Origin of the sequence: Aeromonas sp. FDAARGOS 1414 (genome assembly GCF_019047065.1) — a bacterium.
In the GTDB taxonomy this organism is placed as follows: Bacteria; Pseudomonadota; Gammaproteobacteria; order Enterobacterales; family Aeromonadaceae; genus Aeromonas; species Aeromonas veronii_A.
The window spans coordinates 3,637,501-3,752,418 of the sequence record NZ_CP077210.1; the positions used below are offsets into that span (position 1 = coordinate 3,637,501).

At 58.0% G+C, this 114,918-nt stretch carries 105 protein-coding genes, 4 tRNA genes and 1 pseudogene (2 of these 110 cut by a window edge); 36 read left to right on the plus strand and 74 right to left on the minus strand.

Features of this window, described 5'->3' with window-relative positions; translation table 11 throughout:
- The 6 genes in view from I6L44_RS16450 to I6L44_RS16475 are tightly spaced (at most 2 nt apart) and all read right to left on the minus strand, a layout consistent with a single transcriptional unit that may run on beyond the window.
- On the minus strand, positions 1-288 hold the start of the coding sequence (locus I6L44_RS16450; RefSeq protein WP_216952450.1) for a hypothetical protein. It extends 891 nt beyond the left edge of the window; the window shows 288 of its 1,179 coding nt (coding positions 1-288); the start codon lies at positions 286-288; its stop codon lies off the left edge, out of view.
- A 2-nt stretch (positions 289-290) separates the two neighbouring features.
- Complete coding sequence (locus tag I6L44_RS16455) at positions 291-953, minus strand: energy transducer TonB (RefSeq protein WP_005339371.1); 663 nt, start codon at positions 951-953, stop codon at positions 291-293.
- The gene (locus I6L44_RS16460; RefSeq protein ID WP_005339369.1) at positions 950-1,351 is read right to left on the minus strand and encodes a biopolymer transporter ExbD; all 402 of its coding nucleotides are present in this window, start codon (positions 1,349-1,351) and stop codon (positions 950-952) included. Before I6L44_RS16460 ends, I6L44_RS16455 begins: the two co-directional genes overlap by 4 nt.
- A complete protein-coding gene (locus tag I6L44_RS16465; protein WP_216952452.1) occupies positions 1,348-1,878 on the minus strand; it encodes a MotA/TolQ/ExbB proton channel family protein in 531 nt (176 codons plus the stop codon). The genes I6L44_RS16460 and I6L44_RS16465 overlap by 4 nt, the downstream gene beginning before the upstream one ends.
- Complete coding sequence (locus tag I6L44_RS16470) at positions 1,875-3,179, minus strand: MotA/TolQ/ExbB proton channel family protein (RefSeq protein WP_216952454.1); 1,305 nt, start codon at positions 3,177-3,179, stop codon at positions 1,875-1,877. Before I6L44_RS16470 ends, I6L44_RS16465 begins: the two co-directional genes overlap by 4 nt.
- Positions 3,176-3,937, minus strand: coding sequence for a DUF3450 domain-containing protein (locus tag I6L44_RS16475; RefSeq protein WP_005339362.1), 762 nt, complete (start codon positions 3,935-3,937; stop codon positions 3,176-3,178). The genes I6L44_RS16470 and I6L44_RS16475 overlap by 4 nt, the downstream gene beginning before the upstream one ends.
- Positions 3,938-4,147: 210 nt before the next feature.
- Between I6L44_RS16475 and I6L44_RS16480 the strand changes: the two genes are divergently transcribed.
- Positions 4,148-4,924 carry a LuxR family transcriptional regulator gene (locus I6L44_RS16480; RefSeq protein WP_216952456.1) on the plus strand — a complete coding sequence of 259 codons (777 nt, stop codon included), beginning with the start codon at positions 4,148-4,150 and terminating at the stop codon, positions 4,922-4,924.
- 73 nt (positions 4,925-4,997) lie between these two features.
- On the opposite strand, the gene glmS is transcribed toward I6L44_RS16480, so the two are convergent.
- Positions 4,998-6,830, minus strand: coding sequence for a glutamine--fructose-6-phosphate transaminase (isomerizing) (gene glmS / locus I6L44_RS16485; protein ID WP_005355853.1), 1,833 nt, complete (start codon positions 6,828-6,830; stop codon positions 4,998-5,000).
- A 56-nt stretch (positions 6,831-6,886) separates the two neighbouring features.
- Positions 6,887-7,660 carry a DeoR/GlpR family DNA-binding transcription regulator gene (locus I6L44_RS16490; protein WP_005339356.1) on the minus strand — a complete coding sequence of 258 codons (774 nt, stop codon included), beginning with the start codon at positions 7,658-7,660 and terminating at the stop codon, positions 6,887-6,889.
- A 122-nt stretch (positions 7,661-7,782) separates the two neighbouring features.
- On the opposite strand from I6L44_RS16490, the gene blrA reads away from it, so the two are divergent.
- The 5 genes from blrA (at position 7,783) to I6L44_RS16515 (ending at position 13,752) form a co-directional block, all read left to right on the plus strand.
- Complete coding sequence (blrA, locus tag I6L44_RS16495; RefSeq protein WP_033138557.1) at positions 7,783-8,457, plus strand: beta-lactam response regulator transcription factor BlrA; 675 nt, start codon at positions 7,783-7,785, stop codon at positions 8,455-8,457.
- On the plus strand, positions 8,454-9,875 hold the full coding sequence (gene blrB, locus I6L44_RS16500) for a beta-lactam sensor histidine kinase BlrB (protein WP_216952458.1): 1,422 nt from the start codon (positions 8,454-8,456) through the stop codon (positions 9,873-9,875). The genes blrA and blrB overlap by 4 nt, the downstream gene beginning before the upstream one ends.
- 80 nt (positions 9,876-9,955) lie before the next feature.
- Positions 9,956-10,750 (plus strand): OXA-12 family class D beta-lactamase, encoded by a 795-nt coding sequence (gene blaOXA, locus I6L44_RS16505; RefSeq protein ID WP_216952460.1) that lies wholly within the window; start codon positions 9,956-9,958, stop codon positions 10,748-10,750.
- A gap of 120 nt (positions 10,751-10,870) precedes the next feature.
- The gene (gene creD, locus I6L44_RS16510) at positions 10,871-12,220 is read left to right on the plus strand and encodes a cell envelope integrity protein CreD (protein WP_216952462.1); all 1,350 of its coding nucleotides are present in this window, start codon (positions 10,871-10,873) and stop codon (positions 12,218-12,220) included.
- A 134-nt stretch (positions 12,221-12,354) separates the two neighbouring features.
- Positions 12,355-13,752, plus strand: a complete 1,398-nt coding sequence (locus I6L44_RS16515) for a DUF4832 domain-containing protein (RefSeq protein WP_216952463.1) — start codon at positions 12,355-12,357, stop codon at positions 13,750-13,752.
- 32 nt (positions 13,753-13,784) lie between these two features.
- Here I6L44_RS16515 and I6L44_RS16520 read toward each other — a convergent pair whose 3' ends face one another.
- The 26 genes from I6L44_RS16520 to mioC all read right to left on the minus strand — a co-directional run bounded on the left by I6L44_RS16520 (position 13,785) and on the right by mioC (position 39,801).
- Positions 13,785-14,192, minus strand: a complete 408-nt coding sequence (locus tag I6L44_RS16520; RefSeq protein ID WP_216952464.1) for a hypothetical protein — start codon at positions 14,190-14,192, stop codon at positions 13,785-13,787.
- On the minus strand, positions 14,189-15,316 hold the full coding sequence (locus tag I6L44_RS16525; protein ID WP_216952465.1) for a glycosyltransferase family 4 protein: 1,128 nt from the start codon (positions 15,314-15,316) through the stop codon (positions 14,189-14,191). Before I6L44_RS16525 ends, I6L44_RS16520 begins: the two co-directional genes overlap by 4 nt.
- On the minus strand, positions 15,303-15,794 hold the full coding sequence (locus I6L44_RS16530) for a serine acetyltransferase (protein WP_216952466.1): 492 nt from the start codon (positions 15,792-15,794) through the stop codon (positions 15,303-15,305). Before I6L44_RS16530 ends, I6L44_RS16525 begins: the two co-directional genes overlap by 14 nt.
- Positions 15,791-17,005, minus strand: a complete 1,215-nt coding sequence (locus I6L44_RS16535) for a glycosyltransferase family 4 protein (RefSeq protein ID WP_216952467.1) — start codon at positions 17,003-17,005, stop codon at positions 15,791-15,793. The genes I6L44_RS16530 and I6L44_RS16535 overlap by 4 nt, the downstream gene beginning before the upstream one ends.
- The gene (locus tag I6L44_RS16540; protein WP_216952468.1) at positions 17,002-18,012 is read right to left on the minus strand and encodes a glycosyltransferase; all 1,011 of its coding nucleotides are present in this window, start codon (positions 18,010-18,012) and stop codon (positions 17,002-17,004) included. The genes I6L44_RS16535 and I6L44_RS16540 overlap by 4 nt, the downstream gene beginning before the upstream one ends.
- The gene (locus I6L44_RS16545) at positions 18,009-19,388 is read right to left on the minus strand and encodes a capsular biosynthesis protein (protein ID WP_254204231.1); all 1,380 of its coding nucleotides are present in this window, start codon (positions 19,386-19,388) and stop codon (positions 18,009-18,011) included. Before I6L44_RS16545 ends, I6L44_RS16540 begins: the two co-directional genes overlap by 4 nt.
- On the minus strand, positions 19,385-20,599 hold the full coding sequence (locus I6L44_RS16550) for a lipopolysaccharide biosynthesis protein (RefSeq protein WP_216952470.1): 1,215 nt from the start codon (positions 20,597-20,599) through the stop codon (positions 19,385-19,387). The genes I6L44_RS16545 and I6L44_RS16550 overlap by 4 nt, the downstream gene beginning before the upstream one ends.
- Positions 20,596-22,737 carry a polysaccharide biosynthesis tyrosine autokinase gene (locus tag I6L44_RS16555; protein ID WP_216952472.1) on the minus strand — a complete coding sequence of 714 codons (2,142 nt, stop codon included), beginning with the start codon at positions 22,735-22,737 and terminating at the stop codon, positions 20,596-20,598. Before I6L44_RS16555 ends, I6L44_RS16550 begins: the two co-directional genes overlap by 4 nt.
- Before the next feature lie 15 nt (positions 22,738-22,752).
- Positions 22,753-23,292: a polysaccharide biosynthesis/export family protein gene (locus I6L44_RS16560; protein ID WP_216952474.1), complete on the minus strand. Its 540-nt coding sequence runs from the start codon at positions 23,290-23,292 to the stop codon at positions 22,753-22,755.
- Between the two features lies 1 nt (position 23,293).
- Positions 23,294-24,613 (minus strand): outer membrane beta-barrel protein, encoded by a 1,320-nt coding sequence (locus tag I6L44_RS16565; RefSeq protein ID WP_216952476.1) that lies wholly within the window; start codon positions 24,611-24,613, stop codon positions 23,294-23,296.
- On the minus strand, positions 24,597-26,000 hold the full coding sequence (locus I6L44_RS16570; protein WP_216952480.1) for an undecaprenyl-phosphate glucose phosphotransferase: 1,404 nt from the start codon (positions 25,998-26,000) through the stop codon (positions 24,597-24,599). The genes I6L44_RS16565 and I6L44_RS16570 overlap by 17 nt, the downstream gene beginning before the upstream one ends.
- Before the next feature lie 20 nt (positions 26,001-26,020).
- Positions 26,021-27,388: a bifunctional UDP-N-acetylglucosamine diphosphorylase/glucosamine-1-phosphate N-acetyltransferase GlmU gene (gene glmU, locus I6L44_RS16575; protein WP_216952484.1), complete on the minus strand. Its 1,368-nt coding sequence runs from the start codon at positions 27,386-27,388 to the stop codon at positions 26,021-26,023.
- A 93-nt stretch (positions 27,389-27,481) separates the two neighbouring features.
- A complete protein-coding gene (locus tag I6L44_RS16580; protein ID WP_005339345.1) occupies positions 27,482-27,910 on the minus strand; it encodes a F0F1 ATP synthase subunit epsilon in 429 nt (142 codons plus the stop codon).
- Between the two features lie 18 nt (positions 27,911-27,928).
- Positions 27,929-29,317: a F0F1 ATP synthase subunit beta gene (atpD, locus tag I6L44_RS16585; protein WP_026455856.1), complete on the minus strand. Its 1,389-nt coding sequence runs from the start codon at positions 29,315-29,317 to the stop codon at positions 27,929-27,931.
- 33 nt (positions 29,318-29,350) lie between these two features.
- The gene (gene atpG / locus I6L44_RS16590) at positions 29,351-30,217 is read right to left on the minus strand and encodes a F0F1 ATP synthase subunit gamma (RefSeq protein ID WP_041210471.1); all 867 of its coding nucleotides are present in this window, start codon (positions 30,215-30,217) and stop codon (positions 29,351-29,353) included.
- 42 nt (positions 30,218-30,259) lie between these two features.
- Positions 30,260-31,801 (minus strand): F0F1 ATP synthase subunit alpha, encoded by a 1,542-nt coding sequence (atpA, locus tag I6L44_RS16595; protein WP_216952485.1) that lies wholly within the window; start codon positions 31,799-31,801, stop codon positions 30,260-30,262.
- A gap of 15 nt (positions 31,802-31,816) precedes the next feature.
- Complete coding sequence (atpH, locus tag I6L44_RS16600; protein ID WP_204480539.1) at positions 31,817-32,350, minus strand: F0F1 ATP synthase subunit delta; 534 nt, start codon at positions 32,348-32,350, stop codon at positions 31,817-31,819.
- A 13-nt stretch (positions 32,351-32,363) separates the two neighbouring features.
- The gene (atpF, locus tag I6L44_RS16605; RefSeq protein WP_204480536.1) at positions 32,364-32,834 is read right to left on the minus strand and encodes a F0F1 ATP synthase subunit B; all 471 of its coding nucleotides are present in this window, start codon (positions 32,832-32,834) and stop codon (positions 32,364-32,366) included.
- Between the two features lie 55 nt (positions 32,835-32,889).
- Complete coding sequence (atpE, locus tag I6L44_RS16610; protein ID WP_005307205.1) at positions 32,890-33,132, minus strand: F0F1 ATP synthase subunit C; 243 nt, start codon at positions 33,130-33,132, stop codon at positions 32,890-32,892.
- A gap of 58 nt (positions 33,133-33,190) precedes the next feature.
- Positions 33,191-33,973 carry a F0F1 ATP synthase subunit A gene (gene atpB / locus I6L44_RS16615; protein ID WP_216952488.1) on the minus strand — a complete coding sequence of 261 codons (783 nt, stop codon included), beginning with the start codon at positions 33,971-33,973 and terminating at the stop codon, positions 33,191-33,193.
- 8 nt (positions 33,974-33,981) lie between these two features.
- Positions 33,982-34,392: an ATP synthase subunit I gene (locus I6L44_RS16620; protein WP_216952492.1), complete on the minus strand. Its 411-nt coding sequence runs from the start codon at positions 34,390-34,392 to the stop codon at positions 33,982-33,984.
- 190 nt (positions 34,393-34,582) lie between these two features.
- A complete protein-coding gene (locus I6L44_RS16625; RefSeq protein ID WP_005342343.1) occupies positions 34,583-35,491 on the minus strand; it encodes a ParB/RepB/Spo0J family partition protein in 909 nt (302 codons plus the stop codon).
- The gene (locus tag I6L44_RS16630) at positions 35,488-36,291 is read right to left on the minus strand and encodes a ParA family protein (protein WP_216952494.1); all 804 of its coding nucleotides are present in this window, start codon (positions 36,289-36,291) and stop codon (positions 35,488-35,490) included. Before I6L44_RS16630 ends, I6L44_RS16625 begins: the two co-directional genes overlap by 4 nt.
- Positions 36,292-36,317: 26 nt before the next feature.
- Positions 36,318-36,944 (minus strand): 16S rRNA (guanine(527)-N(7))-methyltransferase RsmG, encoded by a 627-nt coding sequence (rsmG, locus tag I6L44_RS16635; protein ID WP_216952496.1) that lies wholly within the window; start codon positions 36,942-36,944, stop codon positions 36,318-36,320.
- An 8-nt stretch (positions 36,945-36,952) separates the two neighbouring features.
- On the minus strand, positions 36,953-38,842 hold the full coding sequence (gene mnmG, locus I6L44_RS16640) for a tRNA uridine-5-carboxymethylaminomethyl(34) synthesis enzyme MnmG (protein WP_058056584.1): 1,890 nt from the start codon (positions 38,840-38,842) through the stop codon (positions 36,953-36,955).
- Between the two features lie 509 nt (positions 38,843-39,351).
- Entirely contained in the window at positions 39,352-39,801 is a 450-nt protein-coding gene (mioC, locus tag I6L44_RS16645) for an FMN-binding protein MioC (RefSeq protein WP_033138545.1), read from the minus strand.
- Positions 39,802-40,197: 396 nt separating this feature from the next.
- Between mioC and I6L44_RS16650 the strand changes: the two genes are divergently transcribed.
- The 9 genes and pseudogenes from I6L44_RS16650 to I6L44_RS16690 all read left to right on the plus strand — a co-directional run bounded on the left by I6L44_RS16650 (position 40,198) and on the right by I6L44_RS16690 (position 52,366).
- Complete coding sequence (locus tag I6L44_RS16650; protein ID WP_216952498.1) at positions 40,198-42,294, plus strand: TonB-dependent siderophore receptor; 2,097 nt, start codon at positions 40,198-40,200, stop codon at positions 42,292-42,294.
- Positions 42,295-42,373: 79 nt separating this feature from the next.
- Positions 42,374-44,020: a multidrug ABC transporter permease/ATP-binding protein gene (locus I6L44_RS16655; protein ID WP_216952500.1), complete on the plus strand. Its 1,647-nt coding sequence runs from the start codon at positions 42,374-42,376 to the stop codon at positions 44,018-44,020.
- A 46-nt stretch (positions 44,021-44,066) separates the two neighbouring features.
- On the plus strand, positions 44,067-44,831 hold the full coding sequence (locus I6L44_RS16660) for an ATP-binding cassette domain-containing protein (protein ID WP_216952502.1): 765 nt from the start codon (positions 44,067-44,069) through the stop codon (positions 44,829-44,831).
- Positions 44,832-44,865: 34 nt separating this feature from the next.
- A complete protein-coding gene (locus I6L44_RS16665) occupies positions 44,866-45,753 on the plus strand; it encodes an ABC transporter substrate-binding protein (protein WP_216954475.1) in 888 nt (295 codons plus the stop codon).
- Positions 45,750-47,732, plus strand: a complete 1,983-nt coding sequence (fhuB, locus tag I6L44_RS16670; protein WP_216952503.1) for a Fe(3+)-hydroxamate ABC transporter permease FhuB — start codon at positions 45,750-45,752, stop codon at positions 47,730-47,732. Before I6L44_RS16665 ends, fhuB begins: the two co-directional genes overlap by 4 nt.
- Before the next feature lie 15 nt (positions 47,733-47,747).
- Positions 47,748-47,990 (plus strand): annotated as a pseudogene (locus tag I6L44_RS16675) (IS3 family transposase); the annotation flags it as partial.
- Positions 47,991-48,179: 189 nt separating this feature from the next.
- A complete protein-coding gene (locus I6L44_RS16680) occupies positions 48,180-50,054 on the plus strand; it encodes an HAD-IB family phosphatase (RefSeq protein ID WP_216952504.1) in 1,875 nt (624 codons plus the stop codon).
- Positions 50,055-50,094: 40 nt separating this feature from the next.
- Positions 50,095-51,369: a hypothetical protein gene (locus I6L44_RS16685; RefSeq protein ID WP_216952505.1), complete on the plus strand. Its 1,275-nt coding sequence runs from the start codon at positions 50,095-50,097 to the stop codon at positions 51,367-51,369.
- Positions 51,370-51,385: 16 nt separating this feature from the next.
- The gene (locus I6L44_RS16690) at positions 51,386-52,366 is read left to right on the plus strand and encodes a hypothetical protein (protein WP_216952506.1); all 981 of its coding nucleotides are present in this window, start codon (positions 51,386-51,388) and stop codon (positions 52,364-52,366) included.
- On the opposite strand, the gene I6L44_RS20535 is transcribed toward I6L44_RS16690, so the two are convergent.
- The 9 genes from I6L44_RS20535 to I6L44_RS16735 form a co-directional block, all read right to left on the minus strand.
- On the minus strand, positions 52,319-52,510 hold the full coding sequence (locus I6L44_RS20535; protein WP_254204232.1) for a hypothetical protein: 192 nt from the start codon (positions 52,508-52,510) through the stop codon (positions 52,319-52,321). The genes I6L44_RS16690 and I6L44_RS20535 overlap by 48 nt on opposite strands.
- A 162-nt stretch (positions 52,511-52,672) precedes the next feature.
- Positions 52,673-54,034, minus strand: a complete 1,362-nt coding sequence (mnmE, locus tag I6L44_RS16700) for a tRNA uridine-5-carboxymethylaminomethyl(34) synthesis GTPase MnmE (protein ID WP_106844446.1) — start codon at positions 54,032-54,034, stop codon at positions 52,673-52,675.
- Positions 54,035-54,133: 99 nt separating this feature from the next.
- Positions 54,134-55,780, minus strand: coding sequence for a membrane protein insertase YidC (gene yidC, locus I6L44_RS16705; RefSeq protein WP_216952507.1), 1,647 nt, complete (start codon positions 55,778-55,780; stop codon positions 54,134-54,136).
- A 5-nt stretch (positions 55,781-55,785) separates the two neighbouring features.
- On the minus strand, positions 55,786-56,034 hold the full coding sequence (gene yidD / locus I6L44_RS16710; RefSeq protein WP_075116235.1) for a membrane protein insertion efficiency factor YidD: 249 nt from the start codon (positions 56,032-56,034) through the stop codon (positions 55,786-55,788).
- The gene (gene rnpA / locus I6L44_RS16715) at positions 56,001-56,360 is read right to left on the minus strand and encodes a ribonuclease P protein component (protein WP_005342318.1); all 360 of its coding nucleotides are present in this window, start codon (positions 56,358-56,360) and stop codon (positions 56,001-56,003) included. The genes yidD and rnpA overlap by 34 nt, the downstream gene beginning before the upstream one ends.
- Entirely contained in the window at positions 56,360-56,494 is a 135-nt protein-coding gene (gene rpmH / locus I6L44_RS16720) for a 50S ribosomal protein L34 (protein WP_005307156.1), read from the minus strand. Before rpmH ends, rnpA begins: the two co-directional genes overlap by 1 nt.
- 270 nt (positions 56,495-56,764) lie before the next feature.
- Positions 56,765-57,499 carry an amino acid ABC transporter ATP-binding protein gene (locus I6L44_RS16725; RefSeq protein WP_216952508.1) on the minus strand — a complete coding sequence of 245 codons (735 nt, stop codon included), beginning with the start codon at positions 57,497-57,499 and terminating at the stop codon, positions 56,765-56,767.
- Positions 57,500-57,511: 12 nt separating this feature from the next.
- Positions 57,512-58,180 (minus strand): amino acid ABC transporter permease, encoded by a 669-nt coding sequence (locus tag I6L44_RS16730; protein WP_019445518.1) that lies wholly within the window; start codon positions 58,178-58,180, stop codon positions 57,512-57,514.
- Positions 58,181-58,939 (minus strand): amino acid ABC transporter substrate-binding protein, encoded by a 759-nt coding sequence (locus tag I6L44_RS16735; RefSeq protein ID WP_216952511.1) that lies wholly within the window; start codon positions 58,937-58,939, stop codon positions 58,181-58,183. It lies immediately after the preceding gene.
- A 311-nt stretch (positions 58,940-59,250) separates the two neighbouring features.
- Between I6L44_RS16735 and dnaA the strand changes: the two genes are divergently transcribed.
- From dnaA to gyrB, 4 genes are all read left to right on the plus strand, one after another.
- Complete coding sequence (dnaA, locus tag I6L44_RS16740; protein ID WP_005339307.1) at positions 59,251-60,621, plus strand: chromosomal replication initiator protein DnaA; 1,371 nt, start codon at positions 59,251-59,253, stop codon at positions 60,619-60,621.
- Between the two features lie 83 nt (positions 60,622-60,704).
- The gene (gene dnaN / locus I6L44_RS16745) at positions 60,705-61,808 is read left to right on the plus strand and encodes a DNA polymerase III subunit beta (RefSeq protein WP_005339306.1); all 1,104 of its coding nucleotides are present in this window, start codon (positions 60,705-60,707) and stop codon (positions 61,806-61,808) included.
- A gap of 2 nt (positions 61,809-61,810) precedes the next feature.
- Complete coding sequence (gene recF / locus I6L44_RS16750) at positions 61,811-62,914, plus strand: DNA replication/repair protein RecF (RefSeq protein WP_005339305.1); 1,104 nt, start codon at positions 61,811-61,813, stop codon at positions 62,912-62,914.
- A complete protein-coding gene (gyrB, locus tag I6L44_RS16755; RefSeq protein ID WP_005357188.1) occupies positions 62,911-65,322 on the plus strand; it encodes a DNA topoisomerase (ATP-hydrolyzing) subunit B in 2,412 nt (803 codons plus the stop codon). The genes recF and gyrB overlap by 4 nt, the downstream gene beginning before the upstream one ends.
- 93 nt (positions 65,323-65,415) lie before the next feature.
- On the opposite strand, the gene I6L44_RS16760 is transcribed toward gyrB, so the two are convergent.
- A complete protein-coding gene (locus I6L44_RS16760; RefSeq protein ID WP_216952513.1) occupies positions 65,416-66,375 on the minus strand; it encodes a helix-turn-helix domain-containing protein in 960 nt (319 codons plus the stop codon).
- 91 nt (positions 66,376-66,466) lie between these two features.
- Positions 66,467-67,237 (minus strand): MBL fold metallo-hydrolase, encoded by a 771-nt coding sequence (locus tag I6L44_RS16765; protein ID WP_216952514.1) that lies wholly within the window; start codon positions 67,235-67,237, stop codon positions 66,467-66,469.
- 281 nt (positions 67,238-67,518) lie between these two features.
- Here I6L44_RS16765 and I6L44_RS16770 point away from each other — a divergent pair, with 281 nt between their 5' ends.
- Entirely contained in the window at positions 67,519-67,932 is a 414-nt protein-coding gene (locus I6L44_RS16770) for an Hsp20 family protein (RefSeq protein WP_005339298.1), read from the plus strand.
- Between the two features lie 92 nt (positions 67,933-68,024).
- The gene (locus tag I6L44_RS16775; RefSeq protein ID WP_005339297.1) at positions 68,025-68,465 is read left to right on the plus strand and encodes an Hsp20 family protein; all 441 of its coding nucleotides are present in this window, start codon (positions 68,025-68,027) and stop codon (positions 68,463-68,465) included.
- A 72-nt stretch (positions 68,466-68,537) separates the two neighbouring features.
- Here I6L44_RS16775 and I6L44_RS16780 read toward each other — a convergent pair whose 3' ends face one another.
- Positions 68,538-69,788, minus strand: a complete 1,251-nt coding sequence (locus I6L44_RS16780) for a valine--pyruvate transaminase (protein WP_216952516.1) — start codon at positions 69,786-69,788, stop codon at positions 68,538-68,540.
- 293 nt (positions 69,789-70,081) lie between these two features.
- On the opposite strand from I6L44_RS16780, the gene I6L44_RS16785 reads away from it, so the two are divergent.
- Positions 70,082-70,315 (plus strand): hypothetical protein, encoded by a 234-nt coding sequence (locus I6L44_RS16785; protein ID WP_216952518.1) that lies wholly within the window; start codon positions 70,082-70,084, stop codon positions 70,313-70,315.
- Here I6L44_RS16785 and I6L44_RS16790 read toward each other — a convergent pair.
- Positions 70,245-71,069: a helix-turn-helix transcriptional regulator gene (locus tag I6L44_RS16790; protein WP_216952520.1), complete on the minus strand. Its 825-nt coding sequence runs from the start codon at positions 71,067-71,069 to the stop codon at positions 70,245-70,247. The two genes, I6L44_RS16785 and I6L44_RS16790, sit on opposite strands and share 71 nt — an antisense overlap.
- A gap of 92 nt (positions 71,070-71,161) precedes the next feature.
- Between I6L44_RS16790 and I6L44_RS16795 the strand changes: the two genes are divergently transcribed.
- Positions 71,162-72,289 carry a multidrug effflux MFS transporter gene (locus tag I6L44_RS16795; protein ID WP_216952522.1) on the plus strand — a complete coding sequence of 376 codons (1,128 nt, stop codon included), beginning with the start codon at positions 71,162-71,164 and terminating at the stop codon, positions 72,287-72,289.
- Positions 72,290-72,293: 4 nt separating this feature from the next.
- On the opposite strand, the gene I6L44_RS16800 is transcribed toward I6L44_RS16795, so the two are convergent.
- From I6L44_RS16800 to I6L44_RS16845, 10 genes are all read right to left on the minus strand, one after another.
- Complete coding sequence (locus I6L44_RS16800; RefSeq protein ID WP_047439862.1) at positions 72,294-72,977, minus strand: response regulator; 684 nt, start codon at positions 72,975-72,977, stop codon at positions 72,294-72,296.
- Between the two features lie 58 nt (positions 72,978-73,035).
- The gene (locus I6L44_RS16805) at positions 73,036-75,624 is read right to left on the minus strand and encodes a sensor histidine kinase KdpD (protein WP_216952524.1); all 2,589 of its coding nucleotides are present in this window, start codon (positions 75,622-75,624) and stop codon (positions 73,036-73,038) included.
- A 126-nt stretch (positions 75,625-75,750) separates the two neighbouring features.
- Entirely contained in the window at positions 75,751-76,278 is a 528-nt protein-coding gene (locus I6L44_RS16810; protein ID WP_216952526.1) for a potassium-transporting ATPase subunit C, read from the minus strand.
- Positions 76,279-76,340: 62 nt separating this feature from the next.
- Entirely contained in the window at positions 76,341-78,398 is a 2,058-nt protein-coding gene (kdpB, locus tag I6L44_RS16815) for a potassium-transporting ATPase subunit KdpB (RefSeq protein ID WP_216952528.1), read from the minus strand.
- Between the two features lie 67 nt (positions 78,399-78,465).
- Positions 78,466-80,160, minus strand: a complete 1,695-nt coding sequence (gene kdpA, locus I6L44_RS16820) for a potassium-transporting ATPase subunit KdpA (RefSeq protein WP_216952530.1) — start codon at positions 80,158-80,160, stop codon at positions 78,466-78,468.
- A 562-nt stretch (positions 80,161-80,722) separates the two neighbouring features.
- Positions 80,723-82,072: a glutathione-disulfide reductase gene (gene gorA, locus I6L44_RS16825; protein ID WP_216952532.1), complete on the minus strand. Its 1,350-nt coding sequence runs from the start codon at positions 82,070-82,072 to the stop codon at positions 80,723-80,725.
- Positions 82,073-82,148: 76 nt separating this feature from the next.
- Positions 82,149-84,116: an ATP-binding protein gene (locus I6L44_RS16830; RefSeq protein WP_216952540.1), complete on the minus strand. Its 1,968-nt coding sequence runs from the start codon at positions 84,114-84,116 to the stop codon at positions 82,149-82,151.
- A 118-nt stretch (positions 84,117-84,234) separates the two neighbouring features.
- Positions 84,235-87,315: a multidrug efflux RND transporter permease subunit gene (locus I6L44_RS16835; protein ID WP_216952542.1), complete on the minus strand. Its 3,081-nt coding sequence runs from the start codon at positions 87,313-87,315 to the stop codon at positions 84,235-84,237.
- A gap of 15 nt (positions 87,316-87,330) precedes the next feature.
- Positions 87,331-88,464: an efflux RND transporter periplasmic adaptor subunit gene (locus I6L44_RS16840; RefSeq protein ID WP_216952544.1), complete on the minus strand. Its 1,134-nt coding sequence runs from the start codon at positions 88,462-88,464 to the stop codon at positions 87,331-87,333.
- Complete coding sequence (locus I6L44_RS16845) at positions 88,461-89,057, minus strand: TetR/AcrR family transcriptional regulator (protein WP_005339267.1); 597 nt, start codon at positions 89,055-89,057, stop codon at positions 88,461-88,463. Before I6L44_RS16845 ends, I6L44_RS16840 begins: the two co-directional genes overlap by 4 nt.
- A 232-nt stretch (positions 89,058-89,289) precedes the next feature.
- Between I6L44_RS16845 and I6L44_RS16850 the strand changes: the two genes are divergently transcribed.
- The 5 genes from I6L44_RS16850 (at position 89,290) to I6L44_RS16870 (ending at position 90,446) form a co-directional block, all read left to right on the plus strand.
- Positions 89,290-89,366: transfer RNA gene (locus tag I6L44_RS16850), tRNA-Arg, on the plus strand.
- Between the two features lie 51 nt (positions 89,367-89,417).
- Positions 89,418-89,493 (plus strand) — tRNA-His (locus I6L44_RS16855).
- 20 nt (positions 89,494-89,513) lie between these two features.
- Positions 89,514-89,599: transfer RNA gene (locus I6L44_RS16860), tRNA-Leu, on the plus strand.
- A gap of 76 nt (positions 89,600-89,675) precedes the next feature.
- A tRNA-Pro gene (locus I6L44_RS16865) sits at positions 89,676-89,752 on the plus strand.
- A 178-nt stretch (positions 89,753-89,930) separates the two neighbouring features.
- Positions 89,931-90,446, plus strand: a complete 516-nt coding sequence (locus I6L44_RS16870) for a ricin-type beta-trefoil lectin domain protein (protein WP_115522699.1) — start codon at positions 89,931-89,933, stop codon at positions 90,444-90,446.
- 34 nt (positions 90,447-90,480) lie between these two features.
- On the opposite strand, the gene I6L44_RS16875 is transcribed toward I6L44_RS16870, so the two are convergent.
- The 8 genes from I6L44_RS16875 to I6L44_RS16910 form a co-directional block, all read right to left on the minus strand.
- Positions 90,481-91,296 (minus strand): Cof-type HAD-IIB family hydrolase, encoded by an 816-nt coding sequence (locus tag I6L44_RS16875; protein ID WP_005339262.1) that lies wholly within the window; start codon positions 91,294-91,296, stop codon positions 90,481-90,483.
- An 89-nt stretch (positions 91,297-91,385) separates the two neighbouring features.
- The gene (locus tag I6L44_RS16880) at positions 91,386-92,426 is read right to left on the minus strand and encodes an alpha/beta fold hydrolase (protein ID WP_216952545.1); all 1,041 of its coding nucleotides are present in this window, start codon (positions 92,424-92,426) and stop codon (positions 91,386-91,388) included.
- Positions 92,426-93,085, minus strand: a complete 660-nt coding sequence (locus tag I6L44_RS16885; RefSeq protein WP_216952547.1) for a CatB-related O-acetyltransferase — start codon at positions 93,083-93,085, stop codon at positions 92,426-92,428. Before I6L44_RS16885 ends, I6L44_RS16880 begins: the two co-directional genes overlap by 1 nt.
- On the minus strand, positions 93,085-93,816 hold the full coding sequence (trmH, locus tag I6L44_RS16890; RefSeq protein WP_042063570.1) for a tRNA (guanosine(18)-2'-O)-methyltransferase TrmH: 732 nt from the start codon (positions 93,814-93,816) through the stop codon (positions 93,085-93,087). Before trmH ends, I6L44_RS16885 begins: the two co-directional genes overlap by 1 nt.
- Positions 93,817-93,860: 44 nt before the next feature.
- Entirely contained in the window at positions 93,861-95,978 is a 2,118-nt protein-coding gene (gene spoT, locus I6L44_RS16895) for a bifunctional GTP diphosphokinase/guanosine-3',5'-bis pyrophosphate 3'-pyrophosphohydrolase (RefSeq protein WP_019446267.1), read from the minus strand.
- A gap of 131 nt (positions 95,979-96,109) precedes the next feature.
- Positions 96,110-96,385, minus strand: coding sequence for a DNA-directed RNA polymerase subunit omega (gene rpoZ / locus I6L44_RS16900; protein WP_005307060.1), 276 nt, complete (start codon positions 96,383-96,385; stop codon positions 96,110-96,112).
- 79 nt (positions 96,386-96,464) lie between these two features.
- On the minus strand, positions 96,465-97,091 hold the full coding sequence (gmk, locus tag I6L44_RS16905; protein WP_005357125.1) for a guanylate kinase: 627 nt from the start codon (positions 97,089-97,091) through the stop codon (positions 96,465-96,467).
- A gap of 300 nt (positions 97,092-97,391) precedes the next feature.
- Positions 97,392-98,447 carry a glycosyltransferase family 9 protein gene (locus I6L44_RS16910; protein ID WP_216952555.1) on the minus strand — a complete coding sequence of 352 codons (1,056 nt, stop codon included), beginning with the start codon at positions 98,445-98,447 and terminating at the stop codon, positions 97,392-97,394.
- A 222-nt stretch (positions 98,448-98,669) separates the two neighbouring features.
- On the opposite strand from I6L44_RS16910, the gene I6L44_RS16915 reads away from it, so the two are divergent.
- On the plus strand, positions 98,670-99,383 hold the full coding sequence (locus I6L44_RS16915; protein ID WP_100644752.1) for a 3-deoxy-D-manno-octulosonic acid kinase: 714 nt from the start codon (positions 98,670-98,672) through the stop codon (positions 99,381-99,383).
- 70 nt (positions 99,384-99,453) lie between these two features.
- Entirely contained in the window at positions 99,454-100,317 is an 864-nt protein-coding gene (locus I6L44_RS16920) for a sensor domain-containing diguanylate cyclase (protein ID WP_216952557.1), read from the plus strand.
- Between the two features lie 6 nt (positions 100,318-100,323).
- Here I6L44_RS16920 and I6L44_RS16925 read toward each other — a convergent pair whose 3' ends face one another.
- Positions 100,324-101,178: a carboxylate/amino acid/amine transporter gene (locus I6L44_RS16925; RefSeq protein ID WP_216952559.1), complete on the minus strand. Its 855-nt coding sequence runs from the start codon at positions 101,176-101,178 to the stop codon at positions 100,324-100,326.
- 39 nt (positions 101,179-101,217) lie between these two features.
- Between I6L44_RS16925 and I6L44_RS16930 the strand changes: the two genes are divergently transcribed.
- Positions 101,218-101,679: a DUF6314 family protein gene (locus tag I6L44_RS16930; RefSeq protein WP_216952561.1), complete on the plus strand. Its 462-nt coding sequence runs from the start codon at positions 101,218-101,220 to the stop codon at positions 101,677-101,679.
- A gap of 504 nt (positions 101,680-102,183) precedes the next feature.
- Here I6L44_RS16930 and I6L44_RS16935 read toward each other — a convergent pair.
- The gene (locus tag I6L44_RS16935) at positions 102,184-102,345 is read right to left on the minus strand and encodes a hypothetical protein (RefSeq protein WP_005339236.1); all 162 of its coding nucleotides are present in this window, start codon (positions 102,343-102,345) and stop codon (positions 102,184-102,186) included.
- Positions 102,330-103,229, minus strand: a complete 900-nt coding sequence (locus I6L44_RS16940; RefSeq protein WP_005355734.1) for a DMT family transporter — start codon at positions 103,227-103,229, stop codon at positions 102,330-102,332. The genes I6L44_RS16935 and I6L44_RS16940 overlap by 16 nt, the downstream gene beginning before the upstream one ends.
- A 91-nt stretch (positions 103,230-103,320) precedes the next feature.
- Between I6L44_RS16940 and I6L44_RS16945 the strand changes: the two genes are divergently transcribed.
- Entirely contained in the window at positions 103,321-104,280 is a 960-nt protein-coding gene (locus I6L44_RS16945; RefSeq protein ID WP_005339232.1) for a LysR family transcriptional regulator, read from the plus strand.
- Here the strand turns inward: I6L44_RS16945 and trpS are convergent.
- Together trpS and I6L44_RS16955 are read right to left on the minus strand one after the other, a co-directional pair.
- Positions 104,259-105,272, minus strand: a complete 1,014-nt coding sequence (gene trpS / locus I6L44_RS16950) for a tryptophan--tRNA ligase (RefSeq protein ID WP_216952563.1) — start codon at positions 105,270-105,272, stop codon at positions 104,259-104,261. The two genes, I6L44_RS16945 and trpS, sit on opposite strands and share 22 nt — an antisense overlap.
- 192 nt (positions 105,273-105,464) lie before the next feature.
- Positions 105,465-105,902 carry a universal stress protein gene (locus tag I6L44_RS16955; protein ID WP_005339229.1) on the minus strand — a complete coding sequence of 146 codons (438 nt, stop codon included), beginning with the start codon at positions 105,900-105,902 and terminating at the stop codon, positions 105,465-105,467.
- Positions 105,903-106,303: 401 nt separating this feature from the next.
- On the opposite strand from I6L44_RS16955, the gene fabV reads away from it, so the two are divergent.
- From fabV to I6L44_RS16975, 4 genes are all read left to right on the plus strand, one after another.
- On the plus strand, positions 106,304-107,491 hold the full coding sequence (fabV, locus tag I6L44_RS16960; RefSeq protein WP_216952565.1) for an enoyl-ACP reductase FabV: 1,188 nt from the start codon (positions 106,304-106,306) through the stop codon (positions 107,489-107,491).
- A gap of 92 nt (positions 107,492-107,583) precedes the next feature.
- On the plus strand, positions 107,584-108,108 hold the full coding sequence (ftnA, locus tag I6L44_RS16965; protein ID WP_005339225.1) for a non-heme ferritin: 525 nt from the start codon (positions 107,584-107,586) through the stop codon (positions 108,106-108,108).
- A gap of 151 nt (positions 108,109-108,259) precedes the next feature.
- Entirely contained in the window at positions 108,260-109,444 is a 1,185-nt protein-coding gene (locus tag I6L44_RS16970) for an NAD(P)/FAD-dependent oxidoreductase (protein ID WP_216954478.1), read from the plus strand.
- 216 nt (positions 109,445-109,660) lie between these two features.
- The gene (locus I6L44_RS16975; protein ID WP_216952567.1) at positions 109,661-110,908 is read left to right on the plus strand and encodes a winged helix-turn-helix domain-containing protein; all 1,248 of its coding nucleotides are present in this window, start codon (positions 109,661-109,663) and stop codon (positions 110,906-110,908) included.
- 284 nt (positions 110,909-111,192) lie between these two features.
- Here I6L44_RS16975 and I6L44_RS16980 read toward each other — a convergent pair whose 3' ends face one another.
- From I6L44_RS16980 to I6L44_RS16995, 4 genes are all read right to left on the minus strand, one after another.
- The gene (locus I6L44_RS16980; RefSeq protein WP_216952568.1) at positions 111,193-112,101 is read right to left on the minus strand and encodes a hypothetical protein; all 909 of its coding nucleotides are present in this window, start codon (positions 112,099-112,101) and stop codon (positions 111,193-111,195) included.
- Between the two features lie 185 nt (positions 112,102-112,286).
- The gene (locus tag I6L44_RS16985; protein WP_216954480.1) at positions 112,287-112,733 is read right to left on the minus strand and encodes a fimbrial protein; all 447 of its coding nucleotides are present in this window, start codon (positions 112,731-112,733) and stop codon (positions 112,287-112,289) included.
- A gap of 130 nt (positions 112,734-112,863) precedes the next feature.
- Positions 112,864-113,607: a fimbria/pilus periplasmic chaperone gene (locus I6L44_RS16990; protein ID WP_216952570.1), complete on the minus strand. Its 744-nt coding sequence runs from the start codon at positions 113,605-113,607 to the stop codon at positions 112,864-112,866.
- A 34-nt stretch (positions 113,608-113,641) separates the two neighbouring features.
- A protein-coding gene (locus I6L44_RS16995; protein WP_216952573.1) for a fimbria/pilus outer membrane usher protein crosses the window boundary here: on the minus strand, positions 113,642-114,918 show its 3' portion. 1,189 nt of this gene lie beyond the right edge of the window; only the last 1,277 of its 2,466 coding nucleotides appear in the window; its start codon lies off the right edge, out of view; the stop codon is at positions 113,642-113,644.

Here is a 114,918-nt window from a genome sequence, read left to right on the forward strand (position 1 = left end):
TTGCTGCTCGGGCCACTCTTTATAGGCAAGAGCCTGTTCGACATAACGGCTCGCCTGGGCGGTCTGTTGCAGATTGGCCGCCAGCGAGGCTTGCAACTGCGCCAGCCAGGCACGCTCGGCATCGCTATTTGGCTTGAGGCCGGATGCCTTGCTCTGGGCTTGTTGCCACTGACCGGACTGATAGAGCTTCATCACGGGTTCAAGCTGACGGGAGAAGTGAGGGCTGACCTCCATCGCCAGACAGGCTTGGCCGACCAGGGCAAGCAGACAGATCCAGATCCGCAACATAGTTATGACTCCAGTTTGAATTTGAGCGTGATGACTTGCACCAGCTTGTCGGTGGCGCCCGGTCTCGGCTGATAGCGCCACTTGTTGATCGCCTGAATGGCCGCCCGCTCGAACTGACGTTTGGGTTTGGCCTCGACCACTTCCACATCCTGCACGCCACCTTCGGCATTCACGCTAAAGCGCAGGGTGACAAATCCTTCGATCCCTGACTGCTGGGCACGATAGGGGTAGACCGGCTCGATCCGTTGCAGCGGCATCAGCATGTCACCTGCTCCGATACCCGCTCCCTGCTGCTGGCCGTGATAGTTGCCACTCAATACCGGTGCGGTACTGGTCGCCACGCCGGGGGCATAGACCTGCACCGCGCTGAGGCTGGAGACCAGATCCAGACTCGGCTCAACGGCCGCCAAGGGGGCCGCGGCAGGCATCGGCAACGGTGTCGAGGCCAATGCCGCGGGAGGCTCTGGCAGAGGCTCGGGCTCCTGTGGCACCGGACGCTCGCGCACCTGCACCTCGGTCACCTCGTTCTGCATATTGATGACGATGGGCTTCTGTTCGCTCGCCACCTTCTCGCCCCGGGGCGGTTCAACCAGCGTGGCCATAAACAGCAGGATGCCCAGACTGAGGGCGATCCCCAGCCCCAGGCTCATCAGCTTGTATTTCATTTCGGCGCCACCGCCACGGCGATATTGGCGATACCCGCCGCCTTGGCCTCATCCATCACCCGCACCACCTTGCCGTGGGGCACCCGCTCGTCAGCCTGGATCACCAGGCTGGCATCGGGTTGCTCCGCCAGCAGACGGGCAATGGTGGCCTGCACCCGCTCCACATCGATCTGCTTGCGGTCGAGGAAGATCTGACCCTGAGCCCCGATCGCCAGCATGATGCTGGAGGATTTCTGCGCCTTGGCCTGACTGGCCTGGGGCCTGTGCACCTCGAGCCCGGCTTCACGCACGAAGGAGGTGGTGACAATAAAGAAGATCAGCATGATGAACACGATATCCAGCATGGGGGTCATGTCGATCTGCACTTCGTCACGCTGGCGTTTGGATTGCCGTCTCATTGCATTACCTTCTCTTCTCGCAGGCCGTCCCGGGTCTTGGCCAGCGCACGCTTGGCCTGACTCTCGAGCCGACTGAGTAACAACACGCCGGAGAGTGCCACCACCATGCCCGCCATGGTGGGGATGGTGGCGCGGGAGATCCCGCCCGCCATGCTCTCCGGGTTAAAGCGGTTGGCCGCAGCCAACGCATCGAATACACCGATCATGCCGGTCACAGTGCCCAGCAGCCCCAGCATGGGGCAGAGCACCACCAGGGTGCGGATGAAGATCAGATGACGGTTCAGTTCCAGCTCCGCCTGTGCCAGCCAGCGGCTGCGGATCGCTCGGGCGTGCCAACTGTGGCGCTCGCTGCGGGCCTGCCAGCGGCCGAGCAGCTGTTGCTGCAAGGAGCCAAAACCCAGATTGAGGTAGAGCAGCCGCTCGATCATCAAAATCCACATCAGCACCAGCAGGGCCAGAATGACCCAGAGCACAGGGCCGCCACGGCCCATGAAACTCTGCAGCTGTTGCCAGATGTCGAGCATCATGCTGCTCGCTCCATCCCGCCGTTATTGCTCTCGGCGCGCTCGGCCAGAATGCCGGCTACCTGCTGCTCCAGTACATTGGAAAGCTCGGTGAAGCGCGATTGCAGCAGGCTGTGGGCCAGGATCAGCGGAATGGCAGCAACCAGACCCTGTACCGTGGTAACCAGCGCCATGGAGATGCCGCCCGCCATGATCTTGGGATCGCCGGTGCCAAACTGGGTGATGGCCTGGAAGGTGCCGATCATCCCGGTCACGGTACCGAGCAGGCCCAACATGGGGGCGATGGCCGCGATCACCTTGACCATGCCGATGCCGCGCTCCATGCGAGGAGTCTCCTGCAGGATCGCCTCATCAAGACGCAGTTCGAGGGTCTCCATGCTCAGCTCGGGGTGTTTGTCTGCCACCGTCAGCACCCGGCCAAGGGCGTTGTCGGCGTGATACTCGCCGCTCTTGAGCTGGCGGCGCACCCGACCCAGTTCGCGGGAGAGGCTCCACAGCCGTACCGCAGCGATACTCAAACCGATGGCGGCCAACAGCACGATAATGGCGCCGACCTGACCACCTTGTTGTACCTGCTGCCAGAAGGTGGGTGCCTGTGCCAGCATCGCCAGCAGAGTGCCATGAGAAGGATCCAGCGGCAGCGCTTCCCCTTCCTGACCCTGATAAGCCGCAACGGCAGAGAGCACGCTACCGGGCAGACCCAGTACCGGGCTCAAGCCTTCGGCGGTCGGTTGCAGGAAGCCTTCGCTCCCCAGCAGGGCAAAACTGCCAACCCGGGTCAGCGACTGCTCGCTGGCAGCCCCCTGGGCATCGAGCACCTTGCCGTTGAACTGAGCAATCCGGCCAGATTCGCGGATCTCCTGCAGCAGCGTGGCGGGCAGCAGGGCGAGGGCGGCGCGATCCGGCACCTGTTTATCCTGTGCCATGGTTTTCAGCGGGGCGAGACGCTCCGGGTACTGGCCCTCGACGGCGGATTCGCTCAGCAGCTTGACCGCATCGCTGGCGCCCTGACGGGTGACCGCGAAGATCTCGTTCATGTCGCCGGAGGCTTGCTCCCACTGGGCGTTAAGCTCGACCAGCTGCTTCTCGTTGCTGGCGAACTTGCCGGCCAGCTCCTTGCTCAGGCGCTGGGCCTCGGCCAATTTGGCGCGGGCACTGTTCAGCTCTTTGGAAACAGATGCCAGATCTTGTTGAGCCTGCTGTTCACGAGCCTGTTCCTGCTGCTGCCACTCATCGGCGACAGCGGCGTTGGCACCGCAGGAGAGGGCAATAAGGAGGGGGAACCACTTCATGGTGACTCTCATGATTGGGCCTCCTGACTGCGGCTGACAGAGAGGGGGACATTGAGCAACTGGGGAACTTTCTTGTCGGCGGCCACATCCATCGCCTCGGCGATGGGGGAGAGCCACTGGCTATCGAGGGCTTGCCACTGCTTAGACTCGGCAGACCAGCGCCATGCCTGACTGCGATCGGCCGTCATTGCCAGCAGGGAGACCCGACCCAGCGCCAGCACATCGACCCGACGCGGAGCACCATCCAGCTCCAGCTCGGCGGAATAGCTGTCCATCCGGCTGCCGTACTCGGCTTCAATCTGATAGGCCTGCAGCAACTGACGGAATTTCTCCGCCTCGCTAACGTCTGCGCGGGCCAAGGTCGCTTTCAACTGTTCAACCCGCGCCAAACGATCTTCCTTGCGCAGCGGGATGTCATTTTGCACCAGCTGTTCCAGATCTGCCTGCATCTGCAACATCAGCGGGATCAAGCCCTGACGGGTCTCTTGCACCGCTTCCAGCTGCTGGCTCAATTTACCCAGCTCATTTTGCTGATCGGCCACCAGAGATTGCATGTAGCGGTTGTAGGCTTCGAGGTCACGCAGTTGCAGCTGGGCATTTTGCAGCTCCAGTCGGGCGGCAACGGCGGCATCGGCGGCTTTTTCCACCCGCTGCTGGGAGGCTTTCCCGGCAGCTATGCTGTTCTTGAGGGCGGGAGCAACCAGCTCATCCCCGATGGCAGCAAAGTGGACTGACAGTGGCAGCAGGGCCACACCCCATAATTTGTTCATTGAAATACATCTTACTAATGATAACTATTATCATTATCTCAAATGTGGGGCGGACTGGCAACGAGAGGATTTTCTTGGCCTTTATGCACAAAAACAGGATAATTTTTAGACACGCACGGAATAAGTGGCGCCAATAGCCACCGCACAAATATAAATAACGAGAAAAAATCTTTTCGATCAGTGTGATAGAGATCGAAAAAGGAGAAAGTCATGCTCAACGATGCGATCTGGGAACATATCGACAAGTTCACCAAGGCAACAAAAACCAGCGATATCCAGCAACAACTGGAACGCTTCAGTCATCAAATGGGCTTTGATTACTTCCGGCTGTTGATTATTTTCCCCATCAGCATGCAGAAATCCCACGTGGCACTATTCAACAACTGTCCAACCAGCTGGTTTGACGCCTACAGCGAAAACCAGTATCTGACCCAGGATCCGGTGGTCTATCTGGGGCTGAAACAGACCCAGCCTATCTTCTGGAACAAACTCGACTGCGACTCGCCCTGGCTGCCCAGCGCCAGCCGCGATGTGATGAATCTGGCTGCCGATTTCGGGGTGCGCAACGGCGTATCCTTCCCGCTCCACACCCCGCAGGGGGAGCACGGTATCCTCTCATTCATCACCAAGGAGAAGTCCAACTCTGATCTGATGTTTGAAAACGTTCCCTTGCTGTCATTCTGCGCCAGCTACATCTTCAACTCCGCGCTGCAACTGATAAAAAGCCGGCCTGACCTGATGAAGTACCTGACCGAACTGTCGGATCGGGAGAAGGAGTGCCTGTTCTGGGCCAGCGAGGGCAAAACCTCCTGGGAGATCGCCACCATCCTTGGCATCAGCGAGCGGACGGTCAACTTTCACCTGACCCAGGTGACCAACAAGACCGACTCGAAGAACCGCAGCCAGGCCATCGCCAAGGGGATCACCAGCGGCATCATAGTGCCCTCCCTCGACGAGGTCACCATCACCAACCTGCGGCTGTCGTAACCCTCAGCAGCAACAAAAAGAGCCGCAATTGCGGCTCTTTTTCATTTCAGAAAGTGACTGATCAGAGAGTGACTTACTCGACGGTCACCGATTTTGCCAGGTTGCGCGGCTGGTCGACGTCAGTGCCCTTGATCAGGGCGACGTGGTAGGAGAGCAGCTGCAGCGGCACGGTATAGACGATGGGGGCGATCACCTCTTCCACATGGTTGAGGTTCATGACCCGCATGGTCTCGTCGCTCTTGAAGCCGGTGTCGGCATCGGCGAACACGTAGAGGATACCGCCACGGGCACGCACCTCTTCCACGTTGGACTTGAGCTTCTCCAGCAGATCGTTGTTCGGCGCCACCACTATGATGGGCATCTCGGCATCGATCAGCGCCAGCGGGCCATGCTTCAGCTCGCCAGCGGCGTAGGCTTCGGCGTGGATGTAGGAGATCTCTTTGAGCTTGAGCGCCCCTTCCATGGCGATGGGGTACTGGCTGCCACGGCCGAGGAACAGGCTGTGCTGCTTGTCGGCAAACTCTTCGGCCAGGGTTTCGATATCCTTGGCCAGCGCCAGACTCTCTTTAATACGCAGCGGCAGGGCTTGCAGCGCCTTGACCAGTTCAGCCTCGGCGGCGGCGCTCAGGTGGCCACGGCAGTGACCGACGGAGGCCACCAGCATCAGCAGGCCAGCCAGCTGGGTGGTGAACGCCTTGGTGGAGGCCACTCCAATTTCTGCCCCCGCGCGGGTCATAAAGGCCAGATCCGATTCACGCACCAGCGAGGAGCCCGGCACGTTGCAGATAGCCAGCGAGCTCATGTAGCCGGATTCCTTGGCCAGACGCAGCGCCGCCAGGGTATCGGCGGTCTCGCCGCTCTGGGAGAGGGTCACCAGCAGGCTGTTGGGGCGCACTACCGATTTGCGATAGCGGAACTCGGAGGCGATCTCCACATCGCAGGAGACGCCAGCGATCTCTTCGAACCAGTAGCGAGCCACCATGCCGGAGTGGTAGGAGGTGCCGCAGGCGACGATCTGCACGTGCTCCACCTTGTCAAAGATGGCGCGCGCACCGTTGCCGAACGATTCGACCACCACGTGATCGCTGCCCAGACGCCCTTCCAGGGTGTTGGTGATCGCTTTGGGTTGCTCGTGGATCTCTTTGAGCATGTAGTGACGGTATTCGCCCTTGTCACCGGCATCGTGGGAGAGTTCGGACTCCTGCTCTTCACGCACCACGGCGTTACCGTTGGTATCGAAGATATGCACATCGCGGCGGGTCACTTCGGCCACATCACCCTCTTCCAGGAAGATGAAGCGACGGGTCACCGGCAGCAGCGCCATCTGGTCGGAGGCGATAAAGTTCTCGCCGATACCGCGACCGATCACCAGCGGTGAACCGGAGCGGGCCACCACCACGCGGCTGTCGTCGCGACTGTCCATCACCACGGTACCGTAGGCACCGCGCAGCTGCTTCACCGCAGTCTGCATGGCGGCCAGCAGGCTGCCGGCGCTCTTCAGCTCATGATGGACCAAATGGGCAATCACCTCGGTATCGGTGTCGGAGCTGAACACATAGCCCAGCGCCTTCAACTCTTCCCGCAGCTCTTCGTGGTTCTCGATGATGCCGTTGTGTACCACCACGATATGCTCGGAGACGTGGGGGTGGGCATTGCGCTCGGAGGGCTCGCCGTGAGTGGCCCAGCGGGTATGGGCGATGCCGGTACCGCCGTGGACGGACTGCTCGTCAAGCGCCTTGGCCAGCTCGGCCACCTTGCCCAGACGGCGAACCCGCTGCAACGGCTGGTTGGCGCTGAACACGGCCACACCGGCCGAGTCGTAACCGCGGTACTCCAGACGGCGCAGGCCCTCTACCAGAATTTCAGCCACATCACGTTGGGCAACAGCCCCGACGATGCCACACATACACTTCTCCTTGAGATGCAAATCGTAAAGTCAGTTGGATGGTTCAGAGCTCGATGTCAGCAAGTGACCGGGGCGCAGATAAGCGTCACCCCCTGGGCTTGAATCTGTTCTCTGGCCTCGCTGGCCAGCCCCTCGTCGGTCACCAGGGTATGGATGCTCGACCAGGGAAGTTCGAGATTGGGGATCTTGCGGCCGATCTTTTCCGATTCGACCATCACAATGACCTCCCGCGACACCTCGGCCATGACCCGCGACAGGCCCACCAGCTCGTTGAAGGTGGTGGTGCCACGCTCCGGGTCGATGCCGTCGGCACCGATAAAGAGCTGGTCGAAGTCGTAGGAGCGCAGCACCTGTTCCGCCACCTGCCCCTGGAAGGATTCGGAGTGAGGGTCCCAAGTGCCACCGGTCATTAACAGGGTAGGCTCATTTTCCAGCTCGCGCAGGGCACCGGCCACATTGAGGGAGTTGGTCATCACGATGAGGCCTCGCTTGTTGCCCAGCATGGGGATCATGGCGCTGGTGGTACTGCCGCTGTCGATGATGACGCGGTTGTGATCACGCAGCCGCTCGGCCGCCGCACGGGCAATGGCTAACTTTCGGTTCGAAACTTGTTCAGGATTGGCCTCGACCACCATCTCGCTCGGCAAAGGGACAGCACCACCGTAACGGCGCAGCAGCAGACCGCCGGTCTCCAGTACCGCCAGATCTTTACGGATGGTCACTTCGGAGGTAGAAAAGTGTTTGGCGAGGGCGTCGACGCTCACTTCACCCTGCTCTTGTACCAGGGTCACTATGGTGTGTCGGCGTTGTTGAGTATTACGTTTGGTCATTTTTAAGTTTCGATTCGAAAGAACATCGAAATATTAGCTCCTTTTTCGGAAAAATAAAACAGCAAATAGGATCCGATTTGGTTCGATGCCAGAATGGGGTGCCAATTTGCGACGAGGATGCCATGCAAAAGAGAGTCATCTGGCTGGTGGAGGATGAGGCCAGCATCGCCGACACCCTGATTTATGCCCTGCAGACCGACGGGTTCGAGGTGGAGTGGTTCATGCTGGGCCAGCAGTTGCTGACACGACTGGAACAGACGCGACCCGACTTCCTGATCCTCGATGTGGGGCTGCCCGACATCAGCGGCTTCGAACTCTGCAAGCAGGTGAGGGCGCTGACCGATATTCCCCTGATGTTCCTCACCGCCCGCAGCGAGGAGATAGACCGACTGATCGGGCTGGAGATAGGTGCCGACGACTATGTGGCCAAACCCTTCTCGCCACGGGAAGTGTGTGCCCGGGTGCGGGTCATCCTGCGCCGCAGCCAACCCGTCGCTCCCCAACCCAGCGCCCTGCTGGTACTGGATGAGGAGCGTGCCCGCATTCACTTTCGCGGTCAGCCGCTGGCCCTCACCCGTTACGAATATCTGCTGCTCAAGACCCTGATGCAGGCGCCGGGGCGGGTCTACTCCCGCCAGCAGCTGATGGATCTGGTGTGGCAGGATGCGGAGGAGAGTCTGGATCGCACCGTCGATACCCACATCAAGACCATCCGCGCCAAGCTGCGCGAACATGATCCCGAGGCCAACCTGATCCTCACCCACCGCGGGCTGGGCTACAGCCTGGAGCTGGCATGAGACTCGGGTTGCAACTGCTGTGCGGCCTGCTGCTGATCTTCGCGCTGGCCGCCTGGTTCGTGCTGGAGATCTTCGTCGAGGAGATAAAACCCGGGGTGCGCAGCGCCACCGAGGATACTCTGGTGGACATGACCCAGCTGCTGGCGCCGCTCGCCCTCGATGATCTGAAAGAGGGCAATATGATGAACGGGCGGTTGGCCAGCGCCTTCGCCCGCCTCAACCAGAATCCCATCAATGCGATGATCGATGGCCACCTCAAGCAGCAGGCGGAGTACCGCATCTATGTCACTGACCAGAAGGGTATGGTGATTTACGACTCCGACGGCACGGATCTGGGCAAGGACTATTCCCGCTGGAACGATGTCTACCGCACTCTACGCGGCAAGTATGGCGCCCGCAGCACCCGCACCGATCCCGACGATGCCGCCAGCTCGACCATGTATGTGGCGGCGCCGCTGCGGGAGGGGGCCGAGATCATCGGCTCCCTCACCGTCGCCAAACCCAATCGCACCCTGATGCCAGCCATCGAGCGGGGGGAACAGGAGCTGCTACGGGCTGGCGGCCAGATGCTGCTCATCTCGCTGCTGATCGGCAGCCTGCTGGTGTGGTGGCTCAACCGCGCCATCGGCAAGCTGGTGCACTACGCCGACTCGGTCAGCAAGGGGGAGGCGGCACCGCTGCCGCAGTTGCACACCGTCGAGCTGGATCGGCTCGGCCGCTCGCTGGAGACCATGCGCCACCAGCTCGATGGCAAAAGCTACATAGAAGCCTATGTGCACAGCCTGACCCACGAGCTGAAGAGCCCTCTGGCCGCCATTCGCGGGGCAGGGGAGATTTTGGCCGAAACGCCGCCCCCCGAAGTTGCCAAACGCTTTATCGGCAACATCAATCTGGAAACCGCCCGCATGCAGCAGCTGATCGAGCGAATGCTGCAACTGGCGCGGCTGGAATCGGGGCAGGGGCTGGATCGCCAATCGGTGGAACCGGCAAAACTGGGCAAGCGCACCCTCGACGCCCGCCAGATCATCGCCCAGCGCCGTCAGGTGGTGCTGGTAGCCGAGCTGGCCAGCGCGCCGAAACAGAAGTGGGATCCGCTGCTGGTGGAGCAGGCCATCGGCAACCTGCTGGATAACGCCATCGACTTCTCTCCCGCCAACGGGCAGGTCACCCTGAGCGGCAGCCAGCAGGAGGAGGGCTACTGTTTTCGGGTCACCGACAGCGGCCCCGGCATTCCCGACTACGCATTGCCGCGCATCTTCGAGCGCTTCTACTCTCTGCCACGCCCGGACAAGGGCAAGAGCAGTGGTCTGGGGCTCAGCTTCGCCCATGAAGTAGCCCACCAGCATGGCGGTCGTCTGACCCTGAGCAACCGGCCAGAGGGAGGCGCGCTGGCGGAACTCTGGCTGCCGTTCGCCTAGTCCCCCCGCAACTTCACATTCCCCACACAAAGCGGCATTAGACTGCCGCTTTCTCTCATCCATTTGCTCAAGGAAATGCTATGTCCCGCCTGCTTATCTCCAGCCTGCTGGCTGCCGGTCTGCTCGCAGCCCTGCCTGCCTCCGCCGCCAGCGGCTGCTTTCTCTATGCTGACGGCAACGGCCAGTCCCTCTCCAGCGAAGGGGACTGCTCCAGCCAGCTGCCGCCCGCGTCCACCTTCAAGATCCCGCTGGCGCTGATGGGTTACGACAGTGGCTATCTGGTGGATGAAGAGCATCCGGCACTGCCTTACAAACCGAGCTATGACGGCTGGCTGCCCGCCTGGCGCGAAACCACTACCCCACGCCGCTGGGAAACCTACTCGGTGGTCTGGTTTTCCCAGCAGCTCACCGAATGGCTGGGGATGGAGCGCTTCCAGCAATATGTCGACCGCTTCGACTACGGCAATCGGGATCTCTCCGGTAATCCGGGCAAACATGACGGCCTGACCCAGGCCTGGCTCAGCTCCAGCCTCGCCATCAGTCCGGAGGAGCAGGCCCGCTTCCTCGGCAAGATGCTCAGCGGCAAGCTGCCGGTCTCGGCGCAGACCCTGCAGTACACCGCCAATATCCTCAAGGTGAGCGAGATCGACGGCTGGCAGATCCACGGCAAGACCGGCATGGGCTACCCGAAGAAGCTGGATGGCAGCCTCAACCGCGATCAGCAGATCGGCTGGTTCGTCGGCTGGGCCAGCAAACCGGGCAAACAGCTGATCTTTGTCCATACCGTGGTGCAAAAGCCCGGCAAGCAGTTCGCCTCGCTCAAGGCGAAAGAAGAGGTGCTGGCCGCATTGCCCGGGAAGCTGAAGACCCTGTAATTCCTCCAGAAACCGGCGCAATGCCGGTTTTTTTATCCCCCTTCACCACCACTTCACACAGACCCATCACCACTTCACACCGGACTGACAGACTCACTCCATCCAACAAGGAGACGTGTCATGGTCAAACAGATATTCACCCACAAGATCTTTCTGCTTCTGTTGCTCAGCCTGCTGCTGATGGTACCGGTGCAATCCATCATGGAGCTGAACCGGGAGCGGCAGATTTACCGCAATCAGGCGATCCAGAGCATCATGGCCAGCAGCAGTGGCCCGCAACGGCTGATGGGGCCGGTTATCGTGCAGCCCTATACCCGTTCGGTGACGGTCGAGCAGGATGGCAAGCGCTTCGTCCGTCAGGAGCAGACCTATCGCTACCTGCTGCCGGAACAGCTGGACGTGCAGGCCATCATGGAGGTGACTCCGCGCAAGCTCGGCATCTATCAGGCGCAGGTCTATCAGACCCGGCTCTCCCTCTCCGGCCGTTTGCCGACAGCAGCTCAACTACAAGAGAGCGCGCCGCTCGCCGGGGATGATGAGCTGGTGGCAGGCAAACCCTACCTGAGTCTGGTACTCTCCGATGCCCGCGGTATCAACAGCGTCCCCGAACTGCAACTCGGCACACAGCGGATCCCGTTTGCCCCCGGCGCCCGCCTCGGTGATGCGCTCGCGGGTATCCATGCCCCGATCGACAGCCTGCCGCAGCAGGATGGCACCTTCCATCTGGAGCTCAATCTACAGGGGATGAACGCCCTCGACATAGTCCCGCTGGGCAAGGAGAGCACCCTGCAGCTGGCGGGCAACTGGCCCCACCCCAACTTTATCGGCGACTTTCTGCCGGGCAGTCGCACCCTGAGCCCACAAGGGTTTGAGGCCAACTGGCAAACCAGCTGGTTCGCCAGCGACATGGAGACCCGCTTCAACCGGATGATGAACGGGGGCGATAGCAATCTCTCCACCTTCAGCGTCAGTCTGGTGCAGCCGGTGGATCACTATCAGCTCAACGAACGGGCGGCCAAATATGCCCTGCTCTTCATCGGCCTCACCTTTATCAGCTTCTTTATGTTCGAGCTGCTCAAGGGGCTGAGGGTTCACCCGATCCAGTACGCGCTGGTAGGCATGGGGCTGGCTATCTTCTATCTGGTGCTGCTGGCCCTGACCGAGCACCTCGGTTTTGGCTGGGCCTATCTGGTGGCCGCGCTGGCCAGCGTGCTGCTCAACGGCTTCTACCTCAGTCATGTGCTGAGTGGCCCGAAGCAGGGGATCGGCTTCGCAGCGCTGCTCGGGCTGGTCTATGCCATCCTCTACAGCCTGCTGCAAGCCGAAGAGATCGCCCTGCTGCTCGGCGCCCTGCTGCTGTTCGCCACCCTGGCGCTGATCATGATGCTGACCCGCAAGCTCGACTGGTATCAGGTGATGGGGCAACAGAGTGTCGAGTCCCGCCCAGCCGGACATGACAATGACGACTGAGGGCACAACCTCCGTCAATCTCTGACCTAGACAACAAAGGCTTCAGTCGGTTCTTCTCGAAAAAAGCGGAACCGGCTGGGCCTTTGTCCGCCAATTTCCTAGCATGCAACCATGTTCCACAGGCGGACGATCACATGAAAATGCATCCGGGCAGGATCCTGCTCTATTCCGGCTTGCTATGGGCTCAGGGAGCTCTGGCCGGTACCCTCACCATTCATCCCGAACCGGTCGAAGACCTCTTGCACAATCCCGGCGTCGGTATCGAAGAGTTTCACAACAGCTGGGGTCATCCCCTCTCTCTGGCCGAACATCCGGTCAGCACGGTCGACTACTTCCGTTTCTACTGGAGCGAGCTGGAGCCACGGGAGGGCGAATACAACTTTGCCCTGATCGACAGGGCCATCGATCAGGCACAGCACGCCACCCCGAAACAGTCGATTGCCCTCAGGGTCATGACCCTTGATGAGCCCTTCTCTGGCAGCAAGATCCCGGAGTGGCTCATCAACAAGGGGATTCGGGGAGAGTGGGCGAACAACCACCAGACCTTTGTGCCCGACTACAGCGACCCGCAGTTCCTCGCCCGGGCCACCCGGCTGTTCCAGGCGCTGGGAGACCATTACGATGGCAATCCGGCGCTGAGTCATGTCGACATCGGCATGATAGGTTCATGGGGGGAGTGGCACATGAGCAACTTCCCCGGCCCGACGCTGGAACAGCGCTACAGCAGTGAGCAGCTCAAACCCTATGTTGACCTGCAGATGGCCGCTTTTCCGCGAACCCCCAAGCTGATGCTGATCAACAACCCGCCCATGTTCGAGTATGCCGTGGGCAAGGGAGCCGGCTGGCGGGCAGACTGCCTCGGCGACTGGCACCACTTCTCCCAAAGCTGGAGCCACATGCGCAATGCCTACCCGGAACGACTGGCGAGCGCCCGCACCGATGTGGCGAACTTCGACTCCAGCTGGCAGCGGGCGCCGGTCAGTTTCGAGGTGTGCGGCAAGCTGAGCGAGTGGCCAGGCCAGCAGCAGTACACCATGGAGGAGGTCAAGGCCACCTTTGACTGGGCGCTGGCCCAACACGCCTCCACCATCAATCTCAAGTCGGATCCGGTTCCGTCCCAATATCGACCCATCGTCGACAATGCCCTGCGCAAGATGGGCTATCGCATCGTGCTGGACCAGCTGACCCTCAAGGGAACCATGAAGCCGGGGGCTACCCTTGCCCTCAACGGTGACTGGCACAACGACGGAGTAGCGCCGGCCTATCGCAACTGGCCTCTCACCTACCGGCTGGTCAACGAGGAAGGGCAGGTTGGCGCCATGCTGGTGACCCGCAACGACATGACCCGCTGGATCCCGGGCCGCAAGGCTACCACTCGTGACAGCCTGACCCTGCCGGGCCGGATGGCACGCGGTCACTACTATCTCGAGCTGGCCTTCATCGGTCAGGACAAGCAGCCCGCTTTGCAGCTCGGCATTGCCGGTCTGGAAGAGAGTGGCTGGTATCGTCTGGCCGAGATCGACATCCAGTAACGCAAGAGGGCTCCCGCAGGAGCCCTCTTTCATCACATCAGCACGCTCTTTTTAAACAGATCCCACACCCCGAACGAGAAGTGCTTGAAGATGTCGATGCCAAGGGCTGACTTCACCAGATAGAGCAGCAGCACCATGCCGCAGAGCCCCAGCAGCAACAGCAGGGTGGTCAGCAGCACCTTGAGGTGAAAGCGAAAGCCGCTTTCCCGCCCGCGGTGACGGCGATCCCGTCCCATCAGCACCACCAGATAGCAGCGCCAGCGACCGATGCCGAAAGCGCTGTTGACGTTGATGGCGTGCGACTTGCCATCACTCATCAGCCGCAGCGCCTGCTCGATACCGTCGCGCTGGGTTTCGCTCAGGCTCTCGGCCACCTCGGGGGAGAGGGCACGGTAGAAGCGGTCTATCGCCCCCTGCGACTTCTGCTGTAGCGGGTTCATTGCTTCTCTCCTTGCGGCTGGCCCACGGCCTTGCGGTAGACCTCCATGGTCTGGCCGGCGATCCGCTGCCAATCATACCGCTGCAGATAGTCGCTGTAATCGACCTTGCCGCGGGTCAGCTGGGCGTTGAGTCGCTCTGCCAGCGCACTCACATCGCCGACCGGGAAATAGCACTCCTGTTGCAGCGCCACCGCCAGATTGGCGGGAATGTCACTCACCACCACCGGCAGGGAGAAGGAGAGCGCCTCCAGCAGGGCGATCGGCAACCCCTCGTGATAAGAGGGCATGGCAAACAGGGCCGCCTGTGAAAAGACGCTGATCAGCGCCTCGCCATTGAGGAAACCGGTACGGATTACCCCCGGCGTTTCATCCGCTATTCGCTGCAAGCGCTCGCTGTAGGGGGTCGGATGATCCGTATCCCCCACCAGCACCAGCGGCAGCTCGGTATCGAGCTGGCGATAGGCGGCGATGAGATCGTGCAGCCCCTTCTCCTCGACGAAGCGGCCCACCGCCACCAGATAGCTGCCAGCGGTCAGTCCGAAACGGGCCAGCGTCAGCTCCCTCTTGTCCGCTGCCGGTAGCTCGACCCGTTTCACCCCGTTGTAGATGAGGTGGGCATCCTGGCGATCGTACTGGCGGCGGATCGCCTCGTTGATCACTTCGGAGATGACGATCACCTCGCTGGCATAACGTACCGCCCAGCGCTCGCCAAGGCGTAATACCCACTTGGCCAGCGTCCCCCACTTCTGGCGGTCATAGTCGGGGCCGTGATGGGTAAAGACCACCCGTTTGCCAAGCAACCTCAGCAGCGGCACCACCAGACCCGGTCCGATGGCATGGACATGCACCAGATCGCAGGCATGGCTGCGGCAGTAAAAAGCCGCGAGCAGAGAGTGGAGGATTGCCTCCAGCGACTTCTTTTTGGGGGCGGGCAATGCCTTGAGAGCCACCCCTTCAAACTCGCCGCTTCGGTAATTCACATAGGGGGCGCGAGCCAGCACGGTCGCGGCCACTTCGAACTGGCGGTGCAGCTCCGGATAGAGGGACTGACAATGGGTTTCGACACCGCCCAGTACATGGGGGATCCCCCGGGTACCGAGTACGGTCACACTAATCTGCTTCATGATCTTCTCGAATGATTCTGGCGGGATTGCCCGCAACAACGGCGCGAACCGGGATGGAACGAGTAACGACGGCGCCGGCACCGACACAGGCATGATCACCAATGGCGATGGCCCCGATGACGATGGCGCCGGTGCCGAACTCGACCCCGTCCCCCACGGTGGGCGAGAGGAGCTGGCCGCTTTGGCGATCAGGCTTGTTGCCCAGGGTGCAGTTGTGGCGCAGGGTGCAGTCACGCCCCATCTGCACACCGTCACCGATGACGATATTCTGCGGGTGATAGAGGCGCAGACCCCAACCCAGCCGGGCTCTTGGCGAGATATCGAGGCCACACAGCAGCTTGAATCCCTTGAGCAGCAACAAGCCGGGCAGCCTCATAAAGCGGTCTCCCTGTGCCAGCCGGTAGCAGAGCAGGAACAGGCGCGCCGTCTTGCTCGGATTGAGCGCCAGTTCGGCTTTTAACTCGTGCCAGAAACTCATCTCTGCTCCTCAAGCAACGACTGGTAGAGCGCCAGCAGGGCTTGCTGGTGGCTGGCGAGGGAGTAGCGGTCGATCAGCCGCTGACGGGCCGAACGCCCCATGGCAGCCGTCTGCTCCGGCTCGGCCACCAGCCTGTCCATGCTGCGGGCCAGCTCGTCGGCATTGCCCGCCTCGAACAGCAGGCCATCGAGACCGTCGCGGATCTGCTCAGGAATCCCGCCAATTCGAGCCCCGATCACCGGTTTGCCGTAGGCCATCGCCTCCAGCACCGACATGGAGCAGTTCTCGTACCACTCGGACGGCACCACCACGGCCTTGGCGTGACGCAGCAGATCGAGCAACTCTTCCCCCTGCTTGAACCCCAGCAGTTCGGCATTGGGATAATGCTGCCCGAGGTGCGCCAGCAGCGGGCCACCGCCCACAATTTTGAGGCCCGCCGGCCGCGTCATGCGCTGATGGGCACGGGCAAGCGTCTCGACCCCTTTCTCGGCCATCAGGCGGCCGAGGAACAGAAAGTACCCCCGATCCTCTCCGCTTTCACGGCTCGACTCGACATCGATACCATTGAGGATCACCTCGATGCGGGAAGCGGGCAGCCGGGTGCGAAGCATCCCGGCCATGAAGGCGCTCGGCGCCACCAATGCATCGACCTGCTCATAGTTGCGGCGCCACTGTTGCCAGGCCGCCTCAGCAGAGAGCAGCAGGCTCTTGCCCCACGAACCCTCCTGCCACTGATGGCGAAACAGCTTGAGCCAAGAACCCTCGATCCGGGTCAGCTCGAACGGCTCGCCATCGACCAGCATGCTGTAGTTGGGACAGGCCACCTTGTAGTCGTGGGCTGTCAGCACCGTCTTGCAGCCCAGGGATTTGGCCACCCGGATGATCGCCGGGGTGAGCTGGTGGTAGATGTTATGAAAGTGAACGATATCGGGCCGCTCTGCACGGATAAGCTCCGCCAGCCGATCACAGGCCCCCTGATTGTGGATGAAGCGAGCGGCGATCTTCAGCCGATCGAAGAGCCCGTGCCGCTGGTGATAATCGACGTTGGCCGGAAAGTAGCCACTCTGGGGCGAGGGGAGGTTATCCGGATGCTGCATGGCAAAGTCGATCACCTGATGACCAGCCTGACGCACCATCTCCCGCTCCTGAAAGAGGACTGTCTCGGCCCCCCCCTTCATGAAAAAGAACTTGTTGGCAAAGAGCACCTTCACGGCAATGACTCCTGGATCAGACGATGGGCGGGCGCCTCGCGCGGGGAGCGCTGGGGCAACAGCAGGCCGCGCACCAGCCCGGCTGCATAGATGGAGAGGTTCATGACACTGCGCAGGGCATCTTGCAGGGAGCGGTTCTTCAACCACTTGAGAGCGATGAAGCCACCCAGCGGTGCCAACGTCAGCAACGGCAACCAGAACGGCAGCCCGGCTACGAAAAGCAGTACGCAGAACAGGAGTGTCAGCAGGTAGAGCCCGAACAGCAGCTCGGAGCGGATCACCGACAGCACCTCGCGAAAATAGGGCTGTCCCCACGCCGAGCGCACCAGCTCCCCGCTGGCAAACAGATACCCCATGCGCCAGCGGTAACGGATCAGGGCAAAGGAGTCCATGGTGTGGGAGGTGTGAAAGAAGAAGGGGACATCGAGCCGCTCCAGCCGATAGCCAGCCTGACGCAGCCGGATGCCCAGCTCCGCCTCTTCGTAACCGTGCAGGTTGCGATTGGTGAGATAGCCGATCTGCTCGATGGCGCGGCGTCGAAACAGGCCGCCACCACACAGCCAGCGCGACTCGCCCAGCGGGTAGATCTGGTTGATGCGCTGCTTGCGCGACTTGAACTCATAGCTGTGGGCATCATCCATCTCGGCCCGCCCGGCCACGCCACCGCATTCGGGGTGGGAGTGCATGTGCGCAATAGCGGCCGGCACAAACTCCGGCTCCAGCTTCATGTCGCCATCAAGCAGCAGCAGGAACTCCCCTTCGCTGAAGAGGTAGCCAAGCTGTGGCCCCACACCACAACAGCGATCGGCCGGGTTGGTCAGGCTCACCACAGTCACTCCCAGCTGGCAGGCGAGCGACTGGGTACGGTCGGTCGAGAGACTGTCCGCCACGATAATCTGGTGGGAGTAGTCGGCCAGAGCGCTCCTGATGCTGGCTATGGTGTCGGCAATCCCAGCCTCCTCGTTGTAGGTCTTGATGATGACGGAGATAAGGGGGGATGGAGTCATGACACCTCACAAGAGCTGGTGGCCTGCCGAACCGAAGAACGGATCACCAGGGCGGCACCCAGCACGAAATAGAAGAGGAACTGCTGCACCGGGATCAGCATCAGCAGCTGGCTGTAAGGCAAGCTCAGCAGGCAGGCGATCCCGAACGCGATGAAAGCGGGTTGGTAGCTGAGCAGACGCACATCTGCCGCGCTCAGCAGCTGGCGATCCAGCAACGGGCGGGGACGGCAGCACCAGAGCAGCAGAACGATCAGCGCGATGAAGATCAGGGTGCCCATCAGCCCGACCTCCCACAGCAACACGCTGAGGGAGGTGGAGTCGAGCAGCACGTTGAACAGGGGGTTGAGAAAACCGGGCAGGGTGCTGCCATGGTTGGTGGTGTTGAGGCCATAACCAAACAGCAGATTGCTGAGACCGTGGTGATCACCGTTGCTGGCCCAAAAAATGAGAGTCGTCACCCGCCCCAGCTCGCCGGTTTCCGGGTTGATGTGGTTGGGATCGAAGATATAGCCGAGGGAGTCGATAAACAGCTCAATGGCCCCCTGTTGCCCGGCCCCCTCGAACGCGGATGAGTAGGAGGCAGCCAGCACCAGAACGGCCACGGCCACCAGTGCAGTCATCGCCAGCGCAATCAGCAACAGACGCTTGAGGTCATAGCTCTTCATCCCCCTGACATAGCTTGGCGAGAGCCAGACCCAGGCCAGCAGCAAGGGGGACAACAGGATGACGAACTTCACCTCGGCCAGCACGCAAATGGCAAAGGCGGCAAGAATGTGAAAAGCGACCGAACGACGCGAAATGAGGCCGTGGCGAAACTCGGAGAGCTTGATCAGCATCACCAGCAGGCAGAAGAAGCCGAGTGCACCGGTATTGCCGCCCCCCATGGGATCCCCCCCGAAAGTACCGACCACCGAGTCCCACTTCTCAAACTCGCCGCGCATTGCCACCCGCTTCGGCACCACCACCAGCACCTGAAACAGCACCACCGGGATCTGCAGGTAGAAGACCCACTCCACCAGCTTCATGATGCGGTAAATCTGTGACTCGCGGCAAAAGCCGAGCAACAGGCAGGGAAGCAGCAGAGAGAGCGCCAGCTCGTTCTTGAAACCGATGATAGTCACCATGCCCCCCTGCTGAAGCAGGGTGCCCAGCAGCGCCAGCACCAGCAAGCCACAGTAGAGCAGCAGCAGCACCTTCTCCTGATAGTCGAGCCGCAACGGGCTGTAACGCGTCTGCAGCGGCAGCAACATCAAGGTGGCAATGGCCAGCAGGAAGGGCAGCCAGAGGAAGGCCGTAATACCGGTGACGTACTGGGCCAGGCCGCAGATCACCAGCGACAGCAGCAGATTGGCCTGCATGATGAGGGCACTGTTCACGAGGGCAGCTCCATCCGCCCCTGCAACTCGGCAGCCCGGCGGTTGACCCGCAAAAAGACGAAGCCGTAGCGCACCGCAGTCAGCAGAGAGAAAGCCAGCACGCAGAGCTCGTACTCCTGCTGCAGCCAGGGCAGCAGCACGAAGGCAATCACTACGACCAGCAGTTGCTCAAGCTGGATCCGCAAAAAGTAGCGGGGCGAGCCGAACACCAGCTCGATTACGGTCAGCGGGCAGATGGCCACCGCAGTAAAGACATAGGGCAACATGTAGCGGGAGGTATCGATGGAGGCGATCCACTCCGCATTGAAGAACCACTTCATCACCAGCGGATAGCAGATGAGGATCCCGAGGGTGGCCGCACTGCCCATCGCCAGCAGCAGCCGCTTCACCTTGCGAAACTCCTCCCCGTTGAAACGGCGCAGGCGAAAATCCTCCGACCATCGCGAGAAGATGGAGTGGCGGATGGCGTTGCCGACAATCACCACGGGCGCCAGACAGAAGCGGTTGACCACGGCAAAGTAGCCAGCCACCAGAGGGGAAAACCAGAAGTTGATCAGCACGGTCGGCAGATTGGCCGTCACCATCGCCAGCACCTCGGCACTGCCGACACCAGCCAGATGCGCTTTATGGCGGGAGAAGAAGTGCAGCAGGTGGCGCGGGGCAGCCTCTCTCAGCATGGAACTGTGCCAGGCAAAGGCAGACCACAACCAGCACCCGATCACCAGCAGCAACAGACAGGCCCATAACTGATAGAAGTGCGTCATGTCTGGGGCCAGCAGCAGGCAGAGCAGCACCACGGCAGAGGCCGAGATACGCTGCAGACCGAGCCGCTGGTAGTGGCCGGCCCGCAGAGCCAGATTCTCGGCGATGAGGATCAGCCCGTGGGTCACGGTCAGCAGGTAGAGCGGCCAGAGCGGCAGCGAGAAAAAGCAGACCACCACCAGCACATAGGGGATGGGGAGTAGCAAGACCTGCAACAGGGAAAAGATCAGGTTGCCGGGCAGCTCGGCCTCCTCCAGCTTGGGCAACAGCAGTTGCGAGGCAAAGGTGGCAAGCTGGGCACCGATCAGCACCAGACTGTAGCTGAGGGCATAGAGCCCGACCGCAGCCATGTCGAACTTGTGCGACAGTGACCAGACCGAGAGCGCCCCGATCAGCTGGGATAGCACAGAAGCACCCCCTATGGTGGTGATGCTGCGCAGCAGTTTCATAGTGCGCCCCGGGTGGGAGCACCACAGAATCTCAGGTTCTCCGCCCCTTCCAGATCCCGTTCGGCGACCTGGGTCAGCACAGTCCCCAGAACCGCCACTCTGGCATCCCGCAGCTGTGCCAGCACGCTCAGCACCCGACTGGCCGGCAGCTGGCCGGACTGGATCACATGAATGGCACCATCCAGCGGCTGCCCCAGCAGCAGGGCATCCTTGCCGACTTCCAGCGCAGGGGTGTCCACTATGATGCGGTCAAACTGCCCGGCCAGAGTTGCCAGCAGTTCGCTCCAGCGTGGCGAGCCAAGCAGTGCCAGCGGGGAGGAGACCGGCTGGCCAGCCGGCAGCAGGGTCAATCCCTCTTTTGGCACCAGACAGGCAGCCAAATCGGCTTCGCCTGCGAGCAGCTCGGCCAACCCCGGTCTGGCTGCCTGCCCCAGCAACTGGCGACCAAGGGAGCCCCGGCGCAGATCCCCATCCACCAGCAGCACTCGCTCATGGCGGGCAAAGCTGGCGGCACAGAGAGCCGCCAGCGTCGACTTGCCCTCACCAGCACGGGTCGAGGTGATCATGATGCGCTGCAGCTGACCCGGCTCCAGCCGCATGATGGCGTAGAGGTCATCGGCACTGGCACCTACTCTGGGATTGACCGCCCCCACCCGCAGCAGAGCACTCTGATCCTGCAGGGCTGCCAGCCGCGGGATTTCACCAAGCACCCGACCACCGAGCTGGGAGACCAGCTGGCTCAGACGATCCAGGGTATTGCGCAGCGCTCCGACAGTGATGACTACCAGCACGGCAACCATGCCCGCCATGATCACCACCATCAGCAGAAACAGCATCTTGTTTGGTTTGGCAGGCAGCAAGGGCACCGATGCCGCGTCGTAGAGGATGGCATTCGACTCGTGCAGCTGAGCGTTCAGGCGGGTCTCTTCCTGACGGCGAAACAGCTCGTTATAGAGCTGACGGGTCTTGTCGATATTGTTCTTCAGGTTGTTGTACTCATCCTTCTTGACCGCCAGCGAGGAGAACTCCCGCTTCTTCTCGTCAAGCTGGGCGAGGTACTCCTGCTCCTTGCGCTGGCTGCTCTGATAGCGATCCTCGATACCGTCGGCAATCTCCCGCATCAGCTGGTTTGATTGGGTATTGAGCGCCTTGATGCGCGCCTCGGCCTGCAGAATACGGTCATGCTTGGGGCCATAACGCTTGGCCAGCTCGGAGAGCTCCTGCTGGGCCTTGATGAGGGCGATGCGCAGATCCTGCATCTGGGGGTGGTTGGAGACCTCGGGCAGGGAAGCCAGCGCCGCCGGATTGCGGCCGTACTCCTGAATGGACTGGAATTCGGCCTGCGCCGCCAGCCGCCGCTCGCGGGCATCCGCGTACTTGTTGGTGATGATACCGAGCTCTTCGGTTTGCAGACCATCTACGCCGCGAAACGTCAGCAGATCATTGCGGGCAAGAAAATCGCCGAGCTGCTTCTCCTGCTTCTCCAGACTGGCCTTTATCTCCACCAGCCGGCTCTGGTTCCAGTGCGATGCCGTGGTGTTGGCATCGACCCGCTCCTCCACATTGAGATCGATGTAAGTCTGGGCCACCTCATTGGCGACGCTGGCGGCCAGCTCGGGAGAGCGGGATTCGAACCCTATGCTGACCAGCTGGGTATCGCGCACCGGCGAGACGGTCAGGTGTCTGGCCAGATACTCCAGCGCATGCTGGTGGCGTGAGGAGGCATCCTCCTGATGTCCGGCACTCCAGAATCCCTTGATGCGGCTAAACCAGCTGTCGGGATTGGGCTGCCCGTTGAATTCCGGCAACTCGGCCAAGCCCAGATGAGTGACCACCTTCTCGGCCACCCGGCGTGACTTGAGCAGCTCGAACTGGGTGTTGTAGTACTCGCGGCGGCTGGTATCGACCCGATAGACGGGCTCGATAGGTGAAGCGCTGTTGGCATCAGCCTTCAGCAGCAGGGTCGCACTGGACTGGTAGTAGGGTGGCATGCTGAGGATAAAGGGGGCTGCCACAAGGGTCACCACGGCGGCAAACAGCACCACCTTCCACCAGTTTGCCTTGAGCACCCGCCAGGGGCCGCTGAAATCGAGGCGACTCTCTAGCGCACGGCCATTTTCAACCAACAATGAAGTCATGAAGAGCGTCCTGGATCAGAAGAAACTTTGTTCGATGGTGATGATGTCGCCCGGATTGAGCTGCCGTTGCAGGCTCACCTCTTCCAGCAACTGATCGCTGCCATTGAGGCGCAGGCTGATATCCCGTCTGGCGGCGCGATCGGTGAAACCACCCGCCAGCGCGACGGCCTTCTCCACCGTCAGGCCGGGCTGGTATTCGTAGCCACCCGGGTGAGCCACCTCGCCAGCAACAAACACCTGGCGGAAAGTGGTCACGTTGACCGTCACCATGGGGTCGAGCAGCACACCGTGCTTGAGCCCTCTGGTCAGCAGCTCGGCCACCTCAGCGGTGGTATGGCCCATCAGCAGCACCTGACCCAGATAGGGGTAATTGACATGACCACTGGTATCGACCTTGAACTTCATCGACAGATCCTGCTCGCCATACACCCGGATTTCGACCTCGTCCCCCGGTGCCAGCCGGTAGGCGGAATCGTTGCCTTGCGGGCTCTGGCCAGCCCAGACCGACAGGCTGAACAACCAGCCAAGCAGAAGCACCATTACGCTTTTGTTCATGTTAAATGGCTACCTTGAGTGAAAGAGAAAGCTGTTGTTTGTCGTAACCGAGGGCACGGCCATAGCAATTGCCGCCGATGTCGATGGGCTGCCCGGCAAAGCTGGAACCTGAGTCGGCCTGCTGGTAGTGGAGCCCCAGATTGACGGAGGGACGAATGTCGTAGCTGATGCCCATGCCCCAGCGATGGATATCGTCCTGACGGTGGCGGTTGTCGTTACCACAGACCACCGACTGGTGATAATCATCCCGGATATCGTGATAAGAGAGCGTGGTCGCCACTCCGGGTGACCAGTGGTGCAGCCACTCGGCGCCATATAGCTGGCTGCTGACATAGCCGCCGTCACTACCCGGATCACGAATGGTCCGGCTGGAGAGCAGCGCGAGCTTGCTGTAAGCGAGCGGTTGCCACTCCAGACGCAGATCCCAGTTCAGCCCTTTGAAACTCTCCGCCTGTGGATCATTGACGAAACGCTTGTAGATCCCGCCGATATTGGCATCGATCCGGGTCTTGCCGGTCAGCTGGCTCATCACCCCGGTGATAAGAAAAAACTCGTCGGAATCCTTGCGCGGATTGGCCGGATAGCGTCGCAGATTGGTCTGCAGGGTGTAACGAAAACGGCTGACATGGCTCACCTGATCGAACAGCTCGACAATGGCGGTGTTCTCCTGCCACTCCTGCTCGGCCATATAGCGTTCAAAGTCATGCTGGTAGAGGTGCTTGTCGAGATAGCCCAGCTCCTTGTGGGAGAGCGCCAGCTCCAGCTTGCCTCTGGCATCGGGAGCGCCATAACTGTAGCGGCCACCCACTTCGCTGCGTTTGAAGCGCAACGGCTCGGCAATGTTGAACCAGCCGAAAGTGGCATCACCGCCAGCCTTCTCATCCCCCTGCAACATAAAGCCTTCGGTCAGCCCCTCGCCACGCGCCTCATGGCCCAGCCGATACTGGTACATCAGCTTGAAGGCGTTGCGCAGGGAGAAGCGCCAGCTGCCGTCAAACTGGAACTGGTGATCGGCATAGCCATCCCCATGGCTGCTGCCATAGCGACGATAGTCACCCAGATAGCTGAACTGATAGCGATCCAGGCCGCGTTTGCCCACCATGCGAAATTCCGGGGTGATTCCGATGAAATCGGAGCCAATCGCCTGACCACTGTCACGCAGCCACAGCAGGTTGCTGTCGTGACCATAACGACTCTCCATCTCGGTCTGGACCTCCAGACCCAGCGGCCCCTGATGGGATAAGGGAGTGACCTCGGCACGGACTGAAAGAGAGGGGGAGAGCAGCAGTCCGGCGCAAACGAGGCTAGTAAGCTGACGCACCGACAAACCCCTTGAATACAGTCAGGAAAATGACTTTGAAATCCAGTCCGAGCGACCAGTACTGGATGTACTTGAGATCGAACTTGACCCGCATCTCCATCTTGTCGAGGGTGTCGGTTTCACCACGAAATCCATTTATCTGGGCCAGCCCGGTAATCCCCGGTTTGACCTTGTGGCGCAGCATGTACCGCTCCACCAGTGAGCGGTACTGCTCGTTGTGCGCCACGGCATGGGGACGCGGCCCCACGATCGACATGGAGCCCTGAATCACATTGAAAAACTGCGGCAGCTCATCCAGCGAGGTACGACGCAAAAACGCACCGAATGGCGTCACTCTGGGATCGCCTCTGGTTGCCTGAGTCACCACGGCATCATTCTCCATGACGCGCATGGAGCGGAATTTCCAGACCTGGATCCGTTTCCCCCCCAGGCCGTAGCGATCCTGCTTGAAGAGCACGGGTCCAGGGGAAGAGAGACGCACCCCGAGAGCCACCAGCGCCATAACCGGAGAGATGAGCAGCAGGATGAGTGAACCCAGCACCAGATCTTCAATGCGTTTGAGCAGGGCGGCGCCCCCTTCGAACGGGGAATCGAAAAAGCTGAAGGTATAGATATCGCCCACCCGATCGATGTGGGACACGGTCAGGCCGTACTCGTAGAAATCGGGAACCAGATAGGTATTAACCGTGGTGTCGGAGAGTTCGTAGAGGTAGTGATTGATACGCTCCCGGGCGGTCAGAGGCAGCGCTAGATAGATTTCGTCGACCAGCCCTTTGCGTGCCAGCTCGAGCAGCTCATCGACATCACCCAACAGAGGACTGCGAGTCGGGTAACCGAAGCGCTCTTCGCTACGGGCATCGAAAAATCCGAGCATTTGGATATCGTGACGCGGACTCTCCCACAGGGATTTCTCCAGCGCCAGTCCGGCCGGAGTCACGCCAATGATGGCCACACGCCGACAGCAGGAGGCATCGCTGAACCAGAGGGTCACCAGTCGGTACAACACCCGATAGCCGGTGGAAATGAGGCAGGCCATGGCAAGCCAGAGCACCGCCAGCTCCAGCGGGAAGGGGTGGTAGGGTTTAAAGATGGGAACCAGATAGACCAGCAGGTAGAGCAGGGTAGCAGTTACCAACCAGGAGAAGATGAGGCGCAGCAGAGACTGCGCCAGATGTTTACGAACCCGGCTGCAATAGAGCCCGGTATTCTGGGAGACCAGAAAGAAGACCACCATGCCCAGCGTGACCAGGGACATCTCGTCCAACCCATGAAACAAGCCAAAGTGCCGTGCGAGCAGCACCATTGAGACTGAAATTCCCACCAGATCGACAAAGCGGGAAAACAGACTGTGGCTCGCGTCTGCGAGCTTGATGATTCGCTTGTTCATGGGTCGCCTTCATACTGATATCACTTATCAGTTTTCTTGACCGGACGAGCCCAGTTTTTGATGTGACGCTGGGGTACCCGGGTTATCACGAGTTCATGTTCACCCACGTCCTTGGTAATAGTAGAGCCGGCACCCAGGGTGGCCCCCTTGCCGATGCGAACAGGCGCTACCAGTTGGGTATCAGAACCGACGAACACATCGTCCTCGATGATGGTCTGGAATTTGTTGACCCCGTCGTAGTTGCAGGTGATGGTACCGGCTCCGATATTTACCCCGGCACCGATCTCGGCATCACCCAGATAGGTCAGATGACCGCACTTGGAACCAACCCCAAGACGGGCCTTCTTCATCTCGACGAAGTTGCCAACGTGCGCATCCTGCTCCAGAACCGCCCCCGGACGCAAGCGGGTAAACGGACCCACTGAGCACTGATCTGCCACCTGTGCACCCTCGATAACCGAGTAGGGTTTCACCTCGGAGTGATCGCCAATGACACAATCTTTCAGTACGCAACCGGCTCCGATACGAACGTGATTGCCGAGAGTCACCTTGCCCTCAATGATGACGTTTGCATCAATAACAACCTCTTCACCAATTTCCAAAACCCCACGCAAATCAAAGCGTGCGGGGTCGATCATGGTTGCACCTGCAATCATAAGTTTCTCGGCCTGCATCTGCTGATAGCTACGTTCAAGCTGAGCCAATTGCACCCGATTGTTGGCCCCTTCCACCTCGGCGGCGCGCTCCGGATGAACGGCAGCAATCGGGCAATTATCGCCGTGAGCCATCGCGATCACATCCGTCAGATAGAACTCGCCCTGAGCATTCTTGTTGTCGAGACGAGACAACCATTGACGCAACTGGCCCCCATTGGCCACCAGCACGCCGGTGTTCACCTCACGAATGGCCAGCTGTTCGGCATTGGCATCCTTCTGCTCGACGATACCGACTACCTGACCATTTTCACGGACGATACGGCCATAGCCGGTGGGGTTGTCCAGCACCACGGTCAGCAGTGCCATCCCGTTTTCAGCCTTGGCGGCGAGCAAGCGCTGCAGGGTCTCGGGCTGGATCAGCGGGGTATCGCCGTAGAGCACCAGCACATCGTCTTCATCCTTCCAGAACGGGATAGCCTGGGCGACGGCATGACCAGTTCCCAGCTGCTGAGCTTGCAGCACCCAGTTCACATCGGCCGCCACGATCCGCTCTTTCAGCAGCTCGGCACCGTGGCCATAGACCAGATGCAGCTGCTCGGCACCGACCTGACGAGCGGTATCGATCACATGGGAAACCATGGGTTTGTTGGCTACCGGGTGCAGTACCTTGGGCAGAATGGAACGCATACGGGTACCTTTACCCGCAGCCAGAATCACGACGTTGAGGGACATAAATTGGCCTTTGGAACATGAGAAATACTCGGCGGAGTCTATCCAACGGGTAAAAAAAAAGCGACCCGAAGGTCGCTTTTTACATCACCGTTATTAACGGTAATTCTTTTTGACGATATCGATGACTCGCAGTTGAGCCATCGCCTTGGCCAGCTCGGTGGCGGCCTGGGCGTAGTCGATATCACCATGGGAGCTGTGGATCCGCTCTTCGGCTGCGCGCTTGGCTTCCTGGGCTTTCGCCTCATCCAAGTCGTCAGCACGAATCGCGGTGTCCGCCAGCACGGTCACGGATTCAGGTTGTACTTCCAGCATACCGCCGGAGATGTACAGCACCTCTTCAGTTCCGTTCTGCTTCACCAAGCGGACCAAGCCCGGCTTGATGGCAGTCAGCAACGGAGCATGACCGTGGCGGAGACCCAACTCACCTTCGGAGCCTGATACCTGAGCGGATTGCACGCGACCGGAAAACAGTTTTCCTTCGGCGCTCACCACGTCCAGGTGAAAGGAGATCATCTCTGCCATGGGCCCTCCTGTCGAGGCTTACAGTTTCTTGGATTTCTCGACGACTTCGTCGATACCGCCAACCATGTAGAACGCCTGCTCGGGCAGATCGTCATACTCGCCTTTCAGGATGCCCTGGAAACCACGGATGGTCTCTTTCAGCGGCACGTATTTACCCGGAGAACCGGTAAACACTTCTGCTACGAAGAACGGCTGGGACAGGAAACGCTCGATCTTACGGGCACGGGCTACGGTCAGTTTGTCTTCTTCTGACAGTTCATCCATACCCAGGATGGCGATGATGTCCTTCAGCTCTTTGTAGCGCTGCAGTACGGTCTGAACGCCACGAGCGGTCTCGTAGTGCTCTTTGCCAACCACCAGCGGATCCAGCTGACGAGAGGTAGAGTCCAGCGGGTCAACGGCCGGGTAGATACCCAGTGCCGCGATTTGACGGGACAGTACGACGGTCGCATCCAGGTGGGCGAAGGTGGTCGCTGGAGACGGGTCAGTCAAGTCATCCGCAGGAACGTAAACTGCCTGTACGGAGGTGATGGAACCGGTCTTGGTGGAGGTGATACGTTCTTGCAGAACACCCATCTCCTCGGCCAGGGTCGGCTGGTAACCTACTGCGGAAGGCATACGGCCCAGCAGTGCGGATACTTCTGTACCGGCCAGGGTGTAACGGTAGATGTTGTCCACGAAGAACAGCACGTCACGACCTTCGTCACGGAACTTCTCGGCCATGGTCAGGCCGGTCAGCGCTACACGCAGACGGTTTCCGGGCGGCTCGTTCATCTGACCGTAAACCAGAGATACTTTGTCCAGTACGTTGGACTCCATCATCTCGTGGTAGAAGTCGTTACCCTCACGGGTACGCTCACCTACACCGGCGAACACGGAGTAACCACTGTGTTCGATCGCGATGTTACGGATCAGCTCCATCATGTTTACGGTTTTGCCTACACCGGCACCACCGAACAGACCAACCTTACCACCCTTGGCGAACGGACATACCAGGTCGATAACCTTGATGCCGGTCTCCAGCAGCTCGGTGCTGTTGGACTGATCTTCGTAGCTGGGGGCTTCACGGTGGATTGACCAGCTCTCTTCTTCACCGATCGGGCCTTTCTCGTCGATTGGCTCGCCCAGTACGTTCATGATCCGACCCAGTGTCGCAGTACCGACCGGAACCTGGATGGATTTACCGCTATTCATTACTTCCAACCCACGACGCAGACCGTCGGAGGAACCCATGGTGATGCAACGAACGACGCCGCCACCGATCTGTTGCTGAACTTCCAGCACCAGACCCTGGCCTTGACCTTCGCTAACGACCTTCAGTGCATCGTACACCTGGGGCACGGCATTCTGCGGGAACTCGATGTCCACTACAGCGCCGATGATTTGGACGATGAAACCGTTACTCATGTCAAATCCTCTAAACCTTTGATAACCCTTGCCTTACACCGCAGCAGCACCGGATACGATCTCTGTCAGCTCCTGGGTAATACTGGCCTGACGGGCCTTGTTGTATACCAGTTGCAGATCGTTAATCAGGTTACCGGCGTTGTCAGTCGCGGCTTGCATGGCAACCATTCGGGCTGCCTGTTCACTGGCCAAGTTTTCCACTACACCCTGGTAGACCTGAGATTCGACATAGCGAACCAGCAGGGTATCCAGCAGCTTCTTGGGATCCGGCTCATAGAGGTAATCCCAGTGGTGTTTCTTGGCGAGCTTGCTGTCTTCAGTTACGGGCAAAGGCAGCAGTTGATCGACCCGTGGTTGCTGCACCATGGTGTTGACGAACTTGTTGTACACCAGATACAGCTTGTCAATCTCACCGTTGTCGTAAGCCTTCAGCATGACCTTGACTGAACCAATCAGGTCATTGACGCTCGGGTTATCGCCCAGTCCTGCGACATGAGCTTTCACCTTGGCGCCGTGCCGTTCAAAGAAGTTGGAGGCTTTGTTGCCGATCAGAGCCAGGTCAACCTTGGCACCTTTCGCGCTCCATTGCTTCATATCATTGAGGGCAGCCTTGAACAGGTTGATGTTCAGACCACCACACAGGCCACGGTCGGTGGAGACGACGATGTAACCCACTCGCTTGACCTCACGTTCGATGAGGTAGGGGTGCTTGTATTCCAGGTTCCCCTGAGCGATATGGCCGATCACCTTGCGCATGGTTTCAGCGTACGGACGGCTGGCAGACATGCGATCCTGCGCACGGCGCATCTTGCTTGCTGCCACCATTTCCATAGCGCTGGTGATCTTTTGAGTGTTTTTAACACTCCCGATCTTGTTACGTATCTCTTTTGCGCCGGCCATCTCTTCTCTCCATCAGGTGGCAGCTTGCGCTGCCACACTCGCTTACCAGGTCTGGGTTGCCTTGAAGTCATCCAGCAACGCAGTCAGCTTGCCAACGATCGCGTCGTTGTAGTCAGCCTTGGCATTGATTTCAGCCATCAGCTCAGCATGCTGGGTATCGGCGAAAGAGAGCAGAGCGGCTTCGAAGTCGAGGATCTTGCTCAACTCGACATCAGAGAGATAGCCTTTTTCCGCGGCGAACAGCACCAGAGACTGGTGAGCCACGCTCATCGGAGAGTACTGCTTCTGTTTCATCAGCTCGGTCACTTTCTGACCGTGGTCCAGCTGCTTGCGAGTTGCATCGTCCAGGTCGGAAGAGAACTGGGCAAAGGCAGCAAGTTCGCGATACTGGGCCAGCGCGGTACGGATACCACCGGACAGCTTCTTGACGATCTTGGTCTGGGCGGCACCACCCACACGGGATACGGAGATACCCGGATCAACCGCAGGACGAATACCGGCGTTGAAAGACTGGGAAGTCAGGAAGATCTGACCATCGGTGATGGAGATCACGTTGGTCGGAACGAACGCGGATACGTCGCCCGCCTGGGTTTCGATGATCGGCAGCGCGGTCAGAGAACCGGTTTTGCCCTTCACTTCACCCTTGGTGAACTTCTCTACGTACTCGTCGTTGACGCGAGCTGCACGCTCCAGCAGACGGGAGTGCAGATAGAATACGTCGCCCGGGAATGCTTCACGTCCTGGCGGACGGCGCAGCAGCAGGGAGATCTGACGATATGCAACGGCCTGCTTGGACAGGTCATCATAAATGATCAGGGCATCTTCACCGCGGTCACGGAAGTACTCACCCATGGAGCAACCTGAATACGGAGCCAGGTATTGCAGGGCAGCCGCTTCGGAAGCAGAGGCAACCACTACTATGGTGTTGGCCAGAGCACCGTGCTCTTCCAGCTTGCGCACCACGTTGGCGATGGTGGAGGCCTTCTGGCCAATCGCAACGTAGACACACTTAATGCCGGAGTCTTTCTGGTTGATGATGGTGTCGATCGCAATGGCAGTTTTACCTACCTGGCGGTCACCGATGATCAGCTCACGCTGGCCACGACCGATAGGGATCATGGAGTCGATGGCTTTCAGACCGGTCTGGACAGGCTGGTCAACAGACTTACGCTCGATAACGCCCGGGGCAATCACTTCTACCGGAGAGAAGCCATCGTGCTCGACCGGACCTTTACCGTCGATAGGCTGACCCAGGGTGTTGACCACCCGGCCCAGCAGACCACGACCGACCGGCACTTCCAGAATGCGGCCAGTACCTTTTACTTTCATCCCTTCGGCCAGATCGGCATAGGGACCCATCACTACGGCACCAACGGAGTCACGCTCCAGGTTCAATGCCAGAGCGTAGCGGTTGCCCGGCAGCTCGATCATCTCACCCTGCATGGCATCGGCCAGGCCGTGAATACGAATGATACCGTCGCTCACGGAGACGATGGTACCTTCGTTACGCGCTTCGCTCTTTACATCAAACTGCGCAATGCGCTGCTTGATCAGCTCGGCGATTTCAGTGGAATTCAGTTGCATGCTCTAATACCCCAATCAAGATTGCAGCGCGTCAGCCATGCGATCCAGCTTGCCGCGGACAGTTCCGTCGATAACCAGATCACCGGCCTTGATGAGCACCCCGGCCATCAAGGACGCGTCGATGCTGCAATTCAGCTTCACTTTGCGCGCGAGACGTTGTTCCAGAGAAGCCTGAATATTGGCTTTCTGCTGGTCGGTCAGTGCAATCGCCGAAATCACGTCAGCCTGAACTTCTTTGTCCAGTTCAGACTTGAACACCACAAATTCGGCAACGACCGCCGGCAGCACACCCAAGCGACCATTCTCTGCCATTACCCGGATCAGGTTCTGGCCATGCTCGTCGAGTTGCTCCCCGCAGATGCTGACAAACAGTTTTGCCAGCTCGTCGGCAGCCACAGAGCCGTTAACCAGGGAGTGGATGGTCTCGTTCTTCACTACTTCCGCAGCGAAGCTGAGCATCCCCAGCCACTGATCAACCGCCTTGTGCTCAACGGCAAACTCGAAAGCAGCCTTGGCGTAGGGGCGAGCGATTGTAGTCAGTTCAGACATAGCCCCGTTCCCGTTACAGTTCAGCTACCAGTTTGTCGACGATGTCGCTGTTGGCAGCCTGGTCGATTTGGCGCGCCAGGATCTTCTCTGCACCCGCAATGGCAAGAGCAGCAACCTGCTTGCGCAGTTCCTCTTTGGCACGATGACGTTCAGCTTCAATCTCGGCACGGCCTTGAGCCAGGATTTTTTCCCGCTCAGCCTGAGCACCGACAGTTGCCTCATCAATGATCTGGGCCTTGCGTTTGTTGGCCTGTTCAATGATTTCAGCAGCCTGCAGCTTGGCTTCTTTCAGCTGATCGACGGCGTTGGCCTTGGCCAAATCCAGATCTTTCTTGGCTCGTTCGGCAGAAGAGAGACCGTCAGCAATAGCTTTCTGACGGGCTTCGATGGCAGCCATCAGCGGCGGCCATACATACTTCATGCAAAACACAACGAAGAAGAAAAAAGCAATTGCTTGGCCGAGGAGGGTGGCGTTGATATTCACAGCCGATGTCCTCTTTAGTTAGTTAATGGGTTATGCCTGGAGATGTCGTAACGACTTAGCCAGCAACCGCAAACATCACATACAGACCCAGACCAACGGCGATCATCGGGATCGCATCCACCAGACCCATTACGATGAAGAACTGGGTACGCAGAACAGGGATCAGATCAGGTTGACGAGCAGCACCTTCCAGGAACTTGCCACCCAGAATACCGATACCGATGGAAGCGCCGATAGCAGCCAGACCCATCATCATTGCAGCAGCGATGTACAGCAGGTCCATGTTCAAGTTTTCCATGAGGATCTCCATTTATTTAGATGTAATTGATTGTATAAAAAGGATTATTTGAGTCGCATCAACCATGGTCTTCCTGTGCCATCGACAGATAGACGATGGTCAGAACCATGAAGATGAATGCCTGCAAAGTGATGATCAGGATGTGGAAAATTGCCCAAGGCACGGACAGGATCCACTGTGACCACCAGGGTAGCAAACCCGCAATCAGGATAAAGATCAGTTCGCCAGCATACATGTTGCCGAACAGTCGAAGACCCAGAGAGACCGGTTTGGATACCAGCGTAACAGTTTCCAGGATGAGGTTAACCGGGATGGCCGCCGGGTGGTTGAAAGGCTGAAGCGTCAGCTCCTTCACAAACCCGCCGATACCCTTGACCTTGATGCTGTAATACAGGATCAAGAAGAACACGCCCAAAGCCATGGACATGGTGATGTTAACGTCAGCAGAGGGAACCACACGCAGATAGGGAATACCCATCAATTGTGCAGCGTGAGGGATAAAGTCAACGGGGATCAGATCCATCAGGTTCATCAGGAAGATCCAGACAAACACAGTCAACCCCAAAGGTGCGATGACCTTGTTGCGACCATGAAAGATGTCTTTGACGTTACCATTCACAAACTCGACCAGCATCTCCACAAAGCACTGCAGCTTACCCGGCACCCCGCTGGTAGCGTTAACGGCTACTTTGCGGAACAGCAGGATAAACAGGGCGCCTAGCACGACGGAGAATACCATTGAGTCGATATTCACCGTCCAGAACCCGGACCCGACTTGAAGGTGGGTCAGGTGGTGGGAGATATATCCCTGAGGAGTCAGGACTTCTCCGGTTGCAGACATGAGTTTTCCTAATAGTGGTTGTTAAGCGTGAATGAGACTATCCACTGTACAACGAGGGCGAGGATATAAGTGGCAAAAAACGAGACGGTAACGACCTCGACTTTCGCACCAAACAACAGAGCAAACAGACCTGCTGTCGAAACGAGCTTAATCCCAGCCCCACCATAAAAGTCCCGCAAAACCAGGCCCACACTCTCGGTTGTCACCTTGCGGCGCAGCACCCAGACAGTAAACAAGGCTTGAGGAACCCAGTACATCCCCCCTCCGTAAAGGGCGGAATAACCGGCGCTGGCACTAATCTGATAAAACCAGACAGCACTCATCGCCAGGATCAGGATGAGCTGACAAACGAGCATAACCCAGGCTAGCGTAAAACCTTCCAAGGCTATTTTCTGCTTCACCAACCTACCCCTGAACATTACAGAACTGTAAAAAATCGGGATCCGAAGACCCCATGTTAACAGCTCTTAAAGCCGGTCAAATTATACCCTTGAGGGCCGCTATTGCAATATGACAAAAATCCTTAATTTTTGCGGCTTTCCGCGGCAAATCAAGGTTATGGCCATATCAAAAGGAATGGATGTTTTATTACTACAAAAAGCGTAAGAATCACGATTCTGACACGCCAAAATAGCCCAATATACGGTCCAAATCGGATAAATTCTCGTAACTTATTACTAACTTTCCGCTATCCCGCTTGCCAGGCTGAAGTTGCACCTGATTGCCTATTTTTTCTGCCAACTGGCGCTCCAGATAGCCGATCTGCGGATCTCGAGCCGGTTCGACCCTGGCTTTTGCCGGTTCAAGCGCTTTTTGCACCAGCTTCTCGGTATCGCGTACAGTCAGCCCTTTCTGGGCAACCAGCTTGGCCAGTTCGGACTGAGCCTGACCGCTCAGGGCCAGCAGGGCTCGGGCATGACCCATGTCGAGGTCGCCATGCTCGACGAAACGCTTCACGTCGTCGTTGAGCTGGTTGAGACGCAGCAGGTTGGTCACCGTGGTGCGGGACTTGCCCACCGCCTCGGCCACCTGCTGGTGGGTGAGTTCGAATTCGGTCAGTAGTCTTTGTAAAGCGACCGCCTCTTCGATGGCATTGAGGTCTTCCCGCTGGATGTTCTCAATCAGCGCGATGGCAACGGCAGCCTCGTCGGGTACATCCTTGACGATGCAGGGCACCACCTCGAGCCGCGCCAGCTGGGACGCGCGCCAGCGCCGTTCACCGGCGATGATTTCGAAGGATTGTTCGCCGAGAGGGCGTACCACGATGGGCTGGATCACCCCCTGGGCGCGGATGGAGTTGGCAAGCTCTTCCAGTGCATCCTGGGACATATCCTTGCGGGGCTGGTACTTGCCGGACTGTAACCACTCCACCGGCAGCTTGCGCAGCTCGCCCTGATTGGTGGGGGCCATGGCCTCTTCAGTACGTTGATCGCTCATCACCTGTTTCTGGCGGGCAGCCGTGCTGGTACTGAGCAGGGCATCCAGCCCCTTGCCCAGTCCACGTTTTTTCGGAGTCATATGCTCTCTCGGTCTGCGATGGTCGCCTGACGTTCCTGCTCCTGGCGGCGCAGGATCTCGCCAGCCAGTGCCAGGTAGGCCTTGGCGCCCACCGATGATTTGTCATAGTGCATGGCCGGGGCACCGAAACTCGGGGCCTCAGCCAGTCTAACGTTGCGGGGAATGATGGTGCGGTAGACCTTGTCGCCAAAGTGCTGTTTTAGCTGATCGGACACATCATTGGCCAGCCGGTTGCGGTGATCGTACATGGTACGCAGCACACCTTCGATCTTGAGATCGGGATTGACCACGGCGGCCAGCTTGCTGATGGTGTCGACCAGGGCGGTGAGCCCTTCCAGCGCATAGTATTCGCACTGCATGGGCACCAGCACGGAGTCGGCGGCGGCCATGGCATTCACGGTCAGCATGTTGAGGGAAGGTGGGCAGTCGATGAAGACGTAGTCGTATTTGTCTCGCACCGAGGCCAGCGCATTGCGCAGACGGATCTCGCGGGCGAAAAACTCCATCAGGCGGATTTCGGCTGCGGTCACGTCGGCGTTGGCGGCGATCAGGTGATAACCACCGGAAGTTTCGGGTATGATCACCTCGCTGATGGGAGCATCTTCGATCAGCAGCTCATAGGCGGTGCGCTCGACTTCGTACTTGTCGACGCCGCTGCCCATGGTGGCATTGCCCTGCGGATCCAGATCGATCACCAGCACCTTGCGCCGGGTGGCGGCCATGGAGGCGGCCAGGTTCACACAGGTGGTGGTTTTACCCACTCCACCCTTCTGGTTGGCTATGGCAATGACTTTTCCCACACTATCCCCTAAATGAAACTGCGACCCTATTCGGGCTGGATATGTTTGAATTCCAGCAGATGACGTTCGCCTTCCAGCTCCGGCACCCGCAGCTCATGACAGGCTACCAGACGGATATTGGCAGGCAACTGGGCCAGCTCCTCTGCGGGATATTGTCCCTTGAGCGCGAGGAAGCTGCCCTGTTCTGACGGCAGGTGGTGACACCAGCTCAGCATGTCCTCTAGCGAAGCGAACGCTCTGCTGAGTACACCATCAAACCCGACTTCGGGTTGATACTCTTCCACCCGGGATTTGATCGGCGTCACATTGGTCAACCCCAGCTCCAGAATGACCTGGCGGATGAAGTTGATCCGTTTGCCCAGACTGTCTAGCAGAACGAACTGCTTGTCCGGATTGATGATCGCCAGCGGCAATCCCGGCAGGCCGGGACCGGTCCCCACGTCGATGAAGCGCTCACCGTGCAAGTGGGGGCTTACCACCAGGCTATCGAGGATATGCTTGACCAGCATGGCGTCCGGATCTCGCACCGAGGTGAGATTGTAAGCCTTGTTCCACTTGTGCAGCAACTCGACCAACTGCACCAGTTGGCTCTTTTGGGTATCGGTGATAACAATTTCGGCCTGCTTGAGCAGGCCGTTCAATCTTTCCAACATGGGATTCCTCAGGCGGTTTTACGCAGCAGGCCGTGTTTTTTCAGGTGAACCAGCAGGATGGAGATGGCCGCCGGGGTGATGCCGGAGATGCGGGAAGCCTGACCAATGGTCTGCGGCTTGGCATCGTTCAGCTTGGCTTTCACCTCGTTGGAGAGGCCGTTCACCTCGCGATAGTCCAGATCCAGCGGCAGCAAGGTGTTCTCGTTGCGCAGCTGCTTTTCCACTTCATCGTGCTGACGCTCGATGTAACCGGCGTACTTGATCTGGATCTCAACCTGTTCGGCCGCGGCAGGATCGGTCACGGAGGGGCCAACCCCTTCGATGGCCATCAGCGCATCATAGGTCACCTCTGGGCGACGCAACAGCTCTTCCAGACTCTGCTCGCGGGTCAGCGGGGTATTGACCAGAGCGTTGACTGCCTCCAGTGACGGATGTTGCGGGTGGATCCAGGTTGAACGCATGCGCTGACGCTCCAGCTCGACCTGTTCCATCTTGGCGTTGAATTTGCTCCAGCGCTCGTCATCCACCAGACCCAGTTCGCGACCGATGGCAGTCAGGCGGATATCGGCGTTGTCTTCCCGCAGCAGCAGGCGATATTCGGCGCGGCTGGTGAACATGCGGTAAGGCTCGCGGGTCCCCAGGGTGGAGAGATCATCCATCATCACACCCATGTAGGCCTGATCCCGACGCGGGTTCCAGGGATCCTTGTCCTGGGCACGCAAGGCCGCGTTCAGACCGGCCATCAGGCCTTGTGCCGCCGCCTCTTCGTAACCGGTCGTCCCGTTGATCTGGCCAGCGAAGAACAGGTTTGGAATGCACTTGCTCTCCATGTTGGCCTTAAGATCCCGCGGATCGAAGAAATCATATTCGATGGCATAGCCGGGGCGAGTGATGTGGGCGTTCTCGAAGCCGCGCACGGAACGGACGATCTGCACCTGCACGTCAAACGGCAGGCTGGTGGATATCCCGTTCGGATAGAGTTCGTGGGTGGTCAGGCCTTCCGGCTCGACGAAGATCTGGTGCGCCGTCTTGTCGGCGAAACGGGTGATCTTGTCTTCGATCGATGGGCAGTAGCGCGGGCCGATCCCCTCGATCACCCCGGCGTACATGGGGCTGCGATCCAGGTTATTGCGGATCACTTCGTGGGTACGCTCGTTGGTGTGGGTGACGTAGCAGGGCACCTGACGGGGATGCTGGCTGGCATCGCCGATAAACGAGAAGACAGGACGAGGATCGTCGCCGTGCTGTTCCTGCATGACGGAGAAATCGACGCTGCGGGCATCGATGCGCGGCGGGGTGCCAGTCTTGAGACGATCGATGCGCAGTGGCAGTTCACGCAGGCGCTGGGCGAGGGCGATCGACGGAGGATCCCCGGCACGGCCGCCCTTGTAGTTTTCCATCCCTATGTGGATCAACCCGTTCAGGAAGGTACCGACCGTCAGCACCACAGTCTTGCCGCTGATGCGGATCCCGCTCTGGGTGACCACACCGGCAACACGATCCCCGTCCATGATCAGATCGTCACAGGCCTGCTGGAAGATCTTCAGGTTCGGGTAGTTCTCCAGCATCTGGCGAACGACGGCCTTGTAGAGCAGGCGATCCGCCTGGGCACGAGTGGCTCGCACTGCCGGTCCCTTGGAGGAGTTGAGGGTGCGGAACTGGATCCCGCCAAGATCGATGGCACGCGCCATGATCCCGCCGAGTGCGTCAACTTCCCTGACCAGGTGTCCCTTGCCGATCCCGCCGATCGCCGGATTACAGGACATGTGTCCCAGCGTATCGATATTGTGGGTCAGCAACAGGGTGTTCATGCCCATACGGGCTGCCGCTGTTGCTGCTTCGGTTCCGGCATGACCGCCACCGACGACGATCACATCAAATTGTTCATGGTATTGCATTGGGATCACCTTGATCTGCACGCCTGAAGATCTTTATTTGCCTGGGCTAAAGGGCGGAACATTCTATCTGTTTCGCGTCCTGAGGGGAACGTCTACTTAACGTTCAGTATGAAGGGAGGATCCACTAATTAGATCTTAAGGATCTTTAGATCGATCTTTTACTGGATCTCTTATTAGGATCCGCCCTTTCTGTTGATAAGCACTTTTTGATCATAAAGATCATTAATTTAAGGACGATCCTAGCTTGTGGAAAAGCTTGGATCCTGGCCCGGTGAACGAGGGGATAACCAGGACTTTTATACACAGAGGTCTGTCGGTCTGGATCTAATACATGGATAACTATAGGTTTTGCAGAGCTTTACACCGTAGTTATGCACATTACCCCTGGGCGTTGTGGGTAACCTTGTAGAACAACTCCCCCGGATCAATCTGTTAATAACATGGTGGATAGTCGATCTGGGGATAAGTGGGGGAGATCAAGCTTTTTTTCAGGATCTCCCGTACGCTGATCAGGCGATCATCGTCATCCAGTCGCGGATCCACACTTCTGCGGCATCTTCGGGGATCTCGTGTTGGGTCACATCGATGTCGAGCCGCTCGCCGATCCGGCTGGCACCGCACTCGGCCAGCAGCCGATCCAGCGTCTTGCCACCCTGGCAAAAGGTGTCATAACTGCTGTCACCAAGGGCGATCACGCCATATTTCAATGAATTAAGATCCGGATGCTGCTCGGCAAGATCCTTGGCGAAGGGTTGCAGGTTGTCGGGCACATCCCCGGCACCATGGGTGGAAGTGACCACCAGCAGGATGGATCCCGCATCATCCAGCACCTCTGCCAGCTTGGCCGGGTTGTGGATCCGGGTCTGGTGGCCAGCCTGTTCCAGCAGGTTGGCGACGTGGTCTGCGACATATTCGGCGGCGCCCAGCATGGAGCCGACGACGAGATTGAGTTTGGCCATGGAATGGATCCTGATTTCAGACAAAGAAACGGAAAGCCGGATTCTACCGCCAAAGGGTGTGGATAAATATGGATAAAGCTTGGGGGTAATGGATCCAGTCAGATAATGCCACCGGATCCATCCTGCCGATCTTTTTTCTGCTTCTTTATATTCCTCTCCATTTTCTTCTCCGCTCATAGCTCTCCTGATGGCTCCCATCTCCCGCGGAATCCTGCCAACGATGCAGTCAGATAACAATGTAGATGCAAATGATTAGCAATTATTGAATCGATTCGATCACGGCTCCTGTAGTAGGATTGCGCTGCTTTATTCGCCCATGGAACAGGGTGATGTCGTGACAAACGACCACAAATAACAATTAAAACAACATAAATCATTGATAAACGAGACTTTAATATGATTGCGCAAAAATACACTACAGGACCCGGCAAGAAGGGCGCCTTCGGCGTGCTTTCGCTCTCCGGTTTGCTCGTCTCCCTGCCGCTGATGGCCGAACAAACCACCGCTGAGCTGCCCAAAGCCAGCGAAACCATGGTGGTGACTGGTACGGCCATGAAGGTGGAAGTGCCGATGGCCGAGACCCCTCGCGCCGTCTCCGTGGTTAATCGTGAGGAGCTGGATCAGCACGCCGTGTTGCAGCTGGATGAAGCGATTCGCTACCGTTCCGGCGTATTGACCGGTCTCTATGGTTCCGACAACAACACCGACTGGTTCAAGGTGCGTGGCTTCGATGCCGCCTCTTATCTGGATGGCAACCGGTTGTTTGGCACCGGCTACTACGTCTGGACGCCGGAACCGTTCGGTCTGGAGAGTGTGGAAGTGCTGAAAGGGCCAGCCTCGATCCTTTACGGTGAGGCGCCTCCGGGCGGGGTGATCAATGCCATCAGCAAGCGGCCGACCGCCACGTCGCAAGGGCAGGTGGATCTGCAGCTTGGCAGCCGGGATCATCGTCAGGTCGGGGTGGACGTCTCTGACGCGCTCTCCGACGACAGCCGCTACCGCATGGTTGCTCTTTATAAAGAGCGTGATGGTGTGCTTACCGGTACTTACAACGATCGGGTTTATCTGGCGCCCAGCGTCACCTTCGATCTTTCGGATCGTACCAGCCTGACCCTGCTGGCCAGTTTCCTGCATGACGAAGGGGTCCCGACCAACGGCTTCTTCCCTGTCTATGGCACTCTGAATTCGTCAGGTGGCCAGATTGATCCCTCCACCAACCTGAGCCAGCCGGATTACGATCGCAACCGCAATACCCAGATCTCCACCGGTTATGAGTTGGCCCACCAGCTCAACCAGACCTGGGAGTTCAAGCAGAACGTCCGCTTCAACTACAACGATCTGCTGCTGCGCCAGACCTATATCTTCCCGACCTATGAAGGCACAACCGCCAGTCGTGGCCTGGTTTACCGCGATGGCAATACCAAGAGTGCCACCATGGACAACCAGATGGTGGGCTACTGGAACACCGACAGCACCGAGCAGACCTTGTTGCTGGGGGTTGATCTGCAGCGTCATGTCAATGAAGGGGTCGAGGCCGACAACTACGGTATGGGCACCATCAATACCATGAACCCGGATTACAGCGGCTTCCCTGGTTTTGATGAGTCGACCGCCACTCACCAGAAGAGCAGCAAGGGCCAGAGCGGTCTCTATGCCCAGCACCAGATCCGCTGGGACGATCGCTGGTTGCTGACTGCCGGTGGCCGTTTTGACTATGTGGAGACCCACAATACCAATACCAGCAAGGACGAGCGCCAGTACGATCACGAGCTATCCCTCTCGGGCAGCCTGATGTATCTGGCCGACAACGGCCTCTCTCCCTACTTTGCCTATGCCGAGTCGTTCGAGGTGCTGCCGGGGATCGATCCCAACACCAAGAGTTCCTACAAGCCGCTCAAGGGCAAGCTCTACGAGACCGGCGTGAAGTATGCGCCTGCCTTCCTCGACGGTTACATCAATATGGCGCTGTTCGATCTGGCCCAGACCAACTCGCTGGTCTCTACCGGTTCCGGCCAGCAGACCCAGGCGGGTGAAGTGACCTCTCAGGGGATTGAGCTGGAAGGGAGCTTGCAGGTGACAGGTGCGCTGCGTCTGACCGCTGCTTATACCTACACAGATGCCAAAACCAACGACACCGGCAGTGGCGATCGCCGTGCCAGCCTGATCCCGCGCCACCAGGCCTCCTTCTGGGGTAACTACAAGGTGCAGCAAGGGGTGGCTTCGGGTCTGGAGCTGGGTACCGGTGTACGTTATATCGGTTCCAGCGTGGGTATTGGCGCCGTGAATGCGGACTACACCCCCATCTACGGCTCTGCCGAGGTGCCGGCCCATACCGTCTGGGATGCGATGATCGGGTATGACTTTGCCAAGAACTGGCGTGCCCAGCTCAACGTCAACAACCTGCTGGGTGAAACCTACGTGGCCAGTTGTGACTACTACTGCTACTACGGCGAGCCGCGCAGCGTAGTGGGCAGCATCAACTACCGCTGGTAATCGAAGTCGGGCGGGAACCGGATTCCCGCCCTTCTTTTCACCCGCAGTTGTTCTGATCTCTCTGGAATACCGGTCCGTTATGGAACTCTTGTCTCTGGTTTATCGTCAATATCGTTGGCCCTTTATCGCCATTACCCTGCTCAGTCTGCTCAGTGCAGTCAGCGGGATTGGCGTCATTGCTTTTATCAATCAGTCTCTTATCGAATCTATAGGTGATCCGCTGCCGATCCTCGGTCAGCTGGTCGGCCTGATTGTGTTGCTGCTGGTAATCACACTCGGATCTCAGCTGGCCCTGACCACTCTCGGTCACCATTTTGTCTACCGGTTGCGCGGCCGTCTGCTCAAGCAACTGCTGGATACCGATGTCGCCCGCATCCGCCAGATTGGTCAGGGGCCGCTGCTGGCCTCCCTCTCCAGCGATATCGGCCAAATCACCATCGCCTTCGTGCGCCTGCCGGAGCTGGTGCAGGGGCTGGTGCTCACGCTGGGTTCTGCCCTTTACCTTGGCTGGCTCTCTCCTGCATTACTCGGGGTGACCGCGCTCTGGGTCACGATTACCATGGTGGTGGGCTGGTTGCTGGTGAACCGTGTTTATCGCCATCTCTCCCACATGCGTCAGGCCGAAGATCGGCTCTATCAGAACTATCAGGCCATCATCGCCGGCAGCAAGGAGCTGGCGCTCAACCGCGAGCGGGCTCACTTCGTTTACCACCAGCTCTATGAACAAAATGCCCGTGACTACCGCCAGCAGATCATCCGCTCCGACACCTATCACCTGAGCGCGGTGAACTGGTCGAATATCATGATGCTGGGGGCCATCGGTCTGGTCTTCTTTCTGGCCAACGGCCTTGGCTGGGCCAACACCAATGTGGCCGCCACCTTTGCGCTGACCCTGCTGTTCCTGCGCACCCCGCTGTTGCAGGGGATTGGCGCCCTGCCGACCCTGCTTGCCGCTCAGGTGGCGTTCGACAAGATCGCCGCCCTCAATCTGGCCGAGCCGGATGCGGACTTCCCGCTGCCGCCCGCCATCCGCCCCTGGCAGCGTATCGAGCTGGAGCAGGTGAGCTTTCACTATCAGGGGGAGGGCGGTTTTGCCGTTGGCCCCATCGATCTGGTCATCGAAAAGGGGGAGCAGATCTTCATCATTGGCGGCAATGGCTCCGGCAAGTCGACGCTGGCCATGCTGCTGACCGGCCTTTACCAGCCGGTATCGGGCCGGATCCTGCTGGATGGTGAGCCGATCACCGATCGCAACGGCTATCTGGCGCTCTTCTCCGCCATCTTCACCGACTATCACCTGTTCCAGCACCTGCTGGGGCCGGAACCCAAGGATGAGCTGGTGGCCGAGTGGCTGGAGCGGTTGCAGATGGGCAGCAAGCTCACCATCGAGGATGGATTTATCGCCGATATCGATCTCTCCCAAGGGCAGCGCAAGCGGGTCGCCCTGCTGCTGGCGCTGGCCGAGCAGCGCGAGGTGATGCTGTTTGATGAGTGGGCCGCGGATCAGGATCCCCAGTTCCGCCGCATCTTCTATCAGGTGCTGTTGCCGCGCCTCAAGGAGATGGGCAAGACGGTGATTGCCATCAGTCACGATGATCACTATTTCCCGCTGGCCGATCGCCTGCTGGAGATGCGGCAGGGAAAACTCACTGAGCTGACCGGGGCGCGCCGTGCCGCAGTGAGCCGCGATGCGATCGCCCATCTGGATTGCGAGGTGCCGGCTTGATACCGGCACCGATGAGACTGGCGGCAAGCCAGCACAGGAATTGCTTATGTTCGAGATGAAATCAGCCAGCTTCACGGTCAATGACCGCACGCTGCTGCACCCCACCGACCTGTGTTTCGAGCAGGGACAGGTCTATGGCCTCATCGGCCACAATGGTTCGGGTAAATCGACCCTGCTCAAGCTGCTGGCACGCCAGCAACCCCTCAGCGACGGCGAGATCCTGTTTGATGGCAAGCCGCTACCCGACTGGGGTAACCGGGAGTTTGCCCGTCAGGTGGCCTATCTGCCCCAGCATCTGCCGAGCGCCGAGAATCTGCTCGGGCGGGAGCTGGTGGAGATGGGCCGCTATCCCTGGCGCGGCCTGCTGGGCCGGATGGGGGTGGAGGATCACCGTCAGGTCGATCGGGCCATCGCCCTTACCCATACCGAACGCTTTGCCGATCGGCTGGTTGATACCCTCTCCGGCGGCGAGCGGGGTAGGGTCTGGCTGGCGATGCTGCTGGCCCAGGAGAGCCGCTTCATCCTGCTGGACGAGCCGCTGGCCGCGCTGGATGTGGCCCACCAGGTGGAGGTGCTGACGCTCGTCAAGCAGTTGAGCCGTCAGCTAAACCTCGGGGTCATCATTGTCATTCACGACATCAATATGGCCTCCCGCTTCTGTGATCGGCTGGTGGCGCTCCACTCCGGCCGCCTGCTTACCCACGGTGAACCGGAGGGGCTCATGACCAGCGAGACCCTACACGCCATCTATGGCATTCCGATGGAGGTCATTCGCCACCCGGCTCATGCTCATCCCATCGCCATCGTTTGACCGGGGGGCTCTCTTGAACCGTTTATTGAAGAAGATGGCACCCTGCCTTATCAGCCTGCTGCTGCTGCCACTAGCGGCACAGGCCGACACATCCCCGATCGCCTCTGCACCGCTACCCCGTATCGCTACTGTCGACTGGACCATTGCCGAAACCTTGCTGGCGCTCGGGGTGACGCCGCTGGCGGTGGGGGATGCAGGCCCCTATCAGGCATGGGTCGGCGAGCCACGGTTACCCGCCGGGGTGGTAGATATCGGCCTGCGCACCCAGCCCAACCGCGAGCTGCTGGCGGAGCTCAAACCCGATCGCATCCTCATCTCGCCGCTGGCAGCTCCGCTGGCGCCAACTCTTTCCCGCATTGCACCGGTGAGCACCATCGCCCTCTATGATGGGCAAACCGATCTATGGCAGCGGCTGCACGAGGTGACCCTGACCCTCGCCCGTATAGTGGGCAAAACCGCCGAGGGCGAACGGCTGCTGGCCGGGCTGGATCGGGATCTCGCCAGTATGCAGGCCAGATTGCCTGCGGATTTGCCACCCCTGCTGGTGGTGCAGTTTATCGATGAGCGCCATGTGCGGGTGTTTGGTCGCCACAGCCTGTTCGATGCGGTGATGACGCGCCTCGGGCTGCGTAATGGCTGGCAGGAGCAGACCAATGACTGGGGTTTCTCGGTGGTCAGCATCGAGCAGTTCATGACCTTGCCAACCGCGCGGCTGGTGGTGGTCGATCCCATTCCGGTCGGGGTGAGTGAACGGCTGCAGGAGCCTGGGCTGTGGCAGCATCTGCCGCTGGTACGCCAAGCCCCCGTGCTGCATCTGCCTGCGGTCTGGAGTTTTGGTGGCGTATTGGCCGCCCGCCGTTTCGCCGGTCTGCTCTGCGATGCATTGCTGCAAGATGCCGAACGTATGGAGGCGAGCCGATGAAGCGACTGCTCACATCGCCGCTGCTGCGGCCGGTTTCGATCCTGCTGGGGTTGACCCTCTTGCTCGCGTATTGGGAGCTGGCTCGCCAGCTGCCCGGTGCGCTCTGGTGGCAGAGCCTGTTCGCCCCCAATCTGGATGACGTCAGCCAAGCGGTGGTGCATTTCAGCTGGCTGCCCCGCTTGGCTGTCACCCTGCTGGCTGGAGCTGCACTCGGGCTGGCAGGCACCCTGATGCAGCAGGTGCTGCGCAATCCGCTCGCGTCACCGACCACCTTGGGGGTGGCCTCCGGCGCCCAACTGGCGCTGATGATGGTGACCCTGTTTGCCCCCTCCTGGTTGCTGCTGGGGCGGGAGTGGATCGCCATGGCCGGTGGCAGCCTCGCGATGGCGCTGGTGTTTGCCCTGGCCTGGCGTCGTCAGCTCAATCCGGTGGTTATCGTCTTTGCCGGGCTGGTGATCAACCTCTATCTGGCGGCCATCAGCATGGGGCTCTTGCTGTTCTTTCAGGAGGAGCTGAAAGGTTTGTTGGTGTGGGGCAGTGGCTCGCTAGTGCAGAACAGCTGGAGCGGGGTGAGTTACCTGTTGCCCCGCCTGCTGGCAGCCGCTGCGCTGGCCGCTGTGCTGATACGCCCGCTTGCGGTGCTGGAGTTGGATGATGCCAGCGCCCGTAGTCTGGGGGTCTCCCTGCAGCATCTGCGTTTTGCAGGACTCGGGCTGGCGGTATTTGTCACCGCTTGCGTGGTGAGCGTGGTCGGGCTGATCGGCTTTATCGGGCTGGCCGCCCCCGCCATGGTGCGGCTGCTCGGGATCCGTCAGCTTGGCCAACGGCTATTGTGGACACCGATCCTCGGCGCCCTGCTGCTGGCGGCGACCGATCTGCTGCTGCAGAGTCTGAGCCGCTTCTGGCCACTCTTGATCCCCACTGGCGCCATGACAGCCATGCTGGGCGCGCCGCTGCTGCTCTGGCTGATCCCGCGCCTTGGCATCAAGTCGGGTACGCCAAAGGCAAACGCCGGCCTGCTGGTGGCCCGCCATCCGGCACCGGCTCGCCTTATTGGCCTGTTGTTGGTCGGGCTGTTGCTGGCCATGGTCGCCTCCCTGCTGTTTGGGCAGGGAATGACGGGCTGGAGCTGGCCAAGCTGGCTCCGCTGGCAGGCTCAACTGGAGTGGCGGTTGCCGCGCACTCTGGCGGCGGGAGCTGCTGGCGTGTTGCTGGCGCTGGCGGGCACCCTGTTGCAGCGGGTCAGCCACAACCCGATGGCGAGCCCGGAGCTGCTGGGGGTGAGCGGCGGCACCTTTATGGGGGTGATAGCGACGGCGTTGTTGCTGCCTGCATTGCCCCTGCCGCTGATGCTGTCCGGTGGCCTGCTCGGTGCCTTCGGCTGCCTGTTGCTGCTGGTGGTGGTTAATCGCAAGCACGGCTTCCAGCCGGAGCGGATCCTGCTTTCAGGTATTGCCATCACGGCACTGTTTGAGCCGCTGCAGGCCATCGCGCTGGCCAATGGTGACCTGCGGGTGCAGCAACTGCTCTCCTGGATGTCCGGCTCCACCTACTACGTCACCCTGCCGGTGGCCTATGGGCTAGTGGGGCTGGCGCTGTTGATGCTGGCCGCCTGTCTGCTTGTCAGCCGCTGGCTCGATCTGCTGCCGATGGGGAGTGCTGTAGCGACCGCACTCGGCATTCGCCTCAACCGTGCCCAGTTTGCCATCCTGCTGCTGGTGGCCGTGCTCACCGCCAGTGCCACCCTGGTGGTGGGGCCGCTCTCCTTCGTCGGTCTGTTGGCGCCACATATGGCCAAGCTGATGGGTCTGGTGCGGGCTCGCTGGCACCTGCTTGGGGCCGCCGCTTCCGGTGCCCTGTTGATGGTGTCGGCTGACTGGGTCGGCCAGCAGATCCTCTTCCCGCAGGAGGTGCCGGTCGGGCTGGTCTCCACCCTGTTAGGGGGCGCTTACTTCATGTGGTGCCTGCGCCGCCTTTAGGTTTGTGGATTGGCTATCGTGTAGTCGGATCAGGGTTGCCAATATGGCAGTAACGATAGGCAGTGTTTTTTGGGGCCAATAACTTGGCCCCCAATATGAGCCGACGTGGCAACTGTTGGGATCATGCTGTCTCTGAATCGTTCTTCAGTTCGCTGAAAAAAAGATCGCATCATAAAAAGGATCAACAAAACCCACGATCTGGCCCGCGCCGAAATCTTCGATTGCATTGAAGCGTTCTACTACAGAGTGCGACGCTAGAGCCACCTTGGATGCGCGTCACACCAGAGGTCTTCGAATAAGTCTCGTCGTGAGAACAGAATATGTCTACCATCGTGGGCTAAGTCCATCTGATCTGGGTATGATCCTGCGCCAGATTGTCTCGACTTCACTTGCTTATTATCTTATAAATACAAACGTTTAGATATTGCCAACCTAGCGAGGCAAAGGATGAAATTTATTTTCGATCTCGACGGAACTCTTAGCTGCTGTGAAACATTGCCTATCATAGCTAAAAGTTTCAATGTCACTACGCAAATAGAAGAGTTAACTGCCCAGACTATTAATGGTCAGATCCCATTCATGGAAAGTTTCATCAAGCGGGTTGACATACTTGGTCACCTAGATGTGGCTCAAGTTGCTCGCATCGTAGCGGATATTCCCCTTAACCAGTCTCTGCTCGATTTTATCAATAGTAACCGTGATGACTGTATTATTGCCACTGGAAATTATAATGGCTGGATCGCAGAATTAGCCAAAAAAATAGAGTGCGTAATTCGTTCATCAGAAGGGGAAGTTGATGCCAATGGCAAGGTTCGATTAACCAAAATACTAAAGAAAGAAGATATTGTTAAAGAGTATCAAGCGCAAGGTGAGCAAGTCGTTTTCATCGGTGATGGAAATAATGATGCTGAGGCCATGAGGATCGCTGATGTTTCTATTGCTTGCGGCTTGATTCACCAACCGGCAAATACGGTCATGCAAGTTGCAGATTATGCAGTATATGATTCTGTTGCTATGCTCAGGTTACTGCAACAGATAAAATCACCTCAAAATGGAAGGTCAGTGGTAATTAGTGCTGCGGGGGTTGGTTCGCGCCTTGGGCTGGGACAAACAAAGTCGCTTATTAAGCTACAAGGGGTGCCACTTATTCATCTACAGCTAGAACAATTCCGGCATGTAAGTGATCTTAGAATAGTTGTTGGTTTTCAGGCTAGCAGTCTTATTGATGAAGTATGCTCGATCAGAAAAGATATTATTTTTGTTTTCAATCACGATTATTTTCACTCTAAAACTGGCGCTAGTCTCTATCTTGGTGGTAAACATGCTAATGAAATTATTATTGCTTGGGATGGGGATCTATTAGTTCACCCAGATGATATTGCTCAGTGCATTGAAGCAGAGCAAGAATTTATTGGGGTGAGTCAAAAAGTGAGCGAAGACGCAGTTTTTGTGAAGCTTAATGAACAAGAACAAGTTGTTTCATTTTCCAGAGATGATGGTGATTACGAGTGGTCTGGACCTGCTGCCATCCGCAGGGAAAATATAAGATTTACCTCGGGCCATCTTTACAATCTTTTAGAACCATTATTGCCAATGTCTGCGAAGATAATACGAGCGCAAGATATTGACACTTATGAAGACTATAAGAAAGCTGTTGATTTTGTGGACTCGTGGAGTAGTGGTAATCATAAAATAAATAGTTATTATGAAAAACTAGCCAGCAAAATAAAATCACCAATAGAGACTAGAAATAAAGCCCCCGATTTTTCTATTTTTGATATTGAGTTAGTCAAACGTTTCTCAGATAAAAGTAAAACCCTGCTTGATCTTGGTGCTGGTACTGGGCTGCTTGTTAATCACCTTACAGAAGATTTCTCTAAAATAGTCGCTGTAGAAAAATATTCTAACTTTAGCGATTTTATAAAAAGAACGGACAACCTGAAAGTTATTAATGAAGATCTCAATATATTTGATGTGGCAGAGAAATTTGATCTTGTTACCATTTTTGGTGTGATGAATTTCTTCAATAGAACAGAGGCGGAACGGATTTATCAGAAGGCTCGCTCATGGATACGACCTGCTGGTACTTTGATAGTCAAGCATCAGATGGGGTGTACTGAAGATGTCATTGTTGATGGTTACTCCAAAGAGCTAGGAACAGATTACTACTCTGAATATAGATGGCTACAGCATGAGATAGATCTTATACGTCAAGCCGGTTTCAGCATTAAGGAAGTTGTTGATATTTATCCAAAAGAGTATAACCGATGGGATAACACCCATTTCTATGCCCTTGTCTGTATACCTGAAGAGAGCAGTTAGGCAAAACTGTACTGAATAATAATTATTGGATGACGATACCATGAGTCGATTTACGCGTTTTCTCCAATCATTCCTGAGGCGTTCAGGAAAGTGCGATGCTGATCTCATTTTTTCAGAACAGCTGGTTAATCTGAGTCAGGGGATTGAGCAAGGTAACCAGCAACTGTCAGAGGGGCAGCTAACTCTGCGTGATGATATCTCCAGACTTCAGGCTATAACAGAACTTCTGCGCGAGAAAGTCAGTTCATTACCGGTGATGTCATCAGCCAATGTCCACGATGTGATAGTTACAGCGGCTGAGCTTGAAGATGTTTTTGTTGGTATTTCTAAAAATATCAAGAGTTGGCAGCAGTGCAATATAGTTTTTGCATGTCCAGTGCTACATGATGGTGTCTCGTTACTGTTGCAAGATCAGGAAGTTATTTATGTTCGCAATGTTGACGATTTTGTATTGCATTTGAAAGATCGTCATGTAACAAGTATTGGTATCGCATCACCTTGGCTGATGCAGGATTTTATTGGTGAGCGACATATCCTAAATCTACTTCTGAGGGCTTGTCAAAGTCATATTTTATATATCGATAATTGCCATTTTGTGGTACATAGCAAGAACACTAGAAAACGTCTTCATAAGGTTGGTTTCTATGAGATAGCACAGCTTTCGGAAAATCAAAAATGTGATTTTGTCTCTATTGGATGTTTGCCTGATGGTTCTTATTCTTTATTTGGTTCTGCACCGGCGATTTATACTGAGTCGCCCAGCTGTGTAACACTTAGGGCGGCTAGACTTCCAATTTGCAATACCGAAAATTTGTATTGGGAGAATTTGATGATAACACCATTTGATTCGACCAAGATTGGTTTTATGGCGCCAGCTGATGGTTTTTCTCTGGCCATTGCTCAGGCAAAAACTGCTGTAGATGATGTGATTAGTATAAAGGCTAAATTTTCGTGGTTGGGGGCTGGGAGTGGACATGCTTCTCTGGTCGCTTGCTATTCAGGCCCGCAAGATAGTCATATGTATGCCTGTATGCTTCAGGCATCCACGGCAGATATGCCTGTTATCACATTATGGGTTAATGATGGTAGTTGGAGGATAATAAGTGAGCCTAAATTTATACCATGTGAAGAGGTGAATGTTACCGCTGGGCAGTACTCTACTATTATTGCACTCTCTGTCATGTCTACCAAGGTAATGGTTGAGGTTGGCAGCACTCTCATTATTGATGTCATTGACACCAAGTTGACGCGTACACCGCGAGTGGGGATAAGAGCAAGCGATAATCAGTTTGCTGTTTCTCAAATTACCACATAATAAAAGGCCAGACCTCATGAAAATTGTTACCTCAGGCGTAGATTCTGAGTATGTGTTGGCTGATTTATGCAAATACCTTAGGGCGGTTGGTTATGATGTCACAGAGTTGGATTTTGGCCAACTCACAGCGCAGGATGAAGATTTACTTGCCCCCTTTATTGGTGAGGATGTTGTCTACATTACATCAGCACATACTAATTTAACTAGAGATGTTGCAAAGTTTTTGGCGCCAAAATTTAATGAACACTACCCAAATTATTTATCGCCATTAGAAATAATTCAAAAATTAAAACCTAAGAAATCCATATATATTCCACATGATCTTCTTACTCCTTTTGGAGATAAAAATCTCAATGAACTAAGGTTTTTGGATCTTTTTGACTACATACTTACGCCTTTTTCATCCTCTGCACTCCAGGCGACCTTGGGTCGTCATACGAAAGTCATAGAAAGTGGATGGATAAAGCATACAAAAAGTGCTCGTCCTAGCCAGCCAGCCCAAAAAAATAAACCGAGGATTGTACTGTTCATCAGTATGTTTGAACACTTGCGTCTGAGATTTGGTGATTCAGGAATAGTCGATTACTTTGCTCCGCTTATAACGGAAAATGTCAGAGTCAAGTTACCTGCTTGGCGGGACGTGGCGCAGGTAGAGAAATTATTCAATAATCGTTTTCCCGATTGCATCATTCCCGCTGAGGAGTGCTCGATCCGAGCGATTCAGGAGGCTGATGTTGTGTTGTGCAACGGTGCTTCCTCCATACACGCCGAGTCCATTCTAATGGGGCGGCCCACAGTCTGCCTGTTGGATGATGAGGGCTTGCCCTCCGATGAGCAGCGCAGCAAGCTGGGACATCTCCAGGCCATTCTGTTTCATGACTATCGGCAACGAGCACCATTGGCAGATGAGTTTGTCGAGCAGGCGATGAAATATCACAGCAACTTCCCGTCAGCCCACTTTGATTATGGTGTAGTGGAAAACATCATCAGCAAGTGATGCTGTGGTCATTGTGATGGCGCAGTGGCGTTTGTGCTTGCGGATGCCCGTGGTTGGTTCAAGGTAGGAGCCGGCGTAATAGGTTAAGCGCAGAGCGCGCTTGCCTTCGGCGTCAGGTTCGCGGAATTCGATGTTGATCTTCATAATTGTCCCCCGAAAGTACCCCGAGAGGTTACTTCGGGGTACTCTCGGGGTAAATTCTCACGAAACAAGATCAGGCAAGAATAGTCAGTAAAAAACAAAGTTCAATATTTACAATGTCTTATATTCTCGCTGGCTGCTTTTTATTGCTGATTTTTCACCACATTACTTGCCGATGCAGAAGCTGGAGAAGATGCGGCCCAGCAGATCGTCGGAGCTGAATTCGCCGGTGATCTCGGAGAGGGACTCCTGCGCCAGGCGCAACTCTTCGGCCACCAGCTCGCCGGCCACGAACACTTCCAGCTGCTCCTTGGCCACCAGCAGGCGCTCGGCGGCGCGCTCCAGTGCATCCAGATGGCGGCGGCGGGCCATAAAGCCCCCCTCGGTGTTGCCCTGGAAGCCCATGCAGGCTTTCAGGTGTTCGCGCAGGGCGGGCAGCCCCAGTTCGGTTTTGGCGGAGATGCGGTAGACGGCGTGGCCCTGCTCCTGGCTCGGTGCCAGATCCTCGCCGGTCAGGTCTGCCTTGTTGCGAATGACGGTGAGGCCGATGTTTTTTGGCAACCGATCAACAAATTCCGGCCAGATCTCCCGCGGGTCAACCGCATCTGTGGTGGTGCCATCCACCATAAACAGCACCCGATCGGCCTGTTCAATCTCGGCCCAGGCGCGTTCGATACCGATCTGCTCCACCTTGTCCTGAGTGTCGCGCAGACCGGCGGTGTCGATGATGTGCAGCGGCATGCCATCGAGATGGATGTGTTCGCGCAGCACATCGCGGGTGGTGCCAGCGATCTCGGTGACGATGGCCGACTCACGGCCCGCCAGAGCGTTGAGCAGGCTCGATTTGCCGGCGTTGGGACGACCGGCGATCACCACCTTCATCCCTTCCCGCAGCAGAGCGCCCTGTTTGGCTTCCCCGCGGACATCGTCCAGCTCGGACATGATGCTATAGAGGTCGCCCGCCACCTTGCCATCGGAGAGGAAGTCGATCTCCTCGTCCGGGAAGTCGATGGCCGCTTCCACATAGATGCGCAGCCGGATCAGGCTCTCCACCAGTTGCTGGATTTTGCTGGAGAACTGCCCCTGCAGGGAGTGCATGGCGCTGCGGGCGGCCTGTTCGCTGGAGGCTTCAATAAGGTCAGCGATGGCTTCGGCCTGGGCCAGATCCAGCTTGTCGTTGATGAAGGCGCGCTCGCTGAACTCGCCGGGGCGGGCAGGGCGGATGCCATCGATTTTCAGAATGCGGCGGATCAGCATGTCCATGATGACGGGGCCGCCGTGGCCCTGCAGCTCCAGCACATCCTCGCCGGTGAAGCTGTTGGGGGCTTTGAACAGCAGGGCGATGCCCTGATCCAGTACCTGGCCTTGCTCATCCTTGAACGGCAGATATTCGGCGTAGCGCACCCGCGGGAGCTTGCCGAGCACTATCCCGGCGACCTGTTCGGCGGCGGGGCCGGAGACCCGGACTATGCCGACGCCACCACGGCCTGGCGCGGTGGCCTGGGCCACGATCGTATCTGTTGTCATCTTGCTTGGCTCGTTTGTTCGCTGATAGGAAAACGTAGTGGGAGACATTGTAATAAAAAAGGCGGCCCGAAGGCCGCCTCTTTTGTCATCACGGGAAGATTAGCTGCGTGAATGCAGTCCTTTCTTCTCCAGCTGACGATAGATGATGGTCTGCTGGATGATGGAGATGACGTTGCTCACCAGCCAGTAGAGAGTCAGGCCAGCCGGGAACCAGAGGAACATGAAAGTGAAGATGATCGGCATGAACTGCATCACTTTCTGCTGCATCGGGTCGGTTACGGTGGTCGGGCTCATCTTCTGCAGATACCACATGGAGGCACCCATGAGGATTGGCAGCACGAAGAAGGGGTCCTTCACTGACAGGTCAGTGATCCACAGGGCAAACGGCGCGTGACGCAGTTCAACAGACTCCATCAGTGCCCAGTAGAGGGCGATGAAGATCGGCATCTGAACCAGGATCGGCAGGCAGCCACCCAGCGGGTTGACCTTCTCCTTCTTGTACAGCTCCATCATGCCCTGAGACATCTTCTGGCGGTCATCGCCGAAGCGCTCGCGCAGGGCCGCAATCTTGGGTTGCAGCATGCGCATCTTGGCCATGGAGGTGTACTGGGCCTTGGTCAGCGGGAACATGATGCCGCGCACCAGCAGGGTCAGCATGATGATGGCCAGACCCCAGTTCTGGACGAAACCGTGGAACACGGTCAGCAGCCAGTGCAGCGGTTGGGCGATGAACCACAGCCAGCCGTAGTCGACGGTCAGGTCGAGGTGGTTAGCCACCTTGGCCATCTGGTCTTGCAGCTTGGGGCCAACCCACAGTTTGCTGGTCACTTCGGCCTGTTGACCGGCAGCCACGTCAACCATCGGCGCCTTGTAACCGATGATGGCCTGGCCTTTACCCGGGATCACGCGGCTGTAGAAGCTGTTGGTATCGTCGGCATTCGGAGCCCAGGCAGAGACGAAGTAGTGTTGCAGCATGGCGACCCAACCACCCTTGGTGGTCTTGTTCAGGTCGGCATCCTTCATCTCGTCGAAGGTGTACTTCTTGTAGCGGGTATCTTCAGTGGAGAAGGCACCACCACGGTAAGCGCTGGCTACCATGGCATGACCTTCCTGATCCTTCGGCGTTGCTACGGTCTGCTTCAGCTGACCATAGAACTGCACCTGAACCGGCTCGGCAGATTTGTTGTCGATCTTGTAATCAACGCCAACGGCATAGTCGCCACGCTTGAGGATGAACTCCTTGGTGAAGACCACGCCCTTGCTGTCGGTCCAGGTCATCGGAACGACGACTTGATCCTGACCATCGGCCAGCTGATAGCTGGTCTGGGCGGCTTCATAGGTAGGACGACCTTCGGCCTGACTGTCCGGACCGTTGCGACCCACCAGACCGCTCTGGGCGATATAGAGGTGCTCAGGCTGGCTGGTCAGCAGCACGAACGGTTGGTCCTTGCCCTCTTCCAGTTTGTGAGACAGCAGTTCGGCAGACACGATGTCGCCACCCTGGGTGTCCAGGGTCAGCTTGAGCACGTCAGAGGAGACGGTGATCAGCTTGCGTGCGGCAGTCGCGTTGGCTTGCTCGGAAACCTGAGGAATATCACCGGTCTGACCGGCTTCAGGTACGAAATGTTCGGTTTGGGCCACGGTAGTCGGGGCCGGCTTCGGAGCCTTGTCGGACTCCCACTGTTGCCAGAGCAGAAAGCTCACGAACAGCAAACCGATCAGGAGTAGATTGCGTTGTGATTCCATAGTTTTCAGTTTCTTCGCTTTGGTTGCGGAACCGGGTCATAACCACCCTCGGATAAGGGATGGCATTTTAATAGACGTTTGCTGGCTAACCAAACGCCTTTTATGAAACCGTGAAGTCGGATGGCTTCTATCGCAAATTGGGAACAAGTTGGAGTAAAACGGCAGCGCGGCCCGAGCAGAGGGCTAATGATTAGCTGATACAGGCGTATCAGTTTGATAGCTACCCATTGCAACGGCGTGACAGGGTGCGCCATAGCTTTTCCAGTAACTTGAACAGTTCCTCGTTATCCATCTCTTTCACACCGGCCTTGGCGATCACCACGATGTCGATAGCGGGCAGCTGATGTTGTTTGAGGCGGAAACTTTCCCGAACCACCCGTTTGACACGGTTACGCCAGACGGCACGCTTGAGTGCTTTTTTGGGCACAGCGAGACCAAGACGAGGGTGTTCGAGCGAATTGGGAGAAGCGAGAAGGGTAATCTGCGGAGAGGCGGCCCGGACAGGCTCGGCGAAAACGCGTTTGAAGTGTTCGGGAGTTAACAGACGTAACTCCCGAGAGAAGGTGTGCTGGGTAGGCATTAGACTACCAGGCGGGCACGACCCTTGGCACGACGAGCGGCCAGAACTTTACGACCGTTGGCAGTTGCCATGCGGGCGCGGAAACCGTGAGAGCGCTTGCGCTTCAGGTTGGACGGTTGAAAAGTACGTTTCATGATTCGATTCCGTATTTCTGTACAGTTTTGATTGTCACACTTAGCCGACGCGCCAGCTATAGCGTGTGACGACTAGCAAAAGAGGCCGAATTCTAAACAGAGTTCGGCTTTTAGTCAATCCGCCGTTCCCTCTCATCCTGCCATGGTCTTGAAAAGGCCACTGCCGAGCGTGAGGATCCAGAGGATCAAGGGCTCCGGATTATACTGGCAACCCGGGGTTAAACAAGGGATCCCTCAATAAAAAAGGCGGCCAGGCCGCCAAAGAGAGAGCTATTTAAGGACTTTCCGCAAGAACTCCCGGGTACGGGGATCCTTGGGATCGACCAATATCTGATCCGGCGGGCCCTGCTCGACGATCCGCCCCCCTTCCATGAAGATCACCCGATCGGCAACATCACGAGCAAATTCAATCTCGTGGGTTACCACCACCATGGTCTGGTGCTGGCGGGCCAACTCCTTCATCAGTCCCAAAACCTCGTCGACCCACTCGGGATCGAGGGCCGAGGTGGGCTCGTCAAACAGGATCACCTTGGAGTGGGCCGCCATGGCGCGGCCAATGCCGACCCGCTGCTGCTGGCCGCCGGAGAGGGAGGCCGGATAGGCATCCTGCTTGTCGGCGAGGCCAATGTCCTTGAGGATGCCGAGCGCTGTGGCGCGGGCCTCCGCTTTTGGCTGCTTCCAGACGGTGATCAGCCCTTCGGCGATGTTGTCGAGCGCCGTCTTGTTGGCAAACAGGGCGTAGTTCTGGAACACGAAGGAGGCGCGCTTGCGCAGCTCGATCGCCTGCTGCTCGCTGGCATTTGCCAGATTGAGCTGCAGATCGTCAATGGCAAGCGAACCCGCATCCGGGGTCTCCAGCAGGTTCAGGCAGCGCAACAGGGTCGACTTGCCGGTGCCGGAGGGGCCGATGATGACGACAATTTCCCCCTTTTTGACCTCCAGATCGATGCCGTTGAGCACCTGATTTCCGTGATATGCCTTGGAGAGGCCGGTTAGCTTGATCATGAACGCCCTCCTTTAATAGGCACGGTTGAGACGGACTTCCAGCAGATGCTGCAAGCGGGTAAAGAAGATCACCACCACCCAGTAGATCAGCGCCACCGCCATAAAGCTCTCGAAGAACTTGAAGGAGGAGGAGGCTTCCATCTGCGCTTTGCCCATGATCTCGGCCACTCCCAGGGTGAACGCCAGCGAGGTGCTTTTGATCATGTCGATGAAGTAGTTCATCAGCGACGGAGTGGCGATACGGGCCGCCTGCGGCAGGATGATCCGCTGCATCGCCTGATAACGGCTCATGCCGATACTGAGCGCCGCTTCCATCTGGCTTTTGTGAATGCCGAGGATGGCTGCGCGGATCGACTCGGCCATGTAGGCGGCGAAGTGCAGGGTCAGACCGACGATGGCGGCAGTAAAGGCATCCATCCCCACGAAGATCGGGAACAGTTGCGGCAGTCCGTAGTAGAGCAGGAACAGCTGAACGAGTAGCGGTGTACCTCGAAAGAACGAGATATAGAGCATCGCCAGCCAGTGAATCGCGGGGACGCGAAACACCCGTACTATCGCCAGGGCTAGCGAGAGTACGAGTGCCAGCACGAATCCCCACAGGGCCATTTCCATCGTGGTGCCCAGGTATTTGAGCAGGATGGGAAACAGCCCCAGCGTGTATTCGAGGTCAAATTCCATCATTTATTTGTCGGTGATGTCGGAAGCGAACCATTTCTCGGAGATCTGACGCAGGGAGCCATCCTTGCGCATGGCAGTCAGGGCCTCGTCGACCTTCTTCAGCAGCGCCTGTTTCTCCGGGGTCTTCAGGAAGGGCAGGGCGTTCTCGATAGTCTCGAACGGTGCGCCAGCCTGTTGCAGCGGCAGCTTGGACTCTTTGATCAGCTGGGCGGTGGAGACGCGGTCCATCACGAAGGCATCGATGCGACCCAGGGCGACATCCTGCTCGAAGGCGGAGTCATAGGTGCGGATGTCGATCTTCTTGTTCGGGTCGTTCTTGCGCAGCAGCTCTTCGAAGTTGGAACCCAGGTTCACGGCCACCTTCTTGCCTTCCAGATCCTTGATGCCGTGGATGGTGCTGTTGCCCTTGCGTACCACAATCTGGGCGCCGTCATAGACGTAAGGCTGGGAGAAGTCGTACTTCGCCTTGCGCTCGTCGGTGATGGTGATCTGGTTGGAGATGGTGTCGATGCGGCCGGTTTCCAGCATGCCGAACAGGCCGGAGAAGCTGGCGGTCACGAATTCGACCTTGTAGCCGGTGCGCTCGCCGATCTGGTTCCACATATCCACTTCAAAGCCTTGCAGCTTGTCCTGCTTGACGAAGGTGAACGGGAAATATTTGCCAGACATGCCGACCTTGATGGTCTCCTGGGCGATGGACTGACCGGACAGGGTGGCGAGCAGGATGGCTGCGCCGGAAATCAGTTTGATGGATGTTTTCATGGTGTTTCTCTCTCTCAATGTCTTGTATTTGTAGTTGTAATAACTGGTTTGGCCCTGATGTTATTGGAATAAAATTTAAAAAATAAATGACATTTGGTTATATGAAATAACAGGAGAGAAGCACGGGATCGACCAATCCGGACGGTGGATCAAGCTGTGGGTAACTTTGGGGATGAAATCCGATCCAAAGGCGCTGGATCCTTGAAAGTCAAGGATCTTATTTGCTGGATCCACCGGGCGATGGCTGGAGATCCGGCGGCTAAAAACGTAGAATAGCCGGTCTTTAGTTAATCAATCGACAGGAGTTTAGAGTGACTGCTTCGCTATGGCAGCAGTGCCTTAACCGGCTGCAAGATGAGTTGCCCTCGGCAGAATTCAGCATGTGGATCCGGCCGCTTCAAGCGGAGTTGAGTGACAATACTCTGACCCTGTATGCACCGAATCGCTTTGTTCTGGACTGGGTACGAGACAAGTATCTCATCCGGGTTAACGGCATCATCAACGAACTCTGCGGGGTCGACGGCCCCGCCCTGCGTTTTGATATAGGCAATCGTCCCCATCCTGTTGCTGTCGCCAGAGCGCCGGTACAGGGTGCCGCGCCTGTGAATAACTTGCAGAAGAGCTGGGAAAGCAAGGCTGAAGCCAAGCCCGAGCCGAACCACAAGAGCAACACCAACGTGAACTATACCTTCGAGAATTTCGTCGAGGGTAAGTCCAACCAGTTGGCGCGTGCGGCTGCCCGTCAGGTAGCGGACAATCCGGGTGGTGCTTACAACCCGCTGTTCCTCTATGGTGGCACCGGCCTGGGTAAAACCCACCTGTTGCACGCCGTTGGCAATGCCATCAAGGAGAGTAAAAAAGATGCCAAAGTCATCTATATGCACTCCGAGCGGTTTGTTCAGGACATGGTGAAAGCGCTGCAAAACAACGCCATTGAAGAGTTCAAGCGTTACTACCGCAGCGTCGATGCCCTGCTCATCGATGACATCCAGTTTTTCGCCAACAAGGAGCGCTCCCAGGAGGAGTTCTTCCATACCTTCAATGCCTTGCTGGAAGGTAACCAGCAGATCATCCTGACCTCGGATCGCTATCCGAAGGAGATCAACGGTGTCGAGGATCGCCTCAAATCCCGCTTCGGCTGGGGCCTGACCGTGGCGATCGAGCCGCCGGAGCTGGAGACCCGCGTAGCGATCCTGATGCGCAAGGCAGACGAGAACCAGATCCATCTGCCGGACGAAGTGGCCTTCTTCATCGCCAAACGTCTGCGATCCAACGTCCGTGAACTGGAAGGCGCCCTCAACCGGGTGATCGCCAACGCCAACTTCACCGGCCGTGCCATCAACATCGATTTCGTGCGCGAAGCGCTGCGAGACCTGTTGGCACTGCAGGAGAAGCTGGTCACCATCGACAATATCCAGAAGACGGTGGCGGAGTACTACAAGATCAAGCTGGCGGATCTGCTCTCCAAGCGTCGTTCCCGCTCTGTTGCCCGTCCGCGCCAACTGGCGATGGCACTGGCCAAGGAGCTGACCAACCACAGTTTGCCGGAGATAGGTGATGCCTTTGGTGGCCGTGACCACACTACCGTTCTTCATGCCTGCCGCAAGATCGAGCAGCTGAAGGAGGAGAGTCACGACATCAAGGAGGACTATTCCAACCTGATCCGTACCCTTTCTTCCTGATAACGGAATCGAGTGGACAGATGCAGCGCGAATATTCCAACCTGATCCGAATCTTTTCCTCCTAATCACAACGGAGAGCACAGATGCAGCTCGAAATTAGCCGTGAGGCCCTGTTACGTCCTCTGCAACTGGTGTCCGGCGCCCTCGGCGGCCGACCGACCCTGCCGATCCTCGGCAACGTGCTGCTTGATGTCAGCAACGGTCTGCTGTCACTGACCGGTACCGATCTCGAAGTAGAGATGATCGGTCAGGTCTATCTGAATGGGGCCAGTGAAGATGGCCGCACCACAGTACCGGCGCGCAAGCTGCTGGATATCTGCCGTGGTCTGCCGGAAGGCGCCGAGATCCGTCTCAATACCGAAGGCGAGCGCCTGATCATCCGGTCCGGTCGTTCCCGCTTCAACCTCTCGACCCTGCCGGCGACCGAGTATCCGAACATCGAGGATTGGGAATCTGTGCTCGAGTTCGATATCAGCCAGCTGGAGCTGAAGAAGCTGATCGATGCGACCCAGTTCTCCATGGCCAGCCAGGATGTTCGTTACTACCTGAACGGTATGCTGTTCGAGAGCGAAGGTCACGGTCTGCGCACCGTGGCGACCGACGGTCACCGTCTGGCCACCTGCCGCCGCGAGGTGGTAGGGGAATCGCTGCCCGATCATCAAGTTATCCTGCCGCGCAAAGGGGTATTGGAGCTGGTGCGTCTGCTGGAGGCGGAAGACAAGCCGGTGCGGCTGCAGATCGGTCGCAGCAACCTGCGTGCTGCGCTGGACGGTTTCATCTTCACCTCCAAGCTGGTGGATGGCCGCTTCCCGGACTGGCGCCGCGTCATTCCGCGCAACAGCGACAAGGCCCTGATCGCCGGTCGTGAGGATCTGCGTCAGGCGTTTGCCCGTGCCGCTATCCTCTCCAACGAGAAATTCCGTGGGGTGCGTCTCAATCTGCAGGAAAACCTGCTGCGCATCACCGCCAACAACCCGGAACAGGAAGAAGCCGAAGAGCTGCTTGACGTACAATATGCCGCTGGCGAGATGGAGATCGGCTTTAACGTCTCTTATGTGCTGGACGTGCTGAATACGTTAAAATGTGACCAAATTCGGATTAGCCTGAGCGATTCCATCAGCAGTGCCATTATTGAGGATTTTGAACATCAGGATGCTCAGTACGTGGTGATGCCGATGCGGATCTAGTCGTGTCCCTGGTCAAACTCCAGCTCAGCGACTTTCGCAATATCCAGCAAGCCAGTCTCAAGCTGTCGCCCGGCCTCAACATTCTGGTCGGGTGCAATGGCAGCGGCAAGACCAGCGTGCTGGAAGCCATTCACTACCTTGGTCTGGGGCGCTCCTTTCGCACTCATTTGACCGGGCGGGTTATCCGCCAGGGGGAGAGGGCATTTACCCTGTTTGCCCAGTGCGAGCTGGAGGGGCGTCAGGTACCGATCGGTCTTGCCAAAGACAAGAGTGGCGAGACCCAGCTCAAGATTGCCGGGGCGCAGGCCCAGCGGCTGGCTGATTTGGCGGAGCTGTTGCCGGTGCAGTTGATCCATCCCGATGGCTTCAACCTGCTGACGGGCGGGCCTCAGGCTCGCCGTGCCTGGCTCGATTGGGGCGTTTTCCATCAGGAGCCGACCTTCTTTGCCCTCTGGGGACGAGTGCGGCGGCTGCTGAAACAGCGCAATGCGCTGTTGCGCCAGAGCACCCAGTACCGCCAGCTGGCGTTCTGGGATCAGGAATTGGTGCGGCTGGGTGGTGAGCTGGCCGAGTTTCGCGCCAGTTATTGTCAGGCCATTACGCCCCTGATCAAGGAGATGACGGCGGATTTTCTGCCGGAATTCGATATCAGTCTCGGCTTTTACCGGGGCTGGGAGAAAGATACTCCCCTCGGCGATCTGCTGGAGGCGGGGTTTGAGCGGGATCGGGCGCTGGGCTATACCGGTGTCGGTCCACAGAAAGCCGATGTGCGCCTCAAGGCGAACGGGGTACCCGCTCAGGATATTTTGTCCCGGGGTCAGCTGAAGTTGCTGGTCTGCGCCATGCGACTGGCCCAAGGGCTCTATTTGAATCAACATAGCAGCCGTGGCTGTATTTTTTTAATTGACGATTTTGCCTCTGAACTGGATGTCGACAAGCGCCGCTTGCTGGCCGCAAGGCTGAAGCAGTGTGCGTCCCAGGTGTTTATCACCGCCATCGACACCGGTCAGCTCGCAGACATGATGGATGCGAATGACTGTAAGTTGTTCCACGTGGAACAGGGTAAAATCTCCGAAACGTTAGAGAAGGCAGAGAGTAAGCTATGAGTGAAAATACTTACGACTCCTCGAATATCAAGGTGCTGAAGGGCCTGGATGCGGTCCGCAAGCGCCCGGGGATGTATATCGGCGATACGGATGATGGCTCGGGTCTGCACCACATGGTGTTCGAGGTCGTCGATAACTCCATTGACGAGGCGCTTGCTGGCTACTGCTCCGATATTCTGGTCAAGATCCATTCCGACGGTTCTGTCTCTGTGCGTGACAATGGTCGGGGTATCCCGGTAGACATGCACGAGGAGGAGGGCCGCTCCGCCGCAGAGGTCATCATGACCGTGCTGCACGCTGGCGGTAAGTTTGATGACAACTCCTACAAGGTATCCGGCGGCCTGCACGGCGTAGGTGTCTCGGTAGTTAACGCCCTCTCTGACAAGCTGTTGCTGACCATTCGTCGTAACGGCCACGTCTACGAGCAGACCTATCATCTGGGTGAGCCGCAGGCGCCGCTCAAGCAGATTGGCGACAGCACCGGCACCGGTACCGAAGTTCGCTTCTGGCCGAGCCCTGCCATTTTCAGCGATACCCTGTTCCACTACGAGATCCTGGCCAAGCGCCTGCGCGAGCTCTCCTTCCTCAACTCCGGTGTCTCCATCCGTCTGCAAGACGAGCGTGATGGCCGCGAGGCGCATTTCTGCTACGAGGGTGGCATCAAGGCATTCGTTGAATACCTGAACCAGAACAAGACCCCGATCCACCCGAAGGTGTTCCATTTCACCACCGAGCAGGATGGTATCGGCGTTGAAGTGGCGATGCAGTGGAACGACGCCTATCAGGAAGGGGTCTACTGCTTCACCAACAACATCCCGCAGCGGGATGGTGGTACTCACCTCGTTGGCTTCCGTACCGCGCTGACCCGTACTCTGAACTCCTATATGGACAAAGAGGACTACAGCAAGAAGGCCAAGTCTGCCGCCAGTGGCGACGACGTGCGTGAAGGTCTGATTGCCGTTATCTCCGTCAAGGTGCCGGATCCCAAGTTCTCCTCCCAGACCAAAGACAAGCTGGTCTCTTCCGAAGTGAAGACCGCCGTTGAACAGGCGATGGGTGAGAAGCTGGCGGACTTCCTGCTGGAAAACCCGGGCGATGCCAAGATCGTGGTCAACAAGATCATCGATGCGGCCCGTGCCCGTGAAGCGGCCCGCAAAGCCCGCGAACTGACTCGCCGCAAAGGTGCGCTGGATATCGCCGGTCTGCCCGGCAAGCTGGCTGACTGTCAGGAAAAAGACCCGGCTCTTTCCGAACTCTACATAGTGGAAGGGGACTCTGCTGGCGGTTCCGCCAAGCAGGGTCGCAACCGTAAGAACCAGGCCATCCTGCCGCTCAAGGGCAAAATCCTGAACGTAGAGAAGGCCCGTTTCGACAAGATGATCTCCTCGCAAGAGGTGGGCACCCTGATCACCGCACTGGGTTGCGGTATCGGTCGCGACGAGTACAACCCGGACAAGCTGCGTTATCACAACATCATCATCATGACCGATGCGGACGTCGATGGTGCGCACATCCGAACCCTGCTGCTGACCTTCTTCTATCGTCAGATGCCGGAAATCATCGAACGTGGCTACGTCTACATCGCCCAGCCGCCGCTCTACAAAGTGAAGAAGGGCAAGCAGGAGCAGTATCTGAAAGACGAAGACGCGCTGCTGCAGTACCAGACCGCCATGGCGCTGGATGGTGCCACTCTGCACGTTAACGAGTCTGCCCCGGCTATCGGTGGCGAGGCACTGGAGCGCCTGGTCAACCAGCACCGCTCGGTGACTCACCTGATCACCCGCATGTCTCGTCGTGCGCCGGAAGCCGTGCTGACCCAGCTGATCTATCAGCCGGAGTTGAACGAAGCGCTGCTGAACAGCGAGAGCGATCTGCTGGCCTGGTGTCAGGGTATGGAAGCCGTGCTCAACGAGAGCAACCACGGTATCCAGTACCAGATCCAGGTTCGTCGTGACGAAGAGCGCAGCCTGTACGTGCCGCACGCCGTTGTGCGTCAGCACGGTGTCGACCGCGAATATCCGCTCAGCTACGACTTCCTGCAGTCCGGTGAGTACCGTCAGCTGGTCTCGCTGGGCAAGGAGATCGCCAACCTGATCGAGGAAGGTGGTTTCATCAAGCGTGGCGAGAAGGTCAAACCGGTTGCCAACTTCGTGGAAGCCGTCGAGTGGCTGATGGGCGAAGGCAAGCGCGGCATCTACATCCAGCGCTATAAAGGGCTAGGTGAGATGAACCCGGACCAGCTGTGGGAAACCACCATGGATCCGGAAGCCCGCCGCATGCTGCGCGTCACCATCGACGACGCCGTAGGCGCTGACCAGCTCTTCTCCACCCTGATGGGTGATGCCGTTGAGCCCCGTCGTGACTTTATCGAGACCAACGCCCTGCGCGTAGCCAACCTCGACGTCTAATCGACGCTGTCAGCTCGATATAAAAAAGCCGCTCCCTGTGAGCGGCTTTTTGTTTTTCTGGCCACGTTCCACGTGAAACATCGAGTCTGTGTATCAGTGATTTTGGCCACGAAAAGATCGTCGCCACTCGCTGGGGGAGATGGTAAAGCGGGCGCGGAAGTGATTGCGCAGGGAGGTGGCACTCTTGAAGCCAACCAGCTCGGCGATGCGGTCGATGGAATGGCTGCTCACCTCCAGCAGCTCCTGACTGCGTCTGAGCCGTTCCGCCAGCAGCCATTCACCTACCGAGAGGCCGGTAGCCTGATGAAAACGGCGGGTAAAGGTGCGCCGACTCATCAGGGTATGGGCTGCCAGAGAATCCAGGGTGTGAGGCTCGGCCAGATGGGCACGCAGGTGATCGAGCAACTGGTTCATCCTGACATCGCGAGTGGAGGCGGGCACCGGCTGTTCGATAAACTGGGCTTGGCCCCCTTCCCGGTGAGGCGGGATCACCAGACGCCGCGCCACCTTGTTGGCGATGGCCGAGCCGTGGTACTGGCGTACCAGATAGAGGCAGCAGTCCAGCCCGGCGGCAGTGCCTGCCGAGGTGACCAGCCCATCGTCATCCACATAGAGGGCGTTGGTATCGAGCTGCACGCAGGGAAAGCGGTGGCAGAAATCCTGCTCATACTCCCAGTGGGTCGATGCCTTGCGACCATTGAGCAGCCCGGCGTAGGCGAGCACATAGGTGCCGAGGCAGAGTCCGACCAGCCGTGCGCCTCTGGCTCTGGCGGCAATCAGGGCATCGAGCAGCGCTATCGGTGGCCGTGCTGCCGGGTCGTGCCAAAAGGGGATGACGATGATCTCAGCCTCGGCCAGCACCTCCAGCCCATGGGGAGCCTGAATGGTGAAGCCTTGCGCCGAGTGTGCATGATGGTTGCCATCACCGCAGCAGATCTTGAGCTCGAACAGCGGCTGGCCCGGCAGGATGTCGCCGAAGATGAGACAGGGGACGGCGCAGTGAAAAGGGCTGAAGTGATCGAAGGTCACCACGGCAACGATCGGGGTGGGCATTATGTTGGCTCCTCTCTGTGCGCAGACCACTCATCATAAGCGTCTGACAGTGAAAGCCGAAGGGCCATGTCTGGCATGGCCCCCCTGCGGGTCACAGTGATATCGCCTCGCCATCTTGCGGCACCCGTACCCGATCCGTCATGCCCCGGTCCATCAGATAGTCGCGCAGCTCCTGGCGTGACAGCACGGCGTGGTTGACCGCCTCCATATGGCTGGCGATCAGCGTGGCTTGCGGTGCGGCCTGATAAACGGCGGCGACATCCTCCTTGCCCATGATGATGGAACCGAGTCCGGGCACCTGTGCATCGCCGCAGTTGAGGATGATGACCTCAGGCTGATGCTGTTGCAGGGCTTGTTCGACCGAGGGATGCCAGATGGTATCACCGGCCAGATAGAGGCTCTGTTCATCGGGATGGGAGAAGACCACGCCGCATACCTCTCCCATGCGCTCACCCAGTACCGCCATCAACGGGTCGCTGCCGTGCTGGCCACCGGTCTGTTGCAGGCGAATGCCGGCAAACTCGGGCTGGTCGCTCAGCAGCCGCACATCCTCAAAGCCACTGGCACGAATGGCATCAGCATCTTTCTGATGTTGTACCAAGAGCGGCAGATGTTTGGGGATCAGAGCTCTGGCGGCATCATCCCAGTGGTCGGGATGGTCGTGGGTGACGATCACTGCGTCCACATCGACCAGCTCATCGATCGGTAGCGGCAGCTCGACCAGCGGATTGCGCAGCTGGCTGTTGGCGGTGCCCTCAAAGCCGGGGAAGGCCCCCTTGGCCGAGAGCATGGGGTCGATCAGAAAGCGGGTGCCGGCATAGTCGAGCAGCAAGGTGGCGTTGCGAACCTGGGTAATCTTCATGGGATGGCTCCATGTTGGCTGGTGGATATGCAACCAATTATGGGGTGCGGAGCGCATTGCCATCAGTGGCCCACGGGTCGATTATCATCACTATCGGGCCAACAGGTTGATGTTCTACAGGTCGGCACGGCCATTTTAAAAATTTGAAAAAAATCCCCTTGAAAGGAAAAAGTGAGCCCCTATATAGGTAACAAGGCCGGAACGCTCGACAGAGGTTTCGACCAGGCGCCCGTCCATCAGGAGGGCAAACAATCCGTTATCGCTCACAAGAGGGTAATACTATGCGTTCTATCGACTTTTCTCCGCTCTATCGTTCTGCCATCGGTTTCGATCGTCTGGCCAATCTCATCGAATCTGCGGCCAGCAATGGCAATGCCGGTTATCCCCCTTACAACATCGAGCAGCTGGGTGACAACGATTACCGCATCAGCATGGCGGTGGCGGGCTTTACCCAGGAAGAGCTGGAGCTGAGCTTTCAGGAAAATCTGCTGACGGTGAAGGGCAACAAGCAGGCCGACACCGGGCGCAACTATCTCTATCAGGGGATCGCTGAACGTGGTTTCGAGCGCCGCTTCCAGCTGGCCGACTATGTGCGGGTGAAAGGGGCCGACCTGAAAAACGGCTTGCTGCACATCGAGCTGGTGCGTGAAGTGCCCGAGGCGATGAAGCCGCGCAAGATAGAGATCAACGGCTGATAGCTCGAATTCACTGAAATTTTAAAATTTCCCGGGTGCCGATAACGGGCCTGTGGAGAGTTGAACCTGTTGCTTATTAGAAGGATAGGATTATGCGTAACCTCGATTTTTCTCATCTCTATTCCAACGCCGTCGGCTTCGAGCGGATGGCCCGCGAGCTGGAAGGTCTGTTCGAGCAGAAGACCGCCGCTTACCCCCCGTACAACATTGAAAAGCGCGATCAGGATGGCTATCGCATCACGGTCGCCGTGGCTGGCTTCGAGCGCGAAGAGCTGGAGCTGGAGACCGAAAACGGTACCCTCAAGGTGAAGGGGCGCAAAGGGGCTGCGGCCGGTGAGCGTCAGTTCCTCCATCAGGGGATTGCCGAGCGTGACTTCGAGCTCGCCTTCAAGCTGAGCCAGCACGTGGAAGTGCAGGGTGCCAAGCTGGAGCATGGTCTGCTAACCATCGATCTGGCTCGCGAGTTGCCGGAGGCGCTCAAGCCCCGCGCCATCCCCATCGGTAAGCCCGAGCAACTGGCGTTGCCCGGTTAAGCAAACCGGATCGCGATAAACAATAAAGGCCTGCATCTGCAGGCCTTTCTGTTTTTGTATCGCCGGATTGGATTAACCAGCGTAGAGGGCGTTGATTTCATCGGCCAGAATAGCGATGCCGCGACGCACCAGCTTCTCGCTCTGGGAGTAGTTGAGGCGGATACACTCCTGGCTGTGGCGCCACTCGGGGTCATCAATGCCTGGGAAGAAGTAGTGACCCGGCACGATCAGCAGGTTTTTTGCCTTCAGTCGCTCGTACAGCTCCTGACAGTGGATCGGCAAGCCTTCAAACCAGAGCCAGAGGAAGAGGGCACCTTCCGGTTTGTGAATATGGAAGCGCGGGTCAGGGATCGCTTCGCGCAGCAGCTGCACCGCCAGCTCCGCCTTCTGCTGATAGAAGGGCTTCACCACCTGTTCGCTGAGGGCAATGATATCGCCGCTCTCGATCATCGGAATGGTGATGGCGGGGCCCAGACTGCCCGGCGCAAGATTGATGATGCCGCTCAGGTTGGTGATGGCCTGAATGATCTTCTCGTCGGCGATGACGATGCCGCAGCGGGTGCCCGGCAAGCCGAGCTTGGAGAGGCTCATGCAGAGGATGGTGTTGGTGTTCCAGAACGGCTTGGCTTCGCTGAAGATGATGCCCGGGAAGGGAACGCCGTAGGCGTTGTCGATCAGCAGCGGGATTCCCTTGTCGCGGGCGATCTGGTCGAGGTGTTCGATCTCTTCGTCGGTCAGCACGTTGCCGGTCGGGTTGGTCGGGCGGGAGACGCAGATCACCCCGATATCGTCACCTACCTGCAGGCTCTCGAAGTCCACATGGTATTTGAACTGGCCATCGGGCAGCTTCTCGATGGTGGGCTTGTAGGCCACGAAGTAGTCGTCCGCCAGCGCTGAGTCGGCATAGCCGATGTATTCGGGGGCGAGCGGGAACAGCACCTTCTTCTTGCGGCCATCGGCAAATTCACCGGCCAGCAGGTTAAACAGGTAGAAGAAGGCATTCTGGCTGCCGTTGGTCAGGGCGATATTGCGAGCCGAGATATCCCAGCCCAGCTCCTTGCTGAGCAGGGCGGCCAGCGCTTTGGTGAACCTGTCTTTGCCTTGCGGGCCATCGTAGTTGGCCATCGCTTTGACCAGCTCGCCGTTGTCGAGCAGGCTCTTGGCCTCGGCCTGAAAGCGTTCCAGCATGGCGGGGATGGGGGCCGGATTGCCGCCACCCAGCATGATGGCGTCCGGATTGGTCAGCCCCTGATTGAGGTCATCCATGAGTTGGGTAATACCGGCGTGGCGAGTGAACTTCTCGCCGAACAAGGAAAATTCCATTCAGTGACAGATCCAGATTTGAGTTACGGGGATGTAGCACCATAGCTCAGTTTAAAAGCGGGTGTCGATCAAAAAGATGGGACGTTCCACGTGGAACATGGTGCAAAAATCAAGCGTGGTTAAAAGCACCAACTGTTGGTTTAAAAATGACCGAGCGGGATGCATTTTGCGACTCAATTTGGTATCGAGATATAGTTAATTTAAACAAAATCATCATGTTATGAATTGCGTGAGGATTGGCACAACTATTGGAATAGCTATCTGGTCATCTCAACCATACCGGAGCAAACCAGATGAAAAGCCTGATCGCTACCCTGATTGTGAGTACCCTGAGCCTGAACGTGATGGCCAACGAAAACCCGCGGCCCGAGCTGGAGAGTGCCCAGCTGGAGCAGGATGTGCAGAGCGAGTTGCAACAGGCATCCCACGCCGTGGTGCAGGATGCGCTGCATAACCTCAAACCGCTGGCGCTGGATACCCTGGTGGTGGAGGCGAGTCAGGCTGTGGCGACTCACCCCGAGAGCTGAGATAGCGCAGGGGGGTCTGTCCCGTATGTTGTTTGAAGAAGCTGATAAAGGCACTGTCGCTGGAGAACTCCAGCGTAGCGGCAATCCGGCTGATAGGCTCGCTTTCTGCCAGTAGCTCCATGGCGCGCAACAGTCGCCACTGCTGACGCCACGCCTGATAGCTCATGCCGGTCTCCCGCATGAAGATGCGGCCAATGGTCTTGTCACTGGCACCCACCCGTTCGGCCAGCCGGTTGAGCCGATCGGGCAGGGCATCTCCCCGTTTCAACTGCTGTAGCCAGCCGCCCAGTCTGGGATCCGTCGGCAGCGGCAACTGCCACGACTCCCTCGGCGCCAGCCTCAATTCTTCCATAAACAGTGCCACCGTCCGCTGTTGCTGCTCTTGCGGTTTGTCCCACGGCCAGAGCGCCATCCGCTCGATCAGTTCGTGCAGCAGTGGATTGACCGCCAGCACCTCCACCGTGCCGGGCAACTCGGGATGCGGCTGGAAGTAGAGGGAGCGGTAGGCCACCACACCGCGCATCAGTACCCGGTGGGCAGTGCCCGCTGGCAGCCAGGCGGCGCGGGTGGGCGGCAGCAGGCAGACCCGACCTTCCAGCTCCATGGTCATGCAGCCGGATTGGGCGAACAGCAGCTGATGGCGTTGATGTTGATGCAGACCCGAGTCGTGCCAGCCGAGGGCGGAGGCGATGCCGATCACGCTGCCCGTCAGCTGGTCGGGGTCAAAAGGGTGATCGGGAAGAATAAAGGCCATATGTCCGATTTTTGATGTTTATAGTCCTGCTTATTGTAATCAGACAAATGGCATCTCTCTAGAATGGCGACCTCTTGTGAAGGAGGTTTGTCATGAACAACAAGTTGCCACCGCTCTGGCTGGTGGTGGGATTGATGATGTTTCCCCAAATTGTGGAGACCATCTACAGCCCGGTACTGACCCACATCGCCAGCCAGTTTCGGGTGAGCGAGGGGCAGGCATCCCAGACCCTGTCGGTCTATTTTCTGGCGTTTGCGGTGGGCGTGGTCTGCTGGGGTCGGCTCTGCGATCTGATCGGACGGCGCCCCGCCATGCTGGCCGGTCTGCTGACTTACGGTGCGGGCACCCTGCTGGCGCTGCTGGCCAACCAGTTTGAAACCCTGCTGCTGGCCCGGGTCATCTCGGCCTTTGGTGCAGCCGTGGGTTCCGTGGTGACCCAGACCATGCTGCGTGACAGCTATCAGGGCAGCGATCTGGCGCGGGTCTTCTCGGTGATGGGCATTGCGCTCTCCCTCAGCCCGGTGCTGGGGTTGCTCAGTGGCGGTCAGCTGGCGAGCGGGTTCGGTTATCTCGGAGTGTTCAGCGGTCTGTTGGTCCTGGCGGTAGGCTTGCTGCTGGTTACCTGTTGGCAACTGCCGGAAACCCGCCCGGTTACTACCCAGCGAGTCGCACTCTGGCCGCTGGCGTGCCGGATGATGAAGGATGGCGGGCTCTGGCGCAGTGCCATGCTGGTCGCCCTGTTCAACACCATGCTGTTTGGTTACTACAGTCTGGCGCCGTTCCTCTTTGCAGGATTGGAATTGAGCACCGGCGAGTTTGGCTATTCGGGGATCTTGCTGGCGCTGGCGACTCTGCTCGGCAGCCTGCTCAACAAGCATCTGCTGGGGAGGGGGTGGCTGCCGTCATCTCTGACCCGACTGGCTAGCGTGCTGGCGTTGATTGCCGGGCTGCTGGTATGGGCGAGTCAGTCCAGCCTCTGGTTCCTGTTGCCCATGATGGGTGTGGTGGTGGCCTTCGGGCTGGCTATCCCCAATGTGCTGAGTCAGGCGCTGCTGGCTTATCGCGAAGTAGCGGGCAGTGCTGGCGCTCTGTTCGGGCTTGGCTACTACCTGCTGCTCAGTCTGGGGTTGGCGGTGGCGGCCGGATTGCAGGATCTCGGCCTGTTGCTGAGTGGCTGCGGTCTATTGGCGCTGATTTGCAGTGGGCGTCGTTCCACGTGAAACATCAGTTGCCGATAAAGCGGTAGCCGATACCTGATTCGGTCTCGATAAGCGTCGGTTGCTGGGGGTTATCCCCCAGCTTTTTGCGCAGGCTGGCAATGACGATGCGCAGGTAGTGGGTGTCCTCCTTGTGGCTCGGCCCCCAGATGTCATTGAGCAGCTGGGTCTGCATCACCAGCTTGCCGGGGTGGCACACCAGCGCCTGCAACAGGGCGAACTCCTTGCGGGAGAGGGGGATCTCCTCCTCCTTCATGGTCACCTTGTGGCTGCTGACATCAAGCGTCAGGCCGCATTGGGGGAAGTGGCGCCGCTCGCCGCTGCTGACGCCAGCCCGCTGGCGCAACAGCACACGGATGCGGGCCATCATCTCGCCGATGCCGAACGGCTTGCTCATGTAGTCGTTGGCACCGGCATCCAGCAGTCGCACCTTCTCCTGCTCCGAATCACGGGCCGACAACACCAGCACAGGATTGGGGTGGTGTTCGCGAATGGCCTGCAACACCTGAATGCCATCGCCATCCGGCAGACCGAGATCGAGGATCACCAGATCGGGGTTGAGGTGGCGATACTGCTCCAGCCCTTCATTGACCCCCACCGCCTCACTCACCTGATGCCCCTCGGCAATCAGGCTGATCCGCAGAAAGCGACGGATCGCCGCTTCATCATCTATGACCAGAATGTGCGCCATCTAACCTCCAGAGGTGAATGGTGGGAGGGGCTGAGTGACCCGATCTGGCGGTCAACCATCAGACCTCCGGTGAATTGAGTGCGAGCGGCAGGGAGATACGCATGCAGGTGCCGTTGCCATTGGGGCCGGAGAAGGCCCAAATCTTGCCGCCGTGGGCCTCTATCATAGCGCGGGAAATGGCGAGGCCAAGCCCGGTGCCACGGCTGCCGCAATCGCCCACCGGCTGGGTGTAGAAGAGGTTGAAGATCTTCTCCCGATCCGACTCGGCGATACCGACCCCGATATCTATGATGTCGATGATGAGGTCGGGTTCGGCCACCATCACCTTGAACTCGATGGGGGTGCCAGCCGGCGAGTAGCGGGAGGCGTTGTCGAGAATGTTGACCAGCACCTGTTCGATCAGGGCGCCATGGACATAGAGCTGGGGCACATGCTGATCGAAATGGACCAGCAGCTTGTGCTGGCGCCAGGAGGAGTCGAGCCGCTTGCGGGCGCTCTCCACCAGATCTGCCAGATCGACCCAGTCTCGTTTCAGCTGGAAGTCGGGGGAGCCGATGCGGGTCATATCCAGCAGATTCTGCACATAGCTGTGCAGGCGGCGCGCCTCCTCCTGTACCGAGTGGAGCAGCTCGTTGCGATCATCGGCGGGGATCCGGTCACCATATTCCAGCAGGGTACTGCCAGCCCCCATGATGGTCGCCAGCGGGGTCTTCAAATCGTGGGAGACCGAGGAGAGCAGGGCCGCCCGCATCCGGTCGGTCTCGGCCTGCAACTGGCTGTCGGCCAGCCGTTCGTTGAGGTCGATCCGCGCCAGTGCGGCGCGTATATCGGTGAGCAGCGCCTGCAGCTGATGTTCGGCAGAGGAGGAGAGCGGATTGGCCAGCGTTATGCCGATCACCAGATCGTCGCTGAGGTGGTGATACTGGGCCTCGGCTGCATTGAGGGTGGCGGTGTGGGCCCCGGCGCTCTGCTTCTGGGCCAGACACCAGTCGATGGCCGCCTTGTCGGTCTGCCCGGGCCTGTGCTTCTCGTTGCCGAGCCGATCGTTGAACTCCTTGTCGATCACCACGGTTGGCTGGCCGAGCGCCAGTGAAATGGCCTGGGCACCTTGTCTCAAAACCTCCTCCGGGCTGCTGGCAGTGGCCAGCCCCTGACTGAGGGAGAGCAGGGCATTGCCCAGCTGCTGGGTCTCGCGCAGACCGATCAGCTGTTGCCGCTGGCGGGAGGCGAGCCGCCCCGCGGTCATGCCGACGATAAGCAGCACAAACAGGGTGAGCAGATCGCTGTGGTTGGCGACGCTCAGGGAGAAGTAGGGGGCGGTGAACAGCAGATTGTGGGCGATAAAGCCCAGTACCGCCGCCAGCGTGGCGGGTACCAGACTGGTGGTGAGGGCAGTCGCCAGCACCCCCAGTACAAAGATGAGCGGCAACGCCGCGGGCGGCAGCCAGTAGGAGAGCCCCCAGGCGGCGGCCGAGGTGATCCCCATGATCACCACTGCCAGCAGGCTGTGGTGAATATCCTTCGGGGTCGGGACGCGCATTCCCACTTCGGGCTTCTGCTTCTCGGTATCGACCAGCGTGATTTCGAGCCCTTGCGCCTGCTTGAGCAGGTGCTGCACCAGCGAGCGGCGCCACGGCGCCTTGTGAGGTTTGCCGAGCAGCAGCTGGGAGACCTGCTGCTGTTCGGCGGTCTCCAGCAGGGTGTTGGCGACCGCCGGGCTGGATAGTGTCAGCACCTTGGCACCGAGGTGGGAGGCGAGCGCCAGCGCCTGTTCCACATCGGCCGAGCGGCGGCCATTGCTGTCGACATGCACCACCAGCCACGGAAGCTGGCGGCGCTGGGCAAAGCGGTGGCCGTAGCGCACCAGCGCCGAGCCGTGCAGGTCACCGAGGCAAACCATCAGCTTGCCCCGCAGCGGCAAGGTGCTCTTGCCTGCTGCCTGCCACTGCAGTTGCAGATCGCCCTCCACATGGCTGGCGGCGGTCTGCATCGCCAGCTCCCGCAATGCGGTGAGGTTGTTGAGGGAGAAGAAGGATTGCAGCGCCGCCTTGGCCTGATGGGGCACATAGACCTTGCCCTCCTTGAGTCGGCCAAGCAGCTCCTTGGGGGGCAGGTCGATCAGCACCAGACTGTCGGCTTCCAGCAGCACCTGATCGGGCAGGGTCTCTTTCACCCTGACCCCGGTCAGCTGCCACACCAGATCGTTGAGGCTCTCCAGATGCTGCACGTTGAGGGTGGTGTAGACGTCGATCCCGGCGTTGAGCAGCTCCTCCACATCCTGCCAGCGCTTCTCGTGGCGGCTGCCGGGGGCGTTGCTGTGGGCCAGCTCGTCCACCACGGCGATGGCCGGTTTGCGGGCGAGCAGGCCGTCGAGATCCATCTCTTCCAGTCGCTGCTGGCGGTGCATGTGGATCTTGCGCGGCATGATGGCGAGCTTGTCGAGCAGGGCCAGCGTCTCCTGACGGCCGTGGGTCTCCACCACGCCGATCAGGATGTCGCCCCCCTCCTTGGCCTGCTCCCGCACTGCCTGCAGCATGGCGTAGGTCTTGCCCACGCCGGGAGCTGCCCCGAGAAACACCTTCAGCTTGCCCTTGTGCTCCTGTTCCAGGCTCGCCAGCAGGGCGTCGGCCCTTACCTCATCACGCATCCCCATGCTCCTGCATCAGACTCGTCAGCAGGGCATCAGCGCTTGCTACATCAGCCATTGTTATCCCTATCGAGCCAACTGCCCGTTTCGAAAATCGAGGTCATCACCAAACCGGAATGGGCGCCATCAGGCGCCCTTTATATGATCCAGTTGCAGATTCAGCTGGAGAATGTTGACCACCTGCGGGCCAAGGATACCAGCTTGTGTGGCCGACTTGACCTGCTCCGTTAGTTGGGCGGGATCTAGTCCACGTTCTTTGGCGACGCGGTCGACCTGAGCCAGCACCGCATCCAGCGGCAGGTGGGGATCGAGGCCGGAGGCGGAGCGGGTCAACATGGCGGGGGAGCGGGTTCCCGGCTGTGCCTTGGCGGCCTGTTCGGCAAACTCTGCCCGCAGCGGTGAGCTCATCCCCAGATTGCTGGCGCTGCCGCCAATGGTGTTGAAATCGCTGGCGGAGGGACGGGGATGGAAGTAGTCAGCCCGCTCGAATTTCTGCCCCAGCAGGGCGCTACCGATCAGTTGCTGCTTGCTGTCGGTCAGCTGGCTGCCGTTGGCCTGCCAGGGGAACAGCAGCTGTGCCAGTCCGGTGACCGCCAGCGGGTAGGCGACCCCCAGCAGCAGGGTGAGGGTCAACAGGGTTCTGATTGCTATCATGATTCGCTTGCTCCAAAAAGATGGCTGGGGATGCGGGTCTGCCCCGCATCCCGGTTATGTCGTTACACCAGACCCAGGCCGGTAATGACCAGATCGATCAGCTTGATGCCGATAAAAGGCACCAGCAGGCCACCGACACCGTAGATCAGCAGGTTGCGGCGCAGCAGGCTGGCGGCCGACCCTTTCAGGTCGACACCGCGCAGGGCCAGCGGCACCAGCGCCACAATGATCAGGGCGTTGAAGATGATGGCCGACAGGATGGCGCTCTGCGGGCTGCCCAGCAGCATCAGGTTCAGTGCCCCCAGTTGCGGGTAGGCGGCGATGAACAGGGCTGGCAGGATGGCAAAGTACTTGGCCACGTCGTTGGCGATGGAGAAGGTGGTCAGGGCGCCACGGGTCACCAGCTGCTGTTTGCCGACCAGCACCACGTCCAGCAGCTTGGTGGGGTTGGAGTCGAGATCCACCAGGTTGCCCGCCTCCTTGGCGGCCTGGGTACCCTCGTTCATGGCCAGCCCCACGTCAGCCTGCGCCAGTGCGGGCGCATCGTTGGCACCGTCGCCGCACATGGCAACCAGACGGCCATCGGCCTGCTCCTGCCGGATATAGGCGAGCTTCTTCTCCGGCGTTGCTTCGGCGATGAAGTCATCCACCCCGGCTTCGGCGGCGATGGCGGCGGCGGTTTTCGGGTTGTCACCGGTGATCATCACGGTGCGGATCCCCATGTGGCGCAGGATCTGGAAGCGAGCCTTGATACCGGGCTTGATGATGTCCTTGAGGTAGACCACCCCCAGCAGTTTCTCCTGAGTGCAGACCAGCAGCGGAGTCCCACCCTGACGGGCGATGCTATCGACTGACTTGAGCACCAGCTCAGGTACCGCCTTGCGGTCGAGGCTGAGGTAGTTCAACACGGCATCTACCGCACCCTTGCGATATTGATGACCGTTGCGATCCAGTCCGCTCAGGCGAGTCTCGGCGCTGAAGGGGATCACCTTGTCGCTCTCCAGCTGGCTCGGCTTGGCCATGCTCTTGCTGGCCAGAGTCAGGATGGATTTGCCCTCTGGGGTGTTGTCACCCAGCGAGGCCAGCATGGCCGCTTGTGCCAGCAGGGCGGGGTCGACGCCCGGTGCCGGGATCAACTCGTCGGCCATCCGGTTGCCGAAGGTGATGGTGCCGGTCTTGTCCAGCAGCAGGGTACGCACGTCACCAGCCGCTTCCACGGCACGGCCAGACTTGGCGATGACGTTCAGCTTCACCAGTCGATCCATACCGGCGATGCCGATGGCGGAGAGCAGGCCGCCGATGGTGGTCGGGATCAGGGTAATGAAGAGGGCGATCAGGTAGAGGCGCGGTACCTGGGTGCCGTTGTAGTCGAGGAACCAGGGCAGGGTAGCCACCACCAGCAGGAAGATCAGGGTCAAGCCCACCAGCAGGGCGTCGAGCGCCATCTCATTGGGGGTCTTCTGGCGCTTGGCCCCTTCCACTAGTGCAATCATCCGATCCAGCGTGCTTTCGCCCGGATTGTTGCTGACGCGTACCCAGATCTCGTCTGAAACGACGGTGGTATTGCCGGTCACGCCGCTGCGGTCGGTACCCGACTCGCGGATGACGGGGGCGGATTCGCCGGTGATGGCCGCCTCGTTGACCGAGGCGATACCGGCGATCACTTCACCGTCGGCCGGGATCATCTCGCCGCTGCGTACCAGCACCAGGTCCCCCTTCATCAGGCTGGTGGCGGGTACCCACTCGCCCTGACCATCTTTGGCATTCGCCACACGACGGGCCTTGAGCTGGCTCATGCCCGCTTTCAGGCTGTCGGCACGCGCCTTGCCGCGACCTTCGGCCAGGGTTTCCGCGAAGTTGGCAAACCAGAGGGTCAGCCAGAGCCAGGCGGTCAACTGCCAGGCCAGTGAGGGAGCAACGCCGGAGAAAGGCTGCCCCAGCAGGGACTCCACGGTCGCCATGACTGCGGCCAGCCAGAGGGTGAACAGGATAGGGCTGCCAAACAGCGCCTTGGGATTGAAGCGATAAAGGGCCTCAACCATTGCCTGGATGATCTGTGATTTCTGTTTTTTGCCCTTCACCAACATGGTGTCGGTGCTCATTGCAGTGGACTTGCTCATTGGAAAGCTCCCAGCATCAGATAGTTGGCCATTGGCATCCGGATGGTGATCGACAGGGTCAGGTTCATCAGAGTGCTCCTCCGATCAGGCTCAGATGTTCGGCCACCGGGCCCAGTGCCAGCACCGGCAGGAAGGAGAGGCCACCTATCAGCAGGACGGTGATGATCAGCAGGGTAACGAACAGCGGGCCGCTGATGGGGAAGTCCCCTTCGCTCGTCTCCTGACGGGGCGCACGGGCCAGCTGACCGGCGATGGCCAGTACCGGAATGATGTAGCCGAAGCGACCGAGCAGCATGGCCAGACCGATGGCGATGCACTGCCAGTTGTCACCGGCGGCAAAACCGGCGAAGGCGGAGCCGTTGTTGCCGGCAGCCGAGGCGTAGGCATAGATGAGGCGTGACAGACCGTGGGGGCCATCATGGCCGATGATGGTGTTGGCATCCGGCATCAGCAGGGTGACACCACCGATCACCAAAACCCCCACCGGCATTACCAGCATGCTGGCAACCACCCACTTCATCTCGGTGATGCCGAGCCGTTTGCCCAGATAGGTCGGGGTCCGTCCCACCATCAGTCCACACAGGAACACGGTCAGCAGCACGAACAGCATCATGCCGTAGATACCGGAGCCGACCCCGCCGAAGATGACCTCGCCCAGCAGCATGTTGATCATGCCCACCATGCCGCCGAGCGGAGTAAAGCTGTCGTGCATGGCGTTGACGGCACCGTTGGAGGCGGCAGTGGTCGCCACTTCCCAGATGCTGGAGAGCACAGGGCCGAAGCGGCTCTCCTTGCCTTCCCAGTTGCCAGTCATGTTGCTGGCATCAGTGGTGAGCTGGGCGAGGGCGTGATCCGGTTTCAGCTCCTGGGAGAGGGAGACGAAGAGCCCCAGCACCAGCATGAGGGTCATTGCGCCGAGAATGGCGCGGCTGTGGGCCATGTCCTTCACATAGCGGCCCAGAGTAAAGACCATGGCGGCGGCGATGGTGAGCAGGGCGACCATCTCCAGCCAGTTGGAGAGGGCGGTCGGATTCTCGAACGGATGTGCCGAGTTGATGCCGAAGAAGCCGCCGCCGTTGGAGCCAAGCTGCTTGATGGCGATCTGCGAGGCTGCCGGGCCGAGGGGCAGCAGTTGCTCCTGACCTTCCACACCGTGGAATGGCAGATAGGCGGAGAGGCTTTGCGGCACCCCTTGCCATACCAGCACCAGCGCCATGATCAGCGCGATGGGCAGCAGCACATAGAGGCAGAAACGCACCAGATCCTGCCAGAAATTGCCAAGGTTGATGGTCTGCTGACGGGCGATACCGCGGAACAGGGCAATGGCGACGGCTGCGCCCGTCCCTGCGGAGACGAAGTTCTGGGTGGTCAGGCCCACCATCTGGCTGAAGTAGGAGAGGCTGGCCTCACCGGAATAGGCTTGCCAGTTGGTGTTGGTCATAAAGCTGACCGCGGTGTTGAATGCCAGTTGCCAGCTCAGACCCGGCAGTTGTTGCGGGTTGAGGGGCAGCAACCCCTGAGCCATCAGGATCAGGAACAGCAGACCGAAACCGGCGCCGTTGAAGGCCAGCAGGCTGAGGGCGTAGGACTTCCAGTCCTGCTCCCGCCCATCGGTGCCACAGCAAGCCAGTGTGGCGCGCTCGACCGGTGCCAACCAGCGGATTTTGCCTTCAAATACCTGGTAGATGTAGTTGCCCAGCAGCGGTGCCGGCAGCAGAACCAGCAGTACGAAGGCCACCGGATAGATTATTTCTTGCCACATGTTCTAGTTCCTCACTCGTGGTCACGGTGCGTCAGGGCACGCATTGGATTGCTCACGAGGCTCGGCAGTTTGCTGGCCACCGGGTAGATAATTTCTTGCTGCATATAGGTAGTCCCTCACTCGTGACTGCGCGTGAGTGCGCGCATCAGATAGGCCATCAAGGCGAGGACGAGCAGCAGATATAGCCAATTCATATCGACTCCATTGAGATAATTAGCTGCGAGAGCCGATGTAAGACCATATCGACTCTGTTGGTGTCATTGACGCTGAAAAGGGTATGTAAAAGAGGCGTAAAGGCGCCATAAAGCGCCATGTGGCAGGCGTAAAATCGGCGTAAAGAACAACGGATTTGCGAGAGAAATAGCGAGGAGGGATCAAAAAACCCGGCCTGAGCCGGGTTTGGGAGAAGGGGTTAGATGGTTGTCGAAGCCGGCTCCTCGTGACAGGTCAACTTCAAACGTACCTATCGCATCGTCACGAACTCTTCAGCGCTGGTAGGATGAGGCATGGGAACGCAGTTGTTGAAGTTGGCCTGATAATGACAGGCCTGCTTCAAACGTGCTTATCGCATTGTCACGAACTCTTCTGCACTGGTCGGATGGATAGCCACGCAGTTGTCGAAGTCAGCCTTGGTGGCACCCATCTTCATGGCGACGCCGAAGCCTTGCAGGATCTCGTCCATGGCAAAGCCGATACCGTGCAGACCGACCACCTTCTCTTCCGGGCCGACGCAGACCAGCTTCATCCGGGTGGGCTGGCGATGCTGGGTCAGCGCCGAGTACATGGCGGTGAACTGGCTGCGGTAGACCTTCACCTGCTCTTCACCGTATTCGGCGATGGCTTCCGGTTCGGTCAGGCCGATGGTGCCGATGGGCGGGTGGCTGAACACCACGGTCGGCACCAGATCGTAGTTGAGGTGCTCGTTCGGCTTGTTGTTGAACAGCCGCTCGGAGAGGCGACGGCCCGCAGCGACGGCCACCGGGGTGAGCTGGATGCGCCCCGTGTTGTCACCCACTGCATAGATGTTGGCGACGGCGGTGTTCTGGAACTTGTCGGTCGGGATAAAGCCCTTCTCGTCCAGCGTGATGCCAGCGGCAGCCAGGTTGAGGTTGTCGGTAGCCGGTACCCGGCCGATGGCCCAGATCAGGCAGTCAACGGTGAGGTGGCGACCATCTTCCAGTTGCAGGGTCAGGCTGTTGTCAGCGTTCTTGAGCACGGCTTTGGGAATGGCGTGGGTGTGCAGCTTGAGCCCTTCCTGCGCCATGATTTCGACCAGAGTCTCGTGGATCATGGGGTCGAAGTTGCGCAGCGGCGCGTGCTTGCGCACCACCAGATGGGTCTCTGAGCCGAGTGCCTGCATCACGCCAGCGATCTCGACTGCGATGTAGCCAGCACCCACCACGGCAACCCGCTTGGGCTGGCTTTGCAGGTCAAAGAAACCGTCGGAGTCGATACCCAGCTCGGCACCCGGGATGGCCGGAATTTCCGGGCGGCCACCGGTAGCGATCAGGATATGATCGGCCGTGTAGTGCTCGCCATTAACCTCGATGGTGTTGCTGCTGACGAAGCGGGCGAAGCCCTTGATGACGGTGATCTGGTTCTTGCCCAGCACGTTCTGATAGGACTGGTGAATGCGGCCTATGTAGGCCTGGCGGGACTCGACCAGCTTGGCCCAGTTGAAGTGGTTGAGGGTGGTGTCAAAGCCGTAGTCGGCGCCATATTTCAGGGCATCGGCGATCTGGCCTGCATACCACATAGCCTTCTTCGGTACGCAGCCTACGTTGACGCAGGTTCCACCCAACTCTTTGGCTTCAATCAGGGCAACTTTCTTACCGTACATGGCAGCCCGGTTGGCAGAAGCAATACCGCCGCTGCCGCCGCCGATGGCGATATAGTCAAAATGCTGTGCCATTGCGAGGTTCTCCGCTCATTAAGAATGCAATCACAGCATGATGGGGATAAAGCGGCTGGCTCACAAGAGCCAGCACTCAGTTATGTTGGATCGGCAGGCGAATATGGAACTGGGCGCCCTGGCCCGGTTCGCTGGCACAGCTGATACGGCCTTTCAGCAGTTGCACCACCAGGTTGTAGATGATGTGGGTGCCCAGACCGCTGCCACCCTGACCCCGCTTGGAGGTGACGAAGGGATCGAAGATGCGCGGCAAGATTTCGGGCGGGATGCCGCGGCCATTGTCCGAATAGTCGATAAACAGCTCCTCTCCCTGCTGTTCCACCTTGATGGTGATCTTCTTCGGTTTGTCCCAGTTGTCGAACCCGTGGTTGATGGAGTTGAGGATCAGGTTCGAGTAGATCTGGGTAAAACTGCCCGGGAAGGAGAATATAGACAGCTTGGGATCGCACTGGATATCCACTTCGCACTGGCTCTTCTTCAGTTTGTGGCCAAGCGAGACCACCACCTGATGGAGGTTGTCGGCGAGGCTGAAGTTGTAGCGTGCTTCCGATGACTGGTCGACCGCCACCTGCTTGAAGCTGGCAATCAGCTCGGAGGCGCGCCGCAGGTTGCTCTGCAGCAGCTGCATCGACTCGTCGAGGTTGACGGTGAACTCGTTGAGATAGGAACGCGACAGCTGTTTTGACTCTATATGAGATTTGAAATCGGCAACCCGTTCCTGCAGGTAGGAGGAGGCGGTCACACTGATGCCGATTGGGGTATTGATCTCGTGTGCCACCCCGGCCACCAGCGAGCCGAGGGAGGCCATCTTCTCCGACTCCACCAGGGTTTGCTGGGCTTGTTTCAGGTCGTCGTACGCCTTGCCCAGCTGGTTGTTGGCTTCGCTCAGGCTGCGGGTACGCTCCACCACTTTTCCTTCCAGCTGCTCATTGAGCTGGATAATCTCCCGCTCGACCTTTTTCAGTTGGGTGATGTCGTAGCCGAACCCGATCTGGTACTTGAGGTTCGGCCCTTCATAGAAGGGTACGAAGGTCCACTGCAGCACCAGCTCGTGGGCCTGCTGGTCATGCATGATGACCTCTTTGTCTGCCAGTGACCCCTCTTCGTTCAGGATATTGTTCAGCTCTTCCCGCTGGGTCGGGCTGACGAAGAGATCCAGCCAGTTGTGCTGGAGCAGCTCCTGTTGGTGATAACCGGTCAGCAGGATGGCTGCCGGATTGATGCTGGCGATGGTGAGATCCGGCTCCATACAGCAGATGACCATGTTGGCCGAGTTGATCAGGGTGGCGGAGAAATCCCGCTCCTGTTGCAGTTGTTCCACCGCCTGATGACGAGCGACCAGCTCGTCACGTAGCCGGGTGCGCATCTGGTTGAGGGTGGAGACCAGGGTATCCAGTTCGTCGGGTTTCTTGCGTGGTTGCGGACGCCCCTCCAGCACCAGCTCCATGTCGAGCCGATCGAGGTTGAACTTCTGGGCGTAGTTGGCGATGCGGTTGATGTGTCTGACCACCAGATAGTAAATGATGATCAGGATACAAAATGAGACCACCAGGGTCTTGATGGTCTGGCTGACCATGATCAGCACTGACTTCTCAATCAGACGCTGGTAAATCTGCTCCAGCGACGCGGCGACAAACAGCTTGCCGACAATTTCCCCCTGATAGGTGAGATTGAACTCCTGGGAGATGTCATAGCTTTCCCGTTCCACTCCCTGGGTCAACAGTGGCACTTCGGAGTTGCCGAGCATCTCCTTGACCATCACAAACTGCATGTTGGGCAGGTTCATGATCCCTTCGATCTGCACCTTGACCTGCTCCTCATCGAGGTTCCACAAGCTGGCGGCAATAGGTTGCAAAAAGGAGGCTTCGATCTGGCCGATGCTGTCTTCGATGACGGCGACATCCTTGCGGTAATCCCAGGCGAGTTGCAGCACCGTAATGATCATCGCCAATACGGTACTACACACCAGAATATAGGAGAGCAGGCGGTATGAGAGTCCGTTGCGGCCTACGGCCTCGGCGGTCTTGGAGATGAGTCCTGACATGGCGTCCTTGCGGTCTGGATGTTGTGTTTTTTAGTTTAACTGCTTCATGGACTTATGTCGTCTTTCCTGCGAACCATAAAAAAGGCCCCGTATCGGGGCCTTGGCAAGTGATTGATGATCAGTGTCCGCCGTTTGCCTTGGGCGGAATGGTTTCATCGAATACCGGCAAGGGTTTGTGCTCGGAAGCCAGATAGGTGTAGATCACCGGCAGTACGAACAGGGTGAACAGGGTACCGATAGCAAGGCCTGCCACGATGACGATACCGATGCTGAACCGTTGTGCTGCACCGGCGCCTGCGGCGTAGAGCAGCGGGATCAGACCGGCAATCATGGCGGCGGTGGTCATCAGGATCGGACGCAGACGCACCTTGGCGGCTTGCATCACGGCTTCCATCCGGTTCATGCCGCGCAGCAGCTGCTCTTCCTTCGCTACTTCACAGATCAGGATGCCGTGCTTGGTAATCAGACCCACCAGGGTGATGAGGCCCACCTGGGAGTAGATGTTCATGGTCGCTAGTCCCCATGCCAGGGCAATCAATGCTCCACTGATGGCGAGCGGGACAGAGACCATGATGACCAAGGGGTCACGCACCGACTCGAACTGGATCGCCAGCACCAGGAAGATGATGGCCAGTGCCAGCGCGAAGGTGGCATAGAGCGCATTGCCTTCGGTGACGAACTGACGGGCTTCACCCATGAAGTCGTAACGATAGCCTTGCGGCAGCTTCTCGTCGGCGGTGGTCTGGAACCAGTTGATCGCATCACCCATGGCCACACCCGGAGCCGGAACGGCACCGATAGTGGCGGAGTTCAGCTGGTTGAAGTGGGGCAGGGCGCGGGGCTCGCCAACCACTTCAATGGTGATCAGGCTGCCGAGCGGGATCGACTTGCCATCTGCGGCCCGCACGTAGTAGCCCTTGATGGACTCCGGATTGAGACGGTATTTGCGCTCGACCTGCGGGATCACCTCGTAGGAGCGGCCATCCAGGTCGATACGGTTGACGTAACCGTCCGCCATCATGGTGCCCATGGTGATACCGATATCCTGCATGGTGATGCCGTAGGCACCCGCCTTGTCCTTGTCGATGCGGATCTTCATGGTGGCGGAGTCGTAGTTCAGATCGAGATCCGAATAGACGAACTGACCGTTACTCTGCGCCGCTGCCAGAATTTCACCGGCCACCAGGAACAGGCTTTCGAAGCTGTTCGGGGTGGTGATGACGAACTGGATCGGCAGACCACTTGATGCACCCGGCAGTTCCGGGAACTGGAAGGTGGTGATGGCCATACCCGGGATGTCTTTCACCAGATTGGCGACCCGGTCCAGCACCTCTTTCTGGCTCGCTTCACGTTGGCTCCAGGGCACCATGGAGGCGATACCGAACGCCTGGTTGGCGTTGAACACCCCTGAGAAGACCTGGGAGAAGGCGATCTCGGGCTGCTCGTCCAGGATCTTGTTCACATCCGCCATGGTGTTTTCGATGTAGTCTAGGTTGGCGTTGGACGGTGCGGTACCCAGCACGGCCATGACCCCCTTGTCCTCTGACGGTGCCAGTTCGCTCGGGATGAACTTGAACAGCAGCGGCAGGCTGGCGAAGACGATGACGGCGAACACCACGATGACGGGGCGCTTTTTCATCACGGCGTGCAGCATGCTGTCGTAGCGATCGGTCATCCGCTCCAGCAGGTGATGGACTGTGCTCTCGAACTTGCCTGGCTGCTCGTTGGCCTTGAGCATCTTGGAACACATCATCGGTGACAGAGTCAGGGCGATGATGCCCGAGACGAACACTGCGCCAGCCAGGGTCAGGGCAAACTCCTTGAACAGGGAGCCGGTGATACCCCCCATCAGGGCGATAGGCGCGTATACCGCCGCCAGGGTAACCGTCATGGCGATAACCGGTACCGCGATCTCGCGGGTACCGATAATGGCGGCCCGGAACGGTTCTTCCCCCTCCTTGATATGGCGGTCGACGTTCTCCAGCACCACGATGGCGTCATCCACCACCAGACCGATCGCCAGCACCATCGCCAGCAGGGTCATCAGGTTTATCGAGAAGCCGAACATATCCATCATCATCACTACGCCGATAAGACTGAGCGGAATGGTGATGATCGGGATGATGACCGCGCGGAACGAACCGAGGAACAGGGTGATGACCACCAGAACGATGGCGGCTGCCTCCAGGATGGTCTTGATAACCTCGTGGATGGACTCGTTGATCGCCACGGTGGAGTCATACATCACGTTGAGACGCATGGTGCTCGGCATATTGCGCTCAAGGCTCGGCAGCAGTGCCAGCACATCGCGGGCGATGTTGATGGGGTTGGCTGTCGGGGCGGCGTTGACCGCCATGACCACGGCTTCGCGACCATTGGCGCTGGCACGATAGACATCGTGACTCTTCTCGAGGGTTACCTTGGCGATGTCCGCCAGACGGATCACCTTGCCGTCGCGGGTAGCCACCACCAGTCGCTTCAGCTCGTCGACATCCTTGACCTGGGTCTCGGCATTGCCATTGAACAGGGTGAAGTAACCGGTCGCCTGACCTGTCGCGGACTGATAGTTGTTGCTGTTGAGCACCGTCATCACGTCGCTGGCAGTCAGGTTGAAGGCCGCCATCTTGGCCGGATCCAGCCATACCCGCAGGGCAAACTCGACACCGCCGTAGAGGTCAACCTTGGAGACCCCGCCGACAGTAAAGAGCTGCGGCTTGATAACCCGCTCCAGATAGTCGGTGATCTGGCTGGAGTTGAGCTCCGGGCTGGTAAAGCCGAGGTAGAGCACCGCCGTGGTTGAACCGGTGGAGGAGGTGACCGAGGGGTCTTCCGCCTCTTTCGGCAACTGAGAGCGCACCGAGTTCACCTTCGCCAGTATGTCGGACAGCGCGGCGTTGGGGTCGGTATTGAGCTTCATGTATGCAGTGATGGTGGAGCTACCCAGCTGGCTGGAGGAGGTCATGAAGTCGATGTTGTCGGCTTGCGCGACCGCCTGTTCCAGCGGCTGGGTGATGAACCCCTGGATCAGATCAGAACTGGCGCCATAGTAGCCAGTGCTGACGGTGATCACCGTGTTGGTCACCTCGGGGTATTCCCGTACCTGCATCTTGAAGATGGCCTGAAAGCCCAGCAAGGCGATCAGGAAGCTGAGCGAGATCGCCAGCACAGGCCGTTTTATAAATATGTCAGTAAATCGCATCGCAGATCTCCGCGCTTACAGCATCGGGGTTTGTGCCGGAACGGCCAGGGCATCGTTCTCGACCACATGCACCTTGGTGTCGTTGCTCAGGCGAACCTGACCCGACAGTACGATCTGGTCACCGGCCTGAATGCCAGAGAGCACATGCACATCGTTGCCACGGCGCTCACCCGCCTTGACCACAACCTGCTTGGCTCGCAGCACTTTCACCTTGTTACCCTCTTTGTCGGTCTCTTCGCCCTCTTTGAGCACATAGACGTTCTGACCGTAAAGGGTGAAGGAGATAGCGGTCTGCGGGATCACGATCTGATCTTTCACCGTCGGCAGAATGATGCTGGCGCGGGCGAACATACCGGAACGGAGCTGACCGTCGTTGTTCGGAATGTCTGCCTGTACCTGGATCAGGCCGCTCTGGAAGTTGACCGCAGGCTCGATGGCGGTGATATGGCCGTCAAACTGGGTTTGCGGATAGGCATCCACATTGATCTTGATGGTCTGGCCCAGCTTGATTTTGGAGATATCGGTCTGGGGCACGGTGAAGCGCAGACGCATCACGCTGGTATCTTCCAGGCGCACGATATCTGTGCCTGGTTGCAGATACTGGCCAAGGAACACATTGCGCAGGCCGACCACGCCGCTAAAGGGCGCGCGCACTTCACGACGGGCAATGGTCGCCTTCAGACTCTCGATATCCGCTTCCAGCGAGCGATAGGCCGCTTCGGCTTCATCCAGCTGCTCTTTGGAGATGGAGCTGGTCTTGTAGAGGTTCTGGAAGCGTTCGAATTTGGCTTTTGCCGCTGGCAGCTTGGCCTGGGAGGCGCGCAGATTGGCCTTCTCCACGGTGGAGTCCAGGCTCAGCAGCAGCTGGTCTGCCTTGACCGGTTTGCCCGACTCGAAGGTGATAGCATCAATGGTGCCAGCCAGTTCGGTGGAGAGGGTCACCCCCTGATTCGGTTCGATGAAGCCGATGGCTTCGATGGTCGGTACCCAATCCTGCGCCTTGGTCACCATGGCGGTGACGGGGAACTCGGGTTCCGGCCGGTTGGCCATATATTGGGCAATCATCTTCTGTTTGAACAAATTGAAGCCGATGACGCTGCCAAACAAGGCGATCGCTATCAGCAACATAATGGCCATCCACTTTTTCATGAACAGGCTCCTGAGGTGGAAAGATTGGGGGATAAAATGGCATTCCAGCTGGCCCGGATCGCGGTTTCCAACTGCGATTCGGTCAGCGTGATGTTGTGCACCCTGCACTGCAGGGCCAGATGCATGACACTGTCCAGACTCAACACCTGGAGTGCCCGTATCGGTAAATCAATAAACAATCCTTGTTCAACGCCCTGTTCAAAAAATCGGTCCAGAGGCTCCCAGGCAGCCAGAATGACAGGATTGGTCTCCAATTCTGCCCCTAGCGGAGAGCTCTCGTACTGCAATTTGCACCGGATAGCGTTGGGTTCGTTAACAAAAATGGCATGAATATTGAGCCATAATTGGCGAAATTGTTGAAATGAAACTTTATCGATTGCTACATCGGCCATGACCATGGGCACACACTGCAAGATAGTGTGCTGGTGCAGTTGCCGGATCAGATCATCCTTGTCGCCGAAGTAGCGATAGATGGTGCCGGTGGCAACATTGGCCTTCTTGGCGACTTCCGCAATCGACAGACCATGAAAACCCCGTTCACCCAGCACCTCATGGGCCGCGTTGAAGATGCTCTCTTTTTTATCCAGAATCATCAGTGTGACTTTCGATTGAATGAACGTTCATTCATTCTAGATGGGCATCAAATCAAGTCAAGGCAGCAAGGCGATTTGCGACTGCGATCTGCCCCTTTTCGGTTGTCAGCAGGGGAATAGTGGAAGAAAAGTGCGCAATGTGCTTGAAAAAACAACGAACAGTGCTTCGGTGACAGAAAAGTGTAGACAAACCAGCAACCATCATTAATAATGCGCCCCGTTCGACAGCGTAGCGCCCGTAGCTCAGCTGGATAGAGCGCTGCCCTCCGGAGGCAGAGGTCACAGGTTCGAATCCTGTCGGGCGCACCATAAAAAGTGCGTCGGTTAAACGGGCGTTGTTGTGGAACGAAAACAGCTGTGGTGGCTGTAGCTCAGTTGGTAGAGTCCCGGATTGTGATTCCGGTTGTCGTGGGTTCGAGCCCCATCAGCCACCCCATTTTACAGCTTGTCAGGTACGCGAAGGTGGCGGAATTGGTAGACGCGCTAGCTTCAGGTGTTAGTGCCCCCCGGGTGTGAGGGTTCGAGTCCCTCTCTTCGCACCATACTTGCTGTATGACGAGGATGACCATAAGGTCGTCTTTGTTTTTTTGAAGTAAACTATTTTGAAAGAAATAGCCTCGGTGATTAGCGCAGTCCGGTAGCGCATCTGGTTTGGGACCAGAGGGTCAAAGGTTCGAATCCTTTATCACCGACCACATTTAGAAAAACCTCGCTTCGGCGGGGTTTTTGCTTTCTGGCCTCCGCCGTGCCAGTACTCTCTCCCTGTTACGTCTGTTTACACTCTATTTGGGCAGCGCGCCCCGCCTTTCGGTTATGCTTCAGCCTCGAGTCACTGACAACCGGATGTCATCGGCCCATTTCAGGCATTTTTCCATGAATAACAAAATTTCCTTTGCTTGCTCCCCCGCCATGCTGGCTGCCTTGCTGCTGGGGGGGTGTACCATCAAGCCGCCATCCACCGATGTGATGATGGGCTCCATTGCATCACAACCGCAGGAGGAGCGCTCTCTCTCCCCCTTGCTGACCAGCGGTGATTTTTGCGTTGCGGTGTCCCAACAGAAGGTGTTGGCACAACCTTGCAGCGGAAAAGACGATCAACTGTTCGAGTGGGATCTGGGTGAGTTGCGCCTGCAGGATCTCTGTTTGCAAGCCAAAAACGACAGCGAAGTGATGCTGGCACCCTGTGACGGTCAGGCGCAGTGGGAGTGGCAGAAAGACAGGCTTTTCAACAGCAAGGTCTCCCGCTGCCTCGATGTGGCCGGGCGACGCCATACTCCCGGCACGCCTCTGCGGTTGGCTGAATGCTACGGCGGGGCGAACCAGAGCTTCAGCTGGCAGCGGCCCAATCCCTGGCTGGAGACTCTGAAAAAACAAAGCCTCACATGGTGAGGCTTTGCTGAATCGGATGGCGGGCTGAAGAGGATCAGGCTGCGCTGACGCTCTCCAGCTCGAACAGCTTCTCCAGATAGACGGCGACGCCATCTTCATCGGAGGTGAGGGTCTGCTCATACTCCGGCAGCGCCATTTTCAGGCGGTCATGGGCGTTGCCCATCACGATGCCGCGTCCCACCATGGTCAACATCTCGAAGTCGTTCATGCCATCGCCGAAGGCGATCGCCTCCGACATGTCGAACCCGTTCTGCTCCAGCACGGCTCGCACAGCATTGCCCTTATGCACCCCGGCGTGCATGACTTCGAGGCAGTCCGGCAATGAGAAGGTGACGTTTAGCTGATCGCCGTAGCGCTGGTTGAGGTGCGCCTCGATCTTCAGCAGCTTCTCGTGGTCCCCGATGTAGAACACCTTGTTGATTTGCTCTTTCGGTTCCTGTTTCAGGTCATCGACCAGACGGTAGGTGAACCCTGACTCGTCGTGGAACTGCAGCAGCCAGGGCAGCTCCTCTTCCACCACCCAATCATCACCCTGATAGACATTGAGGTGGATAGAGGGGTCACGCTCCAGGGCAATCAGTTCGGCGGCGATTTCGGTCGGCAGCGGCTGGTTGAAAATGAGCTGATCCTGTTTGTCATGGACCACGGCGCCATTGGAAGTAATGAGGTAGATGTCCATCCCCAGCGCATCGCGGAAGCTGCGAACGTCAACGTGATGACGGCCGGTGGCGACCACGAATTTCACACCTTGTTCTACCAGGCGGTGCAGGGTATCCCGGGTACGGGGAGAGATCTGGTGCTGCTTGTTGAGCAGAGTGCCATCGAGATCGGATACAACTACCTTGAACATCATTACCTCGGCATCGATTAAAAACAGGGGCAGTTTACCTTAGCCCGCACTGTCACCCCATTTATTTAGGGTTACAAAAAATAGCCAGCTCAGAAGCGGGCGAAAAAGTCGACCATCGCGGTCAGGGCGGGCTGGCGCTTGTCATCGGATTCGATAAACAGCTCGTGCCAGGCACCCTCGATGCGCAGTGGTTTGCCCCCTTCGCACTTGGCAATGGTGCAGAAGCGATCCTGTGCGGCATTGTCCACCACGCTGTCGTTGCCAGCCTGCAGCACCAGCAGCGGGGTTTTGATGGCGCCCGCATCGGCGATGGCGGCATCGGCACCGGTGATCCCCTGATAAATCCAGTGGGCGGTCGCGCCACCCAGCTTGATCTGCGGGTGCTGCTCGTAGATTTGGCGGAAGGCTTGATAGCGGGACTGGCTGTGAGTCAGCTCGTTATCGGCAAAGCCGTGATCCTGATAGGCGCCCTGACCTGGGCCGTATGGAGGTTCGCCAATCCAGCCGCCGACCGTGCCTATGGTGCTCGCCAATCCCTTGGCCAGCCACTTGGGCAGACCGCCGAGATTGATGCCCAGCATAGGGGAAGAGAGCACGGCCGCCTTGATATCATCGGGCCAGCGTTCCAGATAGCGGGCCGAGATGGCGCCGCCCATGGAGTGGGCCAGCAGGAACAGCTTGGCAGGCTGGTCCGCCATGATTATCTGGTCGTGAAACTGCTTGAGATCGACCACATAATCGTCGAACTGGTCGACATATCCCTTCTGCGGGTCATTCAGCATCCGGTCGGACATCCCCTGACCGCGATGGTCGATGAGATAGAGGCTGTAGCCCTGACGCCAGAGATCCCACGCCAGATCCTGATACTTGAGGTAGCTTTCGACCCTGCCATTGACGATGAGGATGGCGCGATCAACCTTCTCCTGCCGCAGCGCGGCATAGCGGATGGTCACCCCGTCCTTGCCCTTGAACTCTCCTTCCACCGCATGCTGGCGCCAGAAGTCGGGCAGGGTTTGCTGGTAGAGGCTGGGTACATCGGCTTCGCTGGTGAGCTGATAGGTATTTGTCACGGCAAGGGCTCCGGCAGAAAACAGGGTCAGGGCCAACAGGGAAAGAGAGAGGGGTTTCATCAGGCACACTCCTGTTGCCAATGGTGATAAAGGGCGGCGATATCCCCCGAGCAGAGCTGCGCCATGCAGGCTTGCAAGCGAGGCAGGGGCCAGTCCCACCATTGCATCTCTTGCAGCATGAGGATCTGCTCATCGCTGAAACGGCGGCGGATCGGTTGGGCCGGGTTGCCGCCGACTATGGTGTAAGGGGCCACATCTTTGGTCACCACGGCGCGGGTGGCGATGACGGCGCCATCACCTATGGTGATGCCGGGCATGATCATCGCTTCCGAGCCGATCCAGACATCGTTGCCAATCCGGGTGTCCCCCTTGCGCAGAAAGCCGCTGCGGGCCCCTTCGCCAAAGGTGTCGGGATTGAACGGGAAGGTGGAGACCCAATCCAGCCGGTGGCCCTGATTGCCCGCCAGCATGAAGGTGGCGCCCGAGCCGATGGAGCAGAATTTGCCGATGATCAGCCGGTCCACCTCGCCCCAGAGGCCGCTCTCCCAGGTGTCGCGGGTCGAGCCATCGCCGAGCAGGTAACGGACGCAGTGATCCTCGAACGGCTTACCGTGGTAGTAGCCGGAGTAGTAGCTGTAGTCGCCGGCCTCTATGTTCGGGTTGGTCAGGTGATCCCGGATGATTTGCGATTCCAGCCAGCTGCCAAAAGGGTTCTCCATCACTCCTCCTGCGGATCGTCCTGCTCGCTCTGCTGCGCCCACCCTTTGCGGGTCAGCTGCATCCGTTGCCACCACTCTTCGTCCGCCAGAATTTCACCGGCCGGGCCGAGCTGGGGGTAGGGCATCTCTTTCTCTTTGCAGAGCTGGGCATAGATAGGATAACCCCCCTCGAACAGGATGCTGTTCTGCTCCTCCAGCGTGAGCGGGCAGCCGCGTTGATAGCAACCGGCCAGCTCGCGCTGGCGCTGCGCCTCGTAGAGGATGGCGGCGGCAGCCACCGAGACGTTGAGGGACTGCACCATGCCCACCATGGGGATGACGATATGGTGATCGGCCAGCGCCAGCGCCTCTTCACCGATGCCGTGTTTCTCCTGACCCACCAGAATGGCGGTCGGTTTGGTGTAGTCGATGGCGCGAAAATCGACCGAGCTGTCGGAGAGGTGAGTCGCCAGGATCTGCATGCCGGAGGCTTTCAGCTCGGCAACGGCGCTGCCGATGTCCGGGTGCAGTTTTACATCCACCCAGTTCTGGCTGCCGCGGGCGGTGCCCTTGCGCTTGTGGATCCAGGTTTTGGGCCAGACGGCGTGTACCCGGTGGATGCCGATGGCATCGGCGGTACGCACGATGGCGGCCAGATTGTGAGGTTTGTGGACCTCTTCCATACAGACGGTCAAATCGAGCTGACGCTGGGCCAGCATATCGGTGATGCGCTTGAAGCGTTCGGGGGTCATGGCTTGTCTCTATAAAAGCAGCAGGCGGCTTGCGCCGCCTGTGTTCAGTTCTTCTGTCGGCTCACCTTGAGCACGTTGGGCATCACGCGGATCTTGCGCATGATGTTGGCCAGGTGGATGCGGCTCTTGGTGGTGATGAGCAGGCTGACCTGATAGACCCGGCCATCCTTCTCTTCGGTGCTGATGGCGTGAATGTTGGCGCCGGTGGCGGCAATCACGTTGGCCAGCTCGGCCAGCGCACCCTGATGGTTGACGATCTCGATGCTGATACCGGTGCGGAACTCCTGTTCCTGCTCCTTGTCCACTTCCCACTGCACCGGCAGATACTTGTCCGGCTCCTTGCTGTAGCCCTTGATGTTGCGGCAGGCTTCCTGATGGATCACCAGACCCTTGCCCGGACTGATATGGGCGATGATGGCATCTCCCGGGATCGGACGGCAGCAGTTGGCGAAGGTGACCAGCATGCCGTCGGCACCCTTGATCGGCATCTTCTTGCTGCTGGACTTGGGTTGCTCTTCCGGCGGTAGTTCATCCCCCAGCATGCGGCGTGCCACCATGACGCTCATGGCGTTGCCGAGGCCCACATCGGCCAGCAGCCCCTGCAGGTTCTCATGCTTGGTATCGGCCAGCACCTGCTTGATGCGTGGCTCGGGAATGTCTTCGATATTCTTGGCGCCCAGCGCATGGTTGAGCAGGCGGCGACCCAGCACCACCGACTCTTCGGTGCGCAGGTTCTTGAGGAACTGGCGGATCTTGGATCGTGCCTTGGTGGTCACCACAAAGTTGAGCCAAGCCGCGTTGGGGCGGGCGCCCGGCGCCGTGATGATCTCCACCGTCTGGCCCGAGTGCAGTGGGCTGCTGAGCGGGTAGGGGTGGCGGTCGACCCGCGAACCGACACAGGCGTGGCCGATGTCGGTGTGCACCGTATAGGCGAAGTCCACCGGCGTGGCGCCAGCGGGCAACTCCATGATGCGCCCTTCCGGGGTAAAGACGTAGATCTCGTCGGGGAAGAGGTCGGTCTTGACCCCTTCGATAAATTCAAACGAGCTGCCGGCGCTCTGCTGCAATTCCAGCAGGCTCTGCATCCAGCGCTGGGCGCGGATCTGGGCCGTGGTGCCCGAACTGTCGCCATCCTGCTTGTAGGCCCAGTGGGCGGCAACCCCTTTGTCGGCCATCTGATCCATGAACTCGGTACGAATTTGCACCTCCACCGGTACCCCGTGCGGCCCCACCAGAGAGGTGTGCAGCGACTGGTAGCCGTTGGTCTTGGGGATGGCGATGTAATCCTTGAAGCGGCCGGGGCGCGGCTTGTAGAGGCTGTGCATCTGCCCCAGCACTCGGTAACAGGTATCTATGTCCTTCACTTTTACCCGGAAGGCGTAGATATCCATTACCTCATGAAATTGCAGCTCTTTTTTCTCCATCTTGTTGTAGATGGAGAAGAGATTCTTCTCGCGGCCACTGACCTGATGCTCGATCCCCGCCTCTTTCAGGCGACCGCTGATTTCGCTCTGGATGGAGTCGATGATCTCGCGACGATTGCCACGGGCGCGGCGCACCGATTCGCGCAACACGCGGGATCGCATCGGATAGAGCGCCTCGAAACCCAGCTCTTCCAGCTCGTTCTTCATGGTGTGAATACCGAGGCGGTTGGCGATGGGAGCGAAGATTTCGAGGGTTTCCCGGGCGATGCGGCGGCGTTTGTCAGGGCGCAGGGAGCCCAGGGTGCGCATGTTGTGGGTGCGGTCGGCCAGCTTGATCAGAATGACCCGGATATCCTGGGTCATTGCCATCACCATCTTGCGGAAGTTCTCGGCCTGCGCCTCTTTGCGATCGCGAAATTTCAGCTTGTCGAGCTTGGAGACCCCGGCCACCAGTTCTGCAACCGCATTGCCGAATTGTTCGGCCAGATCGGCTTTGGTGACAGAGGTGTCTTCGATGACGTCGTGCAGCACGGCGGCCATCAGGGTTTCATGATCGAGGCGCATGTCACCCAGGATTCGGGCAACGGCAACGGGGTGGGTGATATAGGGTTCACCACTGGAACGCATCTGGCCCTGGTGGGCATCACGGGCCACCACATAGGCTTGCTTGAGCTTCTCAACCTGCTCTGGCGGCAGGTAGGAACTGGCTATTTCTTTAAGGTTTTCAAATAAATACAAGACAGTCCCCGCAGCGGTGAAACGGCAATTCGTGGAATTGAGGGTATAGCCCTGAGTTTGCGAGGTTTTCGAGCGGTTGTAAATGGGGATGAACAGTCGGCACCCGGGCGGGTGCCAACCGGAGGAATAACTTAACCGCGGCCTTCGGCGATGGCAGCAACGGCAGCCAGCTCGGCGGCTTCTTGCTCTTGCTGTTCGTAGCGGTCCTGGGTGTCCATCACTTGATTGTTCACCAGACCCAGCTCGATCTCACGCAGGGCGATCACAGTCGGCTTGTCGTTCTCTTCGTCGACCAGGGGATCTTTGCCTTGTACCGCGATTTGACGAGCGCGGCGCGCGGCGACCAGCACCAGGTCAAAACGGTTACCTACCTGTTTTACAGCATCTTCTACAGTAACGCGTGCCATGCAGGACTCCAGTGTTTGGGCTTTCTGTATTTAGAAAAGCAGTGTTTAAAAATGACGCAAAAGTTTACTTGTTTTTGGCTTACTCTGCCAGTAGCTGTTGCAGCAAGTTTTTTTGAGCCTGTTGCTGGTGACGCATCTCCAGCCGTTGGCACTCAATAATGGACCTGAGCTGGAACAGCGCCTGCTCGAAGTCTTCATTGATAATGACATAGTCATACTCGTCGTAGTGCACCATTTCGGCAATGGCTTTCGCCATCCGGCCGGCAATCACTTCGGCGCTGTCCTGACCGCGCCCAATCAGGCGGCGTTCCAGCTCTTCGCGGCTGGGGGGCAGGATGAAAATGGATTTGGTCGGCATCTGCTCGCGGATCTGGCGGGCACCTTGCCAGTCGATGTCGAGGAATACGTCGATCCCCTTGGCCAGACAGGCTTCGATGGCGGCGCGTGAGGTGCCGTAGTAGTTGCCGAACACTTCGGCCCACTCCAGAAAATCACCGCGTTCGATCAGTGCCTTGAACTCTTCCACCTGAACGAAGTGGTAGTGGACACCGTGCTCTTCGCCCGGGCGGGTGGCGCGAGTGGTGTGGGAAACCGACAGCTGCATCTTGCCCGCAGCGTTATGTTGGGTCAGCAAGGCATTGAGCAGACTGGATTTACCCGCGCCGCTCGGAGAAGAGATGATATAGAGAGTGCCTTGTTGCGCCATATTATTACCTTTAATCGAAACCGCTGTTTTGGTTGTAGCAGAGACCGCCGTCTTGTGCCCGAAAGGGAGACAGCCAAACGCAAAACGCGGAAAATTCTTGAGTCAGGAGGATGTAAAGGCGGCGAATTTTACCAGAAGGCGGCGAATAAAAAAACGGCCGGAATCATATTCCAGCCGATCAAAGTATTCGTAGCTTGCTGCGGGAGCGTAACCCACATCAGCCTGCATTGTGCCTTTGGCTGAGAGCAGAGGCTATCAGGTTATCCCTGCCTGATGGCTCGGAATTCCCGAGGTGCCCTGTCACTGCGGCAGCTGACGATCGGCACAGAGCCGATCGAACGTTGCGATCACCTGCTCGCTGGTGATTTTTCGCATGGCCTCCGGGTCCTTGAGACGGGTGCGCCAGCTCAATTCGGCCAGCGGCTTGCCGGTCTCCTGCTCAACCAGCTCCTGATAGACGCTGACCACGTAGTCGCGGCAGAGATATGGGCCGGTGCGGGCCGGATTGTGGTGGGCATAGAGGCCGATCACCGGCGTGCCCACTATGGTGGCCATATGGGTGGGGCCGGTATCGGGGGCCAGTACCAGACTCGCCTCGCCAATCAGCGCCAGCAGCTGCTTGAGGTTGGTCTGCCCCACCAGATCGACCGGCCTGCTCTGGCTGAGTTGCCGGATCTCGGCGGCCAGATCCCGCTCCAGCTTGGCCGGCCCGCCACAGAGATAGACCTGAAAGCCCTTGTTGGCGGCGTGATCCGCCAGCGCGGCATAGCCTGCGGCAGTCCAGTTCTTGAAGGCCTTGCTGGCGGCAGCGCAGATCAACAGGGTCGGTTTACCGCCAATCTTCTCCTTTGCCCACGCCTGATGTTCGGCGCTGATGGGCAGTTGCCAGTCCGGGGTCAGATCCTGGATGCCAAGCTCTTTGGCGAAGGCGAGGAAACCGTCCAGCACATGGGGGGAGTCGGGGGATGGCACCTTATGGTTGGTGAACAGCCGCTGGCCGTCGTTGGCCCGCTCCCGATCAAACCCGAGTTTGACCTTGGCCTTGATGCCGAGGGTGGCGATGCTGGCTCGCATCGCTGCCTGCAGGTGGAGCAGGGCATCGAATTTGCGCCCCTTGAGGGTATGCCAGAGATCGCGATAGCCGCGCCACCCCTTGCTCTTGTCGAAGGGGATTACCTCGACGCCGGGCAGCTCGGCAAACAGGGTTGCCTCGATTTTGCCGGTGATCCAGGTGATACGGGTCTGTGGCCACTCCCGCTGGATGACGCGCACCAGCGCCAGTGCGTGGCAGCAATCCCCGATGGCGGAGAGTCGCAGGATGCAGATGGAGGAGGGGGGCGTTTGAAATAGCGGCATGTTGTGGCGCACGGCTGGCAAAAAGGGTGGATGGCATTATGCAAACTCCCCTCTGGATTGTAAAATTGCGCACAATCGTCAGCCAGGATAGGCCGGGCCCAGTGCCATGACCTGTTTCTGCACGTCGTTGATTAAAGGCCACTATTGCGGGCATGCCAGAGCGGCAGCCTCATCGCCAATTGAAAAATTGCGATCCATGACCCACCGAGCGGGATCTCCACGATGCGAGTACAGACCGAACACAACCAGATCTGCTGGTATGCCGAAGGGGCCTTTTGCGACCCCTCTCCCCAGTTATTCGATCCTGCCTGGTGGCAGAGCAACCGTCAGGTGGTGGGAACCTCCATCGGGCGGGGGGTGACCTGGTTCGTCAAGGATGAGTCCCGCCATCTGGTGCTGCGCCACTACTATCGCGGCGGCATGGTGGGCAAGGTGGTGCGGGATCGCTTCTGGTTCGAAGGGGTCGAGTCGAGCCGCGCCATGGCCGAATACACCCTGCTGGCCAAGTTGTGCGAGCTGGGGCTGCCGGTGCCGCGTCCGTTTGGTGCCCGCATGGTTAAACAGGGCCCATTCTATCGTGCCGATATCCTGATTGAGCGAATTCGCGGTGCCAAGGATATGGTGGCGCTGCTCAAGCAGGGGCCGGTGGCGACCGAGGTATGGCACAAGATAGGCCAGACGGTGCGCCAGCTGCACGATGCCGGGGTCTATCACGCCGATCTCAACAGCCACAACCTGCTGCTCGATAAAGAGGGCAAGGTGTGGGTGATCGATTTTGACAAGGGTGCGATCCGCTCCCCCGGCGAATGGCAGAAGGCCAATCTGGAACGCTTGCTCCGTTCATTCAATAAAGAGTCTCAACTGCATACCAGTTTCCACTTCGTACCGGAGAACTGGCAGACCTTGATGAACGGGTATCAGGGAAAAGCACTCTGACCCTGTTGCTCGGCGTGAACGCCAATGTTACTTATTGAGCAGGTATTCAGATCCTGTTTCGAGGCGCCCCATGGAAATGCTCAAGACACCTTTGGTCGATGTGACTGCCCGGCTTGATCCGGGTCTGCTGTCTGATGCCATGGCGCTGCTGGAGGCGGGGATCTGGAGCTGGTCAGCCCAACATGGACTGCAGCGTGATCCCTCCTGCCTGCGCCTGTTGGGATTGGGAGAGTGCTGGCCGGATGATCTCGGCTGGCTGGATCGGGTTCATCCCGACGATGTTGCCCGGCTGGAAGATGCCCTGCTCGCCTGCCAGAGCGGCCGCAGCAGCGGTCTGCGCCTCGAATACCGCATTTTGCATCATCACGGTCACTACATCCGGCTGGAAGAGCGAATGCGTCGCGATGAGCGGGGGTATCTGCTGGGGGTGGTCCGTCACCTCGATCCTGCCGTGGTGCTGGTGGAGGAGCGACATGGCACCGATCCGCTGACCGGTCTGGAGAGCCGTGGCCGTTTCGAGCAACTGCTTGAAGAGCGGCTGGCGACCGAGAGCGGCACTTTCAGTCTGCTGCAGTTTTCGGTCGATCACATGGCCAAAATCCAGCAACTGTTTGGTGAAGCGGCTTGCGACGCCATGCTGGCCAAGCTGGCGCGTATCGTGCGTCACGAACTGCGGCGGGAAGATCCCTTCGCCCGCTGGGATGAGGACGGTTTTATCCTGATGCTCTCCCAGACCGAGCGGATGAGTGCGCTGGAGATCGCCGAGCGGCTGCGCCTCGAGATTGCCGATGCCAGCCTGCTGTCACAGCGGCCGGTCACCGTCAGCATCGGGCTGGTGCAGAGTCAGGCTGGCGAGCAGCTCGATCATCTGCTGGCCCGGCTGGCCAGCTGTCACAGTCAGGCCAGACGGGAGCACAACACCGTCGTCGGCTGAGTGTGGTCAGGGTTGGCCGCGCTTGTCACGCTGGCAGACCCAGAGCGAGGCCAGCATCAGCAGGCCGCCGATGGTCAGTCGGGTCAGGTCGGTATCCTTGCCCCAGAGCAGCAGATTGACCAGCAAGCCGGCCGGAATGAGCGCATTGTTCATAATGGCCAGCACCCCGCTGGTGACCAGCGTCGCCCCCTTGTTCCAGAGGAAGTAGCCGAGGCCGGAGGCTCCCACCCCCAGCCAGAGCAGAATGCCCCACTGCAACCCTGACGTTGGGTATTGCGGCTTGCCCAGCAGCCACCAGGCGGGCAGTGCGATCACCAGCGCTCCCAGATAGAAGCAGCCGAACACCGCCAGTTGCGGCGGTTGCTCCGCCTCCCTTGCCAGCAGTACCTTGTAGCCCACTTGACCCAGGGCGAAACAGAGGTTGGCCCCCTGCACCACCAGAAATCCCAGCACATAACTTTCGGTCAGGCCGTCGAAGCGGATGACGGCAGCCCCGACCACCGCCAGCAGGGCGCCCCACAGATAAGTGGGCTTGAAGCGCCCTTCCAGCAAGTCGTGGAGCAGGGTGACGTAGATGGGGGTGAAGATGGTAAAGACCAGCACTTCCGGCACTGTCAGCAGCAGGAAGGAGTGGTAGTAGAAGAGATACATGATGCCGAGCTGGATGGCGCCCAGCGCCATCAGCTTGGCCGCCAGATCGGGGCGCAGCCAGCGGCGGCGCAGGAAGGGCAGAAACACCAGACTGGCGAGGGCGATGCGGGTCAGCACCGAGAAGTAGGCATCCACCTGGCCAGCGAGGTAGACCCCGATCAGGCTGAAGGAGAATGACCAGAGCAGGGTGACCCCTATCAAGTAGTTCATGTGTTTGATTTATCGTCAGTTGTCAATTTTAAGGGGGCTATGATGGCCGAGATGGAAGCGGCAATCCAGTGTTTATGGGGGCGATTGCCACAGGTCGGAGCATTTTCCTTTACCGCCAGCAATGGCGAGGGGTCGGCGACCGACTGGAATGGTCGGGGCGAGGGGCGTGTGCAGGTGACCGATCATCAGGGTGGCTGGCTGTTTAGCGAGCAGGGTCGCTACACCACGCCCCATGGAAGGGTGCTCGCCATGCATAACCGCTTCTGGTGGCAGCGCAGTGCGCGGGGGATCCGTCTCTCCCATCTGCGTTATGAGGAGCCGGTCGAACTGTTCGAGCTGCTGCCGCAGGGGGATGGCTGCTGGCTGACAGCCGAGCCCCATCTGTGCGGGGCGGATCACTACAGCGCCGAGCTGACCGAGATAGACGGCGGTTTTCTGCTGAGCTGGCAGATCACCGGGCCGCGCAAGAACGAGCGACTCAGCTATCGCTATTCGGTTTGAGTTTCAGATGGTTGTCGTTGGCTTTTTTGGCCAGTCAGTCTGATATATCAGGCTGACTGGTGGAATGTGTATCAGTCTGGCGAGCTCGGCTAAGTTTCCCGTGAAGGTGTTGCTCACACTCTATGTTGTCAGTAGCTCTGCAAAAGCGTTTATCAGCCTTATCAGGGCAAACGCTGCTACGGCAACGCATAGGTTTTCTAACGGACTATTGGTCGCCAAGGCATGAAGGGTATCGGATATGACAAGATCAGTACGCATGTAAATTACCTTAATGAGTCGGTTTTATTCCTAATACCCAGTTCTTTAAGGATTCACCGTTGGTGAGAAACCACTGTTAGATCAGCCCCCCATCAAAACAGTTGATAACAGGTAACGGTCTTCTCCTGATCTCGAACATAAAAAAACCGGCGCAGAGCGCCGGTAGCGGGGGACAAATCGGAGGTTTTTTAAAACAGTCCCAAAAACAGGAGAGATAGACTCTCGTCACACATTCAGAGATGGATTTCAGGCATTCAGGGCATAGCTCAGCATGGCTTGCAGCTTGCTATCGAAGAACCAGGGCAGCAGTACCATCAGCAGGCCCAGGATCCCGGCCAGCCGCTGGCGATACTGCCAGCCGGCAATCAGAACCAGACCACCGCACAGTGTGGTCAGGATGCCTGACATAGGGAGACCTCGCGCTGCATGCGACGCTGTTGCGCCCACTGGTTCATGGCGACCGAGCCGAGGATCAGGGCCAGAGCAACACCTGTGGTGGGGTGGATCTGCTCGCCGAGGAACAGGGCACCCAGCATCACGCCGAACAGCGGCACCAGATAGTTGCTGAAGGAGGCGAACGTCGGGCCGGCCTTCTGGATCAGCGCCATGTAGAGGAAGTAGACCAGACCGGTACAGAGGGTACCCAGTACGGTGATCGCACTCAGGGCCTGGGTGCTCGGCAGGGTCAGGCTGCTGAGGTCAACCATGAAGGGGGCGACCAGCAGCAACTGGATTGCCGAGGAGATCAGGATATTGCGGGCGACCACGACCGGATGGTCCTTGGCGAAGCGCTTGATCATCAGCAGGCCGATGGCGAAACAGCTGGCACCCAGCAGGATGGCCATGGCACCGAGCAGACCGGCGTTCATGCCCTGGGAGAGTTTCGGCCAGAACAGGGTGAGTACACCGGCAAAGCCGATGATCACGGAAAGCAGACCGGTTTTGGTGATTCTTTCACCAGAAATAAACAGCGGTGCAGCCAGAATGGTCACAAACGGGATACAACCCATGACTACGGCGGCGATGGCGCTATCCACATACTGTTGGCCCCAGGCGACCATGATGAAGGGGATGGTGGCATCCAGCAGGGCGATCAGCATATAGGTGCGCCACGGGGTGTGCTCACTCTTGAGCCGCATGAACAGGCAGAGCAGACCCAGGGTCAGGCTGCCGCACAGGGCACGACCGGCAGCCACCAGAATGGGGGGCAACTCGGCAACGGCCTGGTGCATGAAAATGAATTGGGAACCCCACAGCAGGCCAATGGCCAGCAATAACAGATAGCTACGCATTTGAATCTCCGATGTATTAAGCCAGCGCATTCTAGGCAATCTGTTACTATGGTAAAAATGAATTGTTGGCATTTAACTATGGCTAATATCGATGGATAGCTCGCTCGCCCGTCTCGACCTCAACCTGCTCGCCGTATTCGACATGCTGATGCAGGAGCGCAACGTCACCCGTGCCGCCGAACGGCTGCATCTCTCCCAATCCACCGTCAGTCACGCCTTGGGGCGGCTGCGGGTGGCGCTGGATGATCCGCTGTTTGTGATGAGTCGGCGCGAGATGATGCCGACCGAGCGAGCCAAGGCGCTGGCCGGTCCGGTACGGCAGGCGCTGGCGATGCTGGAGCAGGGATTGCGGCAGGCCAAGGGGTTTGATCCAGCCACTGCGCGGCGGATTTTCCGCATCGCCACCCCGGGCTCGGTGGAGCACGGACTGGTACCGGTGCTGGTGGAGCGGCTCCATCGGCAAGCCCCTCACTGTCGGCTGGAGGTGTGCGAGCTGGCCGACAGCAACTACGAGCGGGAGCTGGAGAAGGGGGAGCTGGATCTGGTGATCGGTTTCGCCGGGGCGAATCACCTCTCACCCCGCTTGTGGCGGGAGGAGTGGTTCAACAACCCGCTGGTCTGCCTGTCGCCGCTCGGCAGCGAATTGCCCGATGTGCTGACTCCGGTCGAGCTGGTGAGCCGTCCCCACATCCACACCTCCAGCTGGGGTCACAGTCAGGCGATGGTGGAGCTCTGGCTGGCCCGCTTCGGGGTGGAGCGGGAGCTGGGCGTGCGGTTGCCGAGCTTTATGGCGGTGCCGCCACTGATGGCGACCGGCCGCTATCTGGTGGTGGTGCCCGAGATGATCGGGCGCCACTTCTGCCGCTACTACCCGCTGCGGATGCACCAGCTCGACCCCGCCATCCCTATCGTCTACCTGATGGCGGGGCACCCGCTCACCGCCCACGACGAGGCGATAGGCTGGTTCAAGAGCTTGTTGCACCAGCTGGTGTTCGACCTCTACGGCGACGATGCGCTCGGGACCCCCGCTCAGCGGATGTTGGCGAAGTAATCCAGCCCCATGGCGCTTTTCACCTCCGCCAATACCTCATCGGTGATGATGCGAGCCTGCTCGGTGCCTTGATAGAGCAGCTCCAGCAGCATCTTCTTGTCGGCGATGGCCGCGGCACGGCGCTCCCGCATCGGGGCGAGCAGGGTCTGCAGGCAGTCGTTGAGCACCTGTTTGCAGCGCATGTCCCCCAGTCCACCGCGTCGGTAGTGCGCCTTCATCTCGGCGACCAGCGCCTTGTCGGGGTGAAAGGCATCGAGATAGGCGAACACCGTATTGCCCTCCACCTGACCCGGATCGCTCACCTTGAGGTGGTTGGGGTCGGTATACATGGCGAACACCGCCTGTTTGACCTCTTCCGCCGACATGCCGAGCTCTATGGTGTTGCCGAGGGATTTGGACATCTTGGCCTTGCCGTCGATGCTGGGCAGGCGGCCGGTGTCACTCAGGATCGGTTGGCATTCGGTCAGCACCTCTTTGCCTACCAGAGAGTTGAAGCGGCGGACGATCTCGTTGGTCTGCTCCAGCATCGGCAGCTGATCTTCCCCGACCGGCACATGGCTGGCGCGAAAGGCGGTGATGTCGGCGGCCTGACTCACCGGATAAACCAGAAAACCGGCCGGCAGCGTGCGTTCGAACCCTTTCTGCTGGATCTCCGCCTTGACGGTGGGGTTGCGCTCCAGCCGGGCGACGCTGACCAGATTGAGGTAGTAGCAGGTGAGTTCGGCGAGGGCGGGCAGGGCGCTCTGCAGACAGAAGGTTGTCTTGGCTGGGTCGAGGCCGACCGCCAGATAGTCAGCCATCACCTCCAGTACGTTGTCGGTCACCTTGGCCGGGTTGTGGCCGTTGTCGGTCAACGCCTGTAAGTCGGCGATCATCACGAATTGACGGTAGTGGTGCTGGGCTTCGACGCGCTGGCGCAGGGAGCCGACATAGTGGCCGATGTGCAGTTTGCCGGTGGGACGATCGCCAGTCAGGATTACGGGGTTGTGCATGTCACTCTCTCCAGTTGGGTGAGCCGGGAGGCGACAAAGGGATAAAAACAGTTGACCGCCTCTCGGCGGTCACGGTGTTTTCTTTGGGAAATTTACAATAGAAACGCGGTGCCGCCTGTTTAGGAGCAGCACCACCAGTAGTTGTGATTGAATGCGGTCATATTCATAGCAAATCACACTACGCCGGTTTCATTACTTCTGCAATGGGACGACCAGCAGATCGCAGGGCACTGTATTCATCAGCTGACGGGCGCTGGAGGTGAGCAGGCTCCAGAAGCTCTGGCGATGGCCGCACACCAGCAGGTCGATCTCGTACTCCTTGACTGCCTGATTGACCCGCTCGCTCAGATCGCCGCAGATCACCAGCTTCTTCTCGATGGGATAGTCCACCGAGGCCAGAAATGCCTCCAGCTTCTCTTTCGCTTCGGCGATAACCTGATCCTGCACGTTGTCGATGTCGATATCGATCATCTCGGTGTAGAGATCCTTGAGGTCCACATCGACATGGATAACCGACAGCTTGGCGCCGTTGGAGCGGGCTCTGTCCACCGCCTTGTCGATCACCTTGCGGTTGTCTTCAGAGAGGTCGATCGCGGCCAGAATATGCTTGTAATAGGTTGTTCCACTCATGGGGGTTCTCCTTACCGATCCTTCAGCCCACTATACCAATCTCTGCTGAAACTAAAATGGTGCCTCAGGCACAGTTTTGGGATTTAAATGAGTTTAATGACGTGTGACACAGGGTCAGCCACTCAGTTATTAACCACTATTTGCCTATAAATTAAACAAGAGTTTGACGCCGGTCACACCCCTCGGCTTGCCGATCAGGGGGGAGAGGCATAGGATGGGCCCGTGCTTCGCAATGAACACAAAACAACAAAAAGCATCTGAATACCGCTTTGGGGAGCCACGTGCTCCCTTTTGTTTTTCTGCCTCAATTCCCGCGGCTTTTCTGACTGATAGCGATCCGGCATCAAGTTAATCTCCTTCGATTTGGTTATGCTGTAGCCAATTTCTTTGGAGGCCTTCCCATGATCATTCATCCCCAGATTCAAGGTTGTGTTGCCCGCAACTGTCACCCCATCGGCTGTCGCGCCGCCGTGCAGCAGCAGATTGAACGCATCAAGACTGCGGGCCCGTTCAATGGGCCCAAGCGAGTGCTGGTGCTGGGGGCCTCCTCCGGTTTCGGGCTGGCGTCGCGCATTGCGCTCGCCTTCGGTGCCGGTGCCGACACCATCGGCATCTCCTTCGAACGTGGCCCTTCCGACAAAGGATTGGGTAGCGCCGGCTGGTACAACAACATCTGGTTTCGCAAGGAGGCGGAGCAGGAGGGGCGTATCGCCATCAACCTGATTGGCGATGCCTTCTCCGACGGGATGCGCCAGCAGGCCATCGATACCATCCGCCAGCAGCTGGGGCAGGTGGATCTGGTGATCTATTCGCTCGCGAGCGGCATCCGGGTGCTGCCCGATGGCACGCAGGTGCGTTCGGTGCTCAAGACCACCGGCCAGCCGTTCAGCGGCTGGGGGTTGGATCTGGAGCGCGATACCTTGGTGCAGCAGTCGCTGGCACCTGCCACGCCGGAGGAGGTCCGCGACACCGTCACCGTGATGGGGGGCGAGGATTGGCAGCTCTGGATGCAGGCGTTGCAGCAGGCCGATTGTCTCGCTCCCGGCGCGCAGACCGTCGCCTACTCCTACATCGGCCCAGAATCCACCTATCCCCTCTATCGGGATGGCACCATCGGTTATGCCAAGGAGCATCTGCACGCCACCGCCGAGACCATCAACCTGCAGCTGGCCGAGATTGGCGGCCACGCCTGGGTGTCAGTCTGCAAGGCGCTGGTGACCAAGGCGAGCGCCTATATTCCGGTGCTGCCGGTTTATCTCGGCTTGCTGATGGGGGTGATGAAGGAGCGCGGTGTCCATGAGGGCTGCATCGAGCAGATGCAGCGACTGTTTGCCGCCAAGATGTATGGGGCCAATGGGGTGGTGGCCGATGGCAACCGGCTGATCCGGATGGATGACCACGAGCTCGACCCGGCTATTCAGGCCGCCGTCTCGGCGCTCTGGCCCAAGGTGACGCCGGACAATTTCCACGGGCTGGGGGACTTTGCCGGGCTGCGGCAGGACTTCATGCAACTCAACGGCTTCGAGCTGCCGGGCGTCGATTATGCTGCGCCGGTGGATGTCGCCTCCCTTGGGGAGCTGACCCCCTGAGCTGAAAGAAACGGGATCTCCCTCTCGTTGGCGGGTTGATTCGCGGCGGGAGTGTGGCGACAATCGATACCAAATCACTGAGGAGAAACAAGATGCTGGCCCAAGCCATGATCGAGAAGTTGAACGAGCAGATTAACCTGGAGTTCTACTCCTCCAATCTCTATCTGCAGATGAGCGCCTGGTGCGAAGACAAGGGCTTTGAAGGGGCGGCGACCTTCCTGCGCCAGCACGCGGTCGAGGAGCGCCAGCACATGGAGCGTCTGTTCACCTATGTGAGCGAGACCGGTGCCATGCCCAAGCTGGGTGCCATCGATGCCCCTCCCCACGAGTTCAAGTCGCTGGGTGACGTGTTCCGTACCACCCTGGAGCACGAGTACCACATCACCAAGTGTATCAATGGTCTGGCCCACGTAGCCTTCACTACCCAAGACTACTCCACCTTCAATTTCCTGCAGTGGTATGTGGCCGAGCAGCATGAAGAGGAGAAGCTGTTCAAGAGCATCGTCGACCGTCTGGGTCTGGTGGGTGAAGATGGCAAAGGCCTCTACTTCATCGACAAGGAGCTGGCCGAACTGGCCAAGGGCGCCCCTGCCAGCATCATGGACAGCAACGCCTGATAGTCGTGGACACTTAGTGTTCAGCCAGTACAATAACGGCCCTTTTAAGGGCCGTTGTTTATTCTGGTGGGCAGCCACTATGGTTGTGTTCCGCCAGAGGCAATCTCGGTTCTGGCCAGGTGCCGTTTCTATTTTTGATAAGTGAGTGATGATGAAGCAGGTCGATGTGGTGGTGATCGGGGCCGGTGCGGCCGGATTGATGTGTGCAGCGCAGGCGGGCTACCGTGGCCGCTCCGTGCTGGTGCTCGACAACGCCAAGAAGCCGGGCCGCAAAATCCTCATCAGTGGCGGTGGCCGCTGCAACTTCACCAACCATCAGGCGGGCGCTCACGCCTACCTGTCGGAGAATCCCCACTTCAGCAAGTCGGCGCTGGCCCGCTACACCCAGCAGGATTTCATCGATCTGGTGGATCGCCACGGGGTCAACTATCACGAGCGCACTTTGGGGCAGCTGTTCTGTCTCGAGAGTGCCAAGGAGATCGTCGATGTGCTGCTCACCGAGTGCGACTGGGCCGGGGTGGCCCTGCAGTTCCAGACCGAGATCCTCACTGTCAGCAAACAGGACGAGGGCTTCGTGCTGACCACCAGCAAGGGTGAGATCGGCTGCCACTCGCTGGTGGTGGCGACCGGCGGTCTCTCCATGCCCAAGCTGGGCGCTACCCCTTACGGCTTCAGACTGGCGGAGCAGTTCGGCCTCAAGGTGCTGCCGACCCGCGCAGGTCTGGTGCCCTTTACCCTCCATCAGGCCGAGAAAGAGGCGTTCACCGATCTGGCGGGCATCAGCCTGCCGGTAGCGGTGACTGCCGAGGATGGCACCCGCTTCAAGGAGGCGATGCTGTTCACCCATCGCGGCCTCTCCGGTCCCGTCATCCTGCAGATCTCCTCCTACTGGCATGCCGGCGAGAAGATCCACATCAACCTGCTGCCGGAGCTGGATATTCCGGCTGCCCTGCGTGAATGGGCGCAGGCGCACCCGGCGCAGGAGCTGAAAACCGTGCTGGGGCGCGAGCTGCCAAAGCGCTTCGTCGACAAGCTGGTGGAGCTGGGTCAGCTGGTCAGCAAGCCGATGCGCCAGTACAACGAGCGGGAACTGGAAGCGGTGGCCAACCTGCTGGGTGACTGGCAGATCCTGCCCAACGGCACCGAGGGGTATCGCACCGCCGAAGTGACCCTGGGTGGCGTCGATACCAACGAGCTCTCCTCCAAGACCATGGAAGCGCGCAAGGTACCGGGCCTCTACTTCATCGGTGAAGTGGTGGATGTGACCGGCTGGCTCGGTGGCTACAACTTCCAGTGGGCCTGGTCTTCCGGTTGGGTGGCCGGGCAGTACTGCTAATTCGGGTATATCCCCTGTTGGAGAGCCCAAGAGAACATTATGTATAAGTGTGGTTCTTCATTGCCGACATACTGGGGGCCGAGTATGTCGGCTTGGGGCTGTGCCTACAGTTATCTGTTCATGATTACGTGTTACCGCATTCCCTAGAAAATTCCTCTAAGGTATATAAAATCATATACAATGTAGTTCAACAGAACGTTGAGATTAAATAAAATCATGACAAAGCAATATAAGTATAACGACACGTTCATATTTGAACCTGAGACATACAGAATTATTCTTGACGAGAAAGAAATAAAGCTCAGTCAAAAAGAAACCGTATTGCTGGAAGTGCTTTGTGATAATAGTCTGCGAGTTGTTGAAAGAAAAAAAATACTTGATGATATTTGGGGTGAAACAGAAAGCAGGGATATTAGTCTCAACAAAACAATTCTTCTACTACGTAGGAAGTTTGAGTCTATCGGGATTTTCAATTCTATAGAAACAATTCCTCGTGTGGGTTACATTTTCAAGTTGGAGGTTGAACTTGGTCATGGTGATGAATTGTCACACCGTACGGAGGTGATCACAAAGACTGAGGAATCCGATGATGTTGATGCAAACGAGGAACAAAGACTCTTTGATCGCGGTCGACTTGATAAATATATATTAATGTTCTTTGTTTTTATTGTTACTGTCATTTCAGCTATTACATCATATTATATTTTGACAGAAAAAGATGAGGTTTCATTAGAATTTAGAAAGCTTGAAAAGATAAAGGAATTAGCAACACCAAGTGTTAATCGTATTGTTATGTATACAGAGGATATTCGTTCCCCTGACGAGTATAAATATATTGAAAAGTTGATAAAAAAAGACCGAAACTTTTATGCTCTTGCATCAAAAGATGCATTCTCATATTTGGACTTTAATATAAAGGATAATATAGTTTGGCAAAAAACATTTTTAATGGATGAGCGGCTGGACATAAAGAAACAGCTGGAATGCATTGCTCAGAATATTAATCTTGAAGCTGTTTCACCGATCAATGTACACGATATTCCTGGGATGGGATTTGTGCGTTTGAGATTCTATCGCCCATGCCAGATTAAAGCAGACTATATCGGTTATATGTTGATCAAAACTACCGGCATTGATAATGATAATGTTGAACAAGCCGCATGGGCTCAAGATTTGATGTTTAACGATGCAAAGCAAAACATGGTGTTTGAAATAAAAAAGATTTCTCGCGTGCATTTTTATGAGAATGGTTTGAGACATCTTGAGAATAAGTCATTGAAGGTCAAATCGATACAGCAAGATATTTTGCAAGCCGATCCTCAAATTTATACCATTTTTGATCAATTTACACAGGATGATGCTTATTTGCGCACAATTAAGATAAAAAATGAGATTGTTCATGTAACAAGTCTTTTTGGTGGGGTTTTATTTTATACAAAAGTATTCAATGGTAAAAATAGTTAGTACTTTAAGAAAGTTGAGTGTCTCATTAATATGGATGATTACTTGTCGCCAGATAGAGAAATGACTGACACATTGTTTTATAAATAGAATTATCGGTAATGAGATGTTAATAAAGTCAGAATAATAATGCTTGTTTTGATATGGAGTTATAAGTAAAAGCTAATATATAAAGCGTATGTGTCAAGTTACAATCTGATATCAGCGTCAAAGTGATATCAAATTATAACTTAATCTTTACTTTATATGTAACGAGCCGAAGCAGCACTTCCAAATTTTCTGGGCATTTAATCTACCGTAAATACAATTATTCCCGCACCTCGATGTAAACCTAGAGTATTCACGCCTGAAAATAGGCATTTAGCGATCACTTTTTTCCGCATTCCATATTGCACTGTTAACTTATGAGGTTTATTTGGACCAGAACCTAAATCAAGATTACAATAACCTCCACCATCTAAAACCAATTGACCTTTTTCATCGGTTAATTTAATTGTGCCTGAGGTTGTATTCGTACACTCTAAGTAACTTTCTGCACTTGCAGACATATTTTTAAATTCGCTTGCTGTACCTTTTGCATTTATGGAAATGTTAGGGCCAAATTTACAACTCTCAGCTGGTTTATAACCTGATACGCAATTTGATATTGGTCCAGGATATGAGGCTGATTGTACTATATCTCTTCCATAAAAAAGACATAAATCAGGGCCTGATTTAAGTCTACGACTACCGATAGTATCATATAAGGGTCTCTGAAGTACGCCATTATTTCGCCAGCAAGAAATAACCTTTCCTAACGTTTTATTTTCATTGGAATTTACACAGCTTCGCCATGACTCTGAGTTAATGCCACCGGCATCATATGATTTATACCCATCAAGTTGTTTGTTTGGCCATGACCTTTCAACTAACCAAGCTAATATGGAACAATCACCCCATTTCTTACCAGCACATAAATTAGGCGTGAGATCATTATTATCTCCCCCAATAATTACCGCTTTCATATATGGATCGCCTTTCGTTGTAAGTCCTGGAGCTTCGGTTAAAGAAATGGAAAGGCTAGATGCATAGGTATTTGTTATGCCAAGTAAAAAAACAAACATAACATTTGTTATGAAGCACCAAAAGTAACCAAGGTGTTTTTTAAAATCACTGGTGCTAAATACACCTCGTATTATTTCGAAAAAAAAGACCATATAACCTCAGTATCACATAAATATTAATAAGGTGCTAAAAATTGCTATTAAGAGAGCATGGAGCATGATGCTTAACTTAAGTTTAAGACTTATCCACCACCGCATGTAGAAATTTAGTAAGCCACGGGGGGTCGTCGAAAATCTCGAGAAGGAACACTGTGGATTCTAATTTTAACTCAGTATCTTTACTCATACTCTAGCTTGAAGTTGGCACTTGTACTAAACGTACCTGATACCAAGCCCGTTTGTCCCGATGGTAGCAATTGCACATAGGTCGCAAAGGTCAGTACGTTGTCACCAGCAGTTAACATCAATGCACGGCTTGCTTTGTTGAGGGGTAATGCCTTTCCCTGATGCTCCAGTCCGATGGCAATCCCTTTGGCGGTACTGTCCCCCATCAGCGCCAGCAAGTCCGGATTGTCTGGCGCTCCTTGACCACTGAATGTCACCTTCACACCCTTGGAGATATCGGGGTCACACTCTTCAAGATGAAGCTGAAACTCTCTACTTGGTGTGCGTTTGTCCCTCAATAACTCTTTGTTCACGATATTGCCAAAGTTGACGGTGATGGTTTCATCACCGGGGCGCAGCGAACAGGCTTGATTGACTACCTCTGCGACAACATTAATCATCAAGTTATCACTCCCCGCCTGAGCTTGAGACGGGAGAAGCATGCCCTGCAATGTGATCAATATGAACCACAGGTAACGAACACCTGAGTGGGCCGCGCGCGGAGAAGAGCCTGGCGACATATTTATCTCTCTATTTTGCATCTTGAGCGGGCAACAAATGGCAGATCCCGGTGCAGCGGTAGCTCAGGGTTCGACGGCCGCCGTAGTCATCCACATAGGTAAAAGTGGGTTGCTGGCCAAGCTGGGCCACACCAAGATTGACCATGGCACTGCTATTGGGGGCAATCATGACTGGCTCAAATCCCGTAGTACTACCCGCATTGAGTGTGCGGGCCCCATCCACAATGGAGATGTAGTAAGGGGTCGGATTGGTCAACTGGTATTTTCCTCCTACCGCTTGCAGGGTAACTTTTTCTTGCCACGGCGCTTGGTTGCTGCCCGGCTCAACCAGCAGAGTTGCGGGGCGGTAGAAGAACTTGATCCGGGTTTGCAGTGCAAGCTGCAGGGTGTTTGGCTTGTCGCTGCGAGGGGGAATCTCCCGCAAGTTGAAGTAGAACAAGCTCTCTTTATCCTGGGGCAGCAGAGCGACAGCGGGTAATGCTTGCACCTTGACCAGGCTCTCCATACCCGGCTCCAGCCGCTGAACCGGTGGCAACAGGGTGAACGGACTATTTATCTTGTTGCCATTGGCATCTTCCAGCCAGGCCTGGGCCAGGTAAGGCAGTGTTTTGTTGTTATTGTGGATCGTCAGGCTCATTGAATTGGCTCCCGCCGGGTAGATCACCCGGGTACGATCCAATGAGACGGCAGCCTGAACCTGGCTAGCCATCATGGTTAGCAATAGAGGCAGAGTGAACAACAGTTTCTTGGTCATATCGGTTTATCTCAATCTGGTTATACAAAATCGATTACTGACAAGTCAGTCTCGCCGTCGTGTAGACTTCTGGTAGCGGTGATGGCAAATAAAAGCGGCAATGCTGCTCGCTGCCCCAGCGAGCCTCCACAGGACTTCCTTCATGCAGGCCTGCGAGATAGGCCATGCCATCATCACCGACCATCCCCAATTGTTGCCCCTTGTCATTGACGACTTCAGCGGCGAATGGAACTGGGCTGCCATCTGTTTTGACCAGTTCAAGCATGCGCTTGCCGCCCGACAACATATCGAAATGACGATAACCGATAGCTCCTTCGGTCAGGGTCCCCATGGAAATAGGTGTCCCAATAGGCTCAACATCATCACCCAATTGATCGATGTCGATGCTGGTTCGTTGACGATAGTAGCTGGATATATCGGCTACAACCGCCTTGCCATTTTGATTCGTGAAGGTTACTGGCCCGCCGGTGTGTACAGGCACACCGCTGGCCCCGTCAGTATCTACCATGATACGACTGCCCCCCATCATGCCTACCCGGTGCATGGCAATCCCCTCTTTGGTCGCAGTAATTCCGCCATTGATGGAGAGCCCTGCGGCTATTGAACTACCTGCCTGGTGACTAACGTTGGCCATCAGGGTGGTTTTGTCGCCAGTGTGGGTATAGAAACCGCTGGCGCTTTCACCTGCTGGCGAGGTTGAGGCCGTGACTGAGTAACTGTTACGGTCATCCACCCGGTTGAAGAGGCTGATATTGTTGGTGGTTTTGCCCCCCATGGTTGAGGCGCTGTAACTCACATGTTTGTTCAGCCCAAAGGGAATCGACAGTGTGAAGTACATGCCATTATCAGTCTGACGGCCCTGCTCGTTGTGATAGGTGGTGAGCGAGGTCGCCAGGCCACGCCACTCCATTACATCAAAATAGTGAGACAGAGAGAGGCTGATACGCTCACTATCTGTCTGGGACCAGTAAGACTGATGGGTGTAATCGATATATGCTCCCAGCTGAGCTGCTTTGAATTGCTTGCTTAGCCTCACGTTATAAAGTTCTCTGGAGCCGCCCCTGTATGGTTGGCCAATCTTGCGGGCGGCCATAAAGTCATTCATGTTCATAAAATCCCGCTCCGAGAAGCGGTAACCGGCAAACGCCACTTGGCTGTCATACTCTTCGAAGTTCTTTGAATAGTTGATTCGATAAGAGCTGCCAGTTTTTGAGCCCTCTGCCAACTGGGCACGAGATTCAGTGATATCGAAAGAGATAGCACCTAATTGCAGCAAATCACGTCCAACCCCGACAGAGAGTGCATCGTAAC

Coding starts and splice junctions, on each gene's coding strand:
- atpH (WP_204480539.1), bottom strand. CDS start 32,350: ATGTCTGAACTGACTACAATCGCTCGCCCCTACGCCAAGGCTGCTTTC.
- I6L44_RS16760 (WP_216952513.1), bottom strand. CDS start 66,375: ATGCCCACCCCGATCGTTGCCGTGGTGACCTTCGATCACTTCAGCCCT.
- I6L44_RS16935 (WP_005339236.1), bottom strand. CDS start 102,345: ATGTCAGGCATCCTGACCACACTGTGCGGTGGTCTGGTTCTGATTGCC.
- yidC (WP_216952507.1), bottom strand. CDS start 55,780: ATGGAATCACAACGCAATCTACTCCTGATCGGTTTGCTGTTCGTGAGC.
- I6L44_RS16910 (WP_216952555.1), bottom strand. CDS start 98,447: ATGCCGCTATTTCAAACGCCCCCCTCCTCCATCTGCATCCTGCGACTC.
- I6L44_RS16660 (WP_216952502.1), top strand. CDS start 44,067: ATGTTCGAGATGAAATCAGCCAGCTTCACGGTCAATGACCGCACGCTG.
- I6L44_RS16775 (WP_005339297.1), top strand. CDS start 68,025: ATGCGTAACCTCGATTTTTCTCATCTCTATTCCAACGCCGTCGGCTTC.
- I6L44_RS16940 (WP_005355734.1), bottom strand. CDS start 103,229: ATGCGTAGCTATCTGTTATTGCTGGCCATTGGCCTGCTGTGGGGTTCC.
- I6L44_RS16845 (WP_005339267.1), bottom strand. CDS start 89,057: ATGATTCTGGATAAAAAAGAGAGCATCTTCAACGCGGCCCATGAGGTG.
- I6L44_RS16690 (WP_216952506.1), top strand. CDS start 51,386: ATGAAAATTGTTACCTCAGGCGTAGATTCTGAGTATGTGTTGGCTGAT.
- I6L44_RS16650 (WP_216952498.1), top strand. CDS start 40,198: ATGATTGCGCAAAAATACACTACAGGACCCGGCAAGAAGGGCGCCTTC.
- I6L44_RS16475 (WP_005339362.1), bottom strand. CDS start 3,937: ATGAACAAATTATGGGGTGTGGCCCTGCTGCCACTGTCAGTCCACTTT.
- I6L44_RS16560 (WP_216952474.1), bottom strand. CDS start 23,292: ATGAACAAAAGCGTAATGGTGCTTCTGCTTGGCTGGTTGTTCAGCCTG.
- I6L44_RS16945 (WP_005339232.1), top strand. CDS start 103,321: ATGGATAGCTCGCTCGCCCGTCTCGACCTCAACCTGCTCGCCGTATTC.
- I6L44_RS16490 (WP_005339356.1), bottom strand. CDS start 7,660: ATGACCAAACGTAATACTCAACAACGCCGACACACCATAGTGACCCTG.
- I6L44_RS16525 (WP_216952465.1), bottom strand. CDS start 15,316: ATGAAGCAGATTAGTGTGACCGTACTCGGTACCCGGGGGATCCCCCAT.
- rsmG (WP_216952496.1), bottom strand. CDS start 36,944: ATGTTGGAAAGATTGAACGGCCTGCTCAAGCAGGCCGAAATTGTTATC.
- kdpB (WP_216952528.1), bottom strand. CDS start 78,398: ATGAGCAAGTCCACTGCAATGAGCACCGACACCATGTTGGTGAAGGGC.
- ftnA (WP_005339225.1), top strand. CDS start 107,584: ATGCTGGCCCAAGCCATGATCGAGAAGTTGAACGAGCAGATTAACCTG.
- atpE (WP_005307205.1), bottom strand. CDS start 33,132: ATGGAAAACTTGAACATGGACCTGCTGTACATCGCTGCTGCAATGATG.
- mioC (WP_033138545.1), bottom strand. CDS start 39,801: ATGGCCAAACTCAATCTCGTCGTCGGCTCCATGCTGGGCGCCGCCGAA.
- trmH (WP_042063570.1), bottom strand. CDS start 93,816: ATGACCCCCGAACGCTTCAAGCGCATCACCGATATGCTGGCCCAGCGT.
- I6L44_RS16620 (WP_216952492.1), bottom strand. CDS start 34,392: ATGTTCAGGGGTAGGTTGGTGAAGCAGAAAATAGCCTTGGAAGGTTTT.
- I6L44_RS16830 (WP_216952540.1), bottom strand. CDS start 84,116: ATGTCAGGACTCATCTCCAAGACCGCCGAGGCCGTAGGCCGCAACGGA.
- I6L44_RS16870 (WP_115522699.1), top strand. CDS start 89,931: ATGAATAACAAAATTTCCTTTGCTTGCTCCCCCGCCATGCTGGCTGCC.
- I6L44_RS16800 (WP_047439862.1), bottom strand. CDS start 72,977: ATGGCGCACATTCTGGTCATAGATGATGAAGCGGCGATCCGTCGCTTT.
- fabV (WP_216952565.1), top strand. CDS start 106,304: ATGATCATTCATCCCCAGATTCAAGGTTGTGTTGCCCGCAACTGTCAC.
- creD (WP_216952462.1), top strand. CDS start 10,871: ATGGTCAAACAGATATTCACCCACAAGATCTTTCTGCTTCTGTTGCTC.
- I6L44_RS16930 (WP_216952561.1), top strand. CDS start 101,218: ATGATGGCCGAGATGGAAGCGGCAATCCAGTGTTTATGGGGGCGATTG.
- I6L44_RS16515 (WP_216952463.1), top strand. CDS start 12,355: ATGAAAATGCATCCGGGCAGGATCCTGCTCTATTCCGGCTTGCTATGG.
- I6L44_RS16780 (WP_216952516.1), bottom strand. CDS start 69,788: ATGGAATTTTCCTTGTTCGGCGAGAAGTTCACTCGCCACGCCGGTATT.
- I6L44_RS16550 (WP_216952470.1), bottom strand. CDS start 20,599: ATGAAACTGCTGCGCAGCATCACCACCATAGGGGGTGCTTCTGTGCTA.
- I6L44_RS20535 (WP_254204232.1), bottom strand. CDS start 52,510: ATGAAGATCAACATCGAATTCCGCGAACCTGACGCCGAAGGCAAGCGC.
- blrB (WP_216952458.1), top strand. CDS start 8,454: ATGAGACTCGGGTTGCAACTGCTGTGCGGCCTGCTGCTGATCTTCGCG.
- I6L44_RS16975 (WP_216952567.1), top strand. CDS start 109,661: ATGACAAAGCAATATAAGTATAACGACACGTTCATATTTGAACCTGAG.
- I6L44_RS16980 (WP_216952568.1), bottom strand. CDS start 112,101: ATGGTCTTTTTTTTCGAAATAATACGAGGTGTATTTAGCACCAGTGAT.
- mnmE (WP_106844446.1), bottom strand. CDS start 54,034: ATGACAACAGATACGATCGTGGCCCAGGCCACCGCGCCAGGCCGTGGT.
- I6L44_RS16785 (WP_216952518.1), top strand. CDS start 70,082: ATGAAAAGCCTGATCGCTACCCTGATTGTGAGTACCCTGAGCCTGAAC.
- gorA (WP_216952532.1), bottom strand. CDS start 82,072: ATGGCACAGCATTTTGACTATATCGCCATCGGCGGCGGCAGCGGCGGT.
- trpS (WP_216952563.1), bottom strand. CDS start 105,272: ATGCACAACCCCGTAATCCTGACTGGCGATCGTCCCACCGGCAAACTG.
- I6L44_RS16970 (WP_216954478.1), top strand. CDS start 108,260: ATGAAGCAGGTCGATGTGGTGGTGATCGGGGCCGGTGCGGCCGGATTG.
- I6L44_RS16465 (WP_216952452.1), bottom strand. CDS start 1,878: ATGATGCTCGACATCTGGCAACAGCTGCAGAGTTTCATGGGCCGTGGC.
- rpmH (WP_005307156.1), bottom strand. CDS start 56,494: ATGAAACGTACTTTTCAACCGTCCAACCTGAAGCGCAAGCGCTCTCAC.
- I6L44_RS16805 (WP_216952524.1), bottom strand. CDS start 75,624: ATGCGTGATGAGGTAAGGGCCGACGCCCTGCTGGCGAGCCTGGAACAG.
- I6L44_RS16480 (WP_216952456.1), top strand. CDS start 4,148: ATGCTCAACGATGCGATCTGGGAACATATCGACAAGTTCACCAAGGCA.
- I6L44_RS16725 (WP_216952508.1), bottom strand. CDS start 57,499: ATGATCAAGCTAACCGGCCTCTCCAAGGCATATCACGGAAATCAGGTG.
- rpoZ (WP_005307060.1), bottom strand. CDS start 96,385: ATGGCACGCGTTACTGTAGAAGATGCTGTAAAACAGGTAGGTAACCGT.
- I6L44_RS16555 (WP_216952472.1), bottom strand. CDS start 22,737: ATGACTTCATTGTTGGTTGAAAATGGCCGTGCGCTAGAGAGTCGCCTC.
- kdpA (WP_216952530.1), bottom strand. CDS start 80,160: ATGTGGCAAGAAATAATCTATCCGGTGGCCTTCGTACTGCTGGTTCTG.
- I6L44_RS16455 (WP_005339371.1), bottom strand. CDS start 953: ATGAAATACAAGCTGATGAGCCTGGGGCTGGGGATCGCCCTCAGTCTG.
- I6L44_RS16460 (WP_005339369.1), bottom strand. CDS start 1,351: ATGAGACGGCAATCCAAACGCCAGCGTGACGAAGTGCAGATCGACATG.
- atpA (WP_216952485.1), bottom strand. CDS start 31,801: ATGCAACTGAATTCCACTGAAATCGCCGAGCTGATCAAGCAGCGCATT.
- I6L44_RS16810 (WP_216952526.1), bottom strand. CDS start 76,278: ATGATAGCAATCAGAACCCTGTTGACCCTCACCCTGCTGCTGGGGGTC.
- I6L44_RS16765 (WP_216952514.1), bottom strand. CDS start 67,237: ATGAAGATTACCCAGGTTCGCAACGCCACCTTGCTGCTCGACTATGCC.
- glmS (WP_005355853.1), bottom strand. CDS start 6,830: ATGTGTGGCATCGTCGGGGCTGTTGCCCAACGTGATGTGGCTGAAATT.
- I6L44_RS16770 (WP_005339298.1), top strand. CDS start 67,519: ATGCGTTCTATCGACTTTTCTCCGCTCTATCGTTCTGCCATCGGTTTC.
- I6L44_RS16470 (WP_216952454.1), bottom strand. CDS start 3,179: ATGAGAGTCACCATGAAGTGGTTCCCCCTCCTTATTGCCCTCTCCTGC.
- I6L44_RS16925 (WP_216952559.1), bottom strand. CDS start 101,178: ATGAACTACTTGATAGGGGTCACCCTGCTCTGGTCATTCTCCTTCAGC.
- I6L44_RS16730 (WP_019445518.1), bottom strand. CDS start 58,180: ATGATGGAATTTGACCTCGAATACACGCTGGGGCTGTTTCCCATCCTG.
- I6L44_RS16840 (WP_216952544.1), bottom strand. CDS start 88,464: ATGAAAAAGTGGATGGCCATTATGTTGCTGATAGCGATCGCCTTGTTT.
- rnpA (WP_005342318.1), bottom strand. CDS start 56,360: ATGCCTACCCAGCACACCTTCTCTCGGGAGTTACGTCTGTTAACTCCC.
- blaOXA (WP_216952460.1), top strand. CDS start 9,956: ATGTCCCGCCTGCTTATCTCCAGCCTGCTGGCTGCCGGTCTGCTCGCA.
- I6L44_RS16990 (WP_216952570.1), bottom strand. CDS start 113,607: ATGACCAAGAAACTGTTGTTCACTCTGCCTCTATTGCTAACCATGATG.
- I6L44_RS16685 (WP_216952505.1), top strand. CDS start 50,095: ATGAGTCGATTTACGCGTTTTCTCCAATCATTCCTGAGGCGTTCAGGA.
- gyrB (WP_005357188.1), top strand. CDS start 62,911: ATGAGTGAAAATACTTACGACTCCTCGAATATCAAGGTGCTGAAGGGC.
- atpG (WP_041210471.1), bottom strand. CDS start 30,217: ATGGCCGGCGCAAAAGAGATACGTAACAAGATCGGGAGTGTTAAAAAC.
- I6L44_RS16680 (WP_216952504.1), top strand. CDS start 48,180: ATGAAATTTATTTTCGATCTCGACGGAACTCTTAGCTGCTGTGAAACA.
- mnmG (WP_058056584.1), bottom strand. CDS start 38,842: ATGCAATACCATGAACAATTTGATGTGATCGTCGTCGGTGGCGGTCAT.
- I6L44_RS16915 (WP_100644752.1), top strand. CDS start 98,670: ATGCGAGTACAGACCGAACACAACCAGATCTGCTGGTATGCCGAAGGG.
- I6L44_RS16795 (WP_216952522.1), top strand. CDS start 71,162: ATGAACAACAAGTTGCCACCGCTCTGGCTGGTGGTGGGATTGATGATG.
- I6L44_RS16580 (WP_005339345.1), bottom strand. CDS start 27,910: ATGGCAGAGATGATCTCCTTTCACCTGGACGTGGTGAGCGCCGAAGGA.
- gmk (WP_005357125.1), bottom strand. CDS start 97,091: ATGGCGCAACAAGGCACTCTCTATATCATCTCTTCTCCGAGCGGCGCG.
- I6L44_RS16875 (WP_005339262.1), bottom strand. CDS start 91,296: ATGTTCAAGGTAGTTGTATCCGATCTCGATGGCACTCTGCTCAACAAG.
- glmU (WP_216952484.1), bottom strand. CDS start 27,388: ATGTCCCTCAACGTCGTGATTCTGGCTGCGGGTAAAGGTACCCGTATG.
- I6L44_RS16625 (WP_005342343.1), bottom strand. CDS start 35,491: ATGACTCCGAAAAAACGTGGACTGGGCAAGGGGCTGGATGCCCTGCTC.
- I6L44_RS16655 (WP_216952500.1), top strand. CDS start 42,374: ATGGAACTCTTGTCTCTGGTTTATCGTCAATATCGTTGGCCCTTTATC.
- blrA (WP_033138557.1), top strand. CDS start 7,783: ATGCAAAAGAGAGTCATCTGGCTGGTGGAGGATGAGGCCAGCATCGCC.
- I6L44_RS16665 (WP_216954475.1), top strand. CDS start 44,866: ATGGCACCCTGCCTTATCAGCCTGCTGCTGCTGCCACTAGCGGCACAG.
- I6L44_RS16735 (WP_216952511.1), bottom strand. CDS start 58,939: ATGAAAACATCCATCAAACTGATTTCCGGCGCAGCCATCCTGCTCGCC.
- I6L44_RS16520 (WP_216952464.1), bottom strand. CDS start 14,192: ATGAACCCGCTACAGCAGAAGTCGCAGGGGGCGATAGACCGCTTCTAC.
- dnaN (WP_005339306.1), top strand. CDS start 60,705: ATGCAGCTCGAAATTAGCCGTGAGGCCCTGTTACGTCCTCTGCAACTG.
- I6L44_RS16920 (WP_216952557.1), top strand. CDS start 99,454: ATGGAAATGCTCAAGACACCTTTGGTCGATGTGACTGCCCGGCTTGAT.
- atpB (WP_216952488.1), bottom strand. CDS start 33,973: ATGTCTGCAACCGGAGAAGTCCTGACTCCTCAGGGATATATCTCCCAC.
- I6L44_RS16880 (WP_216952545.1), bottom strand. CDS start 92,426: ATGAAACCCCTCTCTCTTTCCCTGTTGGCCCTGACCCTGTTTTCTGCC.
- fhuB (WP_216952503.1), top strand. CDS start 45,750: ATGAAGCGACTGCTCACATCGCCGCTGCTGCGGCCGGTTTCGATCCTG.
- I6L44_RS16540 (WP_216952468.1), bottom strand. CDS start 18,012: ATGACTCCATCCCCCCTTATCTCCGTCATCATCAAGACCTACAACGAG.
- I6L44_RS16955 (WP_005339229.1), bottom strand. CDS start 105,902: ATGAGTGGAACAACCTATTACAAGCATATTCTGGCCGCGATCGACCTC.
- I6L44_RS16530 (WP_216952466.1), bottom strand. CDS start 15,794: ATGAGTTTCTGGCACGAGTTAAAAGCCGAACTGGCGCTCAATCCGAGC.
- I6L44_RS16790 (WP_216952520.1), bottom strand. CDS start 71,069: ATGGCCTTTATTCTTCCCGATCACCCTTTTGACCCCGACCAGCTGACG.
- yidD (WP_075116235.1), bottom strand. CDS start 56,034: ATGGCGCACCCTGTCACGCCGTTGCAATGGGTAGCTATCAAACTGATA.
- I6L44_RS16570 (WP_216952480.1), bottom strand. CDS start 26,000: ATGAACAAGCGAATCATCAAGCTCGCAGACGCGAGCCACAGTCTGTTT.
- I6L44_RS16885 (WP_216952547.1), bottom strand. CDS start 93,085: ATGGAGAACCCTTTTGGCAGCTGGCTGGAATCGCAAATCATCCGGGAT.
- I6L44_RS16835 (WP_216952542.1), bottom strand. CDS start 87,315: ATGCGATTTACTGACATATTTATAAAACGGCCTGTGCTGGCGATCTCG.
- I6L44_RS16985 (WP_216954480.1), bottom strand. CDS start 112,733: ATGATTAATGTTGTCGCAGAGGTAGTCAATCAAGCCTGTTCGCTGCGC.
- atpD (WP_026455856.1), bottom strand. CDS start 29,317: ATGAGTAACGGTTTCATCGTCCAAATCATCGGCGCTGTAGTGGACATC.